Source organism: Streptomyces sp. NPDC003393 (assembly GCF_053589015.1).
This window is the reverse complement of record NZ_JBSFRB010000009.1, coordinates 111,170-207,302: the sequence shown is the minus strand read 5'-3', so window position 1 is coordinate 207,302 and position 96,133 is coordinate 111,170. Positions and strand designations below refer to the sequence as shown.

Genomic DNA, 96,133 nt, shown 5'->3' with positions numbered 1-96,133 from the left:
ACGCCCGGTTACATTTCGAACCCGGAAGCTAAGCCTTACAGCGCCGATGGTACTGCAGGGGGGACCCTGTGGGAGAGTAGGACACCGCCGAACAATTCTTGAGAAAGCCCCCGTGCCATTCGGCACGGGGGCTTTCTGCGTTCAGGGGAACAAGGGGCTTACCCCCCTGCGTCACCGACGCACCGCTCACAAGCGGCCGGCCGCCTTCAGAGCCAGATACGCGTCCGCCAGCGCCGGCGGCAGTGCCTCCGGTGTCGCGTCGACGACCGTGACGCCCTGGCGGCGAAGCTGTTCCGCGATCCGATGCCGCTCGGTCTGTGACTGGGCGGCCGCCGCGGCCTCGTAGACCGCCTCCGTGTTCCCCCTGGCCGCGGCCATGCGAGCGACATGGGGATCCGCCACCGAGGCCACCAGGACCGTGTGGCGCTGGGTGAGCTGCGGGAGCACCGGCAGCAGGCCCTCCTCGACAGGAGCAGCGTCCAGGCTGGTGAGCAGTACGAGCAAGGAGCGGCGCGGAGCCGTACGGAGGGCCGTGGCGGCGAGGCCCCGGGCGTCCGTCTCGACCAACTCCGGTTCCAGGGTGGCCATGGCGTTGACCAGGGACGGGAGGAGATGGCCGGCGGTACGGCCCTGGACCAGGGCGCGGACCCGGCGGTCGTAGGCGAGCAGGTCGACGCGGTCACCGGCGCGGGAGGCCAACGCCGCCAGGAGGAGGGCCGCGTCCATGGCGGCGTCCAGGCGCGGTGCGTCACCCACACGACCCGCGGAGGTACGGCCCGTGTCGAGGGCGATCAGGATGTGCCGGTCGCGTTCGGGGCGCCAGGTGCGTACGGCGACCGTGGACTGGCGTGCTGTCGCGCGCCAGTCGATGGAGCGGGTGTCGTCGCCGGGGACGTATTCGCGCAGGCTGTCGAATTCCGTGCCTTCGCCACGGGTGAGCACGCTGGTGCGGCCGTCGAGTTCGCGCAGCCGGGCGAGTTTCGACGGCAGGTGCTTGCGGCTGGCGAACGGGGGTAGGACGCGCACGGTCCAGGGGACCTTGTGGGTTCCCTGGCGGGAGAAGAGGCCCAGCGGGCCGTACGAGCGGATGGTGATGCGGTCGGCCTGGCGGTCACCCCGGCGGGTGGGACGCAGGCGGGTCGTGACGCGGCGGCGTTCGCCGGGCGGCACCGTCAGCCGGTGGCGGGAGGCCGTCATCTCCGTGCCGGGCTGCCAGCTGCTGGGCGGCCAGGCGTCGCGCAGCCGGGCGCGCAGCACGCGTCGGGAGGGGTTGGTGACGGTGAGGGTGACGTCGGCGGTCTCGCCCAGGCGTACGGAGGTGTCGCCGGAGCGGGTCAGGCCGAGGCGGCGTACCGGTGCGGCGAGTGCGTAGTCGCAGGCGCAGGCGACGGCCAGCGGCGCGTTGACGGCGAGGACGCCCGTCCAGCCGGCGTCCCAGATGCCGACCGGGAGGGAGCCGAGCGCCGCGAGGAGGGCGGCACGTCCGGTGAGCGCCATCAGCGGGGGACCGGGACGTGGGCGAGGATCGCGTTGATCACGGAGTCGGCCGTCACGCCTTCCATCTCGGCCTCCGGGCGCAACTGCACGCGGTGGCGCAGTGTGGGCAGGGCGAGGGCCTTGACGTCGTCGGGGATGACGTAGTCGCGGCCGGTGAGCCACGCCCAGGCGCGGGAGGTCGACAGCAGGGCGGTCGCCCCGCGCGGGGACACGCCGAGGGTGAGGGACGGCGACTCGCGGGTGGCGCGGCAGAGGTCGACGACGTAGGCGGCGATCTCGGGGGACACGGTGGTCTTGGCGATCGCGGCGCGTGCCGCGTTCAGGTCGGCGGGGCCGGCGACGGGGCGTACTCCGGCGGCGCGCAGGTCGCGCGGGTCGAAGCCGGCGGCGTGGCGGGTGAGGACGTCGATCTCGTCCTGGCGGGACGGCAGCGGGATGGTCAGTTTGAGCAGGAAGCGGTCCAGCTGGGCCTCGGGGAGGGGGTAGGTGCCCTCGTACTCGACGGGGTTCTGGGTGGCGATGACCAGGAAGGGCTCGGGCAGCGGGCGCGGGGTGCCGTCGACGGTGACCTGGCGCTCCTCCATGGCCTCCAACAGTGACGACTGGGTCTTCGGCGGGGTGCGGTTGATCTCGTCGGCGAGGAGGAGGTTCGTGAAGACCGGGCCGGGCTGGAAGGAGAACTGGGCGGTGCGGGTGTCGTAGACCAGGGAGCCGGTGACGTCGCTCGGCATCAGGTCGGGGGTGAACTGCACGCGCTTGGTGCCCAGGTCGAGGGCGGCGGCGAGGGTGCGGACCAGGAGGGTCTTGGCGACGCCGGGGACGCCTTCGAGCAGGACGTGGCCGCGGCAGAGCAGGGCGACGACCAGGCCGGTCACGGCGGGGTCCTGGCCGACCACGGCCTTGGCGATCTCGGCGCGCAGGGCCTCCAGGGAGGCGCGTGCGCCGGCCGCGTCCCCGGTGTGCCCGGCGTTGTCAGTGGTCGGGTCCATCATGGACGGCGTACCTCTCTTTCGAGGGCGTCGAGTCGGTCGGCGAGGGAGACGAGGGCCGCGTCGTCGCCGGGCGGCGGGCCGAAGAGAAGGTCGTGCAGGGCCTGTCCGTCGGTGTCGAGCCGGCCGGACAGCGCGGGGAGCAGGGTCTCGGGCGTGTGTGCCTGGGTGACGGGGATGCCGACCAGGGGGGCGAGGCGGGTGCGCGTGGTGGAGCGAAGAGCGGCGGCGGCGCGGTCACGGGCGTTGACCTTGCGGTAGAGGCGGGCGCGGCCTTCGGTGGTTTCGGAGGCGCGGATCGCGACGGGGAGCTTCTCGGGCACCAGGGGGCCGAACCGACGTGCCCGCCACAGGGCGGCCAGGGCGGCGGCGATGAAGAGTTGGAGGGTGCCCCACAGCCAGCCGGAGGGCAGCAGGTCGAAGAAGCCGCGCTCGCCGGTGTCCTGGGCGGAGTCGTCGGTCAGTGAGGGGAGGTACCAGACCAGATGGGGGCGGGAGCCGAGAAGTTGGAGGGCGAGCGAGGCGTTGCCCTGCTTGTCGAGGCGGTCGTTGTAGAGGATGTCGGGCGCGCCGAGGAGGACGGTGTCGCCTCCGTGTGCGGTGTGCGGGATCCGCAGCACGGTGGGCAGGCCGTCGCTGGGGTAGCAGGAGTCGGCGTTCCGGACGGTGGTCGAGTAGCGGACGCCGTCGCCGGTCTCCGCGGTGCCCGCGCGGCGGGCCGCGGGCAGGGAGCAGTCCGGGGCGAGGGTGGTGTCGAACCCGGGTGCGGGATCGGCGGTCACGCCGGGAGCGAGGCCGCCGACGGAGGGGGTGCCGGGGGCGACGAGCACGGTGCGTCCGCCGGAGGCGGTGGTCGCCGTGTGCAGCCGGGACTGCTGGTTCCGGGTCAGCAGGTCGGGCACGGCGACGAGCAAGGTGGTGTCGGGACCGGTCGCGGCACGCGCCTGGTCGAGGGTGGTGACCACGCGGGTGGACACGCCGTGGTCGGCGAGGAGAGCGGCGACGGCGTGGCTGCCGTAGGGGTCGGCGGAGCGCGGGTCGAGACGTCCGTGCCGGTCGCCGGAGCGGAGTGCGGCCATGGCGATGCCCGCGACGAGAAGGATCACGAGTGCGAGCAGGATGCCGCGCCCGCGGGTCCACACCTGGCGGGCGGTGGGCGAGACCGAGGTGGACGGGGACGAGGGCGGCGCCGTGGTGGTGGCCTCGGGGATCATCCGGCGGCTCCCTGCCGGCTGGTGGGGGCCGTGCTCTGGTCGCTGCCGGTCTGCTGCGGCCTGGTGCGTGCCAAGTCGCGGTCGAGTTCGGCGATGCGGTGGTACGACCGCTCGGTGGCTCGGCGGCCGCCGTACGTGACGTCGTCGAAGTCCCGTGCGGCGGCGCGCAGCCGGTCGGTGTGCGCCGGCAGGGCGCGGCCGGCCTCGGCGGCGGCCTCGTCGGCGGTGCGGCCGGGGCGTACGTCGAGGAGGGCGCGTTCCTCAAGGGAGCGGACGACGGCGCGCATGCGTTCCTGCAGGGCCTGGTTCCAGTGGCCCTGGGCGGCGTGTGCCTCGGCGGCCGCCCGGTGTTCGGCGGCGCTGCGGGGGCGGTCGTCGAACAGTGCGGCAGCGGAGGCGGGGGCGCGGTGCGGGGTGCCCAGCCGCCACCACAGGGCGCCCAGCACCGCGAGGACGGCCACGATGACGACGACGAGGCCGACGGTCCCGCCGGGGCTGGCGGCCGAGGCGGAGTCGAACAGGTCGCCGACCCAGTTCCAGAAGTGGTCGAGGACGCGTTGCAGTACGCCGGGGTCGTTCTCGTGGTACAGGCGTTTGGACAGCTCGCGGCGGGCCGCCTCGCGGGCGGGGTCGCGCGGGATGGTCACGGGCGGTTCACCCGGGCTCGGCTGCGCCCCGAGGGCGGATCTGCCGTCCGTGCCCAGCAGCGTGCGCACGGCGGTGTGTGCCGCGCGCGGCAGCGCGGGCAGTGCTGTGAGAACTCCCCCCGGCAGACTCACGGCATCAGCTCCCCGAGGCCGGCGTGCCGGGGCCGTTGTCCTGGATCCCGGCGGCGCGGGCCAGTTCGAGGTCGAGTGCTTCGCGGCGGATGCGCTGGTCGATGTAGAGGAGCACGGTGACACCGGCCGAGATCGGGAACTTGATCAGGGAGCCGATCACCGATCCGATCCCGCTGATGATCAGGTACGTCCAGCCGAGGTCGGTGCTGCCGTCGAACAGGCCCGAGACGCCGCCGTCGCTGAAGGCCGCGGCGAGGAGGCCGAAGGGGATCACGATGATCGCCGAGATGACGCCCACGATGAGCGCGGCCAGCAACTGGATGCCGAAGACCCGCCACCACGAGCCGCGGACCAGCTTGGCCGAGCGGGTCATGGCCTTCTTGATGCCCTGCTTCTCGAGCATGAGCGCGGGCGAGGCCAGAGAGAAGCGGACCGTCAGCCACGCGGCGACCACACCGCCGGCCAGGGCGCCGAGGACGGCGAGCGCGGTGCCGCCGGCGGGCGATCCGGACACGGCGAGGAGAATGCCGGGCAGTATGCCCACGGCGAGGGCGCCTATGCCGATGAGCAGCAGCAGGAGGATCAGCCCGGCCAGTCTCAGCACCTGGGGACGGGCGTCGCGCCAGGCCTCGCGGACGGTGACCGGCCGGCCCAGCACCGCCCGGCTGGTGACCGTCGTGAGCAGGGCCGTGGCCAGAACGGTGCCGACGAGGGAGACGACGAAGAGGACGCCGGAGCCCAGCAGGGCGTCGCCCATGGCCCGGAACAGTTCGCGGGGAGAGGCGTTCGGGTCGTCGAGCGCGTCGCTGTCGACGGTGTTCTGGAGCGCCAGGCGCTGCACCAGGATCGTCACGATCTCGGTGATGACCGCGACGACGAGGGAGATGCCCAGCACGGTGCGCCAGTGGGTGCGCATCGTGGAGACCGCGCCGTCGAGGATCTCGCCGACACCGAGCGGGCGCAGCGGGATCACGCCGGGCTTGGCCGCGGGCGGCGGGCCGCCCCATCCGCCGCCCCAGGCGCCGTAGCCACCGGGGCCGCCGTATCCCGGGCCGCCCCATCCGCCGTTGCCTGGGCCGCCGTATCCGGGGCCGCCCCATCCGCCGCTGCCTGGTCCGCCGTGGCCACCGGGCGGCGGGGTGCCCCAGCCGGGGCCCGGAGGCGGCGGTGGTGGGGTCTGGTCGGGGGCCGGTGCGCCGGTGGGCGCGGGCCACTGGCCCGGCGGCGGCTGCTCCTTGGACCACTTCACGCCGGGACTCTGCGGCTGGGTTCCCGGCCGGTCCGTGGGCTGCCCGGGCTGTGCCGGCTGCGCGGGGTCGGGGCGGCCGGCGGCGTCGGCAGGGAGGGGTGCGCCGGTCTCCTGCCCGTCGGACGGGGCGGATCCGGGCGAGGCCCAGCCCGGAGTGTCTTTCATCGTCGCTCCTTCACGGTGCCCGTCCGCGGTCGCGGCTGCAGGTCGGCAGCCATCGTGCCATGGGGCGGTGTTCGGGTGACCTGCCACGGTAGGGGCTGCGTACCTTCCATTGTCCGCGCGATACGGGGAACACTGTCGGCATGGCTGATCAGTACGCGCAGACCCGTGTCGACAACCGGCAGGCGGGAATTCCGGTCATCCGCTGGGAGGAGCCGCCGGAGGGGCCGGTCGTGGTCCTCCTCGACCAGACGCGGCTGCCCGCCGAGGAGATGGAGCTGGTGTGCACGGACGCGCCCGCGCTGGTCGAGGCCATTCGGTCGCTGGCCGTACGGGGGGCGCCGCTGCTCGGCATCGCCGGCGCGTACGGCGTCGCGCTCGCCGCCGCACGCGGCTTCGACGTGGACGATGCGTCGACCGCGCTGGCGGCGGCCCGGCCCACCGCGGTGAACCTGTCGGTCGGGGTGCAGCGGGCGCAGTCCGCCTACCGGGCCGCTCTCGGCAGGACCGGTGATCCCCGGCAGGCCGCGTCGGCGGCGCTGGCCGCGGCGCGGCAGTTGCACCAGGAGGACGCGCGGGCCAGCGAGCGGATGGCCGGGCACGGGCTGGCGCTGCTGGACGAACTGATGCCCGGCGGCGGGCACCGGGTCCTGACGCACTGCAACAGCGGGTCGCTGGTGTCGGGCGGGGAAGGGACGGCGTTCGCGGTGGCGCTCGCGGCGCACCGGGCGGGACGGCTGAGGCGGCTGTGGGTGGACGAGACGAGGCCGCTGTTCCAGGGGGCCCGGCTGACGGCGTACGAGGCGGCCCGCAACGACCTGGCGTACACCCTGCTCACCGACAACGCGGCGGGTTCGCTGTTCGCGGCGGGCGAGGTGGACGCGGTGGTGGTCGGCGCCGACCGGATCGCGGCGGACGGCTCGGTGGCGAACAAGGTGGGCAGCTACCCGCTGGCGGTCCTGGCCCGCTACCACCATGTGCCGTTCATCGTGGTGGCCCCGGTGACGACGGTGGACCTGGAGACCCCGGACGGAGCCTCCATCGAGGTCGAGCAGCGGCCGAGCTACGAGGTGACCGAGCTCGTCGCCCCGCAGGTTCCGGTGATGGGAGCGGGCGGCGGCATCCCGCTCGCGCCTCTCGGCACCCCGGCCTACAACCCGGCGTTCGACGTGACCCCGCCCGAGCTGGTGACCGCGATCGTCACCGAGGAGGGCACGGTGTCCCCGGTGACCGCCAAGGGGCTGGCCGAGCTGTGCGCACGCTCGCCGCAGGCGGCCGCCGGCTAGCGCCCTGCCTCGTTCCCGCACCGCCTGAACGGTGGGGGAGGCACCCCCGTCAACCGGCCACCGCTCCCTGTTCGGCATGATCGACGAGACGCTCCCGGGGCCTCGTCACCCTTGCCGTTCGCTGTTCGAGGCGGCAGAGGCAGACAGTGACGGCTCGATACGACTATCGTCACAGGCCAGTGAGGTGCCTCACCTGGATCTTCGCCACCGTTACGAGAATGGGATGATGTCGTTTATGAAGGGACGAGTCCTTGTCGTCGACGACGACACCGCACTGGCCGAGATGCTCGGGATCGTGCTGCGTGGCGAGGGTTTCGAGCCGTCTTTCGTTGCCGACGGTGACAAGGCGCTGGCGGCTTTCCGGGAGACCAAGCCCGATCTGGTGCTGCTGGACCTGATGCTGCCCGGGCGGGACGGCATCGAGGTGTGCCGGCTGATCCGGGCCGAGTCCGGAGTGCCGATCGTGATGCTGACGGCCAAGAGCGACACCGTCGACGTCGTCGTGGGCCTGGAGTCCGGTGCCGACGACTACATCGTGAAGCCGTTCAAGCCGAAGGAGCTCGTCGCCCGTATCCGGGCACGGCTGCGCCGGTCCGAGGAGCCCGCCCCGGAGCAGCTGGCCATCGGTGACCTCGTCATCGACGTGGCCGGGCACTCCGTGAAGCGCGACGGGCAGTCGATCGCGCTGACGCCCCTGGAGTTCGACCTGCTGGTCGCCCTCGCCCGCAAGCCCTGGCAGGTGTTCACCCGCGAGGTGCTGCTGGAGCAGGTGTGGGGCTACCGGCACGCGGCCGACACGCGACTGGTGAACGTGCATGTGCAGCGGCTGCGCTCCAAGGTGGAGAAGGACCCGGAGAAGCCGGAGATCGTGGTGACCGTCCGTGGTGTCGGCTACAAGGCCGGGCCGAGCTGACATGTCCGGGGACAGCGCCGCTTCGGTCCCCGGTCGCACCGGAGCCCGCGCTGAGCGGCCTGTCGGCCGGAAGAGCGCGGGCTCTCGTTGGGGACGTTTCTTCGAGGGTGGACTGCTGAGTGGCGGGGTGCAGGGCAGCCCGGTGCTGCGCCTGCTGCTGCGCTGGGTGCGCCGGCCGCTGCTGCCCGTGATGCGGCTGTGGCGGCGCAACATCCAGCTGAAGGTCGTCGCCACCACGCTGCTGATGTCGCTGGGCGTGGTGCTGCTGTTGGGCTTCGTCGTCATCGGACAGGTGCGCAACGGTCTGCTCGAGGCGAAGGTGAAGGCGTCGCAGAGCCAGGCCACCGGCGGTTTCGCCGTGGCCAAGCAGAAGGCCGACGAAGCGGCGGCCGGCACCGGCGAAGACGGTGGCGCCCCCGGAGACGGCCACTCCTCCCAGAACGTCATCTCGTGGATGAGCGAGCTGGTGCTGTCGCTCTCCAGTGGCGGCCAGGGCGCCTTCGACGTCGTCACGCTGCCCGCGGACGACAACGGCGGCGGCGGGCGGGGCCCGCGCGCCTCCGGCGGCGTGGACCCGGCGGGGAGCATCCCCGAGGACCTGCGGATGCGGATCAACAGCAGCATGACCGCCGCGCAGAGCTACACCCGGATCATCTACAAGGGCACCGACAAGAAGCCCCAGCCCGCCCTCGTCATCGGCAAGCAGGTCAACGACCCGAACGGCGACCCGTACGAGCTGTACTACCTCTTCCCGCTGACCCAGGAGGAGAAGTCGCTGAGCCTGGTCAAGGGCACCCTGGCGACGGCCGGTCTGTTCGTCGTCGTGCTGCTCGGGGCGATCGCCTGGCTGGTGGTGCGGCAGGTGGTCACGCCGGTGCGGATGGCCGCCGGGATCGCGGAACGGCTGTCGGCCGGGCGGCTCCAGGAGCGGATGAAGGTCACCGGCGAGGACGACATCGCCCGCCTGGGCGAGGCCTTCAACAAGATGGCGCAGAATCTCCAGCTGAAGATCAACCAGTTGGAGGACCTGTCGCGGATGCAGCGCCGGTTCGTCTCCGACGTCTCGCACGAGCTGCGCACCCCGCTGACGACCGTGCGGATGGCCGCCGACGTCATCCACGAGGCCCGCGAGGACTTCGACCCGGTCACCGCGCGTTCGGCGGAGCTGCTGCTCGACCAGGTGGACCGTTTCGAGTCGCTGCTGTCGGACCTGCTGGAGATCAGCCGCTTCGACGCGGGCGCCGCGGCGCTGGAGGCGGAGCCGATCGACCTGCGCGAGGTCGTGCGGCGGGTGGTGAGCGGGGCCGAACCGCTCGCGGACCGCAAGGGCACGCGCGTCCGCATCGTCGGCGACGAGCAGCCCGTCGTCGCCGAGGCCGACGCCCGGCGCGTGGAGCGGGTCCTGCGCAACCTCGTCGTCAATGCCGTCGAGCACGGCGAGGGCCGGGACGTCGTCGTCAAGCTCGCCGCGGCGGGCGGCGCGGTCGCCGTCGCCGTGCGTGACTACGGTGTCGGGCTCAAGCCGGGCGAGGCGACCCGCGTCTTCAGCCGTTTCTGGCGGGCCGACCCGGCACGCGCGCGTACCACCGGCGGTACGGGGCTGGGGCTGTCGATCGCCCTGGAGGACGCCCGGCTGCACGGCGGCTGGCTGCAGGCGTGGGGCGAGCCGGGCGGCGGGTCGCAGTTCCGGCTGACCCTGCCGAGGACCGCGGACGAGCCGCTGCGGGGCTCGCCGATACCCCTGGAACCCAAGGACTCGCGCCGCAACCGGGGCCTGGACGAGGCCGGTTCGCCGCGCGGCGGCGACAAACTGGCCACCGTGCCTGCGCAGCCGGGGGAGCGGACGGCGCTGCCGGGCCGGGACGGCCGGGACCCGATAGCCGCCCGGCAGACCACCGTGACGCCCACGGCCGACCCGACGGCGCTGCCCGGCAGCGGCGCGCGCGTGGTGCCCAGGCCCGCCTCGGGCACGCGCCGGCCGGACACCACGTCCACGCCCGCACCGACGCGGGTGAGCGCGCCCGCCGTGGAGCCGGCGGGTGACGGGACCGCGAGCTCCGCGGCCCCCGAGGGAGCAGGGGCAGGGGAGCCGAAGCAGCAAGGGGAGGCATTTCGTGGGCGCTGACCGCGAGGGGGGCGCGCGGCGTCGGCCGTGGCGCGCGGTGGCGTACGCCGCCTGTGGGGTCGTCCTGCTGGCGGGCTGTGCCTCGATGCCCGACAGCGGGGATCTGCGGGACGTGGAGTCCACCCCTCGGCAGGACACCGAGGTACGGGTGTTCGCCATGCCACCCGGGGACAACGCTCCGCCGTCAGAGATCCTTCAGGGCTTCCTGGAGGCGCTGACCAGCGACGACCCGCAGTACGCGACGGCGCGCCAGTACCTGACCGGTGACGCCGCGCGGAACTGGAGGCCGGAGAGCTCCATCACGGTGCTGTCCGACGGACCGGGCATCGAGGCCGACCGTACGCCGGGACGCGAGGCCACCGACACGTTCGGGTTCACGCTGACCGGGAGCAAGGTGGCCCGGGTGGACGACCAGCAGTCGTACGCGCCCCTCGGCGGCCAGTACAGCCAGCCGGTGCATCTGACGCGGAACAAGAAGAACGGTCAGTGGCGCATCGACGTGGTGCCGCAGGGCGTCGTCATGGGGCGGTCCGACTTCCAGCGCAACTACGTGTCCGTCGACAAGTACTACTTCGCCTCCAACACCGAGGCACAGACGGCGAGTACGCCGGCGACGGCCGTCGCCGACCCCGTCTACGTACGCCGGCGGGTGGACGCGATGACGCAGATGGTGCGCTCCGTCCTCGAGGGGCCCACGCACTGGCTCGGGCAGGTGGTCAGGTCGAGCTTCCCGACCGGTACCGCGCTGCGTGACGGCGTCGCCGCGCTGACCCCCGACGACCAGAACAGGCTGACGGTGCCGCTCAACCAGAAGGCGTCCCGGGCCGGACGGCGCCAGTGCGGGGAGATGGCGACCCAACTGCTGTTCACAGTGCGGAATCTGACGCCCACCGTGGACACGGTGACGTTGCAGCGTCCCGACGGCAGCACGCTGTGCACGCTCGACGAGGAGGCGGCCGAGGACATCGCCACGCGCGGCTCGATGAAGCGCCCCGAGTACCTGTACTTCCTTGACGACAGGCAGCGCCTGGTGCGGATCGCCGGAGGCAGTACCGGCACACAGGCGGACCCGGTGCCGGGCGCGCTGGGCGAGGGCGCCCAGAAGTTCAGGTCGGCCGCGGTGTCATGGGACGAGCGCACCGCCGCGGGTGTCAGCTACGACCGGAAGTCGCTGTTCGTCGGCTCGCTGGTGCCCGGCGGCACGCTCGGCGACCCCGTGGTGCAGAGCCGGGGGAAGACCGAGAACGACCGGCTGACGCCGCCCAGCTGGGACGCGCGCGGTGACCTGTGGATCGCCGACCGCGACCCGGCCCGGCCGCGGCTGGAGGTGCTGGAGCAGGGCATGGGCGAGCCGCTCGAGGTGCGGGTCCCGGGGCTGGACGGCCGCATCGACGCGGTGCGGGTGGCCGCCGACGGGGTGCGGATCGCGCTGGTCGTCGAGCACAAGAACGGCAGCAAGTCGCTGCTCGTCGGGCGGATCGAGCGGGACGACACGAGCGGGGACCGGCCGGTTGTGTCGGTGCTCGAACTGCGGTCCGCGGCGCCCGAGCTGGAGGACGTCACGACGATGTCGTGGGCGGGCGACAGCCGGCTCGTGGTGGCCGGGCGCGAAGAGGGCGGCGTGCAGACGATGCGGTACGTCCAGGTCGACGGGTCCACGCCGGAGGGCCCCGCGCCCGCCGCGCTGACCGGCGTGAAGTCCATCGCCGCGTCCGAGGACGACCAGCTGCCGCTGGTGGCGTACTCGGAGGACGGGATCGTCCGGATGCCGGCCGGAGCGCAGTGGCAGAAGGTGGTCAAGGACGGGTCGGCGCCGATCTATCCCGGGTGACGGGGCACCGGGTGACCTGATGCCCGGGTGATCGGCCGTCCGGCTGTCAGGGCGATCGGCCGCCCGGTTGTCAGGGCGATCGGCCGCCCGGCTGGTCGGATGCCCGGGTGGCGGTCCGGGGGACGGCGGGCGCCGGGCTCCGGCGCCGTGTCTCACGCGTGTGAGTGAAGCGCCGGATGCCCTGGGCCGAGTTGTCCACAGGCGCTCGCCCTCCGTTGTCCACAGGGGTGGCCGGGGCCGGGCGCCGCGGGCACAGTGGAGTCATGCGCGGGTGGTGGCAGGACCTTGCCGACCTGGTGCTTCCGGCCGAGTGCGCGGGCTGTGGCAGGCCGCGCGCGGTGCTCTGTCCCGAGTGCCGTGCCGCCCTCGACGGATCGGCGCCACGCCGGGTGCGACCGGTGCCGGAGCCGCCCGGCCTGCCGGTCGTGTATGCGGCGGCCGCGTACGCGGACGCGGTGAGGGCGGCCCTCCTCGCCCACAAGGAACGGGGCGCCCTGACTCTCGCGGCCCCGCTGGGAGCGGCACTGGCGGGTGCGGTGCGGGCGGGGCTGAACAGCTGCGCCTCCGGGTACCCGGCAGGACCCGGGGACGGTCGTGTCGCTCCGTGGGGCAGTCGGCCCGTGCGGCAAGGCGGCTCCGTGCGGGGCGGTCGGCCGGTGCTGCTCGTGCCGGTGCCGTCCGCGCCGGGTGCGGTACGGGCCCGTGGGCATGATCCGGCCCGTCGGATCGCGTTCGCGGCGGCGGGCGAGCTGCGCCGGTCCGGGACGCCGGCCCGGGTGGCCGCGGTGCTGCGGCAGCGGCGCGCCGTGGCCGACCAGTCGGGGCTGGGCTTCCGGCAGCGGCTGGCGAACCTCGCCGGCGCGCTGGAGGTGGCCGTCGGTGGCGCCCGGCTGCTGCGGGACGGCCCGGTGGTGCTGGTCGACGACCTGATGACCACGGGCGCCTCGCTGAGCGAGGCGGCGCGGGCGGTGACATCGGCTGTGTACGGGGCGCGGGCCCGGGAAGAGATGGGAGAACGGAACGCGGCATCATCAGGGAAGGAGGGGAACCCGGTGTATGAGGCACCGGAATTGACGGGTGTGTACGGCGCCGGTCATGTGTTCTGCGCGGCCGTCGTCGCGGCCTCGCCGGAATCCTTCGAATTGCGCCGGAACTGACCTCAAACTTCCGTCGTTACAGGTAATGAAAGAGCCAATTCACCTGAACGGAGGTACGCCGCGATAGAGGGTGACGCCGTCCGGCCGGGCGAGATATGTTCGGGTGTGAGGGAAAGGCGCAGGCCGTTCCCGTCATATCCGAGTGCCGTGCCGCGGGTTCGCGGTTTTCGGGTGCGCGGGTTTCCCGAGAAATCACCCGACCGGCAGGGTGGAGATCTCGCCCATGGGGGAGGAGGAGGTGGACGTCACCGAGTCCGAGGTTCCGGGCGTCACCGGAACCGGGTGCGAAAGGGAGATGCTCCGCCGACACAGCGGAGCGATCCGGGAACGGAGTTCTGCGTGGACATCGTCGTCAAGGGCCGCAAGACCGAGGTGCCCGAGCGGTTCCGCAAGCACGTGGCCGAGAAGCTGAACCTGGAGAAGATCCAGAAGCTCGATGCCAAGGTGATCAGCCTCGACGTCGAGGTGTCCAAGGAGCCCAACCCCCGACAGGCCGACCGCAGCGACCGGGTGGAGATCACGCTCCGCTCCCGCGGTCCGGTGATCCGGGCGGAGGCAGCGGCCAGCGATCCGTACGCGGCGCTCGACCTGGCGGCGGAGAAGCTGGGGACCCGGCTGCGCAAGCAGCACGACAAGCGCTTCTCACGCCGTGGCGCGCGCCGGATCCCGGCAGCCGAGGTCGCCGAGCACGTCCCGGGCGCGGCGGTGCTGAACGGCGGCGGACTGACCGCCGCGGAGGCCGAAGCGGGCCAGGTGCCCACCAAGAAGGTCGGCTCGCTCGAGGTGCAGGGGGAGGGCCCCCTCATCGTCCGCGAGAAGACCCACGTCGCCGCTCCTATGACCCTCGACCAGGCGCTCTACGAGATGGAGCTGGTCGGACACGACTTCTATCTGTTCGTCGACTCCGAGACCAAGGAACCCAGCGTCGTCTACCGGCGGCACGCCTACGACTACGGCGTGATCCACCTCAGGACGGACACGATGATCACTCAGGAGAACTCTCCCGAGGCGGGCGGCACGCTCGGCGGCTGACCCACCCGGCCGACAGCTGAGCCGGTGCCCCTGGTGCGCACGTGCGCCCCCAGGGGCACCGGCGTGCGACCCCTTCGCGCACCGCTCGGTCGCCGCAGTGTCGGACGGACATGGAATCATGGCCGCAACGGCCCAACCGCTGGGCCGTTGCCTTGGGTTGGCCATGGCACCGCACACCAGGCCACAGCCTCAGGGGGAGGAACAACGATGACGGACAGCTTCGGACCGATCCGGGACGAGGATGCCGACGGCGGTGTCGTCGGCATGGGCCCGGAGGTGGGCGCGACCCGCAAGGAGCCGATCAGAGTCCTTGTCGTGGACGACCACGCCCTCTTCCGCCGCGGCCTGGAGATCGTGCTCGCCGCCGAGGAGGACATCCAGGTCGTCGGTGAGGCGGGCGACGGCGCCGAGGCCGTGGACAAGGCGGCCGACCTGCTGCCCGACATCGTGCTGATGGACGTGCGGATGCCCAAGCGGGGCGGGATCGAAGCCTGCACCTCCATCAAGGAGGTCGCCCCCAGCGCCAAGATCATCATGCTGACGATCAGTGACGAGGAGGCCGACCTCTACGACGCCATCAAGGCGGGCGCGACCGGCTACCTCCTCAAGGAGATCTCCACGGACGAGGTGGCCACCGCCATTCGCGCGGTGGCCGACGGCCAGTCGCAGATCAGCCCGTCCATGGCCTCCAAGCTGCTCACCGAGTTCAAGTCGATGATCCAGCGCACCGACGAGCGCCGGCTGGTCCCCGCTCCCCGGCTGACCGACCGGGAGCTGGAGGTCCTCAAGCTGGTGGCCACGGGGATGAACAACCGGGACATCGCCAAGGAGCTGTTCATCTCCGAGAACACGGTGAAGAACCATGTCCGCAACATCCTGGAGAAGCTTCAGCTGCACTCCCGGATGGAAGCGGTGGTGTACGCGATGCGGGAGAAGATCCTGGAGATCCGCTGACGCCTCGGAGCGGTAGACCCTCAGGCCGGGCCTGTCCTCAGGCCACGGCGCGGGCCAGCTCCCGGACGAGGGGCTCGCGCAGTTCGGGAGCCTCCACCCGCTCGACCCGTACGTCGGTGCAGTCCACCCAGCTCGCCGCCTCGACGAGCGCCTGGGCGACGGCGGACACGGACCGGGCGTCCTCCAGGGTGACCTGCTTGGCCACGAGGGTGCGGCCCGCACGCGCGGGGTCCACCCGGCCGACGAGCCGGCCACCGGCCAGCACCGGCATCGCGAAGTAGCCGTAGACCCGCTTGGGCCGGGGGACGTAGGCCTCCAGGCGGTGGCTGAAGCCGAAGATGCGCTCCGTGCGCGCCCGCTCCCAGATCAGGGAGTCGAAGGGGGACAGCAGAGTGGTGCGATGGCGGCCGCGCGGTGGCGCCGCGAGCGCCGCCGGGTCCGCCCAGGCCGGCTTTCCCCAGCCCTCCACCGTGACCGGGACCAGGCCCGACTCCGCTATCACCGCGTCGACCTGCTCGCCCTTGAGACGGTGATAGTCGGCGATGTCCGCGCGGGTGCCCACGCCCAGGGACTTCCCCGCCAGGCCGACCAAGCGCCGCAGGCACTCGGTGTCGTCCAGTTCGTCGTGCAGCAGGTCCGCGGGGACGGCGCGCTCGGCGAGGTCGTACACCCGCTTCCAGCCGCGGCGCTCGACGCAGACCACCTCGCCGTACATCAGGGCCCGCTCGACGGCGACCTTGGCGCCGGACCAGTCCCACCACTCGCTGGTCCGCTTGGCCCCGCCCAGCTCGGTGGCCGTCAGCGGCCCCTCGGTGGTCAGCTGCTTGACGACCTGGTCGTAGGCGCCGGCGGGCAGCTCGTGGTTCCAGTGCGGGCGGTTGCGGTAGGCGCGGCGGCGGAAGGCGAAGTGGGGCCACTCCTCGATGGGCAGGATGCACGCGGCGTGTGACCAGTACTCGAAGGCGTGGGGTCGGGCCGGAGGGGCGCCGACGGTGCCGTGTGCCGGAGGCGTGGCGGTGGACCGCGTCTTCCAGTAGGCGTTCTCGACCGTCGTGCGGCCTGTCGCGCCGAGGCGGGCGTAGGGGATGAGCTCGTGGGAGCGGGCGAGCACGGAGATGGTGTCCAACTGGACTGCGCCGAGCCGGCGCAGCACGCCGCGAACCCCGGACCTGCGGTCGGGGGCGCCGAGGAGGCCTTGGGCGCGCAGGGCGATGCGGCGGGCTTCGTCCGCGGAGAGGTCGAGGGCGGGACGCGGGGCGGTCGTCATGCTCGGCACGATAGAACGCGGCACTGACAGTGGGCGATGACCTGCTCATTCGCCGGGCGGCCGACGGGCGGGAAGGTAGGGCGCGGTCGACGGCAGGCCCAGGTCCGACGGCAGCAGGGAACCCACCCAGCAGTCCCGCCGCACTCCCTTGTTGTTGATCGCCGAGCGCAGGACCCCCTCCACGGTGAAACCCGCCCGTTCGGCCACCGCCCGGGAGGCGTGGTTGCCGACCTCGGCACGCCACTCCAGCCGGTCCACGGCGACCTCCGTGAAGGCCCAGCGGGCGGCGGCGCGGACGGCCTCGGTGACATAGCCGTTGCCGCGGTGCTCCTTGGTCCCCCAGTAGCCGACCTCGGCCTCGCCCAGCGAGCGCCTGGTGATGCCGAGCATGCCCGCCAGGTCTCCGGCCGGTTCGGGGAGGAAGAGGCCGAAGGTGAACATCGAGCCGTCGGTCCAGCCGTCGGGGACCAGCTGCTCGGTGAAGCCCCGGGCGTGCTCGGGCAGGTAGGGGGAGGGGATCGTGGTCCAGCGCTGGATGTCGGGATCCTGCGCGGCGGCGTACACGGCGTCGGTGTCCCGGCGGCCGACGGTGCGCAGGAGGAGGCGGTCCGTGGTGAGCGTGACGGGTTCCATCGGCCGATTCTGCTCGGGGGTGCGGGGGGACGCCATTGTTTTCCGGGCGCGTGAGCGCCCGGTCACGATCCGCGCAATTCGTGACGGCGGTGCGGCACCATCCGCGCCTCCTGGCCGTTGTCCCCTGTGAAGGCGATTCTGAACACGAGCGTGAAGGCGAAGCGGAGCAGCGGACGCGTGCCCCAGCGGCAGGCCCTCCCGGGTTGGCGGGGTCCTCGCATACGATGGCCGTTGCTCAGCCAAGTCACATGGCAACCGACCGTCCCAGGCCCGACCGGCAAGGAGACCAACCCAAGTGTCCGTCCTCACGAAGATCATGCGTGCAGGCGAAGGCAAGATCCTGCGCAAGCTGCACCGCATCGCGGACCAGGTCAACTCCATCGAAGAGGACTTCGTCGACCTCTCCGACGCCGAGCTGCGGGCCCTCACCGATGAGTACAAGCAGCGTTACGCCGACGGCGAGTCCCTGGACGACCTGCTGCCCGAGGCCTTCGCCACGGTGCGCGAGGCCGCCAAGCGCGTCCTCGGCCAGCGCCACTACGACGTGCAGATGATGGGTGGCGCCGCCCTGCACATGGGCTACGTCGCCGAGATGAAGACCGGTGAGGGCAAGACGCTCGTCGGCACCCTGCCCGCCTATCTGAACGCCCTCTCCGGAGACGGCGTCCACATCGTCACGGTCAACGACTACCTGGCCGAGCGCGACTCGGAGATGATGGGCCGCGTCCACAAGTTCCTGGGCCTCTCGGTCGGCTGCATCCTCGCCAACATGACGCCGGCCCAGCGCCGCGAGCAGTACGGGTTCGACATCACCTACGGCACGAACAACGAGTTCGGCTTCGACTACCTGCGCGACAACATGGCGTGGTCGAAGGACGAGCTCGTCCAGCGCGGCCACAACTTCGCCATCGTCGACGAGGTCGACTCCATCCTGGTCGACGAGGCCCGTACGCCGCTGATCATCTCCGGCCCCGCCGACCAGGCCACCAAGTGGTACGGCGACTTCGCCAAGCTGGTCCTGCGCCTGAAGAAGGGCGAGGCGGGCAACCCCCTCAAGGGCGTCGAGGAGACCGGCGACTACGACGTCGACGAGAAGAAGCGCACGGTCGCCATCCACGAGTCCGGTGTCACCAAGGTCGAGGACTGGCTGGGCATCGACAACCTCTACGAGTCGGTCAACACTCCGCTGGTGGGCTACCTGAACAACGCCATCAAGGCCAAGGAGCTCTTCAAGCGCGACAAGGACTACGTCGTCATCGACGGCGAGGTCATGATCGTCGACGAGCACACCGGCCGTATCCTCGCCGGCCGCCGCTACAACGAGGGCATGCACCAGGCGATCGAGGCGAAGGAAGGGGTGGACATCAAGGACGAGAACCAGACGCTCGCCACGATCACCCTGCAGAACTTCTTCCGCCTCTACAACAAGCTCTCCGGCATGACCGGTACGGCGATGACCGAGGCCGCCGAGTTCCACCAGATCTACAAGCTCGGCGTGGTCCCGATCCCGACCAACCGGCCGATGATCCGCAAGGACCAGTCGGACCTGATCTACCGCACCGAGGTCGCCAAGTTCGAGGCGGTCGTCGACGACATCGCCGAGAAGCACGAGAAGGGCCAGCCGATCCTCGTCGGCACCACGTCCGTCGAGAAGTCGGAGTACCTCTCGCAGCAGCTGAGCAAGCGCGGCATCCAGCACGAGGTGCTCAACGCCAAGCACCACGAGCGCGAGGCACAGATCGTCGCCCAGGCGGGCCGCAAGGGCGCCGTGACGGTCGCGACCAACATGGCCGGCCGTGGTACGGACATCAAGCTCGGCGGCAACCCCGAGGACCTCGCCGAGGCGGAGCTGCGCCAGCGCGGCCTCGACCCCGAGGAGCACATCGAGGAGTGGGCCGCTGCCCTGCCCGCCGCCCTGGAGAAGGCCGAGCAGGCCGTCAAGGCCGAGAAGGAGGAGGTCGAGAAGCTCGGCGGCCTCTACGTGCTCGGCACCGAGCGGCACGAGTCGCGCCGGATCGACAACCAGCTGCGCGGGCGCTCCGGCCGTCAGGGCGACCCGGGCGAGTCCCGCTTCTACCTCTCCCTCGGCGACGACCTGATGCGCCTGTTCAAGGCCCAGATGGTCGAGCGTGTGATGTCGATGGCGAACGTCCCGGACGACGTGCCGATCGAGAACAAGATGGTCACCCGCGCGATCGCCTCCGCCCAGTCGCAGGTCGAGCAGCAGAACTTCGAGACCCGTAAGAACGTCCTGAAGTACGACGAGGTCCTCAACCGCCAGCGCGAGGTCATCTACGGCGAGCGGCGCCGCGTCCTGGAGGGCGAGGACCTGCACGAGCAGGTGCAGCACTTCATGGACGACACCATCGACGCCTACGTCCAGGCGGAGACCGCCGAGGGCTTCCCGGAGGACTGGGACCTGGACCGGCTGTGGGGCGCCTTCAAGCAGCTGTACCCGGTGAAGGTCACCGTGGAGGAGCTGGAGGACGCGGCCGGCGACCGGGCCGGTCTGACGGCCGAGTTCATCTCCGAGTCCATCAAGGACGACATCCACGAGCAGTACGAGACGCGCGAGGCCCAGCTGGGCTCCGAGATCATGCGTGAGCTGGAGCGCCGGGTCGTGCTGTCGGTCCTGGACCGCAAGTGGCGCGAGCATCTCTACGAGATGGACTACCTCCAGGAGGGCATCGGCCTGCGCGCCATGGCGCAGAAGGACCCGCTGGTCGAGTACCAGCGCGAGGGCTTCGACATGTTCTCCGCGATGATGGACGGCATCAAGGAGGAGTCCGTCGGCTACCTGTTCAACCTGGAGGTCCAGGTCGAGCAGCAGGTCGAGGAGGTCCCGGTCGAGGACGCCGTGCCGTCGCTGGAGAAGGAGCCGCAGGACGTGGTGCCGGCCCAGGCGGGCGCGCGTCCGGAGATCCGGGCCAAGGGCCTGGACGCGCCGCAGCGCCGTGACCTGCACTTCTCCGCGCCGACGGTGGACGGCGAGGGCGGCATCGTGGAGGGCGAGTTCGCCAGCGACGACGAGCCGGTCCGCTCCGAGGCCGACGGCCTCACGCGCGCGGAGCGCCGCAAGCAGGCCAAGGGCGGTCGCCGCCGCAAGAAGTGACGGCCGGGCCGCGGAGAGCGGGCCGTAGGACCGGGCAGTGACAGGGGAAGGGCCGGGCATCCCGAGGGTGCCCGGCCCTTCCGTGTCATCGGGTGACCGCGCGCGGGACGCCGTGGGCGCCCAGCTCCACTGCCGTGCAGCGCCAGCGGCGGTCGCGGCCCCGCTCCAGGCGGAACGCCATCGCCCGCAGCTCCTGCCCGGCCCCGATCCGGGCGAAGGCCTCGACGGCGCCCGGGCGGGGCTCGTAGTAGCCGATGTCGCGCACCACGGGGCGGGTGCCGCGGGCACGCAGAGGGCCGCGCTCGGCGAGCCGGGCCAGTTCGTCGTAGGCACGGCCGGCGGTGTGCCGGAGCATCCAGTGGACGGGACGCTGCCCGCTCAGAACCGCGAGGAGCCGGTCGGCGAAGAGGTCGGCGGCCAGAGGGACGGCGGCGGCAGCGGCGGGGTGGACCGGCGTCGCCGGGAGGCTCGAGGCGCTTGACGCGTTCGAGGTGCTTCGGGTGCGTGAGGTGGCGGTGGAGCCGGTCGGCGGGCGGTTGTCGGCCGGGGCGGTGCGGACCGGGCTCGTGCCGCGCGGCGAGCCGGGCGGGCGTCCTCCGTTCATGGTGCGGGCCGGGCTGCCGCCCGGGGTGCGGGGCGGGGCGCCACCGGGGCGGCGTGTGTCGAGACGGCCCGGCGGGCGGGTACCGGGGCGGCGCTGCGCCCTGGTCATGACCTTGTTCATGAATCCCCGTTTCTGTGCTGCGACGCACCGCTCTACCAAGCGGTAACTTTCGGTAGGGGATCTTGTACGGGACCCGCTGCGGCAGGGCAAGGAACGCGGAGCCGGTGTCGGCCGGCCGGGAGGTTCACTCATCCGGGTGGCGGCGGGCGCCGTAACGCCCGGGAGAACAGGGCCGTACCGGGTGAGAGGGGAGGCACGGGGTGGACGCGTCGGAGGGTGCGGCCGTGGGCACGAAAGAGGGGTCCCGCACGTATCCTGAAGGGCGTCTCCCGGAGCCCTGCGGAGCCCTCCGACACGAGAAAGCGGCCAGCCATGCGCGTCTACGTCCCCCTGACCCTCCCCGGCCTCGCCGAGGCGTACAAGACGGGGGAGCTGGGGGCCGGGCCGCTCGTCGCCCACGCCGTCACACCCGCCCTGCGCGAGTGGTACCTCTCCGACGACATGGAGGAGCTGGAGTACGCCGCGCTGAACAGGGCCGCGCTGGCCTCGCTGCGGCTGCTGGCCGCGGATCCGGACGCACCGCGCCGCCGGGTCGTGATCGCCGTGGACGTACCCGACGCCGCCGCGGTCGCCGACCCGGACCGGGGGCTCGACCCCGCGGCCGTCGGCGAGGTGCGGGTGACGGGGACGGTGCGGCTGGCCCAGGCGGCCGCCGTGCACGCCGACCTGGACGACGCCGAGGCGGACGTGAGGGCGGCGGCCGAGGCGCTGCCCGCGGCGGACGCCGGGGACGACGACGCGCAGTTCGTCGTGGACGGGGCCGAGGACCACGAGCTGCTGTGGTACGCCACGCAGGAGATCCCGAACCTGGTCGGGTCCGGCGAGGGGTCCTGATTGTCAGCGGTGGCGGGTACGTTTTCCGGCATGGGGATGCAGTCAGGGGCGCACATCGTCTGGGACTGGAACGGCACGTTGTTCCACGACAACGACGCGATCATCGGCGCGACGAACGCGGCGTTCGCCGAGCTCGGCCTGGAGCCGATCACGCTGGAGCAGTACCGAGCGCTGTACTGCGTGCCGGTGCCGAGGTTCTACGAGCGGCTGATGGGCCGGCTGCCCACCGACACCGAGTGGCAGCTCATGGACGCGGTCTTCCACCGGCACTACACCGAGCACCGGAGCCGCTGCCGGCTGACCGAGGGGGCGGTGGAGCTGCTGACGGGGTGGACGTCGGCCGGGCACAGCCAGTCGATCCTCAGCATGTACGGGCATGAGGACCTGGTCCCCCTGGTGCGGGGTTTCGGGATCGAGCCGCACTTCATACGCGTCGACGGGCGGACCGGGCCGTCCGGCGGCAGCAAGGCGGAGCACATGGTGCGGCACCTGGGCGCGCTGGGCGCGAGGGTGAACCCCACGCGCACGGTGGTCATCGGGGACGCCGCCGACGACGCGGTGGCCGCACGGCACGCGGGGGCACGGGCGGTGCTGTACACCGGCGGCTCGCACGGCCGTGCCAGCCTCGAGGAGGTCGGTGTGCCGGTGGTGGACACCCTCCAGGAAGCGGTCGCCGAGGCCCAGCGCCTCGCGGCGTGATCCGCCGCCTCGCGCCGTACGGCTGCACCGTGCGGGCCTCCGCACCGTGCTGCGCGCCGGTTCCGGCCCCGCGCCATTCCGGCCCCGCATCGTGCCGACCCTGCGCAGTGCTGCCCCGAGCCGTGCGGCTCGCCAAGCCCGTGGGGGCCCGGACAGGCGCGTACGTCCTCTTCGCCGCCCGTGCCCCTGTGCAGAACGTCAAAGTTCCACCCCAGGTTTTGTACACATACGGCTCATGACGGGTTACCCGTGAAGAGCGATAGCCTTGTGGCGTGATCAGCGCGATAGGTCGCGGGGGCATCCCAGCCTCCGCTCTGCGCCCGGTGTTCACGGACGACATCCGTGACCGGGCGGCGGTCGCTGGTCCTCGCGGGCGGGACGGGGCCTGGACGGCCCCCAGGACGCCGCGTCAACCCCGACCGGCGACGCCGCCGAGAGCAGTGTCACATCCGTCGGGCGCGTCGAAGATGGCCGATAACCCCCCGCTCATCTCACCCCACGGCATAGCGTCGGAAGGGACCGGACACCCCGGACCGGGACGTCACGACCAAGGGGAAGAGACCGTACTTCCTTCAACGTCACGCAACGGCGCGCGACAGGAGCCAGAGGACAATGCAGACCAAGCTGGACGAAGCCAAGGCCGAGTTGCTCGAGAGGGCCGCTCGGGTAGCTGAGAACAGTCCGGCCGGGGGGCACCTCCCGACCGGGACGACGGACGAGGGTGCCCCGGACCGGGACTCCGTACTCTCGTTCCTCCAGCGCTACTACCTGCACACCGCCCCGGAAGACCTTGCCGACCGCGACCCGGTCGACGTCTTCGGAGCCGCCTTCTCCCACTACCGCCTGGCCGAGGTGCGCCCGCAGGGCACGGCCAACGTGCGGGTGCACACCCCGACCGTCGAGGAGAACGGCTGGACGTGCAGCCACTCCGTCGTGGAGGTCGTCACCGACGACATGCCCTTCCTCGTCGACTCGGTCACCAACGAACTGACCCGGCAGGGACGCGGCATCCACGTCGTCGTCCACCCGCAGTTCGTCGTCCGCCGGGACCTGACCGGCAAGCTGCTCGAAATCCTGCCCAGCGCTCCGGCCGGCGAGCCGATGCCGCACGACGCGCACTTCGAGTCCTGGATCCACGTCGAGATCGACCGCGAGACCGACCGCGCCGACCTCAAGCAGATCACCGCCGACCTGCTGCGGGTGCTCTCCGACGTCCGCGAGGCCGTCGAGGACTGGGAGAAGATGCGCGACGCGGCGATCCGCATCGCCGAGAGGCTGCCCGAGGAGACTCTGCCGACCGACCTGCCCGAGCAGCAGGTCGAGGAGGCCCGCGAGCTGCTGCGCTGGCTGGCCGACGACCACTTCACCTTCCTCGGCTACCGCGAGTACCAGCTGCGCGACGACGACACCCTGGCCGCGGTGCCCGGCACCGGGCTGGGAATACTGCGCTCGGACCCGCACCACGCCGGGGAGGACAAGCACCCGGTCAGCCCGTCCTTCGAGCGGCTGCCCGCCGACGCCCGCGCCAAGGCCCGTGAGCACAAGCTGCTCGTGCTCACCAAGGCCAACAGCCGGGCCACCGTGCACCGGCCGTCGTACCTGGACTACATCGGCGTCAAGAAGTTCGACGACAAGGGCGAGGTGATCGGCGAGCGCCGCTTCCTCGGCCTGTTCTCCTCCGCCGCGTACACCGAGTCGGTGCGCCGTGTCCCGGTCATCCGCCGCAAGGTCGAGGAGGTCCTGAACCTCGCCGGGTTCTCGCCCAACAGCCACGACGGCCGCGACCTGCTCCAGATCATGGAGACGTACCCGCGCGACGAGCTGTTCCAGACCCCGGCCGCCGAGCTGGAGCCGATCGTCACCTCCGTCCTCTACCTCCAGGAGCGCCGCCGACTGCGGCTGTACCTGCGCCAGGACGAGTACGGGCGCTACTACTCCGCCCTCGTCTACCTCCCGCGTGACCGCTACACCACGGGCGTGCGCCTGCGGATCATCGACATCCTCAAGGAGGAACTCGGCGGGACCAGCGTCGACTTCACGGCCTGGAACACCGAGTCGATCCTGTCCCGGCTGCACTTCGTCGTCCGCGTCCCGCAGGGCACCGAGCTGCCGCAGCTGTCCGACAGCGACAAGGAGCGCATCGAGGCCCGCCTGGTGGAGGCCGCCCGCTCCTGGGCCGACGCGTTCTCCGAGGCGCTGACCGCCGAGCTGGGCGAGGAGCGCGCCGCCGAGCTGCTGCGCCGCTACAGCAACGCCTTCCCCGAGGGCTACAAGGCCGACCACACCCCGCGCGCCGCGGTGGCCGACCTGGTCAACCTGGAGCAGCTCGACGAGGACAAGACGTTCGCGCTGAGCCTGTACGAGCCGGTGGGCGCCGCCCCGGAGGAGCGCCGGTTCAAGATCTACCAGAAGGGCGGCTCGGTCTCCCTCTCGCGGGTGCTGCCGGTGCTCAGCCAGCTCGGCGTGGAGGTCACCGACGAGCGGCCGTACGAGCTGCGCTGCGCGGACCGTACGACGGCGTGGATCTACGACTTCGGTCTGCGGGTGCCGCTCCAGGCCGCCGGCGGGGACTACCTCGCCGACGACGCCCGTGAGCGCTTCCAGGACGCCTTCGCCGCGGCCTGGACCGGCAAGGCGGAGAACGACGGGTTCAACGCGCTGGTGCTGAGCGCCGGGCTGAGCTGGCGCCAGGCGATGGTGCTCCGCGCCTACGCGAAGTACCTGCGCCAGGCGGGCTCCACCTTCAGCCAGGACTACATGGAGGACACCCTCCGCAACAACGTCCACACCACCCGTGTGCTCGTCTCCCTGTTCGAGGCACGGATGGCGCCCGAGCGGCAGCGCGCCGGCCACGAGCTGGTGGACGCCCTGCTCGAAGAGGTCGACGCGGCCCTGGACCAGGTGGCCTCCCTGGACGAGGACCGGATCCTCAGGTCCTTCCTGACGGTCATCAAGGCGACCCTGCGGACGAACTTCTTCCAGAAGAACGGCGCGGGCGCGCCGCACGACTACGTGTCGATGAAGTTCGACCCGCAGGCCATCCCGGACCTGCCGGCGCCGCGCCCGGCGTTCGAGATCTGGGTGTACTCGCCGCGGGTGGAGGGCGTGCACCTGCGCTTCGGCAAGGTCGCGCGCGGCGGCCTGCGCTGGTCCGACCGGCGCGAGGACTTCCGCACCGAGATCCTGGGCCTGGTCAAGGCGCAGATGGTGAAGAACACCGTCATCGTGCCGGTGGGCGCCAAGGGCGGTTTCGTCGCCAAGCAGCTGCCCGACCCGAGCGTGGACCGGGACGCCTGGCTGGCCGAGGGCATCGCCAGCTACAAGACGTTCATCTCGGCGCTGCTCGACATCACCGACAACATGATCGCGGGCGAGGTCGTGCCCCCCAAGGACGTGGTCCGGCACGACGGCGACGACACCTACCTGGTGGTCGCGGCCGACAAGGGCACGGCGACGTTCTCGGACATCGCCAACGAGGTGGCCGAGTCCTACGACTTCTGGCTCGGTGACGCCTTCGCCTCCGGCGGCTCCGCGGGCTACGACCACAAGGGCATGGGCATCACCGCCCGCGGCGCCTGGGAGTCGGTCAAGCGCCACTTCCGGGAGCTGGGCGTGGACACCCAGTCCCAGGACTTCACGGTCGTCGGCATCGGTGACATGTCCGGTGACGTGTTCGGCAACGGCATGCTGCTCAGCGAGCACATCCGCCTGGTCGCCGCCTTCGACCACCGGCACATCTTCGTCGACCCGGACCCCGACGCGGCCACCGGCTACGCCGAGCGACGCCGCCTGTTCGACCTGCCGCGCTCCAGCTGGGCCGACTACAACACCGACCTGCTGTCGGCCGGCGGCGGGATCTTCCCGCGCAGCGCCAAGTCGATCCCGGTCAACGCGCACATCCGCGAGGCCCTCGGCATCGAGGACAAGGTCACCAAGATGACCCCGGCCGACCTGATGCGGGCGATCCTCAGGGCCCCGGTGGACCTGCTGTGGAACGGCGGCATCGGTACGTACGTCAAGGCATCGTCCGAGTCCCACGCCGACGTCGGCGACAAGGCCAACGACGCCATCCGCGTCGACGGCGGGGACCTCAGGGTCCGCGTCGTCGGCGAGGGCGGCAACCTCGGCTGCACCCAGCTGGGCCGGATCGAGTTCGCGCAGACCGGCGGCAAGATCAACACCGATGCCATCGACAACAGCGCGGGCGTGGACACCTCCGACCACGAGGTGAACATCAAGATCCTGCTCAACGGCCTGGTCGCGGACGGCGACATGACCGTCAAGCAGCGCAACAAGCTGCTCGCCGAGATGACCGACGAGGTCGGCGCCCTGGTGCTGCGCAACAACTACGCGCAGAACACCGCGATCGCCAACGCGCTCGCCCAGTCCAAGGACATGCTCAACGCACAGCAGCGCTTCATCAAACACCTGGTGCGCGAGGGCCACCTGGACCGGGCGCTGGAGTTCCTGCCCACCGACCGCCAGATCCGCGAGCGCCTCGCGCAGGGCCAGGGCCTGACCGGCCCGGAGACGGCCGTGCTCCTGGCGTACACAAAGATCACGGTGTCCGAGGAGCTGCTGGCGACCTCGCTGCCGGACGACCCGTATCTGCGCGAGCTGCTGCACTGCTACTTCCCGTCGGCGCTGCGCGAACAGTTCGCCGACCGGATCGACAGCCACCCGCTGCACCGCGAGATCACCACGACCGTGCTGGTCAACGACACGGTGAACACCGGTGGCACGACGTATCTGCACCGGCTGCGGGAGGAGACCGGCGCATCGCTGGAGGAGATCGTCCGGGCGCAGACCGCGGCCCGTGCGATCTTCCGCTCGGCGCCGGTGTGGGACGCGGTGGAGGCGCTGGACAACAAGGTCGAGGCCGACGTCCAGACCCGGATCCGGCTCCACTCGCGCCGGCTGGTCGAGCGCGGCACGCGCTGGCTGCTGAACAACCGGCCGCAGCCGCTCCAGCTGACCGAGACGGTGGAGTTCTTCGCCGCCCGGGTGGAGCAGGTGTGGGCCCAGCTGCCCAAGCTGCTGCGCGGCGCGGACCTGGACTGGTACCAGCAGGTCTACGACGAGCTGTCCGCCGCCGGTGTCCCGGACGAGCCGGCCACCCGGGTGGCCGGGTTCTCCGCCGCCTTCCCGGCGCTGGACATCGTCTCCGTGGCCGACCGCATGGGCAAGGACCCGATGGACGTCGCCGAGGTGTACTACGACCTCGCCGACCGGCTCGCCGTCACCCAGCTGATGGACCGCATCATCGAGCTGCCGCGTGCCGACCGCTGGCAGTCCATGGCCCGCGCGGCGATCCGCGAGGACCTGTACGCGGCGCACGCGGCCCTGACGGCGGACGTGCTGGCCGTCGGCAACGGCACCTCCACGCCGGAGCAGCGGTTCAAGGTGTGGGAGCAGAAGAACGCGCCGATCCTGTCGCGGGCCCGCACCACGCTGGAGGAGATCCGCAGCTCGGACGCGTTCGACCTGGCCAACCTGTCGGTGGCGATGAGGACGATGCGCACGCTGCTGCGGACGCACTCGTAACGCGCACGGCCGGGGCCTGTCCGCAGAAAGGCCCCGGGCACCGGCGAAGAGCGCCCCGGGCCGCGACGGCAGGCCCGGGGCGCCCTCATGCCGTCCTCCTGCCGCTCGTTCTCCGCTCTCCGCTCTCCGCTGTCCGGCGCCCGGCGCCCGGCGCACGGTGAATATGCACTTTCCCGTCAAACGGGACTATTCGGATAAAGTGGCGCGCGTGATGCGCATGGCAGTGAACTGCAGGGAGAGCCGTCCGGCCGCGCAGGCCCCCGATGCGCGCCGCGCCGTCTGAGGCCCGTCCCGCGGGCAGAGCCGCGCGGCGGCCGTCGATCTCCGCGAGACGGTCCCTCGTCCCCCAGGCCGCCGCCGCGCTTGTGGTCGCCCTGCTGATCCCGGTCGTCGTCCGGCTGCCGTGGGCCGGAGACCTGGGCATGCACGCGGCCACCGTCGAACGCCTGCGCCACAGCCTGCTGCACCCCGGCAATCCGCTCGTCGCCGCCGACTCCCCGAGCCCGTACTACTCCCCCTGGATGGTGCTGCTCGGCTGCCTCGCGCGGGCGAGCGACTGGTCGGTCTTCGCGGTGCTGCGGCTGGCCGCCCTGACCGGGCTGGCACTGCTGGTGACGGGCGTGTGGCGGTATGCGCGGACCCTGTGCACGCACCCGGCCGCGCCCGCCCTGGCCGCACTGAGCCTGGTCCTGCTGTGGGGCACCGTCCTGATCAACTGGAGCGGCTTCATCGCCCTGAACTCCCTCGCGCTGACGGTGTCGTACCCCAGCGTGTTCGCCCTCGGTCTCGCCTTCCACCTGTGGGCCTGGCTCGCCCGTGCGCTGCGCGGGCCGAGCGGGTGGGGGGTGTGGCTGGGGCTCGGGGCGCTGTGGGCGGTGATCCTGCTCTGCCACCAGTTCACCGGGTTCGTCACCACGCTGGGCGCTCTGGCCGCGGTGATCGCCGCCCGGCCGCCACGCCGGACGGGGCGGCGGCTCGCCGCCGGCGCCGCGCTGGGCCTGCTGTTGCTGTGGCTGTGGCCGTACTACGACTTCTTCGCGCTGTTCTCCGTCGGCGGCGACCTGGAGGAGGTGCACCGCGCGCTCTACGAGCACTTCACGGGCCGCTACTGGCTGGCGCTGCTCGGGGTGGCCGCGCTGGCCGCGCGGTGGCGGCACGACCGCCGGGACCCGCTGGTGGTCTTCTTCCTGCTGGGCACGCTGGTGTGCGCGGCGGGCTTCGTCAGCGGCCACTACGCCTGGGGGCGGGCGCTGCCCGCCGCACTGGTCCCCGCCCAACTGGCCGCCGCGCTGGCCGTGGTGCAGGGCGGCCGGCGCGCGGTGCGGATCCGCTGGGCCTGGGCGCTGGCCGCCGCGCTCGCCGTGGGCGCCTGGACCCAGGCCGGCATGCTGGGTTACGTCGTCGGGCGGGGTGCTCTGCCCGGCGCGCTGGCCGCCCGCTACACACAGCCGTGGGCGGGGTACCCGTGGATCACCCGGCACGTGAGGTACGGGGATGTGGTCATGGCCCGCGACTTCGCCGCCCAGCTGATCCCCGCCTACGGCGCCTACACCGTCGCCCCCGGCTACCCGGAGTTCTTCCTGCCGGACACCGCCCGGCGCGAGAAGGCCGTCCAGCGTTACTACACCCGTGCCACACCGCCCTCCGTCCGCGCGGACATCCTGCGCACGTACGACGTGCGTTGGGTGCTGGACGACGCCGAGCCGATGCGGTCCCCGGGGCTGCGCCCGGTGACCCACGGGCCGGACGGCGAGGTGCTGTACGCGGTCGCGCCCTGACAGACGACGGTCCGACGACAGGCCCGGGGGGGGGGGGGGACCCGTCCGGCGCCGCCCGCGCTCGTGATCAATACACCTAGGACCTGCCGGCGGTGAACGCCTCGTAGGCCGCCAGGACCTGCTCGGTCGGGCCGTCCATGCGCAGCACACCGCGCTCCAGCCACAGCACGCGCTCGCAGGTGTCGCGGATGGAGTTGTTGTTGTGGCTGACCAGGAACACCGTGCCGGCGTGCTTGCGCAGCTCGCGGATGCGTTGCTCCGAGCGCTTCTGGAAGGCGCGGTCGCCGGTGGCCAGGGCCTCGTCGATGAGCAGGACGTCGTGGTCCTTGGCGGCGGCGATGGAGAACCGCAGCCGGGCCGCCATGCCGGAGGAGTACGTGCGCATCGGCAGGGTGATGAAGTCGCCCTTGTCGTTGATGCCCGAGAAGTCGACGATCTCCTGGTAGCGCTCCCTGATCTGCTCCCGGGGCATGCCCATGGCGAGTCCGCCCAGGTGGACGTTGCGCTCGCCGGTCAGGTCGTTCATCAGCGCCGCGTTGACGCCGAGGAGCGAGGGCTGGCCGTCGGTGTAGATCCTGCCGCTCTCCACCGGCAGCAGGCCCGCCACCGCCTTGAGCAGCGTGGACTTACCGGAGCCGTTGGTGCCGATCAGACCGATGGCCTCGCCCTTGTAGGCGACGAACGACACCTTCCGAACGGCGTGCACCCGACGCACGCCCGCCGTCTTCTCGGCCTTCCCCGGGCGCAGGATGCGGTTGAGGGCGGCGGTCGCGGAGCCGCGTCCACCGCCGGTGCCGTGCACCCGGTAGACGATGTCGACCTTGTCGGCGACGACGGTGGGGATCCTCTCGGTGCCGCGCTCAGCCACGCCCGTACCTCTCCTCGGCCTTCCAGAAGTAGACGAAGCCGCCGACGCCGGCGAGCAGTGCCCAGCCCACGGCGAAGGCCCACACGTGGTGCGGGAGCTGGTCGGCGTGGAAGCTGTCGATCAGCGCGAAGCGCATCAGGTCGATGTAGACGGCGGCCGGGTTGGCCGGCAGCAGCACCTCCACCGCATGCGGCAGGTCGCTGTCGCGCAGCGTCGCGTCGATGCTGAACATCACGCCCGAGACGTACATCCAGGTGCGCAGGACGAACGGCATCAGCTGGGCCATGTCCGGCGTCTTGGCGCCCACCCGGGCCATGATCATCGAGATGCCGGCGTTGAAGACGAACTGGAGGAACAGCACCGGGATCGTCAGGACCCAGGACGGACCGGCCGGGACGCCGGCGCAGAACAGGATGATCACGAGCGCGGCCATCGAGAACAGCAGCTGCTGGAGCTGCTGGAGCGCGAAGGAGATGGGCAGCGCGGCGCGCGGGAAGTGCAGGGCCCGCACCAGACCGAGGTTTCCGGAGATGGCCCGGGTGCCCGCCATGACCGAGCTCTGCGTGAACGTCCACACGAACACGCCCGTGACCAGGAACGGGATGTAGTCCCGCACGCCGTGCTTGGTGCCCATGAGCACGCCGAAGATGAAGTAGTAGACCGCCGCGTTCAGCAGCGGGGTGGCCACCTGCCACACCTGGCCGAGCTTGGCCTGGCTGTACTGGGCGGTCAGCTTGGCGGTGGCGAAGGCGGTGATGAAGTGGCGGCGCGCCCACAGTTGACGGAGGTAGGCCGGCAGGGAGGGGCGGGCGCCGCTGACGGACAGGCCGTGGCGGGCGGCGAGCGCCGCGAGGTCGTCCTCGGTCTCGGCCGGGATCGTGGGCGGTGTGTGGAGGACCTGGCTCACATCCGCTGCTTTCGTCGGGAGGAGGGGGTGCGGACGTCCGGTTCCCGCGTCGGCCGTCCGTTTCCTTACCGTTCTCTTCGCGTTCTCTTACGTCGGGACGGGACCGTATCGTCGCAACGTGAGCGTACGGCCGGCGACGTCGGGACGCAACCGTCTCGTCCTGACGCCGTATGCTGGTCGGCATGACGACGAACTCCGGCGAACCCCAGACGCGTCCGCGCCGCGCCCCCGCCGGGGCGGCCGTACTCCGTGCGGACGTCACGGAGGCGATCCGGGCCGCGGTCTTCGCGGAACTGGCGTCCGTCGGCTACGCGCGGATGTCCATCGAGGGCATCGCGCGGCGCGCGGGGGTCGGCAAGACGGCCGTGTACCGCCGTTGGCGCTCCAAGCTGCACCTGGTACTCGACGTCGTCTCCGCGCTCGCGGTCCAGGGCCTGCCCGCACCCGACACCGGCGCCCTGGAGTCCGATCTGCGCCTGCTCTACGAGGTGACCTCGCGCGCCCTGCGCCACCCCGTGGCCTCGCAGGTCATCCCCGACCTCCAGGCCGAGGCGGCCCGCAACCCCGACATCGCCGAGGCCATGCGGAAGGCCCTGCGGGACGGCCAGGAGGGCGTCGCCAGCAGCATCCTCGCCGCGGCCGGACAGCGCGGCGAGATCCGCCCCGGGCTCGACCGCGACCTCGCCCTCGACCTGATCTCGGGTCCGCTGTACTGGCGCGCGGTCGTCATCCGCTCGCCGAAGCTCCCCAAGGGCTACCTGGACGCCCTGGCCCGGGGCACCGCGGAGGCGCTCAAGGCGCTGTGACGCCGCCCGACGGGCACCCGGAGCCTTCCGGAAAGCCGGATGGACCGCACGGGTGGTTCCCGGAACGCGCCCGGGCCCGCCGAAGCGCGCCGCCGGAAACGGGCCCGGGGAGCGCAGGAGCGTGCGACCGGAAGGCCCGGGGCGCGTGACCGGGAAGGACACGCGGCGGTCGAGCCGGCCGGACCGGTTCGCGTCCGTCAGTCGCGGGCCGCCTGCGGGTGGTGGCGCAGCCAGCCCTGCCAGGCCGAGGTGATCATGTCATGGACGTCGTGGCGGGCCTTCCAGCCCAGCTCGGTGGCGATGCGGTCGGCGGAGGCGACGACGCGGGCCGGGTCGCCGGGGCGGCGGGGGGTGACCGTCGGGGCGCGGTGGTGGCCCGTGACGGCGTGGACGGTGTCGATCATCTCGCGCACCGACACGCCCTCGCCGCGGCCGATGTTCAGGGTCAGGTCGAGGCCGGGCGAGGACTGGAGCGCGCGGGCCGTGGCCACATGGGCCTCCGCGAGGTCCACCACGTGGATGTAGTCGCGGATGCAGGTGCCGTCGGGCGTGGGGTAGTCGTCGCCGAAGATGCGCGGGGGCGCGTTCTCCGTCAGCTTCTCGAAGACCATGGGGACGAGGTTGAACACACCGGTGTCCGCCAGCTCCGGGCTCGCCGCGCCCGCCACGTTGAAGTAGCGCAGGCACGCCGTGGACAGGCCCGAGGCCCGGCCGGTCGCGCGGACCAGCCACTCGCCCACCAGTTTCGTCTCGCCGTACGGGCTCATGGGCGCGCAGGGCGTCTCCTCGGTGACCAGGTCCACGTCCGGCATCCCGTACACGGCGGCCGAGGACGAGAAGACGAACGCCCGGACATCCGCCGCCGTCGCCGCCTCCAGCAGGACGCGCAGGCCCTCGACGTTCTCCCGGTAGTAGCGCAGCGGCTGCTCCACCGACTCGCCCACCTGCTTCTTCGCCGCCAGGTGCACGACGCCGCTGACGTCGTGCTCGGCGAGGACCCGTGCCAGGCGGTCACCGTCCAGCGTGGAGCCCGCCACCAGCGGGACACCGTCCGGGATCCGGGCGGCGTCACCGGTGGACAGGTCGTCGTACACCACGGCCCGCTCGCCCGCCCGTGTCATCGCACGGACGACGTGCGCTCCGATGTAGCCGGCACCGCCGGTGATCAGCCAGGTCATGTCGGGCGTCTCCTCGTCGGTCGAGTCGGTGCTGGAAGGGGGAGTCGGTCGGAACCGGCGGGAACCGGCAGGACGGGCCTCGGTCGTCCGGAGCCGGGTGGGCGCGGCGCCGTGCGGGACGCCCGGCCGGCTCAGGGCAGCAGGCGGCGGAGTCTGTTGCGGAGCACCGTGGCGGCGCCGCGCACACCGGTCGCCACGCGTACGGCGAGCGCGCCGGAGTGCGTGGCGTAGGGCTGGGCCAGCAGGATGCCGAACCTCAGGCTCGGCACCATGCGGCGGCGCAGCAGCCCGGCGCCCGCGCGGGCGTGCGCCGTCATCCGCCGGGAGGTGCCGTCGGCGAAGTGCAGCCGCAGGCGCAGGTCCCACGTCCCGGCGCCGAGCGCCGCCAGGTCCACGGGTGTCTCGGCCGACCAGCTGTCTTCGCGGGAGTGCGTCAGGGGGACGGTGGTGCGCCGGGCCGGCCGGTCCGTCTCCCGGTGCCGCCACTCCACCTCCAGCTCGCGGGGGCCCGCGGCGGCCACCCGGCCGTACATCTCGTGCAGACGCAACCGCAGCACGGTGGCACGCGCGCGGGGGCGCAGTGCCGCGTCCACGCAGAGCGGCAGGAGGTGTGCCGGCCGGCTCCGGCACGACTCCAGGGTGACCTGGGGCAGATCGTCCGCCCAGACGGGCGCGGAGTGCCGGTCCCGCGCGTAGGGCGGGCACAGCCGGGCCGGGCGGGCGGCGAGCTCCTTCAGCCGGGGCAGGTCGCGGGGCTCGGGCGAGGCCAGGATCACCCGAGCGAGGAGCCTGCCGGGCGCCGACGGGTTGACGGTCCAGTCGGCCGCGTCGTACTCCGTGAGGTACTCCCGCGTGTGCGTCCACCACGCGCGCCGGTACTCCGCGTCGCGCAGGTGCAGCTCACGGGCGTACATGCGCAGTTCGTGGTCGAGGAACTTGGTGCGGGCGGCCCGCGCGAGCTCCTTGCGCCCGGCCCCCAGCAGGATCCCGTACGCCTGTCGGCTCGCCTCGATGCGCGCCCGCCAGTTGTCGACGTGCGCGCGGTCCAGCGAGATGGACAGCCGGTCGGCGGAGCGCCGCACGTGCCACAGGTAGACCCGGTCGGGAACGAGGGCCGTCCGAGGCCCGGCGGCCAGCACCCGCGCGGTGAACACGAAGTCCTCGTAGGGGAAGCGGCCGTCGGGGAAGCGGATGTCGTGCCTGCGCAGGAAGTCGGTGCGGTACAGCTTGTTGACGCAGAGGGTGTCGTGGACCAGGGCGGGCAGCCGCTCGGGGCGCGTCAGCACGGTGCCGCGCTCGTACAGTGAGGCCTGCCAGGGCACTTCGCGGCCCGAGGGCAGTTCCCGGCGCACGCACAGGCCGGCCGAGACGTCGGCGCGCTCCTCCTCGGCGGCCGTGAGCAGTGCGTTCACCGCGCCTGCCGGCAGCTCGTCGTCGCTGTCCAGGAACATCACGTACGGCGAGGTCACCGCGTCGATGCCGGTGTTGCGCGGGCTGCCGCAGCCGCCGCTGTTGGTCTCCCGCCGGATCACCCGCAGTCTCGGCTCGGCCGCGGCGAGGCCGGTGAGAAGTTCGTGACTGCCGTCCGTCGAGCAGTCGTCGACGGCGACGACCTCGCGGACGGCGGGGCCCTGCGCGAGCGCCGAGCGCACCGCGTGGGCGATGTGGGCGGCGTCGTTGTATCCGATGACGACGACGCCGACGTGGGGTGTCGGTCGGTGGGGCTCGTCGGGGCTCTGGCTCTGGTGGGGGTGCATGGAGTCCACGGGCAGGGAATCGTAGGTAGGGACGGCGTCTCCCGTCAGGAGACAGTCGGCGTCCGGTGCGGAAGACGGTATGGATCGGGCTCGGGTTCCCGTGCGGGTACCCCGGGATCGGTCGAGCGCCACAACCGGACGAACGAGAGTACCGCTGCCGAGGCGAGCAGACCGTTGCGTACGAGCATCAGGGCGCGCCCCGTCCAGGTGCAGCCCGCCACCTCGGCGTAGAAGATCGGGTAGGCGATCACGCTGACCAGGCTCGCCGCCGCGATCAGCGCCGCCACCGGGCGCTGCGCGGTCTGCCGTGACGTCAGACACACCGCGGCCAGCCCGAGCAGCCAGACCATGTACTGCGGGCTGATCACCCTGCTGGTCGCGGTGAACAGCAGCACGGCGCTGAGCGCCGCGTCGTAGGGCGTCGCCGGGGTGCGGTGCCGGGCCCTCGCCCGCCACAGCAGCAGCAGGGCGAAGGCCACCGCGGACAGCGCCAGTGCCAGATGCGCCACGGTGGTCACGTGCGGCCCGGTGAACTCCAGCGCGCCGTACTGGTAGCGCACGGTCCCCGGCCAGCCGGCGTGTGTGGCGAGGGCCAGCGCCGTGCCGCCGAACGACTCGATCTGCACGCCCCGGCCGCCCTGTTGGCGCACGAAGGCCAGCGGGTTGCGGAACACGCCGGCGAGCAGCAGGCCGACGGCGGCCCCCGTGGCCGCCGCCCACGTCCACGCCGAGCGGCCGGCACGGCCCCGGGGCGTGCCCAGCAGCACCAGCGCGGGCCACACCTTCACCAGGGCGCCCAGCGCGGCCACCGCGCCGCACGCACGCGGTGAGCGCCCCAGGGCCAGCAGGGCGAGCACGGCGACGGCGGTGACCTGGACGTCGTAGCGGGCCAGGGGGAGGTGCAGCAGCAGCGGCAGGCCCAGCGTCCAGTAGCCGGCGCCGCGCAGGGTGCCGCCGGGGCGGGTGCCCGCGCGGGCCAGTGCCAGCGTGATCAGGGCGTCGGCGGCCAGGGTGAGGGCCACGAACCCCTGGAAGTACGTCAGGCCGGGCAGCAGCGCCGGCGTCAGCAGCACCACGCCGGCGCCCGGCGGGTACTGCCACATCGTGTCGTGTGCCGGGAAGGCGCCGTGGGAGAGGACGGTGGACCAGTTCCGGTACAGCAGCCACACCTCGCGCGCCACCGCGCTCCGGTCCAGCAGGGGGAGCCAGTCGTGCGTGAGCAGCCACAGCATCAGGGTGCGGGTGAGCAGCCAGGCGGCCGTCAGGGCGAGGAGGCGGTGTCCGGCCCCCGCACGCGTGAGGGTGCGCGGCACGCTCCGGAAGGCACTCATCACGGCTGATCGTAGAGCGCGCGCATGCCGTGTTCGTGCCGATACGCCGTCGCCCCGGTGAAGACGGGGCCGACAGAGTCACACAGGAGGCGCGGTCACCCGCAGTCCGGTGCCTCCTCCAGTGCCGCCGCGTCGAGCGCACCGGTGAGCCGGTCGAGCCGGGCGCGCAGGTCGAGGATCTCCTCGAGGGTGAAGCCGGTCGCGGCCATGATCCGGCGCGGCACCAGTGCGGCGCGCTCGCGCAGCGCCGCGCCCTGGGCGGTGGGCAGCACCTCGACCGACCGCTCGTCCCGGGTGCTGCGCTCCCGGCGCACCAGACCGGCCGCCTCGAGCCGCTTGAGCAGCGGGGAGAGGGTTCCGGAGTCCAGGCGCAGGTGCTCGCCGAGCCGCTTCACGGGCGTCCGGCCGTGCTCCCACAGCACCAGCATCACCAGGTACTGGGGGTAGGTGAGCCCCAGCTCCTTCAGCAGGACGCGGTAGACGCCGGTGAAGGCGCGCGAGGCCGCGTGCAGCGAGAAGCAGACCTGGTGCTCCAGGCGCAGCCAGTCCTCCTCCGGTCCGGCGTCGGGCACGGCGTCCGGCGGGGCGCTGGGCGGAACCTCGGTCGTCATGTCCGCAAGGATAGCCGGGCGTCATTAAGTTGTGCACAACTGAATTGCGTGCTCTACTTGTCACCGGACACCAGGACATCCGGTCCGGGGCCGTCCGAGCGACGTCGCACGACGTCCGCACACACTTTTCGAAAGGGATGGTTTCCATGGACGCGCTCTACACCGCCGTCGCCACCGCCACTCACGGCCGCGAGGGCCGCGCCTACACCTCCGACGGCAAGCTGGACGTGCAGCTCGCCCCGCCGGTGGAGCTCGGCGGCAACGGGCAGGGCACCAACCCCGAGCAGCTGTTCGCCGCCGGCTACGCCGCCTGCTTCGCCAGCGCCCTCGCCCTGGTCGGTCGCCAGGCCAAGGTGGACGTGAGCGACGCCGCGGTCACCGGCGAGGTCGGCATCGGCAAGCAGGGCGAGGGCTTCGGGCTCGCCGTCACCCTGCGTGTCGAGCTGCCCGAGAGCGTGGACCGGGCCACCGGCCGCAAGCTGGTCGAGCAGGCCCACCAGGTCTGCCCGTACTCCAACGCCACCCGCGGCAACATCCCGGTCGAGCTCGTCGTCGAGTAGCAGGCCGGCCGGGGCCCACGTCGCCGCCGGGCCGCACGGCCCGCCTCGCCCCGGGCCCCGGTCATCCCGCGACCCGCGCCAGCACCTCCCCGGTCCGCCGGCTCCACGCCACCACCACCGCCTCCGGCGGCGCCGTACGCCACCGCGGCAGCAGCAGCCAGCGCACGTGGTAGCGGCGGACGACGGCGGCACGGACGGCGCGGGTCGTCGCCGGGTCGAGGTAGGCGCGGACGGCGGCGGCCCGCCGCAGCCGCTCCCGCTCGTCGAGCGCGGTGTCCGGCCAGTACGGCGCGACCAGGTTCACGCCGTACCCGGCGACGGAGTGCCGCGCGTAGTAGCCGTCGGCGAGCACCACGTCACCGCGCCGCATCCACCGTGCCGCCCAGTCGTAGGACGGCCAGCGCGGCGGCTGGTCGAAGCCGACGGGATCCAGCGAGCGCGGCACCACCGCCCCCGCCTGCACGCTGAGGAAGCCCACACAGGCGCCGGCGGCCGCGAACGTGCCCAGCAGCCGGCGCCACGGCGCCCACGGGCGGGGCGCCGCGAGCTCCACGGCGAGTGCGAGCTGCGGTCCCAGCAGGGCGGGGCCGAGGATCCGGCCGTAGGTGAAGTGGCCGCTGACCCAGCCGTACGCCACCACGAGGCAGTCCAGCACGAACATCAGCACCAGCGGATCCCGCCCCCGTGACCGGCGTGCCCGCCGCCACAGGGCCGGCCCACCGATCAGGGCCAGCCAGAAGTGCCCGGCCAGGTCGTCGTAGAGCACCCGGTGCACCCCGTCCAGCCGGTCGTCCCCGACCAGCGCGAACACGTCGAAGTACGGCCAGCTCCCGGCGAGCGCGAGCGCCACGGCCGCGGTCAGGAGCCAGCGGCCCGCCACCCGGGGCCGCCACCCGCGCTGCAAGGCCGCCACGCACGCCAGGGCCCCCAGCGCGGCGGCCACGAACGTGATCGGGTGCGCCAGCAGGATCAGTCCGTACAGGGCGCCCAGCCCCGCGTAACCGCCGAGCCCGCGCAGCCCGCTCGGCCCCACGAACCGCACGCCTTCCCCGTCGCGCGCCCGTTCGGCCGTCAGCGCCCACGCCCACAGCGTCAGGCCGAGCGCGAACGCCGACGGATAGCCGAGGTTCTGCGTCATCGCCATCAGCGCGAGGTAGCCGCTCCACGAGGCCCGCTCGGTGCCCCACAGCAGGGTCACCGCGCCCAGTGCGAGCACCGGAGCCCACGGCCGCGGGGTCAGCGCCCGCACGAACCGCCCGAGCCCGGTCAGCAGCACCAGCAGGTTCAGCGGCCCGGCCAGGCGCAGCACATGCCGGCCGGACAGCCCGGTCCATCGGGCGAACACGCCCTCCGCGAGGGCGTATGGCGAGTAGTACGAACTGCCCGCGCCCGGCAGGTCCGCCATCGGATGGCGGGGATGCAGCAGATCGGCCCTGAGGCGTTCGATCACCGCCGCATGCTGGCCGGCATCGCAGCACTGCGGCAGGCGCCAGTACGCCAGCGTCATCACCAGCCAGAACAGGGCGCCGCACACCTGGTACGGGCTCGGGCGTCGCGCGCGGCCGCCCAGCGCGGCCGCTCCGCGCGCGGAGCGCCGCAGGACGAGGGCGCCGCTGCTCACCGGACCGGAACCGGGAAGCGGGCCGCCACCGGGCCGGGGGTGGAGACCGCCAGCGGCCCGGAAGGGAGGACGAACAGGGATCTACGGAACATTAACCGTATATTCCCACTATCTTCCGCCGGGTCGGCGACCCCCGTCCCCGGTCACCTCATCGGGTGAGCGGGTTCCGGTCACGGCGCGCCGATGCTTCCCGCCCGTCCCCGCGGCGCGGGCTCATGACGGTGCGAGCCGGTCGCGACCCCAGGACTGGGCGGGCAGTTGCGCGGCGGCCGCCCGGGGGCGCGCGGCCGGCGACGACGCCGGCGGGGTCCACCCGCCCTCGCCGAGGATCAGCGTGTGCACCACCCGCTCGGCCGCCCAGCCGTCGTCGAACTCGCAGAACCGCGCCCGGAACGCCGCCCGCAGCCGCGCCGACTCCTCGTCACGCCAGCTCCCGGAGGCCAGCAGCGACGCCAGCTCCCGGTAGGAGCGTGACACATGGCCCGGCGCCTCGGCGGTGACGTCGAAGTAGACGCCCCGGCTCGCCACGTACGCGCCCCAGTCGTCGGCGTGCACCACGATCGGCCGGTCCAGGTTGGCGTAGTCGAACATCAGGGCCGAGTAGTCCGTGACCAGCACGTCGGAGGCCAGCATCACGTCCTCCACGTGCGGCTCGCCGGTCGCGTCGACGAGCACCCCGCGCCGGTGCAGTTCGGCCAGGCCCATGCCGCGCACCGGGCCGGACGCGAGCGAGGGGTGCAGACGGACGACGAGCGTGTGGCCCTCGCCGAGGTCCGCGGCGAACCGGGCCAGGTCGACGCGCTCGACATGGCCGCCGCGCCGGTACTCGCGGCGGGTCGGCGCGTACAGCACCACCGTGTGGTCCGCCGGGATGCCGAGCCGGGCGCGCACGGCCGCACCGGCCGCCTCCCGCTCCGCCGCTCCGTCCGCGTGCGCCGCGCCCACGAGCACGTCGTTGCGCGGGCTGCCGGTGCGCGCCGAGGCGAAGGCGCAGGGGTAGGCCCGCTCCCAGACCAGCTCGGAGTGGCGGTTGGCGACCAGACTGTGGTCCCAGCGGTCGGCGCGGCGCAGCATCCGCGGCACGTCGACCCCGCGCCGGGCGCCCGGCTTGCCCAGCAGGTCGACGCCCATGTACTTCAGCGGGGTGCCCTGATGGGTGTGGATGTGGACGCTGCCGGGGCGCTTGACCAGCGCGTCGGACCAGTTGACGTTGTTGACGAAGTACGCCGCCCGCGCGGCGAGCTGCCGGTAGCGCAGGCTGCCGGGCTCGACGTGCTCCACGCCGGGCGGCAGCAGCCCGGCCTGCCGCGCCTGCTCGGGGTTCTTCACCACCCATACCCCGCGCAGATGCGGGGCGACCGCCTGCGCCGCCCGGTGGATCGCCGCCGGGTCGCCGAGCACGCCGCGGTGGGAGAACGCCGAGTACAGCACGAGGTCCGGATCCAGCGGCCGCCGGGTCTGGAGCGCGGCCCACCCGCCCTTGACCCGCCTGGCCGCCGCCCTGCGCACCCGCAGCGCCCGCCGTCCCAGCTCCCGTTCCGCCCGCCCGGCCTGGCGCCGCAGCTGGTAGGCCGCGTAACCGCCCTCCAGGGCACGGACCCCACCGTCCACCGCTGCGCCCGCCGGCCGGTGCCTGCGGAACATCTCCGCCGTGCGGCGGAAGAACTCGGGCCTGTCCGACGGGGGCAGCCGGTCGGGCTTGGCGAGGATGTCCAGGCAGTGTTCCCCCATCTTGCGGTGCAGATACGGCCGCCAGACCGCCAGTTCGGGACGGGTGTCGAGAAAGGCGAAGACCCGCTCGTACTGGTCGTGGATGTCGAAGTGCTTGCGGCTGGTGGTGGACAGGATGTTGCCCTGCCGGCGCTGGCGGTAGTTCACGCAGATCCGGTCGAGCACGGCGATCCGGCCGGCGGTGAGCATGACCGGGAACGTCCACGGCGTGTCCTCGTAGTAGCCGGGCGGGAAGGAGAACCCGTGCTCCTCGACGAAGTCCCGACGGTAGAGCTTGTTCCACACCACCATCAGCAAGTCCAGGATCTGCGGGTGTTCGCCGGCCGTGAAGGTGTTGTCGCCGCACTCGGTCAGCACGTGCGCGAGCACGTTGCGCCGCGTCCCGCCCCACCAGTAGGTGCGCGCGTAGTCGAAGACCAGGACGTCCGGGTCGCCGGTCTCGGCCAGCCGGTCGGCCATGGCGTGCAGCGCGCCCGGCGTGAGGGTGTCGTCGCTGTCGAGGAAGAAGAGGTAGTCGCCGGTGGCCAGCGGCATCCCGGCGTTGCGGGCCCGGCCGAGCCCGACGTTCTCCGGCAGGTGCAGCACGCGCAGGCGTGCGTCGCGGCCGGCGTACTCGTCGAGGATCGCGCCGGAGCCGTCCGGGGAGCAGTCGTCGACGGCGATCACCTCGATGTCCCGGAAGGACTGGCCGAGCACCGAGTCGAGGCACTCGCGCAGGAAGCCCTGCACCTTGAAGCAGGGGACGATGACGCTGAGTCGGGGCACGGCTGGAGTCAGCTCCTCACGAGGGTGGCGGCAGGGGCCGGGACGCGCTCGGCCATCGGGATCACGGGCGGCAGGGCCTCGGGCGGCTCGCCGAGGAACACCCGGCGTACGACCCGCTCGGCGGCCCGCCCGTCGTCGAACCGGCAGAACCGCTCCCGGAAGGCCGCGCGCAGCGCCGCCGCCCCGGCATCCGTGTGAGCGCCGTCGCGGAAGAGCCGCGCCAGCTCCTCCGGGGTGCGCGCGACCGGTCCCGGTGGGGTCTCCATCAGGTCGAAGCAGACGCCCCGCGTCTCCCGGTAGACCTCCCAGTCGTCGGCGTACACGACGATCGGCCGGTCCAGGTTGGCGTAGTCGAACATGATCGACGAGTAGTCCGTGACCAGTGCGTCGGCGGCCAGGCACACCTCCTCGGTGGAGCGGTGCGCGGTCACGTCGATGACCCGGCCGCTGCCCGCCGCGCCGCCCCGGTCGTAGAAGTAGTGGGCGCGCAGCAGGACGACGACGTCCTCGCCGGCCGCCTCGCAGAACGCCTCCAGGTCCAGCGCCGGCTCGAAACCGGTGCGGTGGTCGCGGTGGGTGGGGGCGTACAGGACGGCCGTCGCGCCCTCGGGGACGCCGAGTTCACTGCGGACGCGGGCCACGTCCTCGGCGCCGGCCCGGTAGAAGAGGTCGTTGCGCGGATAGCCGTACTCCAGGGTCTCGTACGCGCCGGGGAAGGCGCGCTCCCAGACCTCGGTGGAGTGGCGGTTGGAGGAGAGGTTGTAGTCCCAGCGGTGCACGCGGCGCAGCAGCTTGGTGAAGCTGCCGGTCTGCGCCGCGACCACCGGGTACGTCGCCTGGTCGCAGCCCATCGTCTTCAGCGGGGTTCCGTGCTGGGTCTGGAGGTGCACGCTGCCGCGGCGCTTGACGACGGCGTCGGCGAAGTTGGCGTTGTTCACCAGGTACTTGGCGCGGGCCAGCACTTTCCAGTAGCGGCGGCTGCCGATGACCACGTGGTCGACGTCCTCGGGGACGGTGTGTTCCTGGCCGGGCTCGACCAGGAACACCGCGCTCAGGTGCGGGGCGAGTTGACGGGCCTGGGCGTGCAGCGCGGCGGGGCTGCACGCGTAACCGCGGCCCCAGTAGGCGCAGTAGACGACGAGGCCGGCGTCGAGCGGGCGGAGCAGATGCCACCGGTAGGTCAGACGGGTGCGCAGCCCCTGGGTGCGCCGGGGGGCTCCGGGTGCCCGGGCGGCCGTCGCCCGGACCGTCCGGCGGCCGGTGACCCGCGCGCGGAACGCGGTGTACGCACGGACCGCCGGCAGCAGGCGCCGTACGCCGAGCCGCCGGGACCGGAACCCGGCCGGGCGGTGGCGGCGGTACAGCAGGCGGGCCCGGCGGAGGAAGGCGCGACGCCGGTGCGCGGGCACCCGGTCCGGGTGCGCGGCCGTGCTCAGCACGGCGTCGAAGATCTGGGCGAACAACTGTGTGAACCGCTCCTCGGACAGCCCCGCCTCGGCGGCCCGGACGAGCACCCGCTCCGCCTGGTCGAGAAGATCGAACTGGTGCTCGCCGGGAAGATCGGTGCGACTGCCCTGCCGACGCTCGAGATGCCGTACGACGACCCGGCGCAGCACCGCGATCCGCTCGGCGGCCACGGTGACCAGGCCGCCCCAGCCCAGAGCGGTGTGGTGCCCGTCGGGGAAGGCGAGGCCCTGACCGGTCACGAAGGAGCGGCGGTGCGCGGCGCTCCACGCCGGCCACCGGACGCCGGTCAGCTGCGGGGCCTCGGCGGGGGAGAAGGCGTGCGCCGGGACGTCCGCCGGGAGCAGCCCGGCCGACGGATCCGTCGGCACCCCTTCCCACCAGGGGGTCCGCTCGTGCTCGAAGTACAGCACGTCCACGTCGCCGGTCTCCTCCAGCCGGGCGGCCAGCGCGGTCAGCGCGCCCGGCGCGAGCATGTCGTCGCCGTCCAGGAACAGCAGATACGTGCCGGTCGCCGCCCGCATCCCGGCGTTGCGCGCTCCGCCGGGACCGGCGGACGGCGGCGAGTGCACCGGCCTGACCCGCGAGTCCCGCCCGGCGTACCCGGCGGCCACGCCGGCGGCCGGGGCGTCGGGCGCGTCGCAGACCGGGATCAGCTCGAAATCGCCGAAGGACTGGGCGAGGACCGAGTCCAGCGCCAGGGACAGCCGCCCGGCGACCCCATGGGACGGGACGATGATGCTGAAGCGGGGCATTCTGTTCTTTCTGTTGTCGTCCTGGTCCTGCGGTCGCGGCCCGGCCGTCCCGGCGGTCGCCAGGTCGGGGGCCGGGTGGGGACGGGCCGTGACGTGGGGCGCATACGAACTCCCGAAAGCACAAACGGTGGTCAGCGGCCGTCGGTGACGGTCTGCCGCCCGGCCGGGTGCGGCACGGTGGCGCGCCGGGAACCCACGGGTGCCGCCGGTCGTCCGACCCGCGACACCGGGCGGCGTTCCACCGGTGGCGGCCCGGCCGCTTCGTCGCCCCGCCCGGGCGCCACGTGCCGCACCACCGGCTCGGCGGCGCGCCCGCGGCCGTACGGACGGAATCGGTCACCGAACAGGGCCCGCAGCAGCGCGGTACGGCGGCCGCGCACGGGCCCGCCGCCGACGACGCAAGGCGGCCGGCACCGGCCGGCGCGCAGGGTGTCCGGGGCCGGCCGGGAGCACCGCGGCACGGTGTCCACCGCGCACACCGTGCGGTCCGCGCCCGGTGGCAGGCACGGCCGGTCCCGGTGGCGCGCCCGGTGCAGGACGGCCCGCAGCGCCCGCAGCGCCCTCACGACGACCCTGGCCGTACGGCGGCGCACGGTCATCGCCGTCCGCAGCGCGCGGAAGGCGCGGTGCAGGCCGAGCCGGACCAGGTCGGGCGGCAGCCGGGGCCGCAGCGCGAGCCGGACGCGCGGGGTGCGGTGGCGGCGGTAGTACGTGCGGGCCCGGCGCAGCAACGCGGCGCGGCAGCCGCGCGGCAGCCGGCCCGGACGGGGGGACACCGCCGGGAGCGTCGGCGAGCGGTCGCCCACGCCGTGCGGCGGGACCGGCGGCCACCGGAGCGGATCGGGGCGCCGGCCGAGGAAGGCGGACATCCGGTCGTGCCGTCGTCCGGGGACGTCGTGGTGCCGGCGCCCGGTGGCGTGCGGTACGCCGTCCGGGTGGCGCTGCCGGTGGCGCACGCACACCCGGTCCAGGGCGGCGACCGACTTCGCGGCCGGCAGCACCAGGTACGTCCACGGGGTGTCCCCGTGACGGTCGGCCGGGAAGGCGAGGCCCGCGCGCTCCACGAAGTCCCGGCGGCAGGCCGTGTTCCAGGCCACCGGCAGCGGCCGGAGCAGGTCCGGACGGTCGGCCGGACGGAACGGGGCCGGGCCGTCCTCGCCCAGGCGCCCGGTGACGTCGCCGGGGACGGACCTGCCGCCGCGGTCCGTGCGCGCGGAGTCGTAGAGCAGGACGTCCGGTTCGCCGGTCTCCTTCAGACGCCTCTCGATCGACCAGAGCGCGTCCGGTGTGAGCGTGTCGCCACCGTCGAGGAAGACCAGGTAGTCGCCCCCGGCCCGGTCCAGCCCCGCGTCGCGGGCCCGGTTCGGTCCCTGGCTCTCCGCCAGATGTACGGCCCTGACGCGCGGGTCACGGGCCGCGAACCCGTCGACGATCGCACCGCACGCGTCCGGCGAGCAGTCGTCGACGGCGATCAGTTCCAGGTCCATGAACGACTGGGACAGCACCGACTCCAGGCACTCGGGCAGGCACGCGCGGACCTGGTACACGGGGACGATCACACTGAACCGGGGCACGGAGGACATCCAAGGGTCGGCGCGGGCGGTCGGCCCGTCGTGCCGCATCCGTCACGACCGGGCTGTGCCCGGGAACGGCCGAAGGAGTGAAGGGGTCACGTTCCGCTACGGCAACCGGGGGACGGCGGGCGAACGCGAAGGGGCGGGCCGCCACCGGCCCGCCCCTGGTACGTCTGGTCCCGCCGCTATTTCACCGCGCCCGCCATCACCCCGGACACGAACTGCCGCTGGAACGCGAAGAACACGGCCAGCGGGATCACCATCGAGATGAACGCGCCCGGCGCCAGGACGTCGATGTTGTTGCCGAACTGGCGAACCTGCGTCTGGAGCGCGACCGTGATCGGCTGTGTGCCGGACTTGGTGAACACCAGGGCGACCAGCATGTCGTTCCACACCCACAGGAACTGGAAGATACCGAGACTGGCGATCGCCGGCCCGCCGAGCGGCATCACGACCCGGGCGAACAGCCGCAGTTCACCGGCCCCGTCGAGCCGCGCCGCCTCCAGCAGTTCACGTGGGATCTCCGCGAAGAAGTTCCGCAGCAGGAACACCGCGAACGGCAGCCCGTACCCGGTGTGGAACAGCACCACTCCGAAGATCGTGCCGAACAGACCGATCTTGCCGAAGAGTTCGGCGATCGGGATCAACGCCACCTGCACGGGCACGACCAGCAGACCGACCACGGCCAGGAACCACCAGTCGCGGCCGGGGAACTCCATCCACGCGAACGCGTAGCCCGCCAGCGCACCGACCACGACCACCAGGACCGTCGCCGGTACGGTGATCAGGACGGTGTTGAGGAGCGAGTTGGTGATGTCGCTGTTCTCCAGCAGCTTCTGGTAGCTGTCGAACGTCAGTTGCGAGGGCTTGCTGAAGACGGTCCACCAGCCGTTGGCACTCATGTCCTCCGGCGAGCGCAGCGACGACAGCAGCAGACCGATCGTCGGCACCAGCCAGAACAGGCCCACCACGATCAGCACCACGCGGACCGCGCCACCGCTGACGGCCTCGGCGAGGCGGGCGCCGACCGACCGCCTGGCCTTGGCCGGCCGCGCGGCGGGCACCGCCTTCGTGACGGCCTCGGTCGTCATCACCGCACCTCCCGCCGCAACCGCCGCATGCCGCGTCCGTCCGGGGGACAACCCCCGTACCCCCGGCAGGAGGCGTCATGTGCCCTCATCGCCGCACCTCCCGCCGCAACCGCCGCATGTTGAAGAGCATCACCGGGATCACCAGCACCAGCAGGAACACCGCGATCGCGCTGGCCACGCCCGGCCGGCCCTCCGAGAAGCCCTTGCGGTACAGCTCCAGAGCCAGCACGTTGGCGTCGTCCTGGGAGGAACCGGGGGCGATGATGAAGACCAGGTCGAAGACCTTCAGCACATTGATCATCAGCGTGACGGCGACGACCGCGAGCACCGGCGCCAGCAGCGGCACCGTGACCCTGCGGAACACCTGCCACTCGCTCGCGCCGTCCACCCGCGCGGCCTCCAGCAGCTCACGCGGCACGCCCGCGAGCCCGGCCGCGATCAGCACCATCGCGAACCCGGCCCACATCCACACGTACGCGCCGATGATGGCCGGAGTGACCAGCGACGGGCCCAGCCAGTCCACCCCGTTGTACGGCTCCTTGAAGTTGCCCGCCGGGAGCCTCAGCAGGGCGCCGTCGGCCTTCTCGGGCAGCGTGAACGTGCCGTCGGCGGCGGCCTTCGCGGTCGCCACCACCGTGCCGTCCTTCACCGCCTCGATCCGCATGCCCGGGTAGCCCAGTTCGGACGGGTCGACCGCGCCGAGCTTCCCCACGCCCTTGCCGCGGGTGAAGTCCTGCCAGGTGGTCCCGGTGATCTTCCCCGGCTCGGAGGGGGCCTGGACGGCCTTCTTCGCGCTGTCGGGCATCAGGTCGGGGGCGACGCCCACCAGCGGCAGGGCGACCGACTGGCCCGTGTGCACCGGGCTGGTGGTGAGGAAGCCGCCGTGGTCGGGTTTCAGCGGCGAGTTGCGGCCCGGGTGCGCCTTGGGGAACGCCGACGACTGCGCGAAGGTGTCGTGGACCCCCACCCACACCGCGTTGGCGACGCCCTTGTCCGGGTCCTGGTCGTACACCAGCCGGAAGATGATCCCGGCCGCCAGCATGGAGATCGCCATCGGCATGAAGACGACCAGCTTGAACGCCGTTCCCCAGCGCACCCGTTCGGTCAGCACCGCGAAGATCAGACCGAGCGCGGTGGCGACCGCCGGGGCGAACACCACCCAGATGATGTTGTTCTTCAGCGCGGTGCGGATGCCGTCGTCGGTGAACAGGGACCTGTAGTTGTCGATCCCGGCGAAGTGGTCGCCGGAGGAGTCGTAGAAGCTGCGGACGATCGAGTACCCGATCGGGTAGACCACGAGCGCGCCGAGCAGCACCAGGGCGGGCAGCAGGAAGAGGGCCGCCACGGTCCTGCGGGTGCCGGTCACGCTCTTGCGACCACGGGGGGCGGGGGGCGTCGCCGCCGTCTTGGCGACGCCCCCCGCGGCTGCCGACGTCATCGCCGGCCCCCTCCTCGGTGGGTGCGAGCGGTCATCGGCTCATCAGCTCCCGCTGCCGTACGCCGCCGCCGCGTCCTTCTCCAGCTTCGCCTGGGTGCCCGCGACGTCCGAGGGGTCCTTCAGGAAGTCCTGGAGGTCCTTCCACTCGCCCTTGCCGGGCGTGCCGCCGAACGCCTGCGGGGCCTGGTCCGACATGTCGAAGCGGAAGTCGTCGCCCGACGCGATCAGCGCCTGCGCGATCTTGCGCTGGACGTCGTTCGGGTACGCCGAGTTCGGCACGTTCTTGTTCGGGGACAGGTAACCGCCGAGCTTGGCCTGGATGGTGGCCGCCTCGGACGAGGCCAGCCACGTCACGAGCGCCTGTGACGCCTTGGAGTCCTTCAGGATCACCGCCGCGTCACCGCCGGAGACGACGGGTGCGCTGGAACCCACCGCCGGGAACGGGAACACCTTCGCGTCCGTGCCCACCTTCGCCTTGGTCTCGCCGATGTTGACCTGCGCGAAGTCGCCCTCGTAGACCATGCCGGCCTTCGGCTGGTCGCCGCCGGTGAAGGTCTGGGTGACGGAGACCGGGAACTCCGTCTGGAGCGCGCCCTTCGCGCCGCCCGCGACGTAGTCCTTCTTGGACCAGATCTGCGCGAGGGTGGTCAGGGCCTGCTTGACCGACGGATCCGTCCACTTGATCTTGTGCTGGGCGAGCTGGTCGTACTTCTCCGGGCCCGCCTGGGAGAGATAGACGTTCTCGAACCAGTCGGTGAGCGTCCAGCCGTCGGCGCCGCCCACGGAGAACGGGGTGACACCGGAGTCGTAGACCGTCTGCGCGGTGGTCAGCAGGTCCTGCCAGGTCTTGGGCTCGCTCGCGCCCGCGTTCTCGAAGACCTTCGCGTTGTACCAGATCAAAGACTTGTTGGCAGCCTTGTAGTAGGCGCCGTACTGCTTGCCGTCGACCTTGCCGATGTCCTGCCAGCCCTGCGAGTAGTTCTTGGCGAGCTGCGCCTGTGCCTCCGGGCCGAGTGGCTTGGCCCAGCCCTTGTCCACGGCCTGCTTGATGGCGCCCGGCTGCGGCAGCAGCGCCACGTCCGGCGGCTGCCCGCCCGCGATCTTCGAGCCGAGGAAGTTGATGATCGGGTCCTGGGCGGGGACGAAGGTGACCTTGGCGCCCGTGCGCTTGGTGAACTCCGCGAGCACCTTCTTGAAGTTCTTCTGCTCGCCGCCGGTCCAGACGGCGGCGACCTCGAGGGTCTGGCCGTCCAGCTTCGGCAGGGTGACGGAGCTGCCGCCGGCCGTGCCGCCGGTGGCCGCGCCGCTCTGGTCGTCGCCGCTCTTCTTGTCGTTGTCCGAGCCGCCGCACGCGGCGAGGGAGAGAGCCAGTGCTCCCGCGGCGAGAACCGCCGCGGCCCTGGTCGCCCTGGTGGAGCCGGTGGCCCCGTGTGTCCGGATGGTGCTGCTCGTGCTGCGCATCACTGCCCCGTTCTTCGTCCTCGTCGAACGTCCCAGCGCTGTCCTGTCCCGTGCGCTCTGGTCTACGCCGGGGCTCGGGAGTCGGCAAGAGCGCCCACAGTGTCAAGTGGAAGATCGTGACCTCGTCGTGACGGTAGGTCAGCTCCCAGGGGGGCGGCACGCCGAACCGTGACGGTCGGTCAGCTCCGCGGCGACGGCACCTCGAACGGTGAGCGGGCGGTGCGTCAGGAGTTCGAGCCGAGGCGCGCGGAGACGGAGCGGCGGGGTAGCCGAGGGTCAGAGCAGGGACGGGACCTCGGCGGCCGACACCTCCCGCGCGGCCCGCTCCAGCGCGCTGGCCAGCAGGGCCAGGTCCGTCGGTCCGTTGCCCAGCTCGCGGACCGAGCGACGGGTGGGCGGGTCGCCCATGCGGTGCCACTCCAGGGGGACGACCGTGGGCCGTTGGGTCGCCGTCCTGGGGATACGGCCGGTCACCCGGCCTCCCTGGAACGGGGTCACCTGGCCGTCCGCGCCCGTCAACCGGCCGCGTCCCGGCGCCGGTTCGTCCGGGCCGGGAGCCGGGGCGTCCAGCGTGACCCGCAGCGTGGCCCGGCGCGCCGGTTCCGTCTCCGCCGTACGGCCCCCGGGCGCGGTCGCCGCCACCAGGTGCACGCCGAGCCGCTCGCCCTCGCGCGCCACCGCCTCCAGCGCGCGGATCACGGACCCGGCCGCGGGCCGCCCGGGGGACCCCAGCGCGGGGCAGACCAGGGCGTCCAGGTCGTCGACGACCACGACCAGCCGGGGCAGCGGCGGCGGCGCGGTCTGGCCGCGCCCCCGTGCCGCCGCGGGCCGCAGCCGCAGGGTGGAACTCGGCGGGGCGTCCAGATCGGCGGCCCCCGCGCCGGTCACCGTCGGGTCGGCCGGCGCGGCGCGGCCCGCTGCCGTGCGCTGGGAGACGATCCGGCCGGACACCTCGCGCCGGGTGTGCCACTCGGTGAAGTCGGCCCGCCCCAGCAGCTCCGCCCGCCGCTTCAGCTCCGCACTCAGCGACTGGGCGAACTCCCGCATCCGCACGGGATCGTTGGCGGTCATGTGGGTGGTGACGTGCGGCACGTCCGTACAGACCCGCAGACCCTCGCCGTGCCCCTGGCCCGCGCCCGCGCCGTCCCGGCCGTCCAGCAGGACGATGCCGAGGCGGTCCGGCCGCTCGGCGGCGGCCAGCGAGGCCACGGCGGACCGCAGCAGCTCCGTACGGCCGCTGCCCGCCGGTCCCTCGACCAGCAGATGCGGCCCGTCGGCCACGAGGTCCGCGCAGACCGGGCCGCGCGGACCGGCGCCGAGTATCACCCAGGCGCGCCCGCCGAGCGACCGGGCGTCGTCGGCCGCGTCCGCCCAGCGCGCCTGGAGCGACGCCGGGGTGGCCCGGGCCAGGCCCAGCTCGTCCAGCAGCCGCGCCGACAGCGGCAACGGCACCGACAGCCGCGTGGGCCGGTCGCCAACGGCGCCGTCCGCCGCCGTCCGCAGCGGCGCCAGCGCCCGCGCGAACCGCTCGGCCCACGGCAGGGACACCGCGTCGACCACGGCGACGGTGCCGGGGCCCACGGGCACCCGCCCCTGGCCGTCGGACCGGGCCACACGCATCAGCCGCAGGGCCGTCGCCACGTCGCCGCTGAGCAGCGCCACGGCCCCGCACTCGCCGAACACCGGCGAGACCGCGCGGGCCGCCTCGTACGTCTCCGTCACCGGCGACGCGGGAGAGGCGGGCGCCGTCTCGGCGAGGCACACGACGTGGATCCCCGCCCGGGAGCCCTCCCGCGCCAGCCGCGCCACCGCCTCCCGCACCGCGGCGCCACCGGGGTCGCCGTCCACGACGACCACGGTGTACGGCCCGGGAAAGTCCTGCCCGCCCGGCCCGTCGTCCTCCCGGGCCCAGGAGGGCCGCCGGTCGGCGCCGCGCGCGGCCGGGGCCGGCGCCGGATCCGCGGGGTGCGGGGCCGTCATGGGCCCGGCCGCGGAACCGGTGGGTTCCCCGCTCTCGGCGAGGTGGTCCTCCAGGCGGCGCAGGAGCTCGTCCGTGCGGGCCGTCGCCTGGTCGCGGTCGTGGGCCAGGAGCAGCCGGCAGTCCTGGCCGTGGCCCGGCCGCACATGGGGGAGCCAGCCGGCCCAGGACCACTCGGCGGTGCGCTCCTGGAGCGGGCGCGCACGGTCCGCGCTGATCAGAACGATCTCGAGGGTGTCGGGGGAGTGCAGCGCGGCCAGTTGGGCCAGTACCGCGCGGGCCAGTCCGGACAGGCGCTCGCGGGGTCCGGCCAGGCCCAGCGCCCCCACCTCGCGCAGGCCGGCCGTCACCGGTACCGCGGGCAGCAGCCGCCCCGAGTCGTCGGGGGCGGGACGGTCGGCCGTGCCGAGCCGGACCGTGAGCGCCTCCGGGTGCCCCGGTCCGCGCTCCCACAGTCGCGGACCCGGGCCCAGGGCCGTCAGCAGCAGCGCCGCCGGATCCGGCCAGGTGTCCGGCAGACGCGGTGCCGCGTACGCCTCGGACGGGTGCCCCGCGGACCCGTGGGCCGCCATGTCTTCGTACGTACCGCCGCGTCCCGCCGCCGTCTCGCCGCGCCCACCGGCCAGGCGCCGCGCCCACGCACCCAGTCCGCCGCGCCTGCGCACGCCCTGCGGTACGTCGGTGCCCCGTACGGGGGTCCCTTTGCGCCCGCCCCGCTCGTCGGCGCCGTCCGGATCTCCGGTGAACGCCTCCGCGTGGCCCGGTCCGCCGCCGTGGCTCTCGATCCGCGGGGCGCGGCCCTGCGCCGGTACGAGGGGCTCGGGCGGCTCGTGCTCGCGCGCCTCCCGGACGTCCTGGCCCGTGCCGGCGCCCACGCCCGGGGCCGTACCCGTGCCGAAGGCCGTGGCCGTGGCCGCGCCGGTGCCGAAGGCCGTGCCCGTGCCGTGACCCGTCGCGGTGGCCGGCCGCGTGTCCGTACCGCTTCCGGCGTCCGGCACGCGCGCGTGCGCCGTCTTCCCCTGGCCCGCCTCACCCGGCGCGCCGCGCTCGCCGCCCTGGACCCGCACCTGCCCCTCGCCGTCCGGTGCCGTCGCCACGCGTGCGGACGGGTCCGCGGCCGGGGTCAGCCGCAGGGCCGATTCGCCGACGCGCAGCAGTGCGCCCGGGGCGAAGCGGACCGGGCGGGGGCCCACGGGCCTGCCGTCCAGCGCGGTGCCGTTGGTGGAGGCCAGGTCGGCGACCGAGACGCGACCGTCCGCGGAGACCGTCACCGCGCAGTGCAGCCGGGAGACGTCGGGGTCGTCGAGCGGGATGTCGGCGTCGGCGGAACGGCCGACGACGACCTGCCCGCCGTGCAGCAGGTGGACGCCGCCCGCGTCCGGCCCCGCGACCACGTGCAACTGGGTGGGGGCCTCGTCCAGCTCGGGGTGCGGCTCCGGCTCGGCGGGGGCACCCAGGGACAGCACCGCGCCGTCCAGCAGCGGCGGCTCGCCGAGCGTGCAGCGCTGGGTGTCGAGCCGCTCCACTCCCGCGTACAGCACCACGGGCCCGGTCCCGGGCTCCCGGCCGGACCGCTCCGGCCCGCCCCGCTCGCGCCCGGCCGCACCGCGCTCCGGGCCGGTCCGCTCGGCCCCCGCTCCGCCGTCCCCGGCGACCGCGGCGGCCAGCGCCGACGCCACCGCGGCCAGGGCGGTTCCCGCGGGCGCCGTGACCAGCACGTCGCGGCTCACGGCGCGGCCCCCGGCCGCCACGGGCGGGCCCAGCGGGTCTACGACGGTCAGCCGGATCTGCATCGGCGTCAGCGGTCCCTTCTGCGCGGGCGCGGACTCCCCCCACCCCACACGAGCACGTCGGCCAGTCACTGGGGGCATCCTCGCACCTGCCACCGGCAACACGCCCGCCCACCAGCGGCAAGTGATCTTGATTGGTCGGCTCTGCCCCTAAAAATGCCTGGCAGATGCCCGGTGAATGACCGCTTCGAGCCCGCTTGAGATCGGTCACGCCCGTCCCCGGGCAACCAACCGACCCGAGTCGAGCGTCTTAGCGTCAAACGTGTACGGCACCCCCCGCACAGGTCGCCACGCGGGTCGCTCCGCGTCGGCCGTGGGGAAGGCCGAGGAGCGGTGCCGGCCGTCACGAGCCCGGCGTGATCGGCGAGACAGCCCCTAAAGTGGATCGGAACACCCGTGACAGGTCCCAGAAGGCGCGGGGGACCAGGCAAGCAAGCAGCAGGGAGCGCATGACGTGCGGCCGGTAGGCAGCAAGTACCTCCTGGAGGAGCCGCTCGGACGCGGCGCCACCGGGACCGTCTGGCGAGCCCGCCAGCGTGAGACCGCGGGCGCCGAGGCGGCCGTGCCCGGCCAGCCCGGCGAGACCGTGGCGATCAAGGTTCTCAAGGAAGAGCTGGCCGGCGACCCCGACATCGTCATGCGGTTCCTGCGGGAGCGCTCCGTGCTGCTCCGGCTCACCCACCCGAACATCGTCCGGGTCCGGGATCTGGTGGTCGAGGGCGACCTGCTGGCGCTGGTCATGGACCTCGTGGACGGCCCCGACCTGCACCGCTACCTGCGGGCGAACGGCCCCTTCAGCCCGGTCGCCGCCGCGCTGCTCACCGCGCAGATCGCCGACGCCCTCGCCGCCAGCCACGCCGACGGGGTGGTCCACCGCGACCTGAAGCCGGCGAACGTCCTGCTCAAGCAGGACGGCGGCGAGATGCACCCGATGCTCACCGACTTCGGCATCGCCCGTCTGGCGGACTCGCCCGGCCTGACCCGCACCCAGGAGTTCGTCGGCACCCCCGCCTACATCGCGCCGGAGTCCGCCGAGGGCCGCCCGCAGACCTCCGCCGTGGACGTCTACGGCGCCGGCATCCTGCTGTACGAGCTGGTCACCGGCCGCCCGCCGTTCGGCGGGGGCTCCGCACTGGAGGTCCTGCACCAGCACCTGAGCGCCGAGCCGCGCCGCCCGTCCACGGTCCCCGACCCGCTGTGGACGGTCATAGAACGCTGCCTGCGCAAGAACCCCGACGAGCGGCCCAGCGCGGTCAGCCTCGCCCGCGGCCTGCGGGTCGTCGCCGAGGGCGTGGGCGTGCACGCGAACGCCGCGCAGATCGCCGCCGCCGAGGGCGTCGGCGCCCTGCTGGCCCCCGACCCGGCGCCCGCGCCCGTGCCCGCCACGGACACCCCCGGTGTGCCCGGCGCCGCAGACCCGACCCAGGTGCTGCCGCACGGTGCGCAGGGGGTGCCCGGTGCTCCGGCGTACGACCCGAACGGCGCGACCAGTGTCCTGCCGCACACCGGCGGTCCGGCCGGGGCGGCCGACCCCACCACCGTCCTGCCCCACAACGGCGCGGCCGACCCGACGCGCATGATGCCCCCGATGCCGCAGGGACAGCCGGGCGGCGGGCCCCAGGGGCAGCAGCCGGAACAGCCGCACCCCTGGCAGTCCCAGCTGCGCGCCGCCCGCGACCGCAACGAGCAGACGCAGGTCCAGTACCTCGACCCCAGCGAGGACCCGCTGCGCCGCCGCCCCCAGCGGCAGGTCGCCCGGCCGCAGCAGCAGCCGCAGCCTCGGCCCCAACCCGGCTACGGTCATCCGCAGCAGCAGCCCCGCTACGCCCAGCCGCAGCCCCAGCAGTACGCCCCGGCGCCGCAGCGCCCCCAGCCGCAGCGGTACGCGCCGCCGCCCGCACCGGAGCCCCAGCGCCCCGCGCGCGAGCCGCGCGCCCCGCGGCAGCGCAGCGCGAACCCCATGAAGATTCCGGGGCTCGGCTGCCTCAAGGGATGCCTGTTCACGATCCTCATCCTGTTCGTCGCGAGCTGGCTGGTCTGGGAACTGAGCCCGTTGCAGGAGTGGATCGGCACCGGCAAGGGCTACTGGGACCAGCTGAGCTCGTGGGTCGGCGACGTGGTCGGCTGGATCAAGGACCTGGGCGGCAGCGCCAACTGAGCGGCGCGCGCCGGGCCGTCGGTCCGCCGCTGCGGGGGCCCCGCCGGTCCGCCGCATGGGCGCCGCGGCGCGTGAGTCTGGAGATTTGTCGACACCTGACGGGTGATTTCCGCCTCCGCGGTGAAGGTTGGCTCCACGGACGCGTAGTTTTGGCGACAACACGCGTCTGTAGGAGCAGTCTTGGCACGGAAGATCGGCAGCCGGTACACCGCGAACCAGATCCTGGGGCGGGGCAGCGCCGGCACGGTGTGGCTCGGCGAGGGGCCGGACGGCCCCGTCGCGATCAAGCTGCTGCGCGAGGACCTGGCGTCCGACCAGGAGCTCGTGGGCCGGTTCGTGCAGGAGCGCACGGCGCTGCTGGGCCTGGAGCACCCGAACGTCGTCTCGGTACGGGACCTGGTGGTCGACGGCAACGACCTCGCCCTCGTCATGGACCTGGTCCGCGGCACGGACCTGCGCACCCGCCTGGAGCGGGAGCGGCGGCTCGCGCCGGAGGCGGCGGCGGCCATCGTGGCCGATGTGGCCGACGGACTGGCCGCGGCGCACAGGGCCGGGGTCGTGCACCGGGACGTCAAGCCGGAGAACGTGCTGCTGGACATGCAGGGCCCGCTCGGTCCGGGCGGATCCCACCCGGCGCTGCTGACGGACTTCGGTGTGGCCAAACTCATCGACTCGCCGAAGCGGACCCGCGCCACCAGGATCATCGGCACCCCGGACTATCTGGCCCCGGAGATCGTGGAGGGCCTGCCCCCACGGGCGGCGGTGGACATCTACGCCCTGGCCACCGTGCTGTACGAGCTGCTGGCCGGGTTCACCCCGTTCGGCGGCGGGCACCCCGGCGCGGTGCTGCGCCGGCACGTCACGGAGACGGTGGTCCCGCTGCCCGGCATCCCCGACGAGCTGTGGCAGCTCATCGTCCAGTGCCTCGCCAAGGCGCCGGCCTCCCGGCTGCGGGCCTCCGAACTGGCGGCGCGGCTGCGAGAGCTGCTGCCGATGCTCACCGGCATGCCGCCCCTGGAGGTGGACGAGCCGGACGACGCCGAGCCGGCCCAGGAGCCGGGGGAGGAACTGCCCGAGCGCGTCCCGGCGACCGGCGGGGACGGGGCGCGGCGCCGGGGAGCGGTGCCCCTGGTGCCCGGCGCCAGGCCGGACTCCAACCGTGACACGCACACCTCGATGCGGGTGCCCGCCCCGGACGAGCTGGCCGGCGGCGCGCACGGAACGGCCCGCGCCCCTCGTGCGCCCGGCGCGCCCCGCCCCGGCTCCGCCCGCAATCGCGCCGCGGCCCGCCGGCGGCGGATCACCCTGAGCGTGGCGGGTGTGGTGCTCGCCGCGGCCGTCGGCGCCGGTGCCTGGTGGGCCACGTCCGGCGACGCCCCGGCGAGCGAGCCGCAGGACACGCGGCACTCGGCGCCCCCCACGCCGTGACGGCCGTCACCGCTCGGCCGTCCCCGCTTGTCGGAGCCGTTACGCTGGATGCGTGGCAGTCGTCGATGTATCCGAAGAGCTCAAGTCCCTCTCCTCGACCATGGAGTCGATCGAGGCCGTTCTGGACCTCGACAAGATGAGGGCAGACATCGCCGTGCTCGAGGAGCAGGCGGCCGCGCCGTCCCTGTGGGACAACCCGGACGAGGCGCAGAAGATCACCAGCAAGCTCTCCCACCTCCAGGCCGAGGTCAGGAAGGCGGAGGCACTGCGCGGACGGATCGATGATCTCGCCGTGCTGTTCGAGCTCGCCGAGACCGAGGACGACCCGGACACCCGCGCCGAGGCCGAGGCCGAGCTGACCGAGGTCAGGAAGGCGCTGGACGAGATGGAGGTCCGCACCCTCCTGTCCGGCGAGTACGACGCGCGCGAGGCCCTCGTCAACATCCGCGCCGAGGCCGGTGGCGTGGACGCCGCCGACTTCGCCGAGCGGCTCCAGCGCATGTACCTGCGCTGGGCGGAGCAGCACGGCTACAAGACCGAGGTCTACGAGACGTCGTACGCGGAAGAGGCCGGCATCAAGTCGACCACCTTCGCGGTGCAGGTTCCCTACGCCTACGGCACTCTCTCCGTCGAGCAGGGCACCCACCGGCTCGTCCGCATCTCGCCCTTCGACAACCAGGGGCGGCGGCAGACCTCCTTCGCCGGTGTGGAGATCCTGCCGGTCGTCGAGCAGTCCGACCACGTCGAGATCGACGAGTCCGAACTGCGCATCGACGTCTACCGGTCCTCGGGCCCCGGCGGCCAGGGCGTGAACACGACCGACTCCGCGGTCCGCATCACCCACCTGCCCACCGGCATCGTCGTCTCCTGCCAGAACGAGCGCTCCCAGATCCAGAACAAGGCCACGGCGATGAACGTCCTTCAGGCGAAGCTGCTGGAGCGGCGCCGCCAGGAGGAGCAGGCCAAGATGGACGCCCTGAAGGGCGACGGCGGAAACTCCTGGGGCAACCAGATGCGCTCCTACGTCCTGCACCCGTACCAGATGGTCAAGGACCTGCGCACCGAGTTCGAGGTCGGCAACCCTGAGGCCGTGTTCAACGGCGAGATCGACGGGTTCCTGGAGGCCGGAATTCGCTGGCGCAAGCAGCAGGAGCAGGCTGCGAAGTAACTTTGTCGACAGGGCAACTGCCGCCTACCGGGCGGCAGTTGCCTTTTTCGTTCCCGGACGTCCGTGTTTTGCATCACGCTCACATTGCTCTTCGCCTGGCAAAGAGCGCGTACCCGGACATCGCGCACGCAACGGCCTTGACGATGCTTTGAATTATGGGAAGGGTGAAGCGTGGCATGCGCATTGCTGGGGCGCATGTGAACCGGGGGGCTTCATCGTTCAGCTACCTCCGTCGATCACTGCCCCGAGCGCGGCCTCACAGACGATTCGGCTACTGGGGGTAGCAACCATATGACGAAGAAGACGCGGATCCGGGTCGCGCGGATAGCCGCCGGCGCCGTGATCGCCGCGGGCGCCTCGCTGACCGCTGCGGGCGCTGCGTCCGCCGCGGGCATCGAGCTCGGCGTGAACACGGACGAGGGCACCATCTCCGCCAAGGTCAACCTCGACGGCGAAGACCCCACCTGCGACATCGCCACCAACCCGGAGTGCCCGACCGAACCGGGCGACCCTGGTGACCCGGGCGAGCCCGGTGACCCGGGTGACCCGGGCGAGCCCGGTGACCCGGGTGACCCTGGTGACCCCGGCAACCCGGGCGACCCTGGTGACCCTGGTGACCCCGGCAATCCGGGTGACCCGGGTGACCCCGGCAACCCGGGCGACCCTGGTGATCCGGGCAACCCCGGTGACCCCGGCAACCCGGGCGACCCGGGCGACCCCGGCAACCCCGGTGACCCCGGTGACCCCGGCGACGGTGGCAGCACGCCCGGTGACCCGGGCGACAACGGCGGCTCGGGCGACCACGGCGGCGGCGGCGACCACGGCGGCGGCAGCGACAACACCGGCGGCGGTTCCGACGACGACGCCGGCACCACCCCCGACGGCAATGCCCCCGCCCCGCAGGACCAGGGCTCCTCGGCCCTGACCGACACAGGCTCCACCACCCCGGCCAACACCGCGCCGCAGGGCGACGGCAAGGAGCTCGCCGAGACGGGTGCCGGGCAGACCGCGTTCCTGCTGATCGGTGCCGCGACGATGATCGCCGGCGGCGTCGGCTTCCGCTTCCTGCCGCGCCTGATGTCGGGCCGCGGCGGAGCCGCCGCCTGAGCGTAGCCGTACCCCTACGGGGAGTGCCCGGCATATGCCGATGAAGGGCCCGGAGCCTGTCGCTCCGGGCCCTTCGCGTGGTCGGCTCTGCGGACGGCTAGGCCGTCTGGTGCGCCAGCAGCGCCACCGCGGCGATCAGCACCGCCAGCAGCGCGATCAGCGCCATCGGGTTCAGTCCCGCGAAGAAGTTCTCCTGCTGCAGCCGCTCGCGGTTCGCACGGCACACGGGGCACCGGCCCTCGCTCACGGGCGCGGCGCAGTTCGCGCACACCAGCCGGTCGTACGTCATGCGCTCGCCCTCCTTGCACCGGTTACCTCTACAACGCCCGCGGACACGCGAACGTTCCCCCCTCCACAATGCCAGGTTCCCCGGATTTCAGCTCGGGCTCCCCTCAGGTCCACCTGAAGCACGGCTCCTGCCCCGCCGAAGCGCAGACAAAACGTACAACTGACCCGCAACCCAGACCGGTGACTGCGCTCGCGCACCCGACTCGCGTATGGTCACGCTCATCTACCCCCGGCGACCCGTGGTGCATCCGTGATCCGATTCGACAATGTCTCCAAGGTCTACCCCAAGCAGACCCGCCCCGCCCTCAGGGATGTCTCCCTGGAGGTCGAGAAGGGCGAGTTCGTGTTCCTCGTGGGGTCCTCCGGCTCCGGAAAGTCCACCTTCCTGCGGCTGATCCTCCGCGAGGAGCGGTGCAGTCACGGCCAGGTGCACGTCCTGGGCAAGGACCTCGCGCGCGTCTCCAACTGGAAGGTGCCGCAGATCCGCCGCCAGTTGGGAACGGTGTTCCAGGACTTCCGCCTCCTGCCCAACAAGACGGTCGCCGAGAACGTGGCCTTCGCCCAGGAGGTGATCGGCAAGTCGCGCGGTGAGATCCGCAAGTCGGTGCCGCAGGTGCTCGATCTCGTCGGCCTCGGCGGCAAGGAGGACCGCAGGCCGGGCGAGCTCTCCGGCGGTGAGCAGCAGCGCGTGGCCATCGCGCGGGCTTTCGTCAACCGGCCCAAGCTGCTCATCTGCGACGAGCCCACCGGCAACCTCGACCCGCAGACCTCCGTCGGCATCATGAAGCTGCTCGACCGCATCAACCGGACGGGCACGACCGTGGTGATGGCGACCCACGACCAGAACATCGTGGACCAGATGCGCAAGCGCGTCATCGAACTGGAGAAGGGCCGCCTCGTCCGCGACCAGGCACGCGGCGTCTACGGCTACCAGCACTGAAGAGTCCACGTCGGAAAGGCTTGACCAGACGCCATGCGCGCCCAGTTCGTCCTGTCGGAGATCGGTGTCGGTCTCCGCCGCAACCTGACGATGACCTTCGCGGTCGTCGTCTCCGTCGCCCTGTCGCTCGCCCTCTTCGGCGGGTCGCTCCTGATGAGCGACCAGGTCTCGAACATGAAGGGGTACTGGTACGACAAGGTCAACGTCTCGATCTTCTTCTGCAACAAGAGCGACGCCGAGAACGACCCCCACTGCGCCAAGGGCGCGGTCACCGAGGACCAGAAGAAGGTGATCCTCGCCGACCTGAAGAAGATGGCGGTGGTCGAAAAGGTCACCTACGAGTCCCAGGACGAGGCGTACAAGCACTACAAGGAGCAGTTCGGCGACTCCTCGCTGGCCGGCTACCTCACGCCGGACCAGATGGAGGAGTCGTACCGGATCAAGCTGAAGAAGCCCGAGCAGTACAAGGTCATCGCCAGCGCCTTCGACGGACGTGACGGTGTCCGGTCGGTGCAGGACCAGAAGGGCATCCTGGACAACCTCTTCGGGCTGCTGAACGGCATGAACTGGGCCGCGCGCGCGGTGATGGCGATGATGCTGGTGGTGGCGCTGATGCTGATCGTGAACACGGTGCGGGTCTCGGCGTTCAGCCGGCGCCGGGAGACCGGGATCATGCGGCTCGTGGGCGCCTCCGGCTTCTACATCCAGGCGCCGTTCATCATGGAGGCGGCCGTCGCAGGACTGATCGGCGGCACGGTGGCGTGCGGATTCCTGGTGACCGCGCGGTACTTCATCATCGACCACGGTCTCGACCTGGCGCACAAGCTCACGCTGATCAACTTCATCGGCTGGGACGCCGTGCTGACCAAGCTGCCGCTCATCCTCGCGACGAGCCTGCTGATGCCCGCGCTCGCCGCGTTCTTCGCGTTGCGCAAGTATCTGAAGGTGTGACACATGCCAACAGGGGTGTACGGCCAAGCGGACGTACGCCCCTGAGGCGTTGTCCTAGACTCACCGCCATGTCAGGTCGTGACCCGTTTCGTCAGCCCCGCCGCAACCGCGCCGGGGCCACCCTGACACTGGTCTTCGTGGGCGTGCTCGTGGCCGGCGCGGCGACCGGCTCCCTGCCCGGCTCGGTGCCGGACGGCGCCGGACGGAAGTCCTCCGAACGGGCGGCCGGTGCGGCCGATCTCGAGCCCGCCGGTCACCACGAGGAGGTGGCGGAGGCGGCCGAGGAGGCCATGGCCGCCGGCAAGTCCCCCATGGAGGCCGCCGAACGGGCCGTCAGCCGCAGCGGCGACCGCTGGGGCGCCGTGTACTCCCGGGGCGACTACGAGGAGTTCCAGGAGGCCCTGGACGGCCGGTACACCGGCGTCGGCCTGTGGGCGCGGCGCGAGCCGGACGGCCGCATCGACGTCTCCAAGGTGCAGTCCGGCTCGCCCGCGGCCGACGCGGGGATCCGCCCGGGCGACCGGCTGCGGAGCGTGGACGGCGAGAAGGTGGACGGGCTGCCCGTCACGCAGGTCGTCTCCTTACTGCGCGGCGACGCCGACGACGCGCCCGCGGGCACCGTCGTCACCCTGGGCCTCCAGCGCGGCACGCGCGCGTGGACGCGGACCGTGCGCCGCGCCCGCCTCTCGACCGACCCGGTCACCGAGCGGCGCCTGGCCGACGGGGTGACCGTCATCAAGGTCACCGCGTTCACGAAGGGCGTGGGCGAGAAGGTCCGCGAGGCGGTACGCCGGTCGCCCTCGGGCGCCGGGATCATCCTGGACCTGCGGGGCAACTCCGGCGGCCTGGTCACCGAGGCCGTCACCGCCGCCTCCGCCTTCCTCGACGGCGGCCTGGTCGCCACCTACGACGTCGACGGCAAACAGCGCGCCCTGCACGCCGGCCCCGGCGGCGACACCAAGAAGCCCTTGGTCGCGCTCGTCGACGGCGGCACGATGAGCGCGGCGGAACTGCTCACCGGCGCGCTCCAGGACCGGGGGCGCGCGATCGTGGTGGGCTCCCGCACCTTCGGCAAGGGCTCCGTGCAGATGCCGAGCCGGCTGCCCGACGGCTCCGTCGCCGAACTCACGGTCGGGCACTACCGCACCCCGTCGGGCCACAGTGTGGACGGCCACGGCATCATCCCGGACCTCAACGCGGGCAGCGACGCGCTGGAACGGGCGCGTACGGTCCTCACGGGCCTGGGCGACAACCCCTCGTGACCGCGCGGACGCCGACCGCGCACGCGGTGCCCGCTTGACGCACGCCCCGATAATCTTTCCCCGCGACCCCTCCGTAGTGCGAAAATGGTGGGCACTATGGCTAAGGAAAAAGGGCGCAAGCTGATCGCGCAGAACAAGAAGGCGCGGCACGACTACCACATCCTCGACACCTATGAGGCCGGCCTGGTCCTCACCGGCACCGAGGTGAAGTCGCTGCGCCAGGGGAGGGCCTCGCTGGTCGACGGCTTCGTGCAACTGGACGATCACGAGGCGTGGCTGCACAACGTGCACGTGCCCGAGTACAGCCAGGGCACCTGGACCAACCACAGCGCCCGCCGCAAGCGGAAGCTGCTGCTGCACCGGCTGGAGATCGACAAGCTGGAGTCGAAGTCCCAGGAGACGGGTCACACGATCGTGCCCCTCGCCCTGTACTTCAAGGACGGCCGCGCCAAGGTCGAGATCGCGCTGGCGAAGGGCAAGAAGGAGTACGACAAGCGTCAGACGCTGCGCGAGAAGCAGGACCGGCGCGAGGCGGACCGCGCGATGGCGGCGGTGCGCCGCCGGCAGCGCGGCTGAGCCGGGGACGGACCGGGATCCGCACCGGGAACGGTCTGGTGCCGGGCCGCGTGACAACGGGCACGATCGCCGTACGGCGGCCGGGTGACCGGCGGGAATACGGTGGCGTCGGCGGGCGTTGTTCCGTACGATGGCACCTGCACCTCACAGCGGGTGCGCACCTTGAGAAATCAACATGGGGATGATCGGTTTCGACAGCGGCTGTCGAAGCAGGGGAAGCGTGTCGAGGAAGCGGCCATGATCTCGTAAACCACAGGCCGAAAAAAATAATCGCCAACACCAAGCGCGATTCCTCCCAGCAGGCCTTCGCCCTCGCTGCCTGATCTCAGGTAGCAGAGCGAGCCTCCTACTAAGGGAGTGTCAGCCCGGGGCTGTTCCCGACCCGGATCCTGGCATCAGCTAGGGGACTAAACCTTGATCCCGGTCACGGGGTGAAGAGGGAAACCACACAGTGACTGAGCCCGTCGGAGACTTGTCCGCGTGATCTCCGGGGCTGAGAAAAGCGAAGCGGACTGCACACGGAGAAGCCCTGGTTCCGCACCGTTGGACGCGGGTTCGATTCCCGCCATCTCCACCAGCTGGAGCTGGGGGCCCGGCCCCCAGACCCCGCACCCCATGTGGACAAGGCCCCGTCGCCTCCGAGCGGCGGGGCCTTCGTCGTTCCCATGGCCGCTCACGGGCTGCGCCCAAAAGGTTGTACGCCTCCTGTTGCACTTGTGTCCCGCTTCTGTACCGCTTCTGTGCCATAGGGAAAATCCGTTGACATGTAAAGGACACGTGTAGGGATCATGGACCATCCCTGGATCCTGCCGGGTCCCCTGGTGCACATCACAGGGCCGAACCGGCGGTCGATCCCTACCTCATGACCAACTGGAGGACCCACGTGGTCAACAGTTCCGGCCTGAACGCGCGCGGCCTGGCGCGTGCCACGGCTGCGGCGCTCACCGCCGCTCTGGTGGCGACCGGTGCGAGCAGCGCCCTCGCCGCGGACCAGCCGGCACACACCGTCTCCCGGCCGTCCATCGACGTGAAGCAGTCCGGCGTGTCGAAGTACACGGCCTCCACCGCTTCCAGTGACGCCCAGGTCAACGCGCTGTACGGCGTGGACAGCAGCGGTACCGTCTGGGGCTACCCGCCCAACGGCGAGGGCGGCCTGGAGTCCCGCGAGAACGACGGTTACGGATTCCAGACCGACCGTGCCATCACGCAGGTGGACCATGACGCGGACGGCTTCTCGGACGGCGTCTGGTACGTCACGTCCGGTGGCCAGCTCAACTACCTTCCCTGGGACGGAACCAGCAAGTTCATCGGCAACGGCTGGAAGATCTACAACCAGCTGTTCTCGCCCGCCAACGTCGGAGGCGCCGCCGCCGACGACCTGATCGGCCGCGACAGCTCCGGCGTGCTCTGGCTGTACCTCGGCTACGGCAACGGCACGCTGACGCAGCGTTACCGGGTCGGCGGCGGCTGGAACATCTACACCGACATCACCGGCAAGGGCGACCTGACCGGTGACGGCAAGGCCGACATCGTCGCCAAGGACACCTCGGGCGTGCTGTGGCTCTACAAGGGCACCGGCAACTACAAGGCGCCCTTCGGGTCCCGCACCCGCATCGGTGGCGGCTGGAACACCTACAACAAGATCGTCTCCGTCGGTGACATCGACGTCGACGGCATCACCGACCTGGTCGCCCGTGACAAGACCGGTGCGCTGTACCTGTACAAGGGCACGGGCAACGCCGCCGCCCCGTACAAGTCCCGTGTGAAGATCGGGAACGGCGGCTGGAACACCTACCGCCTGATGTTCTGATCCGGACTTCCCGCCTCCTTCGAGGCACCACGACGGGCCGCTCCCTTTGGGGGCGGCCCGTCGTGCGTGCAGCGGACAATGTCGCACATGTCTGCGACGGGTGATGTAGGCCGACTCATACCGGAACAGGGCGATACGATCTGCGGGCGCACTGAACGCGCCCTCCTTCCAAGGACGTTGCGGGCCCCACGCCTTCGGGGCCCGGCCCGAGCCTGAAGGCGGCGGTCACCGGGATCTTGGCTGCCTCGTCTGGAAGGAGGGCGCCGATGGGGCGCCACCGGAAGGCAGAGCCGGAGAAGAAGCCCCTGCACAAGCGGATCGCCGCAGTGATCCGGGAGTTCGGGAGGTGGCTCGTCGGGCGGTGACCGGCAGTCCTCAGCAGAATTGAGGGCTCCCGGTCGGTAACCGCCTACCGGTGAAAAGGGGTCCCCGCTTGGAATTCCGGTCCGGGCGGGGGCCTCCCCCTCATGGAACCACACCGGGAGCCCGCTCAGCACCCCGGAGTTCGGGTGAACGCGAGTCCGCCCCGGTCACCCGGTCCGTCGGACGAGGGAGAGCAGCAGTGCCGCCGCCGCGGCCGTGACCGGCACCCCGTAGGCCGCCGTCGGCGACAGGTGTTCCACCGCCCAGCCGCCGGCCGCGCTGCCGCAGCCGATGCCGCCGAGAAGGCCGGTCACCGCGAGGGTCATGCCCTCGTTGAGGCGGCCCTCAGGGGTGCGCCGCTGAACCAGGGTCATGTTGGTGACCATGGTGGGCGCCGTCGCCGTACCGGCCACCAGCAGTGCCCCCGACAGCAGCAGAAGGGAGCCGGTCAGAGCGGCGGCCAGCAGGGGCAGTGCCATGAGGGCCGTCATCGCCGCCACGCACCACCGCAGCCGCCGCTCGGCCGGTCCGGCCGGCCGCAGCAGCCCGTACACCAGGCCCGCCACGCACGACCCGGCCGCCTGGAGTCCGAGCGCCACGCCCGCCACCGACCGGTGCCCCTGGGCGTCCGCGAACGCCACCGTGACCACCTCCATGGCCCCGAACACCGCCCCCATGGCGAGACAGACCGCGAGCTGCGCGGGCATGCCCGGGGCGCGCAGAGGTGCCTTCGCCCGGGACGACGGCGGCCGGGGCGGCGGCTCCGTCGAACGCTGACCGGCGAACAGCAGTACGCCCGTGAGCAGCAGCGCCGCGCCGGTCAGGGTCCCGGCCTCCGGGAAGACCGTGCCGCACAGGAAGGCCGCGAGGACCGGGCCGAGCATGAAGCACAGTTCGTCGGCCGCCTGCTCGAAGGAGTTGGCGGTGTGCAGGGCCTCGGGGTCGCCCTCGAGCAGGTGGGCCCAGCGGGCGCGGGACATGCCGCCGGTGTTGGGGGTGGTCGCGGTGGCGGCGTGGGCGGCGAACAGGGTCCAGTCCGGGGCGTCGTAGTGCACGCACAGCACCAGCGCCAGACTGCCCAGCACCGCGCAGACGGTGGCGGGCACGGCGATGCGCGCCTGGCCGTGGCGGTCGATCAGCCGCGCGACGAAGGGCGCGGTCACCGCGGTCGCCGCCAGACCGGTGGCGGTCACGGCGCCGGCCAGGGCGTACGAGCCGCGAACCCCGGCGATCATGACGACCGCGCTCACGCCGAACATGCCCGAGGGCAGCCGGGCGACGAGGTTCCCGGCGGTGAAGGCACGGGCGCCGGGGAGGGCGAAGAGACGGCGGTAGGCGTTGGCCGGCGCCGGAGCGGTCGCGGTGGACACGGCCGGGCCGGTCGTTCCGGTGGTCGTCCCAGGGGGTGCTTCGGCGTTCGTCGTTGGCATGACCCCACCGTCGCGCGGAGCGGATCACCCGGTCCAACACCTTGTCGGGGCCGATTCACGCAGCCGCGTTGTAAGTTCACCGCATGCCCGACCTGCCCGGCCGCCGCCTCCTGGACCCCCGCCTGCTCCGTGCCTTCCTCGCCGTCGCCGAGGAGCTGCACTTCACGCGCGCCGCGGCCCGGCTGTACGTGGCCCAGCAGGCGCTCAGCCGCGATGTGCGGCGGTTGGAGCGGGAGTTGGGCGCCGAGCTGTTCGTGCGGACGACCCGGCAGGTGACCCTGACCTCCGACGGCGAGCGGCTGCTGCCGTACGCGCGCCGGGTGCTGGACGCCCAGGACGAGCTGCTGGCCGCCTTCGGACAGGCCCGGCCGCTGCTCGTGGACCTGAACTCGCCGGGCCTGGCCACCGGTCGCCGCGTGCTGCACCGGGCCCGTGAACTCGCCCCGGAGCAGGAGATCATGGCCCGCTTCGAGAGCGGCCTGACGGGCGCGGCGGCCGAGCTGCTGGCGGGCCGCCTGGACGCCTCCTTCGGCCGGTACGCGGGCCTGGACCCGGCGCTGCGGGCGATGCTGGACCACCAGTTCGTGCGGTACGAGCCGATGGCGGTCGTCCTGCCCGAGGGGCACCCGCTGGCACCGCTGCCCAAGGTGCCGCTGGCCGCCCTGGAGGGCGAGACCGTGTACGCCGGCGCCGGGAACCCGCGCACCCCGGAGTGGACCGACCTCGCGCGGCGCCTGTTCGACGGCCGGGGCATCGCGGTCGCGCCGCCCGCTCCGCTGGCCGTCGGGGTCGAGGAGTTCGAGCGGCTGATGGCCAAGACCGGCCACCCGGTGCTCGCGGTGGTCGGCTTCCCGCCCCTGCCCCGGACCGTCGTACGGCCGCTCGTCGACCCCGTCCCGCTGTCACCGGTGTCACTCGTGTGGCGCAGGGGGCTGGTGCATCCCGCGCTCGACGCGCTGCGCCGCGCGGCGGCGGAAGTGGCGACACTCGAAGGTTGGTTCCAACGACCCGAAACCGGATGGATTCCAGCCATTGACGAATCGACGGCGAATCGGTCAATTCCGTTCACCATCGATCTTCACGATTCCTGACCACCGTCGTGGGCGTACGTTCGGGACCGCCGAGCACGGTGGGACAACGGGGGCGCTCGGGCAGGTGGGGGCCTGTCCCGGCGGCGTGGGGCTCGGAGTCGTACGCGCGCCCGGAACACTTCCGTGGGGGAAGCTACGTGCGCGTGAACAAGGGGCCCGATGAGGCCCAACCCGAATGGCCCGCAGTCGCGTCCGCGACCGGGGCGGTGCCTGCCGCCGAGGGCGACGGCGGCGATGATGCCGACGGCGGGGCCCAGACGTTCCCGGAGACCGGCACCGGCCGTGCCCTGCGGGTCGAGGACCCGTGGGAGGAGCCCGGACGTGACGGTTCCGACCCCAGGGAACTGACCGTCCGCATCGACCGTGTCGAGGGCAGCCCGGACGACACGGACACCTCCCGTCACGAACCGGACGGCCGCGAGTGCGGCGCCTCCGAGGGACCCGTCTTCGTCGACGCGTCGGGCCGCCGCAGCCGGCGGTTCCGCCGGTTCGGCATGGCGGTGGGGATCGCCTGCGGGGTCTACGCCGTCGTCATCGTCGTCACCCTCCTCTCGGGCAACTCCAACGCACCCTGGCTGCCGGTCCCCGGCCAGGCCGACGACCGGCCGGCCGGCGAGGTCGACACCTCCCCGGCGCCCTCGGACCCGGCACGGCCGCCCGGCACCGGTGGCGGCGTCGTCGTACCGGGAGTGCCGGTCGTGCCGGGCGTGTCGGGCCTGCCGAACGTGCCGGGGATCTCCGCGTCGGCCTCCGGCTCCGGCACGCCGTCCGCGGGCGCCGGTGCCACGGCACCCCGGTCCTCGGCCGGTCCGTGGCCGGGAGCCTCGGCCTCACCCGGGCCGAGCGGCACGGCGAGCGGCCGGCCCAAGCCGCCCGGCACGGGCGGCACGACCGGACCCGTCGTCGACCCGACCCCGCCGCCGGCCTCCACCTCGCCCGACCCGACACCCAGCGGCAGCGGCGGCGCGTCCTCGCCCGACCCCTCGCCGTCCTCCGGCGGAGGCGGCAACGGGGGCACGGGCGGCTCCGACCCCGCTTCGGGCACGGTCGCGGAGGGGCCGGGCTCCCCGGTGCCCGTGACGAGCGGACCGGCACCGGGAACCGGCGGGGCACCGGGCCCGACGACGGCGCCCGGACCCACCTCCGCGCCCGGTCCGGCCGGCACGTCCGCGGCCCCCGACGCCTCCGGCGGCGCGTCGGCCCCGGCGTCCTCGGGGAACCTCGCCTGATGGCCGCCCGTTTCCGTCGCGGCGACGCACGCCGCCCCGCCGACCGTCGTCCCGCTGCCGCGCGCCGTGCCGCCGCGCGCCGCCCCGGGTCGCGCAACCGCCGCACCGTCCGTCTGCCCCTGCGCCACCTGCTGCCGTCCCTCGTGCTCGCCGCGCTGATGGCGATGCTGATGCTGCGCGGTTACGTGCACAGCGAGATCCTCGCCGACCACCGCATCCGTCCCGAGGCCGCCACCGACAAGGTGCCGGAGAAGATCCTCGACGGCGGCCCGGTCATCGACACCCGCGGCGGACGGGCGACCAGCCTGCGCGTGCCCGACCACCGTCTGGTCCTCACCTTCGACGACGGCCCCGACCCCACGTGGACGCCGAAGGTGCTGGACGTGCTCAAGAAGCACCACGCCCACGCGGTCTTCTTCGTCACCGGCACCATGACCTCCCGCTACCCGGGCCTGGTCAGGCGCATGGTGGCCGAGGGCCACGAGGTGGGCCTGCACACCTTCAACCACCCCGATCTCTCCTACCAGTCCTACCAGCGCATCGACTGGGAGCTGTCGCAGAACCAGCTGGCCATCACCGGTGCGGCCGGCGTGCGGACCTCGCTCTTCCGGCCGCCGTACTCCTCCTTCGCCGACGCCATGGACGACCGGTCCTGGCCGGTGGCCGAGTACATCGGCAGCCGCGGCTACATCACCGTGGTCAACACCGCCGACAGCGAGGACTGGCAGAAGCCGGGCGTCGACGAGATCATCCGCCGGGCCACCCCGAAGGGCGGCAAGGGCGCGGTCGTGCTGATGCACGACTCCGGCGGCGACCGCCACCAGACCGTGCAGGCACTGGACCGCTACCTGCCCGAACTCCAGGCGCGCGGCTACCGGTTCGACAACCTCACCGAGGCGCTCGGCGCGCCCAGCGCCCTCACCCCGGTCACCGGACCCGACCTGTGGAAGGGCAAGGCCTGGATCTGGCTGGTCCAGGCCGCCGACGACATCACCGACGGGCTGGGCATCTGCCTGGCCCTGGTCGGCGGCCTGGTCCTCGCCCGCTTCGCCCTGATGGTGCTGCTCTCCGGCGCGCACGCCCGCCGGGTGCGCCGCCCCGGCTTCCGCTGGGGAGAGCCGGTCACCGAACCGGTGTCGGTGCTGGTGCCGGCGTACAACGAGGCCAAGTGCATCGAGAACACGGTGCGTTCCCTGATGGCGAGCGAGCACCCGGTCGAGATCGTGGTGGTGGACGACGGCTCGGCCGACGGCACCGCGGACATCGTCGAGGCCATGAACCTGCCCGGGGTACAGGTGGTGCGCCAGCCCAACTCGGGCAAGCCGGCCGCCCTCAACCGCGGTATCGCCCACGCCTCGCACGACCTGATCGTCATGATGGACGGCGACACCGTCTTCGAACCGTCCACCGTCGGCGAGCTGGTCCAGCCCTTCGGCGACCCGCGGGTCGGCGCGGTGGCCGGCAACGCCAAGGTCGGCAACCGGAACTCGCTGATCGGCGCCTGGCAGCACATCGAGTACGTGATGGGCTTCAACCTCGACCGCCGCATGTACGACATCATGCGCTGCATGCCGACCATCCCGGGCGCGGTCGGGGCGTTCCGGCGGTCCGCGCTCGAGCAGGTCGGCGGCATGAGCGACGACACGCTCGCCGAGGACACCGACATCACCATGGCACTGCACCGCGCCGGCTGGCGGGTGGTGTACGCCGAGAACGCCCGTGCCTGGACGGAGGCACCCGAGTCGGTCCAGCAGCTGTGGTCCCAGCGCTACCGCTGGTCCTACGGCACCATGCAGGCGATCTGGAAACACCGCCGCGCCCTGCTGGACCGCGGGCCCTCCGGCCGCTTCGGCCGCGTGGGGCTGCCGCTGGTGTCCCTGTTCATGGTGGTGGCCCCGCTGCTCGCGCCCCTGATCGACATCTTCCTGCTGTACGGCGTGGTCTTCGGCCCGACGCAGAAGACGATCCTGGCCTGGCTGGGCGTCCTGGCCGTCCAGGCGGCCTGCGCCGCGTACGCCTTCCGCCTGGACCGCGAACGCATGACGCACCTGATCTCCCTGCCGCTCCAGCAGATCCTCTACCGCCAGCTGATGTACGTCGTCCTGCTCCAGTCCTGGATCACCGCGCTGACCGGCGGCCGGCTGCGCTGGCAGAAGCTGCGCCGCACGGGCGTGGTGGAGGCACCCGGCGGACCGGGCGGATCCGGCGCACCGGCACCACGCGAACGGGTGACGGTGAGCGCCGAGCGGCCGGAGGCGACCGAGGCCTCCGGGGCGACCGGGACGACCGACCGGAGGCCGGTGGTATGACGCAGGCCCTCGCCCCGGAGAACGCCGCCGGCCGCAAACCGGCCGGCGGCCGGGACCGCTACCTGGACCTCCTGCGCGCTCTCGCCCTGCTCCGGGTGGTCCTCTACCACGTCTTCGGCTGGGCCTGGCTCACGGTGCTGTTCCCGTCGATGGGCGTGATGTTCGCGCTGGCGGGCTCCCTGATGGCCCGCTCGCTGAGCCGCCCGGCGGTGAGCGTGATCAAGGGCAGGCTGAGAAGGCTGCTGCCGCCGATGTGGGCGTTCGGCGCGATCCTGCTGCCCCTGATGCTGGCGGCCGGCTGGAACCCGGTGAAGGACCCCGACATCGGCGGCACGGCCGGCCTGGTGAAGCTCCTGACCTATGTCGTCCCGGTGGGCGCCCCGCCGTACCCCGAGCACCTCGGCTCCGACTCCGGCCTGCTGGAGGCGACCTGGACGGACGACGCGGCGGGCCCGCTGTGGTACCTGAGGGCGTATCTGTGGTTCGTCGTGGCGTCACCCCTGCTGCTGCGGGCGTTCCGCCGGGCCCCGTGGCCGACCCTGCTCGCCCCGCTCGCCCTGACCGCGGTGGTCGGCACCGGCCTGGTGACGCTCCCCGGCGAGACGGGCAACGCGGTGACGGACTTCGCGGTCTACGGCGGCTGCTGGATCCTCGGCATCGCCCACCACGAGGGACTGCTGCAGAGCATCCCCCGCTATGCGGCGGTCTCGGCGTCGAGCCTGCTGATGGCCTTCGCCCTGTGGTGGGCGTCCGGCCACCACGGCTCCGAGGGCTGGGACCTGAACGACATCCCGCTCGCCCAGGCCACCTGGTCCTTCGCGGTCGTCGTGATCCTGCTCCAGTACTCCCCGTCCTGGGAGCGGTTCCCGGCCCGGCTGCGCCGCTGGGAGCCGCTCATCACCCTCGCCAACAACCGTGCGGTCACGATCTACCTCTGGCACAACCTGCTCATCACCCTCACCGTCCCCCTGCTCGACGACACCGGCAGGCTGCCCTTCCTGCGCAGCGACCGCGTGTCGGCGTTCGTGGACTCGACCTACGGCCTGTGGATGTTCGTGCTGGTCTGGCCGCTGATCGCGGTCGCGATCCTCGCCTTCGGCTGGATCGAGGACCTGGCGGCGAGACGGAAGCCACGGCTGTGGCCGAGCGGGAGGCAGCGGCGCAGGGCGGCCACGGGCAGGTGACCTCTCACCGGCCCGCCCCGTGTGGTGAGAGCAACGTTCCCCTGCGGTGACCCACCGCCACAGACCGGAAACGCGCCCTTCCTACCTTCGGGCTCAGTCGGTCGACGACCGTCGACGGCCGGACCGAGCACCCGGAGTCCGTGGAGGCGCGATGACAGCTCAAGCCCCAGCCCCGACCCGTCGCAGTGGCCGCTGGATCGAGCGCTGGGACCCGGAGGACGAGGGGTTCTGGGAGGCGAGCGGGGAACGGACCGCCAACCGGAACCTCTGGTTCTCGATCCTGTCCGAGCACATCGGCTTCTCGGTCTGGACCCTGTGGTCCGTCCTGGTGCTCTTCATGGGCCCGGAGTACGGCCTCACCCCCGCCGACAAGTTCCTGCTGACCTCGATGGTCACCCTGGTCGGCGCGGTCGTGCGCGTCCCGTACACCTTCGCGGTGGCCCTCTTCGGCGGCCGGAACTGGACGATCGTCTCGGCGGTCCTGCTGCTCGTCCCGACCGTCGCGGCCTTCGCCGTCATGCACCCCGGCACCTCCTTCTCCACCTTCCTGTGGGTCGGGCTGCTCGCCGGCATCGGCGGCGGCAACTTCGCCTCCTCCATGACCAACATCAACGCCTTCTTCCCGTTGCGCAGGAAGGGCTGGGCGCTGGGCCTCAACGCCGGCGGCGGCAACGTGGGCGTGGCGGCGATCCAGCTGGTGGCGCTCGCCGTCATCGGGGCGAGCGGCGGACCGCGCGTCCTGCTGGGCATCTACATCCCGCTGATCGTCGTGGCCGCCGGATGCGCCGCGCTGTTCATGGACAACCTGGCGACGGTGAAGAACGACACCGGCGCGGCGAAGGACGCCGCGAAGGAAGCCCACACCTGGATCATGTCCTGCCTCTACATCGGCACGTTCGGCTCCTTCATCGGCTACAGCTTCGCCTTCGGCCAGGTGCTGACGAACCAGTTCGGCCGGACCCCGCTCCAGGCCACGTACCTCACCTTCGTCGGCCCGCTGCTCGGCTCGCTGGTCCGGCCCGTCGGCGGCCGGCTCGCGGACCGGTACGGCGGCGCGCGGATCACCCTCTGGAACTACGTGGCCATGGCCGCCGCGACCGCCGCCCTGATCGCCGCGAGCCTGCAGAAGTCGCTGCCCCTGTTCGTGACCGTCTTCGTCGCCCTGTTCGCGCTGAGCGGCCTCGGCAACGGCTCGACGTACAAGATGATCCCGGGCATCTTCCAGGCCAAGGCTCTGGCCGGAGGGCTCGAAGGGGAGGCCGCCGCGGCCCACGGCCGCCGGATCTCCGGCGCCTCCATGGGCCTGATCGGCGCCGTCGGCGCGCTCGGCGGGGTCGGCATCAACCTCGCCTTCCGCCAGTCCTTCCTCTCCTCCGGTTCCGGGACCGGTGCGTTCGTCGCCTTCCTCGCCTTCTACGGCGTCTGCTTCGTGGTGACCTGGGCCGTATACCTTCGCCGCCCGGCGGGGCAGACTGTGACTACGGTGGCAGCGGAGACGAAGTCGCAGCTCAGCTACGCCGAGGTGTGACGTAACACCGGCGCAATCAAGCCGAACCGGGCCCGTCATGCGTCGTTGACAGGCTCGGTGGGGGCGTGCCGGTCAGCCAGTGCCGCGACAGACAACGTTCGCCCCGTCGCGACGCCCTGCACGTACTCTCGCCGCACCGGCCGAAAGCCCGAGTACGTCCAGTACGAGGGCTTCCGGCCGGCACACCGAGAGCACGCACCGGACGCCGCTCCTTGACGGGCCAACGCTGCCTGCCGCAGCACTAGGAGAGCGAGCACATGTACGACGAAGAGCACCAGGCCGAACGGTCCGAGCACGGGCCGCTCGCCGGATTCACCGTGGGCGTGACCGCCGCGCGCCGCGCCGACGAGCTGGGCGCCCTGCTCCAGCGGCGCGGTGCCACCGTCCTGCACGCGCCCGCCCTGCGCATCGTTCCGCTGGCCGACGACGGGGAGCTGCTCGCCGCCACCAAGGAGATCATCGGCCAGGTGCCCGACGTGGTGGTCGCCACCACCGCGATCGGCTTCCGCGGCTGGGTGGAGGCGGCCGAGGGCTGGGGCCTCGGCGAGGCGCTGCTGGCCCGACTGCGGCAGAGCGAGCTGCTGGCGCGCGGGCCCAAGGTGAAGGGCGCGATCCGGGCCGCCGGGCTGACCGAGGAGTGGTCCCCGTCGTCGGAGTCCATGGCGGAGGTGCTCGACCGGCTGCTCGGTCAGGGGGTGGACGGCCGCCGGGTGGCCGTCCAGCTGCACGGCGAGCCGCTGCCGGGGTTCGTGGAGGCGCTGCGCGCCGGGGGAGCGGAGGTGGTCCCGGTGCCGGTGTACCGCTGGCTGCCCCCGGAGGACCCCGGTCCGCTGGACCGCCTGCTGGACGCCACCGTCGCCCGCGGCGTCGACGCGCTCACCTTCACCAGCGCACCGGCCGCCGCGTCCCTGCTGGCGCGGGCCGAGGAGAGGGGACTGCTGCCCGAGCTGCTGACCGTCCTCGGCCACGACGTGCTGCCGGCGTGCGTCGGCCCCGTCACCGCGGTGCCGTTGCAGGCGCACGGCATCGGCACCGTGCAGCCGGAACGGTTCCGGCTGGGCCCGCTGGTGCAACTGCTGTGCCGCGAACTGCCCGCCCGCGCCCACCCGTTGCCCGTCGCCGGCCACCGGCTGGAGATCCGCGGCCACGCGGTGCTGGTGGACGACGACCTGAAGCCGGTACCGCCGGCCGGGATGGCATTGCTGCGGGCGTTGGCGCGGCGGCCTGGCTGGGTGGTCGCCCGTGCGGACCTGCTGCGCACCCTGCCGGGCGCCGGCCGCGACGAACACGCGGTGGAGACGGCAATGGCCCGCCTGCGCACGGCCCTGGGCGCGCCGAAGCTGGTCCAGACGGTGGTCAAGCGGGGCTACCGCCTGGCCCTGGACCCGGCGACGGAGGACAAGTACGCGGAGGAATAAGGAGGGAGCCGCAGGCTTCCGCTCACAGAAACGTCGCTTGGTGGACGTACAGGCACTCGTGCCGCGGGACGATCAAGTACAGGAAGAATCCGCCGGGAACATGTGCGACGTTGCCCTTCGGACCCGCCTCCTGGTACGAGGCGCCGTCGAGGTAGAACGCGGCCGCGGCCCGCACCAGTTCGTCGGCCTGTTTCTCGACCTCGGCGACGAAGGCGGGCGGAGCCCCGCCGATGACGTACTCCTCGTCCGGGTCGTACTCCCACCGCCAGGTCACGCGGACACCGCCTGCCGGGCCTCCGTCTCCACGGCGCGGATCTCCGCCATGGCCGTGCGGAACCCCGGTTCGTCTCTGCTGCCCGTGTTGTGCACCGAGTCCAGGGCGGCCTGGTAACGGGAACGAAGATCGGGCCGCCGCTCGATCTCCACCTGTGCCTGCCAGTAAGTGAGCCAGTACTGAAGGTGGCCGATCTTGCCGTCTTGGAGAGCGGCACCCAGAGCCTGCTCCTTGTGCTGTTCCATTTCGCTCAGCCGGTGCGGGGCGAGGCGCGCCAGCGCGATTCGAACCGCCGCCGGCGTGCGCTCAGGGCGGGGAATCAGGTCATGGCCCGGTTGTGTGGTCACGTGGCGGCTCCTCCGTGCTCACGCGCGCAGCTTTCTGCCCCCACCGTACTGGGCGGCACGGACAACGGCGTGACGTCACAGCGTCCACCCACCTCGAACCACAGCAGCTTCCCGGCGCCCCGGTCCAACGGGCCGCTCGCCAGGGGCCAGCCGCCCCAGCGGTCGGCGTACTCCTGCACCAGTCCCAGCCCCCGTCCGCCCTCGGCCTCCGCCGGGGCGGGCGCGACCCGGTCCCAGGGCGGTTCCCCGAAGGGCGCGGGCACGCGCGGATGGCTGTCCCACACCCCGACCCGCAACCGGCCGTCCGCGAGGGCGGTCAACCGCAGGGAGGCGGGGCCGCTGGTGTGCCGATAGGTGTTGGTGACCAGCTCGCCGGCCAACAGCTCGGCGACATCGAGGAGTTCCTGTCGCCCGTGGCTGCTGAGAGCCGCCCGTACGGTCATACGTGCGACGCGTGCCGCGCGGGGATCATGAGGCAGGCGAAGGGCGTACACCCAGGTGTCGGACGGGGATACGGTGCCCATGGAAACCTCCGGAGGGAGAAGGGACGCGGGCTCGCTCAACTGCTCCACCCGGCGGTGGCTCTGCCTGGTGAGGTGCGCTTCCGGCTTAGGGGTGGGGGGAGTTGGGCGGTACGGCATTAGAGTAGAGGTGGCTGGAAGATTCATCTTCCGAAATCGGGAGATGCCATCACCTTTCCTTCGTGTGGGTTACCGAAAGCGGGTCCCTCAGCCCGAAAGGACATGCCTTGCCGCCGATCAACAACCCCACTCTGCGCCAGCGGCGTCTTGGCGCCGAGCTGCGCAAACTCCGCGAGCGAGCTGGGCTCACGGTCACCCAGGCCGCGGGGCATCTGGGCGTCAACCAGGGCCGCGTCAGCATGATCGAGACAGGGCGCAGTGCCCTCAGTGCCGACCGCGTCCGGGCACTGGCATCGGCGTACGAATGCTCGGACGGGGCCTTGGTGGACGCCCTGGCGGCGATGACCGGTCGTCGCAAGCGCGGCTGGTGGGAGGAGTACCGCGAACACCTCCCTGCCGCGCTGGTCGATGTGGCTGAGCTTGAGGAGTACGCATCGGGGCTGCGGGTTGCTCTCGCCATGCACATCCCGGCGCTCCTGCAGACCACCGACCATGCACGTGCCCTGTTCCGGGCCGTAGTGCCCGCCATGCGGCAGTACGAGATCGAGCACCGCCTCACCTACCGCATGAAACGGCAGGGCATCCTGTACCGAGAGGCACCGCCTCCGTACGCGGCGATCATCCACGAGTCGGCTCTTCGGATGGGGTTCGGCGGCCCCGACATCAGGCGCGGTCAGCTCGGCCACATCCTTGACATGAGCGAACTCCCGCACGTCACCGTCCGAGTGATCCCCTTCGACACGGAGTACTACCCGAGCACGGGGCAGTCCTTCGACTACGTCGAGGGTCCGGTTCCGCAACTCGACACCGTCCAGTTGGACACCCACCACGGGGGCTGCGGATTCCTGGACGCGGACGCACAGTTGGGCAAGTACCGTGCCGTGCTGGACCACATGGAGTCCTGCGCGCTCGGTCCTGCCGAGTCGCGTGACTTCATCCAGAACCTCATCCGGGACATTTGAGAGATCAGCCGTGCAGACACTCCACTGGCAGAAGTCCACCTACAGCGGCGACAGCACAAACTGCGTCGAGATAGCCACCACCCCCACCACCATCCACATCCGGGACTCCAAGACCCCCATCGCCCCCCACCTCACTGTCACCCCCTCCGCCTGGGCGGAGTTCCTCGTGCCGGTACGAGGGGTTCCGGAGGCGGGCGCGGGCAGGCACTGTGGGAGGTGAAAATTCCCTGTCCTAGGCGGTGACAGGCACATGGCACTGGGTACGGCCACGGTCCCGTACGAGCTGCGCTTCGACGCCGGGCGGATCTGCCTGGATCTCCTCGCCACCACCCATCCCGGCGAACGCCTGGACTCCCTGCCCGCACTGTGTGCCTGGATCACCGGCTCGGGGCTGGTGCCGCCGGGTACGGCGCTGACGCACACCGACCCGGCCTGGCCGCCCCGCTTCCGTGCACTGAGGGACGATGTAGGGGAGTTGGTGCATGCGCACCTCGCGGGCGACGCCCGTCCCCACGACCTCGCGCTCGCCCGTGTGAACGACCTCGCCCGCCCCGCACCGCCGGCCCCCCGTGCCGTACGCGACTCGGACGGCGCCCTGGTGCGCGCCCTGGCCGGCCCGCCCGAGTGCGCCGCGCTGCTCGCGGCCGTCGCCCGGGACGCCCTGGACCTGCTCACGGACCCCGTGGCCCGGGCGGCCCTGCGCCAGTGCGAGGGCGACAACTGTCCGATCGTCTACCTGGACACCTCCCGTGGCCGCCGCAGGCGCTGGTGCTCCAGCGAGGTCTGCGGCAACCGCGAACGAGTCGCCCGTCACCGCCGCCGCGCAGCGATGGCCCGCGCCTGAGGGCTTCCACCCGCACCCCCACCCGTGTGATTTGGGCAACACCTCGTTTGAGGGCCGGGTGAACGGGCAGCCCGGCTCGCCCTGTCGGTGTGGCGGAAACGTAAAGGACGGGTGGAGGGAATGTGCCCCCATGTCCTCCCTCGTCACGTCACGCCGCAGAAATCGCACGGCTCGCTTTGAACACGGGCCGTCCCGCATCCGTACCCGTGCTCGAGCGACCGACTGGGGGAACCCCCGGACACCGGAGGTGGGCGTGCGCAAGGATGCGGCCGTGGCCAATGAACGTGGATCGAGGGCCCGACATCGCATGTCCTCACAGCCCTCGGAACCTGACGAGGAGCTGATGCGCGCGCTGTACCGCGAGCACGCCGGACCTTTGCTCGCGTACGTCCTCAGGCTGGTCGCCGGAGACCGGCAGCGTGCCGAGGACGTGGTGCAGGAGACGCTCATCCGTGCCTGGAAGAACGCCGGTCAGCTCAATCGAGCGACCGGTTCGGTACGCCCCTGGCTGGTGACGGTCGCCCGGCGCATCGTCATCGACGGCCACCGCAGCCGGCAGGCCCGGCCGCAGGAGGTCGATCCGTCGCCGCTGGAGGTCATCCCCGCGGAGGACGAGATCGACAAGGCGCTGTGGCTGATGACGCTGTCGGACGCGCTCGACGACCTGACCCCGGCCCACCGGGAGGTCCTCGTCGAGACCTACTTCAAGGGGCGTACCGTCAACGAGGCGGCCGAGACGCTGGGCATCCCCAGCGGCACCGTCCGCTCCCGGGTGTTCTACGCCCTGCGTTCGATGAAGCTGGCTCTGGAGGAGCGGGGGGTGACGGCGTGATGAGCATCTACGGGGGAAACCAGGGATTCGGCCCGGGTGGTTCGGGTATGTCAGGGTCCATGCAGGGATCACCGGCCCCGAACGAGCACGAGACCGTCGGCGCCTACGCCCTCGGAATTCTCGACGACGCCGAGGCAACCGCTTTCGAGGCACATCTCGCCACCTGCGAGTGGTGCGCCCAGCAGCTCGACGAGCTGGCCGGGATGGAGCCGATGCTGGCCGCGCTCGCGGACCTGCCGGGCGCCGGCACCCCCGCGATCGGCGAGTCTCTGTCGGCCAGGCCCAGTCCGCGGCTGGTGGAGAAGCTGGTCGACGAGGTCTCCGAGCACCGCGCCCGGAAGCGCCGCAAGGGCTTCTACCTGGTCGCGGCGGCCGCGGCGCTGATCATCGGCGGCCCGCTGACGGTGTTCGCGGTCAGCGGTTCGGACGGCGGTTCCACGCCCGCGGTGGCCTCGAGCCCGGCGAAGGCCGCCTTCGACGCCATCTCCGACAAGGTGACGGCCACCGACCCGGCCACGCACGTCACCGCGACCGTCGCCCTGGAGAAGAAGGACTGGGGGACCAACGCGGTCCTGCGACTGAAGAACGTGACCGGTCCGGAGCGCTGCTCGCTCATCGCGGTCGGCAAGAACGGCGAGCGGGAGACCCTCACGTCCTGGTCCGTCCCCGGCTGGGGCTACGGCGTTCCGAACGCCAAGACCGAGAAGGCCAAGAACCCCCTCTACATCCGCGGGGGCGCGGCCTTCCAGCCGAACCAGATCGATCACTTCGAGGTCATGACCTTCGACGGCAAGCGGCTCGTCCACGTGGACGCCTAGCCGACGGACGGCCGGAGCGGCGCACACGCCGCCTCCGGCTTCCGCCGACGGGTCCCCTTCGCGTACGGTTGACGGCTGCCCAGCACGTCAGAAGGGGGCCCGGTGGCCGCTCAGGCTCAACAGGATTCCGCGGTCGAGTCGGTTCACGGCGCAGGCCACGGCGCGGCGCAGGACGCCGCGCACGACTCCGTGCGCGACCAGGAGATCCACGGCGAACAGCAACACCTGGACCGGGTGTACCGCCGGCTCGAGGAGAAGATCCACGAGGCGGAGTTCCTCATGCACGACGCGGCCAAGCGCGGCCAGGTCGGCACTCCCGGCGCGCTCGCCGAGCGGGACGCGCAGGTCTTCCGCGCGGGCATCCACCTCAACCGGCTGAACAACGAGTTCGAGGACTTCCTCTTCGGCCGTATCGACCTGCTGCTCGGCAAGGACGGCAAGAAGGGGCCCGACGGCGCGTACACCGCCGTGGAGCCCGCCGAGGGCGCGGTGCGCGAGGACAACACCGCCGACATCGCCGAGACCCTGCACATCGGCCGGATCGGCGTCCTCGACGAGGACTACTCCCCGCTCGTCATCGACTGGCGGGCGCCGGCCGCCGCCCCCTTCTACCGCTCCACGCCGGTGGACCCCGGCCGGGTCGTCCGCCGCCGGGTGATCCGCTCCAAGGGCCGGCGCGTGCTCGGCGTCGAGGACGACCTGATGCGGCCCGAGCTGACGGCCTTCCTGGACGGCCGGGAACTGCCCGTCATCGGCGACGGCGCGCTGATGGCCGCGCTCGGCCGTGCCCGCACGCACACCATGCGGGACATCGTCGCCTCCATCCAGGCCGAGCAGGACCTGGTCATCCGCGCGCCCGCCGCCTCGGTGACGTACGTCGAGGGCGGCCCGGGCACGGGCAAGACGGCGGTCGCCCTGCACCGCGCGGCCTACCTGCTCTACCAGGACCGGCGCCGGTACGCGGGCGGCATCCTGATCGTCTCGCCGACCCCGCTGCTCGTGGCGTACACCGAGGGCGTGCTGCCCTCCCTCGGCGAGGAGGGACAGGTCGCCATCCGCGCGATCGGCTCGCTCGTCGAGGGCGCCGAGGCCACGCTGTACGACTCGCCGTCCGTGGCGCGGGTCAAGGGCTCGTACCGGATGCTGAGGGTGCTGCGGAAGGCGGCGCGGGGCGCGCTGGAGCTGGGCCCCCGCGCGGGCGCGGCCGGTCCGCCGGCCGCCGCCCCTGGGCAGCAGCTCGCCCTCGGCGACGACACGGAAGGCGACGGCGTCCCGCAGGCCCCCGCCGGGCCGCCGACCCGGCTACGGGTGGTCGCCTTCGGGCGCCGGCTGGAGCTGGAGGGCGCGGAGCTGGACCGCGTCCGGCGCACCGCGCTCGGCGGCACCGCGCCGGTCAATCTGCTGCGCCCACGTGCCCGCAAACTGCTGCTGGACGCCCTGTGGGAGCGGTCGGGCGCCGGTGCCCGGCACACCGACCCCGAACTGGCCGCCGAGCTTCGCTCCTCCTTCGACGAGGACGTGACGAGCGAGGACTCCTTCACCGCCTTCCTCGACGCCTGGTGGCCCGAGCTCACCCCGCGCGCGGTGCTCGCCGCCATGGCCGACGAGCGGCGGCTGGGCCGCTGGGCGCGCCGGGTCCTCAACCCGGGCGAGGTGCGCAGGGTCGCCCGTTCGCTGCGGCGGGACGGCCACTCCGTGCACGACATCGCGCTGCTCGACGAGCTCCATTCGATCCTGGGCACCCCGGCCCGCCCGCGCAAGAAGCGCGAGCTGCACCCGCTGGACCAGCTCACGGGGCTGGAGGAGCTCATGCCGGTGCGCGAGGAGTCGCAGCGCGAGCGGGCCGAGCGCCTCGCGCAGGAGCGCACCGAGTACGCGCACGTCATCGTGGACGAGGCGCAGGACCTCACGCCGATGCAGTGGCGGATGATCGGCCGCCGCGGCCGGCACGCCACCTGGACGGTCGTGGGCGATCCGGCCCAGTCCTCCTGGTCCGACCCGGACGAGGCGGCCGAGGCCCGTGACGAGGCCCTGGGCACCCGCCCGCGCCGCCGCTTCGAGCTCACGGTGAACTACCGCAACCCGGCCGAGGTCGCCGAGCTGGCCGCGAAGGTGCTCGCCCTGGCCATGCCCGGCTCCCGGGCCCCGTCGGCGGTGCGCTCCACGGGCGTGCGGCCGCGTTTCGCGGTGGTGGGGGGCTCGCCGGCGGGCACCGTGCGGGCGGAGGCCGAGCGGCTGCTGGACCAGGTGGACGGCACGGTCGGCGTGGTCGTCGCGATGAACCGGCGCGAGGAGGCCCGGCGCTGGCTGGACGGCCTCGGGGACCGGGTGGTGGCCCTGGGCAGCCTGGAGGCGAAGGGCCTGGAGTACGACGCGACGCTGGTCGTCTCGCCCGCGGAGATCGCCGACGAGTCGCCCGCCGGTCTGCGGGTGCTCTACGTCGCCCTGACCCGGGCCACCCAGCAGCTGACGGTGGTCTCGGCGGAACGGGACGAGCCGGACGCGGCCGGGGTGCCGGACCTGCTCAGGGACTGAACGGCGATCCCCCTCGGGTCGGATTCCACCGAGAGCGGACGCCACGGGAATGGCCCTGCGCCATCTGTTTGTTAGCCTTGACCGTGACACCGGCTCGATCCAAGCCCCCGGGCCCAACCTTCGTCCCTTCGAGGGACCACTTGCCGCGAGGCGAGCATGGCGGGTCGGTGTCATGAACGTGTGGGAGGCCCACGTCACCGAGTGACGTGGGCCTCTTTCTTTGCCCGATCGATTCTCGTATGGTGGAAGTTGTTTTCCGAATTCGCGCGCCACCGCTGTGAACAAAACGTCCGCAACCCGGGGCGACTACCACGTACTCAGGGGTAGGTGCGACGATCGGACAGCTACAGCTAGCGACACGGTGAAAGCAGAGGAAGTCGGCCATGGCAACGGCGCCCAGCGTCTCCTACTCGATGACCATCCGGCTGGAGGTGCCCGCGAGCGGAACCGCCGTCTCGCAGCTCACCACCGTCGTGGAGTCCTCCGGAGGCTCGGTCACCGGCCTCGACGTCACCGCGTCCGGCCACGAGAAGCTCCGTATCGACGTCACCATCGCGGCCACCTCCACCGCGCACGCCGACGAGATCGTCGGGAAGCTGCGCGGCATCGAGGGCGTCAGGCTCGGCAAGGTCTCCGACCGTACGTTCCTCATGCACCTCGGCGGCAAGATCGAGATGGCGTCCAAGCATCCCATCCGCAACCGTGACGACCTGTCCATGGTCTACACGCCGGGTGTGGCCCGGGTCTGCATGGCGATCGCCGAGAATCCCGAGGACGCCCGCCGCCTGACCATCAAGCGCAACTCCGTCGCGGTCGTCACCGACGGCTCCGCCGTGCTCGGCCTGGGCAACATCGGCCCCAAGGCCGCCCTGCCGGTCATGGAGGGCAAGGCGGCCCTGTTCAAGCGGTTCGCCGGCATCGACGCCTGGCCGATCTGCCTGGACACCCAGGACACCGACGCGATCGTCGAGATCGTCAAGGCGATCGCCCCCGGGTTCGCCGGCATCAACCTGGAGGACATCTCCGCGCCCCGCTGCTTCGAGATCGAGGCCCGGCTGCGCGAGGCCCTGGACATCCCCGTCTTCCACGACGACCAGCACGGCACCGCGATCGTCGTGCTCGCCGCCCTCACGAACGCGCTGCGTGTGGTGGACAAGCCGATCGAGAACGTCCGGGTCGTGATGTCCGGCGCCGGAGCCGCCGGCACGGCCATCCTCAAGCTGCTGCTCGCGGCGGGAGTGAAGAACGCCGTCGTCGCCGACATCCACGGCGTGGTGCACGCCGGCCGGCACGATCTGGTCGACGCCGCCCCCGAGTCGGCGCTGCGCTGGATCGCCGACAACACCAACCCCGAGAACCTCACCGGCACCCTGAAGGAGGCCGTGCGCGGCGCCGACGTCTTCATCGGCGTCTCGGCCCCGAACGTGCTCGACGGCGAGGACGTCTCCGCCATGGCCGACGGCGCGATCGTGTTCGCGCTCGCGAACCCCGACCCCGAGGTCGACCCGGCAATCGCCCGTCAGACGGCCGCAGTTGTGGCCACCGGCCGCTCCGACTTCCCCAACCAGATCAACAACGTGCTGGTCTTCCCGGGCGTCTTCCGCGGCCTGCTGGACGCCCAGTCCCGCACCGTCAACACCGAGATGATGCTGGCCGCCGCGCAGGCCCTGGCCGACGTGGTCACCGAGGACGAGCTGAACCCGAACTACATCATCCCGTCCGTCTTCAACGACAAGGTCGCGGGCGCCGTCGCCGGAGCGGTGCGCGAGGCCGCCCGGACGGCCGGGGCGGCACCGGTGAGCAGCAGCCCCACCAGTGTCGTCTGAGCATCACTTGACAAACAGGTCATACTGACTGAAAAGGGGCGTTCGGGGGCCGCGGCTCCCGGACGTGACGATGGCCACGGTGGGCCTACGAACGGCGCGTCGCCGAAGGCGTTGTCAGTGGCGCGCCTTATCGTGGTCCGCCAGGCGCAGGCCCTCTTTTCGTGTGACTCCCAAGGGTGTTCTCACGACTCCTACGGGTGCCGGATTGGCTTTCCCGCCGCAGGTGGGGGCAGGATGCCTCCCTGGGCGCGAGGGTCTGACGAGGGACCCGGGTCCGGGGACCCATCGAGGACCCTGGCAGCATCGGCTTCGCTGGCCCATCATGCGGCTCCGCCGCGTGGCACGCCTCAACGGCAAGAAGAACACGGGAGTAACAACATGAACCGCAGTGAGCTGGTGGCCGCGCTGGCCGACCGCGCCGAGGTGACCCGCAAGGACGCCGACGCCGTGCTGGCCGCGTTCGCCGACGTCGTCGGCGACATCGTCTCCAAGGGGGACGAGAAGGTCACCATCCCTGGCTTCCTCACCTTCGAGCGCACCCACCGTGCCGCTCGCACCGCCCGCAACCCGCAGACCGGCGAGCCGATCCAGATCCCGGCCGGCTACAGCGTCAAGGTCTCCGCGGGCAGCAAGCTCAAGGAAGCCGCCAAGGGCAAGTGACCTTGCCGTCGCCACGCCTCGGGACGGCGTACGCGGCCCGGTAGGTCCGGCACCGACGTCAATGGGGCGGCCCCCCTTCACGGGGGGCCGCCCCATCGTCGTACGTGCCTGTTGTGGGCGCGCGACCGCGACCGTCGGTGACCGCTACCCGAGCGCCTGGCCCGGCAGCTCCACCTTCGCGCCCAGCTCGACCAGCTTCTCCATGCTGTGCTTGCCCGGGGGCAACCCCCGGACCCCCGGCCGGAAGGTGCTTGGCCGGCCGGAGTGGTGCGGCCTGGGGCGGTCAGCCCAGCGCCTGGCCCGGCAGCTCCACCTTCGCGCCCAGCTCGACCAGCTTCTCCATGAAGTTCTCGTAGCCGCGGTTGATCAGGTCGATGCCGTGGACGCGGGAGGTGCCCTGGGCCGCCAGGGCGGCGATCAGGTAGGAGAAGCCGCCGCGCAGGTCCGGGATGACCAGGTCGGCGCCCTGGAGCCGGGTCGGACCGGAGACGACGGCCGAGTGCAGGAAGTTGCGCTGGCCGAAGCGGCAGTCGGAGCCGCCCAGGCACTCGCGGTAGAGCTGGATGTGCGCGCCCATCTGGTTCAGCGCGGAGGTGAAGCCCAGACGGGACTCGTACACCGTCTCGTGGATGATCGACAGGCCGGTCGCCTGGGTGAGGGCGACCACCAGCGGCTGCTGCCAGTCGGTCTGGAAGCCGGGGTGCACGTCCGTCTCCAGCGCGATGGACTTCAACTGCCCGCCGGGGTGCCAGAAGCGGATGCCCTCGTCGTCGATCTCGAAGGCCCCGCCGACCTTCCGGTAGGTGTTCAGGAAGGTCATCATGGAGCGCTGCTGGGCGCCGCGGACATAGATGTTGCCCTCGGTCGCCAGCGCCGCCGACGCCCAGGAGGCGGCCTCCAGGCGGTCGGAGATGGCGCGGTGGGTGTAACCGCCGAGTTTGTCCACACCGGTGATGCGGATCGCGCGGTCGGTGTCCATCGCGATGATCGCGCCCATCTTCTGCAGAACGCAGATCAGGTCCTCGATCTCCGGCTCGACGGCCGCGTTGGACAACTCCGTGACGCCCTCGGCGAGTACGGCCGTCAGCAGCACCTGCTCGGTCGCGCCGACGGACGGGTACGGCAGCCGGATCTTCGTGCCGCGCAGCCCCTTGGGCGCCTCCAGGTACTGCCCGTCGGCCCGCTTCTCGATCACCGCGCCGAACTGCCGCAGCACGTCGAAGTGGAAGTCGATGGGACGGCCGCCGATGTCGCAGCCGCCGAGGCCGGGGATGAACGCGTGGCCCAGACGGTGCAGCAGCGGGCCGCAGAACAGGATCGGGATCCGGCTGGAACCCGCGTGGGCATCGATGTCAGCGACGTTCGCGCTCTCCACCCGGGTCGGGTCGAGCACCAGCTCGCCCGGCTCCTCACCCGGACGGACCGTCACCCCGTGCAGTTGCAGCAGACCGCGCACGACCCGCACGTCGCGGATGTCCGGAACGTTGCGCAGCCGACTCGGCTCACTGCCCAGCAGAGCGGCGACCATGGCCTTGGGCACGAGGTTCTTCGCACCGCGGACACGGATCTCGCCCTCCAGCGGGGTACCGCCATGGACAAGCAGGACATCGTCGTTGACGCTCATGTATCTCGCGTTCCGATGAGGTGGGCAGGGGGGTGGCCGGGCGCGGCCGATCACTTCGGTCAGGGCCGGGGAGGACAGAGTAATCGCCGTACACCCCCTTGAAGTAAGCCCGAGGACCGCCCAGTCACGTCATGGCTGTGTCACAACACGAACCGTCGCAGACCGGGTACAAAGGGTCACCGCCCGGCCGTGCGCCCTCGGCGCTCCCATGCCCCCGTGAGCTGCTCTCACTCCCGTAGCCGGATTGGCTCCCCACACTCGGGCAAGATGCGGGATCATGTCTGGCATGACCGAGGTGTCCTCGCTCACAGGGCGGCTGCTCGTGGCGACGCCGGCCCTGGCGGACCCGAACTTCGACCGTGCGGTGGTGCTCCTTCTCGACCACGACGAGGAGGGCTCCCTCGGTGTCGTCCTCAACCGTCCCACGCCCGTGGACGTCGGCGACATCCTGGCGGGCTGGGCGGACCTCACCGGGGAGCCCGGCGTCGTCTTCCAGGGCGGCCCCGTGTCGCTGGACTCCGCGCTCGGTGTCGCCGTCATCCCCGGCGGCGCCTCCGGCGAGGGCACTCCGCTGGGCTGGCGCCGGGTGCACGGCGCCATCGGGCTCGTCGACCTGGAGGCCCCGCCGGAGCTGCTGGCCTCCGTCCTCGGATCGCTGCGCATCTTCGCCGGGTACGCCGGCTGGGGGCCCGGCCAGCTGGAGGACGAACTGGTGGAAGGCGCGTGGTACGTCGTCGAGTCGGAGCCCGGTGACGTGTCCTCGCCGTCCCCCGAGCGGCTCTGGCGCGAGGTGCTGCGCCGGCAGCGCAACGAGCTGGCGATGGTCGCCACATATCCGGACGACCCATCGCTCAACTGAACGCCGGACCCTTCAGTACCCTTGCCGTATGAGCACTCTCGAGCCCGAGCGCGGGACTGGTACGGGAACCCTCGTAGAGCCGACGCCGCAGGTGTCCCACGGCGACGGCGACCACGAGCGCTTCGCCCACTACGTCCAGAAGGACAAGATCATGGCGAGCGCCCTGGACGGGACGCCCGTCGTGGCGCTGTGCGGCAAGGTCTGGGTGCCTGGCCGCGACCCGAAGAAGTACCCCGTGTGCCCCATGTGCAAGGAGATCTACGAGTCCATGGGCAGCGGAGGCGACGACAAGGGTGGCAAGGGCGGCGGCGGAAAGTAGCCGCTGGGAGTGGTTCAGACCTTTTGGTCCAGACCTCTTGTGAGGGCCCCGCGGTGGTCCCTAGGCTCCGTCCGTGGCGCGGGACGAGATCGAGAACGATGTGATTCCGGCGACGGCTCGGGCCGTCGCCGGTCCCCTGGGCGGCGCGTTCCTGTTCGACCAGGACACGACCCTGCGGGCCGCACCCGGCACGGGTACCGCCGAGCGCTGGCTGAGGGCCACGCTCGGCGCGGCCCTCGGGCTGCCGCTGCCGGCCGCCGGGTTGGACGGGCCGCCGTCCGCGGTGCCGGCCGACTCGCCCTCCGCGCCGTCCGCCGGTCAGGCGCACGCGGCGAACTCGGTGCGGCTGCGTCTGGACGACACGCTGGAGTCCGAGGCCTACCGGCTCTCCGTGACCGACGACGGTGTGGAGATCCGAGGCGGCGGACCGGGCGGGGTCTTCTGGGGCGCGCAGACCCTGCGCCAGTTGCTCGGCCCGGACGCCTTCCGCCGCGCCCCCGTGCGGCCGGGCGCCGCCCACACGATCCCGGCCCAGGTCATCGAGGACGCACCGCGCTTCCGCTGGCGCGGGCTCATGCTGGACGTGGCCCGGCACTTCATGCCGAAGGACGGCGTCCTGCGCTACCTGGACCTGATGGCCGCGCACAAACTCAACGTCCTCCACCTCCACTTGACGGACGACCAGGGCTGGCGGGTGGAGATCAAGCGGTATCCGAAACTGACCGAAATCGGCTCCTGGCGGTCACGCACCAAGGTCGGTCACCGGGCCTCCCCGCTGTGGGAGGACAAACCGCACGGTGGCCACTACACCCAGGACGACATCCGCGAGATCGTCGCGTACGCCGCCGAGCGGCACATCAGCGTCGTCCCGGAGATGGACGTACCGGGACACTCGCAGGCCGCCATCGCCGCGTACCCGGAACTCGGCAACACCGACGTCGTCGACACCACCGCCCTCACCGTCTGGGACAACTGGGGGATCAACCCGAACGTACTCGCCCCCACCGACCACACCCTGCGCTTCTACGAAGGCGTCTTCGAGGAACTGCTCGACCTGTTCCCGGCCGACGCCACGGGCCCCGCGGGATTTTCGGAGTTCTTCCACATCGGCGGCGACGAGTGCCCCAAGGACCAGTGGCGCGCCTCTCCCACGGCACAGGCCCGCATCCGGGAACTCGGGCTGGCCGACGAGGACGAGTTGCAGGCCTGGTTCGTCGGCCACTTCGCCAAGTGGCTCGCCGCGCGCGGGCGTCGGCTCATCGGCTGGGACGAGATCCTCGAAGGCGGGAGCCGAGCCGAAGGGCGCGCCCCTGTCGAAAGCGACGAGGAGGAGGGAGCGCAGCGACCGCTCGACCAGGAGTGTCGACAGGGGCTTGAAGCGCCCGGAGGCGAGGCGACGACGATCGGCCTCGCGGACGGTGCCGCCGTGTCGTCCTGGCGCGGGTACGCGGGCGGGATCGCCGCCGCGCGGGCCGGCCACGACGTCGTCATGTGCCCCGAACAGCAGGTGTACTTGGACCACCGGCAGGACGCGGGCGCGGACGAGCCGGTGCCCATCGGCTACGTGCGGACCCTGGAGGACGTCTACCGGTTCGAGCCGGTGCCTCCCGGACTCGACGCGGACCACGCCCGGCATGTGCTGGGCACTCAGGCCAACGTGTGGACCGAGGTGATGGAGGACTCCGCGCGCGTGGACTACCAGACCTTCCCCAGGCTGGCCGCCTTCGCCGAGGTCGCCTGGAGCGCTCTGCCCGCACCCTCGCGACGCGACTTCGCCGACTTCGAACGCCGGATGACCACCCACTACCGGCGCCTGGACGCCCTGGGCGTCTCGTACCGCCCTCCCGCCGGCCCCCACCCCTGGCAACGCCGCCCCGGCGTGCTCGGCCGCCCGGTCGACGGCCCGCCACCGGTGAGGTGACCGGCGGCGCCCCGCCCCTGTCGCGCTTCTCGAACTGACTGCGGAAAAAATCCGCAAGAGTCAGCGAAGGGTGGGAATGCGCCCGCAGCGGTGATGGTGTGCCAAATCGGACGATGTCCCCGATGAGGTGGGCGAATGCCGCCTGGCGGACCCGTGTCCTCGCCCCCTGCGAAGATGTGCCAGAGTTGCCACGTCCGCCCTGTCAGGTCGTACCGTACGGCAACACGGGTGGGACCAGTGGGGCAGCGGGAAGGGGCAAGCCGGTTTGACCACGCACGCACCGCAGGCGGCGCAGGCCGTCACGCTGCCCACGACGCTGGACGAGGCCGTGGCGGCGCTCACCGCCATGCCCGCGGCCGTGCCCGTGGCCGGCGGCACCGACCTCATGGCCGCCGTCAACTCCGGGCAGCTCAGGCCCGCCGCGCTGGTCGGCCTCGGCCGCATCAGCGAGATCCGCGGCTGGCAGTACCAGGACGGCCACGCGCTGCTCGGCGCCGGCCTCACGCACGCGCGCATGGGGCGCCCCGACTTCGCGGCCCTGATCCCGGCGCTCGCCGCCGCCGCGCGCGCGGCCGGCCCCCCGCACATCCGCAACGCCGGCACTCTGGGCGGCAACATCGCCTCGGCCGCCCCCACCGGGGACGCGCTGCCGGTGCTGGCCGCCCTGGAGGCGACCCTGATCATCGCCGGCCAGGGCGGAGCCCGCCGGGAGATCCCGGTCTCGCACCTGCTCGCCGGGATGGAGATGCTCCGCGCGGGCGAGCTCATCGGCTACGTGCGCGTACCGCTGCTGCACGCCCCGCAGGTCTTCGTGAAGGCCACCGGCCGTACCGGCCCCGGCCGGGCCGTCGCGTCCGTGGCGCTGGTCCTGGACCCGGCCCGGCGCGGGGTGCGCTGCGCGGTGGGCGCCATAGCGCCGATGCCGCTCAGGCCCCTGGACGCCGAGCAGTGGGTGGGCCGGCTCATCGACTGGGACAACGACCGCGCGATCGCCCCCGAGGCGCTCACCGCCTTCGGCGAGTACGTCGCCGCGGCCTGCATCCCCGACCCGGTCCCGGGCCCGGACGGGTCCGTGCAGCAGCTTCCACCCGCCGTACTGCACCTGCGGCGCACCGTCGCCGCGCTGGCCCGACGAGCACTGGGGAGGGCGCTGTCGTGACCGACGACCAGCACGCGGAGGACACCTCCGGCAGCGGCGGCCGCTGGAACCCGCTGCCGCACGGCGACTACGACGACGGCGCCACCGCGTTCGTGAAGCTCCCCGAGGGCGGCATCGACGCCCTCCTGGCCGCCGACAGCCCGCTGGCCGCGCCCGGTCACGGCTACGTGCCGCCGCAGATAACGGTCACCCCCGCCTCGCCCACGGCCACCGACCCCTCGGCCACCGGCAGCTGGGCCGTACCCGCCGAAGGCGCCCGGTGGCCCGAGCCGAACGCGGCCCCGCAGGACGGCAACGGGGACGCGGGCGCGGACGACCGGTTCGCGTACCGCCCCGAGGCCACCCAGCAGTGGACCGTGCAGGACGACCCCGCCCAGGCGCACGGGCACGACGTCACGGGGCAGTGGTCGATCCCGGTCGCCGGCGGCGACCTTCCGGACGAATCGGGTGAGTTCACCACCTCGTCCCTGGTCCAGCAGTGGGGCGGCACCCCTCCGCCCACCCTCCCCGGCGGCGCACCCGCCCCCTGGGCGACGGAGGCGATCGGGCAGCCGTGGACGCGCCCGCCGCAGAACGCCGCCGACGGTGCGTACCCCGACGGTGCGTACGACGGCGAGCCCGCCGCCCACCCGTATCCGGCCGGGGCCGAGTCGGAGCCGGAGCCCGACGGCCGCGCCGCACAGGTCGCCGCCGCACCGGACGCCGAGGCCGGGCGGCCTGCGGCCGGACCTCCGGGGGCCGCCGGGGGCGACGAGTCCTCCGCGGGCGTCCGCGAGGGCGGCACCGCGCCCGTGGAGGCCGCCGAGGGCGCCGCTGAGCGCCCCGCCGCACCGACCCCGGCCGAGGGGCCCGCCGACCCGCGCCAGGCCGCCGAAGAGCCCGTCACGACCTCCGACCCCACGGCCCCGGATACCGACCCGGCCGACCCGGACGGCGCGCAGCAGGAGGCCGCCGCCCCGGACGGCCCGCCGCCCGCGCCGCCGCAGGACGAGCACCCGCTCGCCTCCTACGTGCTGCGGGTCAACGGCGTGGACCGGCCCGTCACCGACGCGTGGATCGGCGAGTCGCTGCTGTACGTGCTGCGCGAGCGGCTCGGTCTCGCGGGCGCCAAGGACGGCTGCTCGCAGGGCGAGTGCGGCGCCTGCAACGTGCAGGTGGACGGCCGCCTCGTCGCCTCGTGCCTGGTACCCGCGGTCACCGCGGCCGGCAGCGAGGTCCGCACGGTCGAGGGCCTGGCCGTCGACGGACAGCCGTCCGACGTACAGCGTGCGCTCGCGCGGTGCGGCGCGGTGCAGTGCGGCTTCTGCGTGCCCGGCATGGCGATGACCCTGCACGACCTGCTGGAGGGCAACCCGGCCCCCTCCGAACTGGAGACCCGCCAGGCCCTGTGCGGCAACCTGTGCCGCTGCTCGGGCTACAAGGGCGTCCTGCGGGCGGTCGAGGAGGTCGTCGCCGAGCGCGAGGCGCACGCCGCCGCGGAACACGCCGCCGCCGACGGCGGTGAGACGGACGCCGGCGAGCCGCGTATCCCGCACCAGGCGGGCCCCGGCGCCGGCGGCATCCACCCCTCGGCGTTCGGCGCACCGGCCCCGCGGGGGCACGAACCGCACGCGCACCAGGACCCGCACGGGCACCAGGACCCGCACCGACATCACGACCCGCACGACCCCTACGGCCAGGACGGAGGCCAGGCGTGACCGACGAAGCCGCCGCCGCTGCCGCCACGGAGACCGCTCCCGCGCCGGAGCCCCTGCCGCACGGGATCGGCTCCTCGCTGCCGCCCGCCGACGCCCGCGCCAAGACGGAGGGCACCTTCCCGTACGCGGCCGACCTGTGGGCCGAGGGCCTGCTGTGGGCGGCGGTCCTGCGCTCACCGCACGCGCACGCGCGCATCGTGTCCATCGACACCACCCACGCGCGCGAGATGCCCGGCGTGCGGGCCGTCGTCACCCACGAGGACGTCCCCGGCCGCTCCCTGTACGGGCGTGGCACGGCCGACCGCCCCGTCTTCGCCTCCGAGGTCGTACGCCACCACGGCGAGCCCATCGCCGCGGTCGCCGCCGACCACCCGGACACCGCGCGGATGGCCGCCGCCGCCGTCATCGTCGAGTACGAGGTACTCGACGCGGTGACCGACCCCGAACAGGCTTTCGAAGCCGAGCCGCTGCACCCCGACGGCAACCTGGTCCGGCACATCCCGCTGCGCCACGGCGACCCGGAGGCCGCCGGCGACATCGTCGTCGAGGGCCTGTACCGCATCGGCCGGCAGGACCCCGCCCCGATCGGCGCCGAGGCCGGCCTCGCCGTGCCCCGCCCGGACGGCGGTGTCGAGCTGTACCTGGGCTCCACCGACCCGCACGCCGACCGGGACGCGCTCGCCGCCTGCTACGGCCTGGAACCCGAGCGCGTGAAGATCGTCGTCACCGGCGTCCCCGGTGCCACCGCCGACCGCGAGGACCAGGGCTTCCAGCTCCCGCTGGGCCTGCTGGCGCTGAAGACCGGCTGCCCGGTGAAGCTGACGGCGAGCCGCGAGGAATCCTTCCTGGGCCACGCCCACCGCCACCCGACCCTGCTGCGCTACCGCCACCACGCCGACGCCGAGGGCAGACTCGTCAAGGTCGAGGCGCAGATCCTGCTGGACGCCGGCGCCTACGCCGACACCTCCGGCGACGCCCTGGCCGCCGCCGTCTCCTTCGCCTGCGGGCCGTACGTCGTCCCCCACGCCTTCATCGAGGGCTGGGCGGTGCGCACCAACAACCCGCCCTCGGGCCACGTCCGAGGCGAGGGCGCCATGCAGGTGTGCGCCGCCTACGAGGCGCAGATGGACAAGCTGGCCAGGAAGCTCGGCGTCGACCCGGCGGAGCTGCGGCTGCGCAACGTGATGGCCACCGGCGACGTCCTGCCCACCGGCCAGACGGTGACGTGCCCGGCCCCGGTCGCCGAACTGCTCCAGGCCGTACGGGACCACCCGCTGCCCCCGCTGCCCAAGGACACCCCCGAGGACGAGTGGCTGCTGCCCGGCGGCCCCGAGGGCGCGGGCGAGCCGGGCGCCGTGCGCCGCGGTGTGGGCTACGGCCTGGGCATGGTGCACATGCTCGGCGCGGAGGGCGCGGACGAGGTCTCCACGGCCACGGTGAGGGTCCAGAACGGCGTCGGTACGGTGCTGTGCGCGGCCGTCGAGAGCGGCCAGGGCTTCACGACGCTCGCCCGGCAGATCGTCCAGGAGACGCTGGGCATCGACGAGGTGCACGTGGCCTCCGTCGACACCGACCAGCCCCCGGCCGGCGCGGGCTGCCGGGGCCGCCACACGTGGGTGTCGGGCGGCGCGGTGGAGCGCGCGGCGAAGATGGTCCGCACCCAGCTCCTCCAGCCCCTCGCGCACAAGTTCGGCATGTCCACCGAGCTGCTCCAGATCACCGACGGCAAGATCACCTCGTACGACGGCGTGCTGTCGACCACGGTCACCGAGGCCATGGACGGCAAGGAGCTGTGGGCGACGGCCCAGTGCCGTCCGCACCCCACGGAGCCGCTGGACGAGGCCGGTCAGGGCGACGCCTTCGTGGGCCTGGCCTTCTGCGCGATCCGTGCGGTGGTGGACGTGGACATCGAGCTGGGCTCGGTCCGCGTGGTGGAACTGGCGGTGGCCCAGGACGTCGGCCGGGTCCTCAACCCGGCGCAGCTGGCCTCCCGCATCGAGGCCGGCGTCACCCAGGGCGTGGGCATCGCGCTCACGGAGAACCTGCGCACCCCGCGCGGCCTGGTCCGCCACCCCGACCTGACCGGGTACGCCCTGCCCACGGCCCTGGACGCGCCCGACATCCAGATCGTGAAACTGGTCGAGGAGCGGGACGTCGTGGCCCCCTTCGGCGCGAAGTCGGTCAGCGCGGTTCCGGTGGTCACCTCCCCGGCGGCCGTCGCCTCCGCGGTCCGGGCCGCCACCGGCCGCCCGGTCAACCGCCTGCCGATCCGCCCGCAGGCGGCGGTCGTCACCAGCCAGTGAGCCGCTGAACCCTGGCGTTTGAGCAGGTCGGGGCCGTTGTCAGTGGTGCGTCGTAGTGTTTCCGGCAGTCGGGCAGCCGCGACGACGGCTCCGGAGAACACGGGGGAACCATGAGCACGACTCGCACCGCCGCAACGGCCCGGGCCGAGGTGCCCGGGACGGTCGCCGGCCTGAACCCGGGCCTGACCCTGAGCCTGCCCGCCCGCCTCCTGGACGAGGAGTTCGGCCGGGGCCGCGTCGTCCGTTTCGAGGACGTCGACTTCCCCGCCACGCTCACGCACGAGCCGACCCGCCGCTTCCTGCGCGAGAGGGGCCTGCCCGAGGACGGCATCCTCTTCGAACTGGACACCGACATCCCCCTGCGCCCCCTCACCGAGTACCACGCCGACGAGCACCCGGACGACTGTCCGCCCGGTCAGCTCCCACCCCACGCCGACCGCTTGATACGCCTCGGCCACTTGGCCGAGGGCGACAGCCTGGTGATCGACGGAACCACGGGCGAGGTGTGGACCTGGAGCGCACCCGAGGCCGCGCTCCACCCGTTCGACGAGGACATCTCCACCCTCGCCTTCAGCCTCTGGCTGCTGCACCGCACGCTGGGCGGCCGTGGCGGGAAGTGAACCCGCGTAGCTCAGGACCGGGCTGAGCCGAAGGCCGTGCTGACAGAGGCGAACGTCCGCGACGGACGGTTGCACGACGCTCGCCACACGGCCGCCACGGTGTTGCTCATGCCCGGTGTCCCCCCAGAGGGGTGCCGCCCTGTCGTCTTGCCTGTTCGAGGCATCAGAGGCCGTGGCGGGAATCGAA

The 96,133-nt window shown here is 72.5% G+C and carries 72 protein-coding genes, 1 tRNA gene, 1 rRNA gene and 1 other RNA gene (1 of these 75 only partly in view); 46 read left to right on the top strand and 29 right to left on the bottom strand.

Translation table 11 applies throughout. From position 1 onward, the window contains the following. Positions 1-93, top strand: a 5S ribosomal RNA gene (gene rrf / locus ACWDUZ_RS12795); the annotation flags it as partial. Positions 94-186: 93 nt separating this feature from the next. Here rrf and ACWDUZ_RS12790 read toward each other — a convergent pair. Genes ACWDUZ_RS12790 through ACWDUZ_RS12770 form a run of 5 tightly spaced genes read right to left on the bottom strand, consistent with a single transcriptional unit; the run spans position 187 to position 5,893 of the window. Then, positions 187-1,497 (bottom strand): DUF58 domain-containing protein, encoded by a 1,311-nt coding sequence (locus tag ACWDUZ_RS12790; RefSeq protein ID WP_451631832.1) that lies wholly within the window; start codon positions 1,495-1,497, stop codon positions 187-189. Next, positions 1,497-2,486 (bottom strand): AAA family ATPase, encoded by a 990-nt coding sequence (locus tag ACWDUZ_RS12785; protein ID WP_451631831.1) that lies wholly within the window; start codon positions 2,484-2,486, stop codon positions 1,497-1,499. Before ACWDUZ_RS12785 ends, ACWDUZ_RS12790 begins: the two co-directional genes overlap by 1 nt. Then, a complete protein-coding gene (locus ACWDUZ_RS12780; protein ID WP_451631830.1) occupies positions 2,486-3,700 on the bottom strand; it encodes a DUF4350 domain-containing protein in 1,215 nt (404 codons plus the stop codon). Before ACWDUZ_RS12780 ends, ACWDUZ_RS12785 begins: the two co-directional genes overlap by 1 nt. Then, positions 3,697-4,479, bottom strand: a complete 783-nt coding sequence (locus ACWDUZ_RS12775) for a DUF4129 domain-containing protein (protein ID WP_451631829.1) — start codon at positions 4,477-4,479, stop codon at positions 3,697-3,699. Before ACWDUZ_RS12775 ends, ACWDUZ_RS12780 begins: the two co-directional genes overlap by 4 nt. A 4-nt stretch (positions 4,480-4,483) precedes the next feature. Then, positions 4,484-5,893 carry a glycerophosphoryl diester phosphodiesterase membrane domain-containing protein gene (locus tag ACWDUZ_RS12770; protein WP_451631828.1) on the bottom strand — a complete coding sequence of 470 codons (1,410 nt, stop codon included), beginning with the start codon at positions 5,891-5,893 and terminating at the stop codon, positions 4,484-4,486. 140 nt (positions 5,894-6,033) lie between these two features. Here ACWDUZ_RS12770 and mtnA point away from each other — a divergent pair, with 140 nt between their 5' ends. The 7 genes from mtnA (at position 6,034) to ACWDUZ_RS12735 (ending at position 15,188) form a co-directional block, all read left to right on the top strand. After that, the gene (gene mtnA / locus ACWDUZ_RS12765; RefSeq protein ID WP_451631827.1) at positions 6,034-7,176 is read left to right on the top strand and encodes an S-methyl-5-thioribose-1-phosphate isomerase; all 1,143 of its coding nucleotides are present in this window, start codon (positions 6,034-6,036) and stop codon (positions 7,174-7,176) included. A 223-nt stretch (positions 7,177-7,399) separates the two neighbouring features. Then, a complete protein-coding gene (gene mtrA, locus ACWDUZ_RS12760) occupies positions 7,400-8,089 on the top strand; it encodes a two-component system response regulator MtrA (RefSeq protein ID WP_003975799.1) in 690 nt (229 codons plus the stop codon). Between the two features lies 1 nt (position 8,090). Then, positions 8,091-10,214, top strand: a complete 2,124-nt coding sequence (mtrB, locus tag ACWDUZ_RS12755; RefSeq protein WP_451631826.1) for an MtrAB system histidine kinase MtrB — start codon at positions 8,091-8,093, stop codon at positions 10,212-10,214. After that, positions 10,204-12,045 carry an LpqB family beta-propeller domain-containing protein gene (locus ACWDUZ_RS12750; RefSeq protein WP_451631825.1) on the top strand — a complete coding sequence of 614 codons (1,842 nt, stop codon included), beginning with the start codon at positions 10,204-10,206 and terminating at the stop codon, positions 12,043-12,045. The genes mtrB and ACWDUZ_RS12750 overlap by 11 nt, the downstream gene beginning before the upstream one ends. Positions 12,046-12,308: 263 nt before the next feature. Next, positions 12,309-13,202 (top strand): ComF family protein, encoded by an 894-nt coding sequence (locus ACWDUZ_RS12745; protein WP_451631824.1) that lies wholly within the window; start codon positions 12,309-12,311, stop codon positions 13,200-13,202. Positions 13,203-13,541: 339 nt separating this feature from the next. After that, the gene (gene hpf, locus ACWDUZ_RS12740; RefSeq protein ID WP_451631823.1) at positions 13,542-14,234 is read left to right on the top strand and encodes a ribosome hibernation-promoting factor, HPF/YfiA family; all 693 of its coding nucleotides are present in this window, start codon (positions 13,542-13,544) and stop codon (positions 14,232-14,234) included. 207 nt (positions 14,235-14,441) lie between these two features. Continuing rightward, positions 14,442-15,188 carry a response regulator gene (locus tag ACWDUZ_RS12735; RefSeq protein ID WP_451631822.1) on the top strand — a complete coding sequence of 249 codons (747 nt, stop codon included), beginning with the start codon at positions 14,442-14,444 and terminating at the stop codon, positions 15,186-15,188. Between the two features lie 37 nt (positions 15,189-15,225). Here the strand turns inward: ACWDUZ_RS12735 and ACWDUZ_RS12730 are convergent, their stop codons facing one another. Both ACWDUZ_RS12730 and ACWDUZ_RS12725 read right to left on the bottom strand, forming a co-directional pair. Continuing rightward, positions 15,226-16,455 carry a winged helix-turn-helix domain-containing protein gene (locus ACWDUZ_RS12730; protein ID WP_451631821.1) on the bottom strand — a complete coding sequence of 410 codons (1,230 nt, stop codon included), beginning with the start codon at positions 16,453-16,455 and terminating at the stop codon, positions 15,226-15,228. A gap of 45 nt (positions 16,456-16,500) precedes the next feature. Continuing rightward, positions 16,501-17,088, bottom strand: a complete 588-nt coding sequence (locus ACWDUZ_RS12725; RefSeq protein WP_451631820.1) for a GNAT family N-acetyltransferase — start codon at positions 17,086-17,088, stop codon at positions 16,501-16,503. A gap of 295 nt (positions 17,089-17,383) precedes the next feature. Between ACWDUZ_RS12725 and secA the strand changes: the two genes are divergently transcribed. Then, positions 17,384-20,200 (top strand): preprotein translocase subunit SecA, encoded by a 2,817-nt coding sequence (gene secA, locus ACWDUZ_RS12720; protein WP_451631819.1) that lies wholly within the window; start codon positions 17,384-17,386, stop codon positions 20,198-20,200. Between the two features lie 85 nt (positions 20,201-20,285). Here secA and ACWDUZ_RS12715 read toward each other — a convergent pair whose 3' ends face one another. After that, the gene (locus ACWDUZ_RS12715) at positions 20,286-20,924 is read right to left on the bottom strand and encodes an Rv3235 family protein (RefSeq protein WP_451631818.1); all 639 of its coding nucleotides are present in this window, start codon (positions 20,922-20,924) and stop codon (positions 20,286-20,288) included. A gap of 312 nt (positions 20,925-21,236) precedes the next feature. Between ACWDUZ_RS12715 and ACWDUZ_RS12710 the strand changes: the two genes are divergently transcribed. The 4 genes from ACWDUZ_RS12710 to ACWDUZ_RS12695 all read left to right on the top strand — a co-directional run bounded on the left by ACWDUZ_RS12710 (position 21,237) and on the right by ACWDUZ_RS12695 (position 29,779). Further along, positions 21,237-21,758 carry a DUF6912 family protein gene (locus ACWDUZ_RS12710; protein ID WP_451631817.1) on the top strand — a complete coding sequence of 174 codons (522 nt, stop codon included), beginning with the start codon at positions 21,237-21,239 and terminating at the stop codon, positions 21,756-21,758. Between the two features lie 30 nt (positions 21,759-21,788). Beyond that, the gene (locus ACWDUZ_RS12705; RefSeq protein WP_451631816.1) at positions 21,789-22,457 is read left to right on the top strand and encodes an HAD family hydrolase; all 669 of its coding nucleotides are present in this window, start codon (positions 21,789-21,791) and stop codon (positions 22,455-22,457) included. A 612-nt stretch (positions 22,458-23,069) separates the two neighbouring features. Then, positions 23,070-28,001: an NAD-glutamate dehydrogenase gene (locus tag ACWDUZ_RS12700; protein ID WP_451631815.1), complete on the top strand. Its 4,932-nt coding sequence runs from the start codon at positions 23,070-23,072 to the stop codon at positions 27,999-28,001. A 263-nt stretch (positions 28,002-28,264) separates the two neighbouring features. Next, positions 28,265-29,779 (top strand): hypothetical protein, encoded by a 1,515-nt coding sequence (locus ACWDUZ_RS12695; protein WP_451631814.1) that lies wholly within the window; start codon positions 28,265-28,267, stop codon positions 29,777-29,779. A 76-nt stretch (positions 29,780-29,855) separates the two neighbouring features. On the opposite strand, the gene ACWDUZ_RS12690 is transcribed toward ACWDUZ_RS12695, so the two are convergent. Further along, complete coding sequence (locus ACWDUZ_RS12690) at positions 29,856-30,647, bottom strand: ABC transporter ATP-binding protein (RefSeq protein WP_451631813.1); 792 nt, start codon at positions 30,645-30,647, stop codon at positions 29,856-29,858. Continuing rightward, a complete protein-coding gene (locus ACWDUZ_RS12685; RefSeq protein WP_451631812.1) occupies positions 30,640-31,554 on the bottom strand; it encodes an ABC transporter permease in 915 nt (304 codons plus the stop codon). Before ACWDUZ_RS12685 ends, ACWDUZ_RS12690 begins: the two co-directional genes overlap by 8 nt. A gap of 170 nt (positions 31,555-31,724) precedes the next feature. Here ACWDUZ_RS12685 and ACWDUZ_RS12680 point away from each other — a divergent pair, with 170 nt between their 5' ends. Continuing rightward, the gene (locus tag ACWDUZ_RS12680; protein WP_451631811.1) at positions 31,725-32,360 is read left to right on the top strand and encodes a TetR/AcrR family transcriptional regulator; all 636 of its coding nucleotides are present in this window, start codon (positions 31,725-31,727) and stop codon (positions 32,358-32,360) included. Between the two features lie 197 nt (positions 32,361-32,557). On the opposite strand, the gene galE is transcribed toward ACWDUZ_RS12680, so the two are convergent. From galE to ACWDUZ_RS12660, 4 genes are all read right to left on the bottom strand, one after another. After that, complete coding sequence (gene galE, locus ACWDUZ_RS12675) at positions 32,558-33,538, bottom strand: UDP-glucose 4-epimerase GalE (protein ID WP_451631810.1); 981 nt, start codon at positions 33,536-33,538, stop codon at positions 32,558-32,560. A 131-nt stretch (positions 33,539-33,669) separates the two neighbouring features. After that, positions 33,670-35,295 carry a glycosyltransferase family 2 protein gene (locus ACWDUZ_RS12670; RefSeq protein ID WP_451631844.1) on the bottom strand — a complete coding sequence of 542 codons (1,626 nt, stop codon included), beginning with the start codon at positions 35,293-35,295 and terminating at the stop codon, positions 33,670-33,672. Between the two features lie 44 nt (positions 35,296-35,339). After that, positions 35,340-36,626, bottom strand: a complete 1,287-nt coding sequence (locus tag ACWDUZ_RS12665) for a glycosyltransferase 87 family protein (RefSeq protein ID WP_451631809.1) — start codon at positions 36,624-36,626, stop codon at positions 35,340-35,342. 95 nt (positions 36,627-36,721) lie between these two features. Continuing rightward, positions 36,722-37,237 carry a MarR family winged helix-turn-helix transcriptional regulator gene (locus tag ACWDUZ_RS12660; RefSeq protein WP_451631808.1) on the bottom strand — a complete coding sequence of 172 codons (516 nt, stop codon included), beginning with the start codon at positions 37,235-37,237 and terminating at the stop codon, positions 36,722-36,724. Between the two features lie 146 nt (positions 37,238-37,383). Here ACWDUZ_RS12660 and ACWDUZ_RS12655 point away from each other — a divergent pair, with 146 nt between their 5' ends. Beyond that, a complete protein-coding gene (locus tag ACWDUZ_RS12655; RefSeq protein ID WP_451631807.1) occupies positions 37,384-37,797 on the top strand; it encodes an organic hydroperoxide resistance protein in 414 nt (137 codons plus the stop codon). A gap of 61 nt (positions 37,798-37,858) precedes the next feature. Here the strand turns inward: ACWDUZ_RS12655 and ACWDUZ_RS12650 are convergent, their stop codons facing one another. From ACWDUZ_RS12650 to ACWDUZ_RS12615, 8 genes are all read right to left on the bottom strand, one after another. Then, positions 37,859-39,418 carry a hypothetical protein gene (locus ACWDUZ_RS12650; protein ID WP_451631806.1) on the bottom strand — a complete coding sequence of 520 codons (1,560 nt, stop codon included), beginning with the start codon at positions 39,416-39,418 and terminating at the stop codon, positions 37,859-37,861. 213 nt (positions 39,419-39,631) lie between these two features. Next, complete coding sequence (locus ACWDUZ_RS12645; RefSeq protein ID WP_451631805.1) at positions 39,632-41,914, bottom strand: bifunctional glycosyltransferase/CDP-glycerol:glycerophosphate glycerophosphotransferase; 2,283 nt, start codon at positions 41,912-41,914, stop codon at positions 39,632-39,634. Between the two features lie 8 nt (positions 41,915-41,922). Next, positions 41,923-44,133: a bifunctional glycosyltransferase family 2 protein/CDP-glycerol:glycerophosphate glycerophosphotransferase gene (locus ACWDUZ_RS12640; protein ID WP_451631804.1), complete on the bottom strand. Its 2,211-nt coding sequence runs from the start codon at positions 44,131-44,133 to the stop codon at positions 41,923-41,925. Positions 44,134-44,264: 131 nt separating this feature from the next. Next, entirely contained in the window at positions 44,265-45,707 is a 1,443-nt protein-coding gene (locus ACWDUZ_RS12635) for a glycosyltransferase (protein WP_451631803.1), read from the bottom strand. A 185-nt stretch (positions 45,708-45,892) separates the two neighbouring features. Continuing rightward, positions 45,893-46,798 (bottom strand): carbohydrate ABC transporter permease, encoded by a 906-nt coding sequence (locus tag ACWDUZ_RS12630; protein WP_451631802.1) that lies wholly within the window; start codon positions 46,796-46,798, stop codon positions 45,893-45,895. A gap of 85 nt (positions 46,799-46,883) precedes the next feature. After that, on the bottom strand, positions 46,884-48,236 hold the full coding sequence (locus ACWDUZ_RS12625) for a carbohydrate ABC transporter permease (protein WP_451631801.1): 1,353 nt from the start codon (positions 48,234-48,236) through the stop codon (positions 46,884-46,886). A gap of 42 nt (positions 48,237-48,278) precedes the next feature. Further along, complete coding sequence (locus ACWDUZ_RS12620) at positions 48,279-49,697, bottom strand: ABC transporter substrate-binding protein (protein ID WP_451631800.1); 1,419 nt, start codon at positions 49,695-49,697, stop codon at positions 48,279-48,281. A gap of 276 nt (positions 49,698-49,973) precedes the next feature. Then, a complete protein-coding gene (locus ACWDUZ_RS12615) occupies positions 49,974-53,468 on the bottom strand; it encodes an FtsK/SpoIIIE domain-containing protein (protein ID WP_451631843.1) in 3,495 nt (1,164 codons plus the stop codon). Positions 53,469-53,919: 451 nt separating this feature from the next. Between ACWDUZ_RS12615 and ACWDUZ_RS12610 the strand changes: the two genes are divergently transcribed. The 4 genes from ACWDUZ_RS12610 (at position 53,920) to ACWDUZ_RS12595 (ending at position 59,326) form a co-directional block, all read left to right on the top strand. Next, positions 53,920-55,623, top strand: coding sequence for a serine/threonine-protein kinase (locus ACWDUZ_RS12610; protein ID WP_451631799.1), 1,704 nt, complete (start codon positions 53,920-53,922; stop codon positions 55,621-55,623). 180 nt (positions 55,624-55,803) lie between these two features. Continuing rightward, positions 55,804-57,051: a serine/threonine-protein kinase gene (locus ACWDUZ_RS12605; protein ID WP_451631798.1), complete on the top strand. Its 1,248-nt coding sequence runs from the start codon at positions 55,804-55,806 to the stop codon at positions 57,049-57,051. A gap of 52 nt (positions 57,052-57,103) precedes the next feature. Beyond that, entirely contained in the window at positions 57,104-58,219 is a 1,116-nt protein-coding gene (prfB, locus tag ACWDUZ_RS12600) for a peptide chain release factor 2 (protein WP_451631797.1), read from the top strand. A 291-nt stretch (positions 58,220-58,510) separates the two neighbouring features. Then, positions 58,511-59,326: a hypothetical protein gene (locus ACWDUZ_RS12595; RefSeq protein ID WP_451631796.1), complete on the top strand. Its 816-nt coding sequence runs from the start codon at positions 58,511-58,513 to the stop codon at positions 59,324-59,326. A 97-nt stretch (positions 59,327-59,423) separates the two neighbouring features. On the opposite strand, the gene ACWDUZ_RS12590 is transcribed toward ACWDUZ_RS12595, so the two are convergent. After that, complete coding sequence (locus ACWDUZ_RS12590) at positions 59,424-59,615, bottom strand: hypothetical protein (protein WP_016438128.1); 192 nt, start codon at positions 59,613-59,615, stop codon at positions 59,424-59,426. Positions 59,616-59,864: 249 nt separating this feature from the next. Between ACWDUZ_RS12590 and ftsE the strand changes: the two genes are divergently transcribed. The 6 genes from ftsE to ACWDUZ_RS12560 all read left to right on the top strand — a co-directional run bounded on the left by ftsE (position 59,865) and on the right by ACWDUZ_RS12560 (position 65,153). Then, positions 59,865-60,554 (top strand): cell division ATP-binding protein FtsE, encoded by a 690-nt coding sequence (ftsE, locus tag ACWDUZ_RS12585; RefSeq protein ID WP_086726378.1) that lies wholly within the window; start codon positions 59,865-59,867, stop codon positions 60,552-60,554. A gap of 33 nt (positions 60,555-60,587) precedes the next feature. After that, entirely contained in the window at positions 60,588-61,505 is a 918-nt protein-coding gene (ftsX, locus tag ACWDUZ_RS12580; protein WP_451631795.1) for a permease-like cell division protein FtsX, read from the top strand. A 68-nt stretch (positions 61,506-61,573) separates the two neighbouring features. Further along, positions 61,574-62,767 carry a S41 family peptidase gene (locus ACWDUZ_RS12575; protein ID WP_451631794.1) on the top strand — a complete coding sequence of 398 codons (1,194 nt, stop codon included), beginning with the start codon at positions 61,574-61,576 and terminating at the stop codon, positions 62,765-62,767. Positions 62,768-62,863: 96 nt separating this feature from the next. Further along, positions 62,864-63,343, top strand: a complete 480-nt coding sequence (smpB, locus tag ACWDUZ_RS12570; RefSeq protein ID WP_451631793.1) for an SsrA-binding protein SmpB — start codon at positions 62,864-62,866, stop codon at positions 63,341-63,343. A 177-nt stretch (positions 63,344-63,520) separates the two neighbouring features. Next, positions 63,521-63,920: a transfer-messenger RNA gene (ssrA, locus tag ACWDUZ_RS12565) on the top strand. 285 nt (positions 63,921-64,205) lie between these two features. Then, positions 64,206-65,153 (top strand): FG-GAP repeat domain-containing protein, encoded by a 948-nt coding sequence (locus ACWDUZ_RS12560; protein ID WP_451631792.1) that lies wholly within the window; start codon positions 64,206-64,208, stop codon positions 65,151-65,153. A 530-nt stretch (positions 65,154-65,683) separates the two neighbouring features. Here the strand turns inward: ACWDUZ_RS12560 and ACWDUZ_RS12555 are convergent. Next, positions 65,684-66,946 (bottom strand): MFS transporter, encoded by a 1,263-nt coding sequence (locus ACWDUZ_RS12555; RefSeq protein ID WP_451631791.1) that lies wholly within the window; start codon positions 66,944-66,946, stop codon positions 65,684-65,686. 83 nt (positions 66,947-67,029) lie between these two features. Between ACWDUZ_RS12555 and ACWDUZ_RS12550 the strand changes: the two genes are divergently transcribed. The 6 genes from ACWDUZ_RS12550 (at position 67,030) to ACWDUZ_RS12525 (ending at position 75,705) form a co-directional block, all read left to right on the top strand. After that, positions 67,030-68,037 (top strand): LysR family transcriptional regulator, encoded by a 1,008-nt coding sequence (locus ACWDUZ_RS12550; RefSeq protein WP_451631790.1) that lies wholly within the window; start codon positions 67,030-67,032, stop codon positions 68,035-68,037. Positions 68,038-68,174: 137 nt separating this feature from the next. After that, positions 68,175-69,266 (top strand): translation initiation factor IF-2, encoded by a 1,092-nt coding sequence (locus tag ACWDUZ_RS12545; RefSeq protein WP_451631789.1) that lies wholly within the window; start codon positions 68,175-68,177, stop codon positions 69,264-69,266. Next, the gene (locus ACWDUZ_RS12540) at positions 69,266-71,575 is read left to right on the top strand and encodes a glycosyltransferase (protein ID WP_451631788.1); all 2,310 of its coding nucleotides are present in this window, start codon (positions 69,266-69,268) and stop codon (positions 71,573-71,575) included. The genes ACWDUZ_RS12545 and ACWDUZ_RS12540 overlap by 1 nt, the downstream gene beginning before the upstream one ends. After that, complete coding sequence (locus ACWDUZ_RS12535) at positions 71,572-72,759, top strand: acyltransferase family protein (protein ID WP_451631787.1); 1,188 nt, start codon at positions 71,572-71,574, stop codon at positions 72,757-72,759. The genes ACWDUZ_RS12540 and ACWDUZ_RS12535 overlap by 4 nt, the downstream gene beginning before the upstream one ends. Positions 72,760-72,910: 151 nt before the next feature. Continuing rightward, entirely contained in the window at positions 72,911-74,287 is a 1,377-nt protein-coding gene (locus tag ACWDUZ_RS12530) for a nitrate/nitrite transporter (RefSeq protein WP_451631786.1), read from the top strand. A 257-nt stretch (positions 74,288-74,544) separates the two neighbouring features. Then, positions 74,545-75,705: a uroporphyrinogen-III synthase gene (locus ACWDUZ_RS12525; RefSeq protein ID WP_451631785.1), complete on the top strand. Its 1,161-nt coding sequence runs from the start codon at positions 74,545-74,547 to the stop codon at positions 75,703-75,705. Between the two features lie 22 nt (positions 75,706-75,727). On the opposite strand, the gene ACWDUZ_RS12520 is transcribed toward ACWDUZ_RS12525, so the two are convergent. The 3 genes from ACWDUZ_RS12520 to ACWDUZ_RS12510 are packed head-to-tail and all read right to left on the bottom strand — an operon-like array spanning position 75,728 to position 76,850. Continuing rightward, positions 75,728-75,979, bottom strand: coding sequence for a hypothetical protein (locus ACWDUZ_RS12520; protein WP_451631784.1), 252 nt, complete (start codon positions 75,977-75,979; stop codon positions 75,728-75,730). Continuing rightward, on the bottom strand, positions 75,976-76,326 hold the full coding sequence (locus ACWDUZ_RS12515) for a hypothetical protein (RefSeq protein WP_451631783.1): 351 nt from the start codon (positions 76,324-76,326) through the stop codon (positions 75,976-75,978). Before ACWDUZ_RS12515 ends, ACWDUZ_RS12520 begins: the two co-directional genes overlap by 4 nt. After that, entirely contained in the window at positions 76,323-76,850 is a 528-nt protein-coding gene (locus ACWDUZ_RS12510) for an ATP-binding protein (protein ID WP_451631782.1), read from the bottom strand. Before ACWDUZ_RS12510 ends, ACWDUZ_RS12515 begins: the two co-directional genes overlap by 4 nt. A gap of 224 nt (positions 76,851-77,074) precedes the next feature. Between ACWDUZ_RS12510 and ACWDUZ_RS12505 the strand changes: the two genes are divergently transcribed. From ACWDUZ_RS12505 to ACWDUZ_RS12470, 8 genes are all read left to right on the top strand, one after another. Next, a complete protein-coding gene (locus tag ACWDUZ_RS12505; protein ID WP_451631781.1) occupies positions 77,075-77,929 on the top strand; it encodes a helix-turn-helix domain-containing protein in 855 nt (284 codons plus the stop codon). A 10-nt stretch (positions 77,930-77,939) separates the two neighbouring features. Next, positions 77,940-78,149 carry a DUF397 domain-containing protein gene (locus ACWDUZ_RS12500; protein ID WP_451631780.1) on the top strand — a complete coding sequence of 70 codons (210 nt, stop codon included), beginning with the start codon at positions 77,940-77,942 and terminating at the stop codon, positions 78,147-78,149. Positions 78,150-78,179: 30 nt separating this feature from the next. Further along, positions 78,180-78,773, top strand: coding sequence for a CGNR zinc finger domain-containing protein (locus tag ACWDUZ_RS12495; RefSeq protein WP_451631779.1), 594 nt, complete (start codon positions 78,180-78,182; stop codon positions 78,771-78,773). Between the two features lie 247 nt (positions 78,774-79,020). Next, positions 79,021-79,605 carry a sigma-70 family RNA polymerase sigma factor gene (locus ACWDUZ_RS12490; protein ID WP_030167252.1) on the top strand — a complete coding sequence of 195 codons (585 nt, stop codon included), beginning with the start codon at positions 79,021-79,023 and terminating at the stop codon, positions 79,603-79,605. After that, a complete protein-coding gene (locus tag ACWDUZ_RS12485; RefSeq protein WP_451631778.1) occupies positions 79,605-80,423 on the top strand; it encodes an anti-sigma factor family protein in 819 nt (272 codons plus the stop codon). The genes ACWDUZ_RS12490 and ACWDUZ_RS12485 overlap by 1 nt, the downstream gene beginning before the upstream one ends. A gap of 102 nt (positions 80,424-80,525) precedes the next feature. Further along, positions 80,526-82,958 carry a HelD family protein gene (locus ACWDUZ_RS12480; protein WP_451631777.1) on the top strand — a complete coding sequence of 811 codons (2,433 nt, stop codon included), beginning with the start codon at positions 80,526-80,528 and terminating at the stop codon, positions 82,956-82,958. Positions 82,959-83,341: 383 nt separating this feature from the next. Further along, positions 83,342-84,784, top strand: coding sequence for a malic enzyme-like NAD(P)-binding protein (locus ACWDUZ_RS12475; protein WP_451631776.1), 1,443 nt, complete (start codon positions 83,342-83,344; stop codon positions 84,782-84,784). A 378-nt stretch (positions 84,785-85,162) separates the two neighbouring features. After that, positions 85,163-85,444 carry an HU family DNA-binding protein gene (locus ACWDUZ_RS12470; protein WP_003990598.1) on the top strand — a complete coding sequence of 94 codons (282 nt, stop codon included), beginning with the start codon at positions 85,163-85,165 and terminating at the stop codon, positions 85,442-85,444. Positions 85,445-85,727: 283 nt separating this feature from the next. Here ACWDUZ_RS12470 and murA read toward each other — a convergent pair whose 3' ends face one another. After that, on the bottom strand, positions 85,728-87,068 hold the full coding sequence (gene murA, locus ACWDUZ_RS12465; protein WP_451631775.1) for a UDP-N-acetylglucosamine 1-carboxyvinyltransferase: 1,341 nt from the start codon (positions 87,066-87,068) through the stop codon (positions 85,728-85,730). Between the two features lie 286 nt (positions 87,069-87,354). Here murA and ACWDUZ_RS12460 point away from each other — a divergent pair, with 286 nt between their 5' ends. The 7 genes from ACWDUZ_RS12460 (at position 87,355) to ACWDUZ_RS12430 (ending at position 95,946) form a co-directional block, all read left to right on the top strand. Beyond that, positions 87,355-87,927 carry a YqgE/AlgH family protein gene (locus tag ACWDUZ_RS12460; protein WP_451631774.1) on the top strand — a complete coding sequence of 191 codons (573 nt, stop codon included), beginning with the start codon at positions 87,355-87,357 and terminating at the stop codon, positions 87,925-87,927. 28 nt (positions 87,928-87,955) lie between these two features. Beyond that, positions 87,956-88,246: a DUF3039 domain-containing protein gene (locus ACWDUZ_RS12455; protein ID WP_451631773.1), complete on the top strand. Its 291-nt coding sequence runs from the start codon at positions 87,956-87,958 to the stop codon at positions 88,244-88,246. Between the two features lie 73 nt (positions 88,247-88,319). Then, a complete protein-coding gene (locus tag ACWDUZ_RS12450; RefSeq protein ID WP_451631772.1) occupies positions 88,320-90,167 on the top strand; it encodes a beta-N-acetylhexosaminidase in 1,848 nt (615 codons plus the stop codon). 265 nt (positions 90,168-90,432) lie between these two features. Next, positions 90,433-91,326 (top strand): FAD binding domain-containing protein, encoded by an 894-nt coding sequence (locus tag ACWDUZ_RS12445; protein WP_451631771.1) that lies wholly within the window; start codon positions 90,433-90,435, stop codon positions 91,324-91,326. After that, positions 91,323-93,023, top strand: a complete 1,701-nt coding sequence (locus tag ACWDUZ_RS12440; RefSeq protein WP_451631770.1) for a 2Fe-2S iron-sulfur cluster-binding protein — start codon at positions 91,323-91,325, stop codon at positions 93,021-93,023. Before ACWDUZ_RS12445 ends, ACWDUZ_RS12440 begins: the two co-directional genes overlap by 4 nt. Beyond that, the gene (locus ACWDUZ_RS12435; RefSeq protein WP_451631769.1) at positions 93,020-95,326 is read left to right on the top strand and encodes a xanthine dehydrogenase family protein molybdopterin-binding subunit; all 2,307 of its coding nucleotides are present in this window, start codon (positions 93,020-93,022) and stop codon (positions 95,324-95,326) included. Before ACWDUZ_RS12440 ends, ACWDUZ_RS12435 begins: the two co-directional genes overlap by 4 nt. A gap of 110 nt (positions 95,327-95,436) precedes the next feature. Then, entirely contained in the window at positions 95,437-95,946 is a 510-nt protein-coding gene (locus ACWDUZ_RS12430) for an SUKH-4 family immunity protein (protein WP_451631768.1), read from the top strand. Positions 95,947-96,113: 167 nt separating this feature from the next. Here ACWDUZ_RS12430 and ACWDUZ_RS12425 read toward each other — a convergent pair. Then, a tRNA-Cys gene (locus ACWDUZ_RS12425) sits at positions 96,114-96,133 on the bottom strand (it continues 52 nt past the right edge of the window).

Bases quoted from the DNA above. Each gene is read 5' to 3' on its own strand.
- ACWDUZ_RS12560 (WP_451631792.1), top strand. From the start codon at position 64,206: ATGACCAACTGGAGGACCCACGTGGTCAACAGTTCCGGCCTGAACGCG.
- ACWDUZ_RS12745 (WP_451631824.1), top strand. From the start codon at position 12,309: ATGCGCGGGTGGTGGCAGGACCTTGCCGACCTGGTGCTTCCGGCCGAG.
- ACWDUZ_RS12780 (WP_451631830.1), bottom strand. From the start codon at position 3,700: ATGATCCCCGAGGCCACCACCACGGCGCCGCCCTCGTCCCCGTCCACC.
- ACWDUZ_RS12460 (WP_451631774.1), top strand. From the start codon at position 87,355: ATGACCGAGGTGTCCTCGCTCACAGGGCGGCTGCTCGTGGCGACGCCG.
- ACWDUZ_RS12680 (WP_451631811.1), top strand. From the start codon at position 31,725: ATGCTGGTCGGCATGACGACGAACTCCGGCGAACCCCAGACGCGTCCG.
- ACWDUZ_RS12615 (WP_451631843.1), bottom strand. From the start codon at position 53,468: ATGCAGATCCGGCTGACCGTCGTAGACCCGCTGGGCCCGCCCGTGGCG.
- ACWDUZ_RS12665 (WP_451631809.1), bottom strand. From the start codon at position 36,626: ATGAGTGCCTTCCGGAGCGTGCCGCGCACCCTCACGCGTGCGGGGGCC.
- ACWDUZ_RS12715 (WP_451631818.1), bottom strand. From the start codon at position 20,924: ATGAACAAGGTCATGACCAGGGCGCAGCGCCGCCCCGGTACCCGCCCG.
- ACWDUZ_RS12510 (WP_451631782.1), bottom strand. From the start codon at position 76,850: ATGGGCACCGTATCCCCGTCCGACACCTGGGTGTACGCCCTTCGCCTG.
- ACWDUZ_RS12535 (WP_451631787.1), top strand. From the start codon at position 71,572: ATGACGCAGGCCCTCGCCCCGGAGAACGCCGCCGGCCGCAAACCGGCC.
- ACWDUZ_RS12550 (WP_451631790.1), top strand. From the start codon at position 67,030: ATGCCCGACCTGCCCGGCCGCCGCCTCCTGGACCCCCGCCTGCTCCGT.
- galE (WP_451631810.1), bottom strand. From the start codon at position 33,538: ATGACCTGGCTGATCACCGGCGGTGCCGGCTACATCGGAGCGCACGTC.
- ACWDUZ_RS12785 (WP_451631831.1), bottom strand. From the start codon at position 2,486: ATGGACCCGACCACTGACAACGCCGGGCACACCGGGGACGCGGCCGGC.
- ACWDUZ_RS12640 (WP_451631804.1), bottom strand. From the start codon at position 44,133: ATGCCCCGCTTCAGCATCATCGTCCCGTCCCATGGGGTCGCCGGGCGG.
- ACWDUZ_RS12485 (WP_451631778.1), top strand. From the start codon at position 79,605: ATGAGCATCTACGGGGGAAACCAGGGATTCGGCCCGGGTGGTTCGGGT.
- ACWDUZ_RS12525 (WP_451631785.1), top strand. From the start codon at position 74,545: ATGTACGACGAAGAGCACCAGGCCGAACGGTCCGAGCACGGGCCGCTC.
- ACWDUZ_RS12770 (WP_451631828.1), bottom strand. From the start codon at position 5,893: ATGAAAGACACTCCGGGCTGGGCCTCGCCCGGATCCGCCCCGTCCGAC.
- mtrB (WP_451631826.1), top strand. From the start codon at position 8,091: ATGTCCGGGGACAGCGCCGCTTCGGTCCCCGGTCGCACCGGAGCCCGC.
- ACWDUZ_RS12625 (WP_451631801.1), bottom strand. From the start codon at position 48,236: ATGACGTCGGCAGCCGCGGGGGGCGTCGCCAAGACGGCGGCGACGCCC.
- ACWDUZ_RS12530 (WP_451631786.1), top strand. From the start codon at position 72,911: ATGACAGCTCAAGCCCCAGCCCCGACCCGTCGCAGTGGCCGCTGGATC.
- ACWDUZ_RS12430 (WP_451631768.1), top strand. From the start codon at position 95,437: ATGAGCACGACTCGCACCGCCGCAACGGCCCGGGCCGAGGTGCCCGGG.
- ACWDUZ_RS12735 (WP_451631822.1), top strand. From the start codon at position 14,442: ATGACGGACAGCTTCGGACCGATCCGGGACGAGGATGCCGACGGCGGT.
- ACWDUZ_RS12730 (WP_451631821.1), bottom strand. From the start codon at position 16,455: ATGACGACCGCCCCGCGTCCCGCCCTCGACCTCTCCGCGGACGAAGCC.
- ACWDUZ_RS12555 (WP_451631791.1), bottom strand. From the start codon at position 66,946: ATGCCAACGACGAACGCCGAAGCACCCCCTGGGACGACCACCGGAACG.
- ACWDUZ_RS12475 (WP_451631776.1), top strand. From the start codon at position 83,342: ATGGCAACGGCGCCCAGCGTCTCCTACTCGATGACCATCCGGCTGGAG.
- ACWDUZ_RS12620 (WP_451631800.1), bottom strand. From the start codon at position 49,697: ATGCGCAGCACGAGCAGCACCATCCGGACACACGGGGCCACCGGCTCC.
- mtnA (WP_451631827.1), top strand. From the start codon at position 6,034: ATGGCTGATCAGTACGCGCAGACCCGTGTCGACAACCGGCAGGCGGGA.
- murA (WP_451631775.1), bottom strand. From the start codon at position 87,068: ATGAGCGTCAACGACGATGTCCTGCTTGTCCATGGCGGTACCCCGCTG.
- ACWDUZ_RS12575 (WP_451631794.1), top strand. From the start codon at position 61,574: ATGTCAGGTCGTGACCCGTTTCGTCAGCCCCGCCGCAACCGCGCCGGG.
- ACWDUZ_RS12540 (WP_451631788.1), top strand. From the start codon at position 69,266: ATGGCCGCCCGTTTCCGTCGCGGCGACGCACGCCGCCCCGCCGACCGT.
- ACWDUZ_RS12670 (WP_451631844.1), bottom strand. From the start codon at position 35,295: ATGCACCCCCACCAGAGCCAGAGCCCCGACGAGCCCCACCGACCGACA.
- ACWDUZ_RS12595 (WP_451631796.1), top strand. From the start codon at position 58,511: ATGACGAAGAAGACGCGGATCCGGGTCGCGCGGATAGCCGCCGGCGCC.
- ACWDUZ_RS12705 (WP_451631816.1), top strand. From the start codon at position 21,789: ATGGGGATGCAGTCAGGGGCGCACATCGTCTGGGACTGGAACGGCACG.
- ACWDUZ_RS12700 (WP_451631815.1), top strand. From the start codon at position 23,070: ATGCAGACCAAGCTGGACGAAGCCAAGGCCGAGTTGCTCGAGAGGGCC.
- ACWDUZ_RS12630 (WP_451631802.1), bottom strand. From the start codon at position 46,798: ATGACGACCGAGGCCGTCACGAAGGCGGTGCCCGCCGCGCGGCCGGCC.
- smpB (WP_451631793.1), top strand. From the start codon at position 62,864: ATGGCTAAGGAAAAAGGGCGCAAGCTGATCGCGCAGAACAAGAAGGCG.
- ACWDUZ_RS12455 (WP_451631773.1), top strand. From the start codon at position 87,956: ATGAGCACTCTCGAGCCCGAGCGCGGGACTGGTACGGGAACCCTCGTA.
- ACWDUZ_RS12590 (WP_016438128.1), bottom strand. From the start codon at position 59,615: ATGACGTACGACCGGCTGGTGTGCGCGAACTGCGCCGCGCCCGTGAGC.
- ACWDUZ_RS12655 (WP_451631807.1), top strand. From the start codon at position 37,384: ATGGACGCGCTCTACACCGCCGTCGCCACCGCCACTCACGGCCGCGAG.
- ACWDUZ_RS12495 (WP_451631779.1), top strand. From the start codon at position 78,180: ATGGCACTGGGTACGGCCACGGTCCCGTACGAGCTGCGCTTCGACGCC.
- ACWDUZ_RS12725 (WP_451631820.1), bottom strand. From the start codon at position 17,088: ATGGAACCCGTCACGCTCACCACGGACCGCCTCCTCCTGCGCACCGTC.
- ftsX (WP_451631795.1), top strand. From the start codon at position 60,588: ATGCGCGCCCAGTTCGTCCTGTCGGAGATCGGTGTCGGTCTCCGCCGC.
- ACWDUZ_RS12660 (WP_451631808.1), bottom strand. From the start codon at position 37,237: ATGACGACCGAGGTTCCGCCCAGCGCCCCGCCGGACGCCGTGCCCGAC.
- ACWDUZ_RS12470 (WP_003990598.1), top strand. From the start codon at position 85,163: ATGAACCGCAGTGAGCTGGTGGCCGCGCTGGCCGACCGCGCCGAGGTG.
- ACWDUZ_RS12790 (WP_451631832.1), bottom strand. From the start codon at position 1,497: ATGGCGCTCACCGGACGTGCCGCCCTCCTCGCGGCGCTCGGCTCCCTC.
- mtrA (WP_003975799.1), top strand. From the start codon at position 7,400: ATGATGTCGTTTATGAAGGGACGAGTCCTTGTCGTCGACGACGACACC.
- ACWDUZ_RS12710 (WP_451631817.1), top strand. From the start codon at position 21,237: ATGCGCGTCTACGTCCCCCTGACCCTCCCCGGCCTCGCCGAGGCGTAC.
- ACWDUZ_RS12695 (WP_451631814.1), top strand. From the start codon at position 28,265: ATGCGCGCCGCGCCGTCTGAGGCCCGTCCCGCGGGCAGAGCCGCGCGG.